This window comes from Micromonospora sp. NPDC049559 (genome assembly GCF_040676675.1).
In the GTDB taxonomy this organism is placed as follows: Bacteria; Actinomycetota; Actinomycetes; order Mycobacteriales; family Micromonosporaceae; genus JBFAPK01.
In genome coordinates this window covers 1-113,457 of record NZ_JBFAPK010000002.1, presented here as the reverse complement: position 1 = coordinate 113,457, position 113,457 = coordinate 1, and the positions used below count along the sequence as shown (strand labels likewise).

At 72.5% G+C, this 113,457-nt stretch carries 98 protein-coding genes and 4 pseudogenes (1 of these 102 only partly in view); 53 read left to right on the top strand and 49 right to left on the bottom strand.

Annotated features, from left to right (window positions below; all coding sequences use genetic code 11):
• The 3 genes in view from AB0J86_RS03625 to AB0J86_RS03615 are tightly spaced (each overlapping or abutting the next) and all read left to right on the top strand, a layout consistent with a single transcriptional unit that may run on beyond the window.
• Nucleotides 1-88, top strand: partial view of a sugar ABC transporter permease gene (locus tag AB0J86_RS03625; protein WP_363851939.1) — the end only. The gene continues 857 nt to the left of window position 1, outside the view; 88 of the gene's 945 nt are visible here — the last part of the coding sequence; its start codon lies beyond the left edge, outside the window; the stop codon is at nt 86-88.
• Nucleotides 85-960, top strand: coding sequence for a carbohydrate ABC transporter permease (locus AB0J86_RS03620; RefSeq protein WP_363851936.1), 876 nt, complete (start codon nt 85-87; stop codon nt 958-960). The genes AB0J86_RS03625 and AB0J86_RS03620 overlap by 4 nt, the downstream gene beginning before the upstream one ends.
• Nucleotides 960-2,762, top strand: a complete 1,803-nt coding sequence (locus AB0J86_RS03615; protein WP_363851933.1) for a beta-N-acetylhexosaminidase — start codon at nt 960-962, stop codon at nt 2,760-2,762. The genes AB0J86_RS03620 and AB0J86_RS03615 overlap by 1 nt, the downstream gene beginning before the upstream one ends.
• Here the strand turns inward: AB0J86_RS03615 and AB0J86_RS03610 are convergent.
• Nucleotides 2,725-3,087, bottom strand: a complete 363-nt coding sequence (locus AB0J86_RS03610) for a YkvA family protein (RefSeq protein ID WP_363851930.1) — start codon at nt 3,085-3,087, stop codon at nt 2,725-2,727. The two genes, AB0J86_RS03615 and AB0J86_RS03610, sit on opposite strands and share 38 nt — an antisense overlap.
• Before the next feature lie 362 nt (nt 3,088-3,449).
• Here AB0J86_RS03610 and AB0J86_RS03605 point away from each other — a divergent pair, with 362 nt between their 5' ends.
• Nucleotides 3,450-4,670 carry an FAD-dependent oxidoreductase gene (locus AB0J86_RS03605; RefSeq protein WP_363851927.1) on the top strand — a complete coding sequence of 407 codons (1,221 nt, stop codon included), beginning with the start codon at nt 3,450-3,452 and terminating at the stop codon, nt 4,668-4,670.
• Nucleotides 4,671-4,687: 17 nt separating this feature from the next.
• Nucleotides 4,688-5,641 (top strand): sigma-70 family RNA polymerase sigma factor, encoded by a 954-nt coding sequence (locus AB0J86_RS03600; RefSeq protein WP_363851924.1) that lies wholly within the window; start codon nt 4,688-4,690, stop codon nt 5,639-5,641.
• Nucleotides 5,642-5,755: 114 nt separating this feature from the next.
• On the opposite strand, the gene AB0J86_RS03595 is transcribed toward AB0J86_RS03600, so the two are convergent.
• The 4 genes and pseudogenes from AB0J86_RS03595 to AB0J86_RS03580 all read right to left on the bottom strand — a co-directional run.
• Nucleotides 5,756-6,832: a PIN domain-containing protein gene (locus AB0J86_RS03595; protein WP_363851921.1), complete on the bottom strand. Its 1,077-nt coding sequence runs from the start codon at nt 6,830-6,832 to the stop codon at nt 5,756-5,758.
• Between the two features lie 74 nt (nt 6,833-6,906).
• Entirely contained in the window at nt 6,907-8,715 is a 1,809-nt protein-coding gene (locus tag AB0J86_RS03590; RefSeq protein WP_363851918.1) for a sulfatase, read from the bottom strand.
• 107 nt (nt 8,716-8,822) lie between these two features.
• Nucleotides 8,823-9,500, bottom strand: a complete 678-nt coding sequence (locus AB0J86_RS03585) for an HAD-IA family hydrolase (RefSeq protein ID WP_363851915.1) — start codon at nt 9,498-9,500, stop codon at nt 8,823-8,825.
• Between the two features lie 32 nt (nt 9,501-9,532).
• Nucleotides 9,533-10,231: pseudogene (locus AB0J86_RS03580) on the bottom strand (CDP-alcohol phosphatidyltransferase family protein); the annotation flags it as partial.
• Nucleotides 10,232-10,331: 100 nt separating this feature from the next.
• On the opposite strand from AB0J86_RS03580, the gene AB0J86_RS03575 reads away from it, so the two are divergent.
• The 6 genes and pseudogenes from AB0J86_RS03575 (at nt 10,332) to ribA (ending at nt 15,612) form a co-directional block, all read left to right on the top strand.
• Nucleotides 10,332-11,309: a zinc-binding alcohol dehydrogenase gene (locus tag AB0J86_RS03575; RefSeq protein WP_363851912.1), complete on the top strand. Its 978-nt coding sequence runs from the start codon at nt 10,332-10,334 to the stop codon at nt 11,307-11,309.
• 3 nt (nt 11,310-11,312) lie between these two features.
• Nucleotides 11,313-11,711 carry a 6-carboxytetrahydropterin synthase gene (locus AB0J86_RS03570; RefSeq protein WP_363851909.1) on the top strand — a complete coding sequence of 133 codons (399 nt, stop codon included), beginning with the start codon at nt 11,313-11,315 and terminating at the stop codon, nt 11,709-11,711.
• A gap of 89 nt (nt 11,712-11,800) precedes the next feature.
• A pseudogene (locus tag AB0J86_RS03565) lies at nt 11,801-12,817 on the top strand (glycosyltransferase family 4 protein); the annotation flags it as partial.
• A 212-nt stretch (nt 12,818-13,029) separates the two neighbouring features.
• Complete coding sequence (locus AB0J86_RS03560; RefSeq protein ID WP_363851906.1) at nt 13,030-13,899, top strand: class I SAM-dependent methyltransferase; 870 nt, start codon at nt 13,030-13,032, stop codon at nt 13,897-13,899.
• Nucleotides 13,900-13,964: 65 nt separating this feature from the next.
• A pseudogene (locus tag AB0J86_RS03555) lies at nt 13,965-14,909 on the top strand (lysylphosphatidylglycerol synthase transmembrane domain-containing protein); the annotation flags it as partial.
• Between the two features lie 49 nt (nt 14,910-14,958).
• Complete coding sequence (ribA, locus tag AB0J86_RS03550) at nt 14,959-15,612, top strand: GTP cyclohydrolase II (RefSeq protein WP_363851904.1); 654 nt, start codon at nt 14,959-14,961, stop codon at nt 15,610-15,612.
• 7 nt (nt 15,613-15,619) lie between these two features.
• On the opposite strand, the gene AB0J86_RS03545 is transcribed toward ribA, so the two are convergent.
• The 4 genes from AB0J86_RS03545 to AB0J86_RS03530 form a co-directional block, all read right to left on the bottom strand.
• The gene (locus AB0J86_RS03545; protein ID WP_363851901.1) at nt 15,620-16,069 is read right to left on the bottom strand and encodes a deaminase; all 450 of its coding nucleotides are present in this window, start codon (nt 16,067-16,069) and stop codon (nt 15,620-15,622) included.
• The gene (locus AB0J86_RS03540) at nt 16,066-16,755 is read right to left on the bottom strand and encodes a dihydrofolate reductase family protein (protein WP_363851898.1); all 690 of its coding nucleotides are present in this window, start codon (nt 16,753-16,755) and stop codon (nt 16,066-16,068) included. The genes AB0J86_RS03545 and AB0J86_RS03540 overlap by 4 nt, the downstream gene beginning before the upstream one ends.
• A 209-nt stretch (nt 16,756-16,964) precedes the next feature.
• The gene (locus AB0J86_RS03535; protein WP_363851896.1) at nt 16,965-17,471 is read right to left on the bottom strand and encodes a hypothetical protein; all 507 of its coding nucleotides are present in this window, start codon (nt 17,469-17,471) and stop codon (nt 16,965-16,967) included.
• Nucleotides 17,471-18,136 carry a hypothetical protein gene (locus tag AB0J86_RS03530; protein WP_363851894.1) on the bottom strand — a complete coding sequence of 222 codons (666 nt, stop codon included), beginning with the start codon at nt 18,134-18,136 and terminating at the stop codon, nt 17,471-17,473. Before AB0J86_RS03530 ends, AB0J86_RS03535 begins: the two co-directional genes overlap by 1 nt.
• Before the next feature lie 84 nt (nt 18,137-18,220).
• Between AB0J86_RS03530 and AB0J86_RS03525 the strand changes: the two genes are divergently transcribed.
• From AB0J86_RS03525 to AB0J86_RS03510, 4 genes are all read left to right on the top strand, one after another.
• Nucleotides 18,221-19,120, top strand: coding sequence for a LysR family transcriptional regulator (locus tag AB0J86_RS03525; RefSeq protein ID WP_363851891.1), 900 nt, complete (start codon nt 18,221-18,223; stop codon nt 19,118-19,120).
• A 220-nt stretch (nt 19,121-19,340) separates the two neighbouring features.
• The gene (locus AB0J86_RS03520) at nt 19,341-20,321 is read left to right on the top strand and encodes a transporter substrate-binding domain-containing protein (protein ID WP_363851889.1); all 981 of its coding nucleotides are present in this window, start codon (nt 19,341-19,343) and stop codon (nt 20,319-20,321) included.
• Nucleotides 20,318-21,436, top strand: coding sequence for a hypothetical protein (locus tag AB0J86_RS03515; RefSeq protein WP_363851886.1), 1,119 nt, complete (start codon nt 20,318-20,320; stop codon nt 21,434-21,436). Before AB0J86_RS03520 ends, AB0J86_RS03515 begins: the two co-directional genes overlap by 4 nt.
• 112 nt (nt 21,437-21,548) lie before the next feature.
• A complete protein-coding gene (locus tag AB0J86_RS03510; protein WP_363851883.1) occupies nt 21,549-22,574 on the top strand; it encodes a Gfo/Idh/MocA family oxidoreductase in 1,026 nt (341 codons plus the stop codon).
• Nucleotides 22,575-22,649: 75 nt separating this feature from the next.
• Here AB0J86_RS03510 and AB0J86_RS03505 read toward each other — a convergent pair whose 3' ends face one another.
• Nucleotides 22,650-23,384: a class I SAM-dependent methyltransferase gene (locus AB0J86_RS03505; RefSeq protein WP_363851880.1), complete on the bottom strand. Its 735-nt coding sequence runs from the start codon at nt 23,382-23,384 to the stop codon at nt 22,650-22,652.
• 208 nt (nt 23,385-23,592) lie between these two features.
• On the opposite strand from AB0J86_RS03505, the gene AB0J86_RS03500 reads away from it, so the two are divergent.
• Both AB0J86_RS03500 and AB0J86_RS03495 read left to right on the top strand, forming a co-directional pair.
• Entirely contained in the window at nt 23,593-24,042 is a 450-nt protein-coding gene (locus tag AB0J86_RS03500) for a nuclear transport factor 2 family protein (protein WP_363851877.1), read from the top strand.
• A 65-nt stretch (nt 24,043-24,107) separates the two neighbouring features.
• Nucleotides 24,108-24,872: an SDR family oxidoreductase gene (locus AB0J86_RS03495; RefSeq protein ID WP_363851874.1), complete on the top strand. Its 765-nt coding sequence runs from the start codon at nt 24,108-24,110 to the stop codon at nt 24,870-24,872.
• An 81-nt stretch (nt 24,873-24,953) separates the two neighbouring features.
• On the opposite strand, the gene AB0J86_RS03490 is transcribed toward AB0J86_RS03495, so the two are convergent.
• Together AB0J86_RS03490 and fabG are read right to left on the bottom strand one after the other, a co-directional pair.
• Entirely contained in the window at nt 24,954-25,913 is a 960-nt protein-coding gene (locus tag AB0J86_RS03490; RefSeq protein WP_363851871.1) for an aromatase/cyclase, read from the bottom strand.
• 47 nt (nt 25,914-25,960) lie between these two features.
• Nucleotides 25,961-26,743 (bottom strand): 3-oxoacyl-ACP reductase FabG, encoded by a 783-nt coding sequence (gene fabG / locus AB0J86_RS03485; protein WP_363851868.1) that lies wholly within the window; start codon nt 26,741-26,743, stop codon nt 25,961-25,963.
• Between the two features lie 303 nt (nt 26,744-27,046).
• On the opposite strand from fabG, the gene AB0J86_RS03480 reads away from it, so the two are divergent.
• From AB0J86_RS03480 to AB0J86_RS03455, 6 genes are read left to right on the top strand one after another with little or no spacing between them, the layout of a single operon-like run.
• Nucleotides 27,047-27,385 (top strand): antibiotic biosynthesis monooxygenase family protein, encoded by a 339-nt coding sequence (locus AB0J86_RS03480; protein ID WP_363851865.1) that lies wholly within the window; start codon nt 27,047-27,049, stop codon nt 27,383-27,385.
• 41 nt (nt 27,386-27,426) lie between these two features.
• Complete coding sequence (locus AB0J86_RS03475) at nt 27,427-28,692, top strand: beta-ketoacyl-[acyl-carrier-protein] synthase family protein (protein ID WP_363851862.1); 1,266 nt, start codon at nt 27,427-27,429, stop codon at nt 28,690-28,692.
• Nucleotides 28,689-29,906, top strand: a complete 1,218-nt coding sequence (locus AB0J86_RS03470; protein WP_363851860.1) for a ketosynthase chain-length factor — start codon at nt 28,689-28,691, stop codon at nt 29,904-29,906. Before AB0J86_RS03475 ends, AB0J86_RS03470 begins: the two co-directional genes overlap by 4 nt.
• Before the next feature lie 58 nt (nt 29,907-29,964).
• Nucleotides 29,965-30,267: an acyl carrier protein gene (locus tag AB0J86_RS03465; RefSeq protein WP_363851857.1), complete on the top strand. Its 303-nt coding sequence runs from the start codon at nt 29,965-29,967 to the stop codon at nt 30,265-30,267.
• A complete protein-coding gene (locus tag AB0J86_RS03460) occupies nt 30,264-31,340 on the top strand; it encodes a ketoacyl-ACP synthase III family protein (RefSeq protein WP_363851855.1) in 1,077 nt (358 codons plus the stop codon). Before AB0J86_RS03465 ends, AB0J86_RS03460 begins: the two co-directional genes overlap by 4 nt.
• On the top strand, nt 31,341-32,384 hold the full coding sequence (locus tag AB0J86_RS03455) for an acyltransferase domain-containing protein (protein WP_363851852.1): 1,044 nt from the start codon (nt 31,341-31,343) through the stop codon (nt 32,382-32,384).
• A gap of 63 nt (nt 32,385-32,447) precedes the next feature.
• On the opposite strand, the gene AB0J86_RS03450 is transcribed toward AB0J86_RS03455, so the two are convergent.
• Nucleotides 32,448-33,308, bottom strand: coding sequence for a methyltransferase domain-containing protein (locus AB0J86_RS03450; protein WP_363851850.1), 861 nt, complete (start codon nt 33,306-33,308; stop codon nt 32,448-32,450).
• A gap of 314 nt (nt 33,309-33,622) precedes the next feature.
• Between AB0J86_RS03450 and AB0J86_RS03445 the strand changes: the two genes are divergently transcribed.
• The 5 genes from AB0J86_RS03445 to AB0J86_RS03425 all read left to right on the top strand — a co-directional run bounded on the left by AB0J86_RS03445 (nt 33,623) and on the right by AB0J86_RS03425 (nt 39,357).
• Nucleotides 33,623-34,060 (top strand): ester cyclase, encoded by a 438-nt coding sequence (locus AB0J86_RS03445; protein WP_363851848.1) that lies wholly within the window; start codon nt 33,623-33,625, stop codon nt 34,058-34,060.
• A 92-nt stretch (nt 34,061-34,152) separates the two neighbouring features.
• On the top strand, nt 34,153-35,187 hold the full coding sequence (locus AB0J86_RS03440; RefSeq protein ID WP_363851845.1) for a methyltransferase: 1,035 nt from the start codon (nt 34,153-34,155) through the stop codon (nt 35,185-35,187).
• Nucleotides 35,188-35,192: 5 nt separating this feature from the next.
• Entirely contained in the window at nt 35,193-36,137 is a 945-nt protein-coding gene (locus AB0J86_RS03435) for an alpha/beta fold hydrolase (RefSeq protein WP_363851842.1), read from the top strand.
• Between the two features lie 236 nt (nt 36,138-36,373).
• Nucleotides 36,374-37,573: a DUF418 domain-containing protein gene (locus tag AB0J86_RS03430; RefSeq protein WP_363851839.1), complete on the top strand. Its 1,200-nt coding sequence runs from the start codon at nt 36,374-36,376 to the stop codon at nt 37,571-37,573.
• A 209-nt stretch (nt 37,574-37,782) separates the two neighbouring features.
• Nucleotides 37,783-39,357 carry an FAD-binding protein gene (locus tag AB0J86_RS03425; protein WP_363851836.1) on the top strand — a complete coding sequence of 525 codons (1,575 nt, stop codon included), beginning with the start codon at nt 37,783-37,785 and terminating at the stop codon, nt 39,355-39,357.
• Nucleotides 39,358-39,408: 51 nt separating this feature from the next.
• Here AB0J86_RS03425 and AB0J86_RS03420 read toward each other — a convergent pair whose 3' ends face one another.
• The 3 genes from AB0J86_RS03420 to AB0J86_RS03410 all read right to left on the bottom strand — a co-directional run bounded on the left by AB0J86_RS03420 (nt 39,409) and on the right by AB0J86_RS03410 (nt 42,353).
• Nucleotides 39,409-40,260, bottom strand: coding sequence for an ABC transporter permease (locus AB0J86_RS03420; protein WP_363851833.1), 852 nt, complete (start codon nt 40,258-40,260; stop codon nt 39,409-39,411).
• Nucleotides 40,257-41,255: an ATP-binding cassette domain-containing protein gene (locus AB0J86_RS03415; protein WP_363851831.1), complete on the bottom strand. Its 999-nt coding sequence runs from the start codon at nt 41,253-41,255 to the stop codon at nt 40,257-40,259. Before AB0J86_RS03415 ends, AB0J86_RS03420 begins: the two co-directional genes overlap by 4 nt.
• 264 nt (nt 41,256-41,519) lie before the next feature.
• Nucleotides 41,520-42,353 (bottom strand): NAD(P)H-binding protein, encoded by an 834-nt coding sequence (locus tag AB0J86_RS03410; protein ID WP_363851829.1) that lies wholly within the window; start codon nt 42,351-42,353, stop codon nt 41,520-41,522.
• Nucleotides 42,354-42,661: 308 nt separating this feature from the next.
• Here AB0J86_RS03410 and AB0J86_RS03405 point away from each other — a divergent pair, with 308 nt between their 5' ends.
• Entirely contained in the window at nt 42,662-43,957 is a 1,296-nt protein-coding gene (locus AB0J86_RS03405; protein ID WP_363851826.1) for a P450-derived glycosyltransferase activator, read from the top strand.
• Nucleotides 43,958-44,001: 44 nt separating this feature from the next.
• Complete coding sequence (locus AB0J86_RS03400; protein ID WP_363851823.1) at nt 44,002-45,276, top strand: activator-dependent family glycosyltransferase; 1,275 nt, start codon at nt 44,002-44,004, stop codon at nt 45,274-45,276.
• A 157-nt stretch (nt 45,277-45,433) separates the two neighbouring features.
• On the opposite strand, the gene rdmE is transcribed toward AB0J86_RS03400, so the two are convergent.
• Genes rdmE through AB0J86_RS03385 form a run of 3 tightly spaced genes read right to left on the bottom strand, consistent with a single transcriptional unit; the run spans nt 45,434 to nt 48,636 of the window.
• Nucleotides 45,434-47,035 carry an aklavinone 12-hydroxylase RdmE gene (rdmE, locus tag AB0J86_RS03395; RefSeq protein ID WP_363851820.1) on the bottom strand — a complete coding sequence of 534 codons (1,602 nt, stop codon included), beginning with the start codon at nt 47,033-47,035 and terminating at the stop codon, nt 45,434-45,436.
• Nucleotides 47,032-47,787, bottom strand: a complete 756-nt coding sequence (locus AB0J86_RS03390; RefSeq protein WP_363851817.1) for a class I SAM-dependent methyltransferase — start codon at nt 47,785-47,787, stop codon at nt 47,032-47,034. The genes rdmE and AB0J86_RS03390 overlap by 4 nt, the downstream gene beginning before the upstream one ends.
• A gap of 12 nt (nt 47,788-47,799) precedes the next feature.
• On the bottom strand, nt 47,800-48,636 hold the full coding sequence (locus AB0J86_RS03385) for an NAD(P)H-binding protein (RefSeq protein WP_363851814.1): 837 nt from the start codon (nt 48,634-48,636) through the stop codon (nt 47,800-47,802).
• Nucleotides 48,637-48,913: 277 nt separating this feature from the next.
• On the opposite strand from AB0J86_RS03385, the gene AB0J86_RS03380 reads away from it, so the two are divergent.
• The 4 genes from AB0J86_RS03380 to AB0J86_RS03365 all read left to right on the top strand — a co-directional run bounded on the left by AB0J86_RS03380 (nt 48,914) and on the right by AB0J86_RS03365 (nt 54,395).
• Entirely contained in the window at nt 48,914-49,324 is a 411-nt protein-coding gene (locus AB0J86_RS03380) for a VOC family protein (RefSeq protein ID WP_363851811.1), read from the top strand.
• A 372-nt stretch (nt 49,325-49,696) separates the two neighbouring features.
• A complete protein-coding gene (locus AB0J86_RS03375; protein WP_363851809.1) occupies nt 49,697-51,958 on the top strand; it encodes an excinuclease ABC subunit UvrA in 2,262 nt (753 codons plus the stop codon).
• Between the two features lie 263 nt (nt 51,959-52,221).
• Nucleotides 52,222-52,884 (top strand): NADPH-dependent FMN reductase, encoded by a 663-nt coding sequence (locus AB0J86_RS03370; protein WP_363851807.1) that lies wholly within the window; start codon nt 52,222-52,224, stop codon nt 52,882-52,884.
• A gap of 215 nt (nt 52,885-53,099) precedes the next feature.
• On the top strand, nt 53,100-54,395 hold the full coding sequence (locus AB0J86_RS03365) for an activator-dependent family glycosyltransferase (protein WP_363851804.1): 1,296 nt from the start codon (nt 53,100-53,102) through the stop codon (nt 54,393-54,395).
• A 123-nt stretch (nt 54,396-54,518) separates the two neighbouring features.
• On the opposite strand, the gene AB0J86_RS03360 is transcribed toward AB0J86_RS03365, so the two are convergent.
• The 5 genes from AB0J86_RS03360 to AB0J86_RS03340 all read right to left on the bottom strand — a co-directional run bounded on the left by AB0J86_RS03360 (nt 54,519) and on the right by AB0J86_RS03340 (nt 61,010).
• Nucleotides 54,519-55,838 (bottom strand): activator-dependent family glycosyltransferase, encoded by a 1,320-nt coding sequence (locus AB0J86_RS03360; protein ID WP_363851802.1) that lies wholly within the window; start codon nt 55,836-55,838, stop codon nt 54,519-54,521.
• Between the two features lie 167 nt (nt 55,839-56,005).
• Nucleotides 56,006-56,845 carry an AfsR/SARP family transcriptional regulator gene (locus AB0J86_RS03355; protein ID WP_363851799.1) on the bottom strand — a complete coding sequence of 280 codons (840 nt, stop codon included), beginning with the start codon at nt 56,843-56,845 and terminating at the stop codon, nt 56,006-56,008.
• Nucleotides 56,846-57,091: 246 nt separating this feature from the next.
• Nucleotides 57,092-58,357, bottom strand: coding sequence for a nucleotide disphospho-sugar-binding domain-containing protein (locus AB0J86_RS03350; protein WP_363851796.1), 1,266 nt, complete (start codon nt 58,355-58,357; stop codon nt 57,092-57,094).
• A gap of 75 nt (nt 58,358-58,432) precedes the next feature.
• Nucleotides 58,433-59,737, bottom strand: a complete 1,305-nt coding sequence (rfbH, locus tag AB0J86_RS03345; protein WP_363851793.1) for a lipopolysaccharide biosynthesis protein RfbH — start codon at nt 59,735-59,737, stop codon at nt 58,433-58,435.
• A gap of 25 nt (nt 59,738-59,762) precedes the next feature.
• Complete coding sequence (locus AB0J86_RS03340; RefSeq protein WP_363851790.1) at nt 59,763-61,010, bottom strand: acyl-CoA dehydrogenase family protein; 1,248 nt, start codon at nt 61,008-61,010, stop codon at nt 59,763-59,765.
• 177 nt (nt 61,011-61,187) lie between these two features.
• Between AB0J86_RS03340 and AB0J86_RS03335 the strand changes: the two genes are divergently transcribed.
• Nucleotides 61,188-61,979 carry a cyclase family protein gene (locus tag AB0J86_RS03335; protein ID WP_363851787.1) on the top strand — a complete coding sequence of 264 codons (792 nt, stop codon included), beginning with the start codon at nt 61,188-61,190 and terminating at the stop codon, nt 61,977-61,979.
• Nucleotides 61,980-61,994: 15 nt separating this feature from the next.
• Nucleotides 61,995-63,212, top strand: a complete 1,218-nt coding sequence (locus AB0J86_RS03330) for a class I SAM-dependent methyltransferase (protein ID WP_363853017.1) — start codon at nt 61,995-61,997, stop codon at nt 63,210-63,212.
• Nucleotides 63,213-63,317: 105 nt separating this feature from the next.
• Here AB0J86_RS03330 and AB0J86_RS03325 read toward each other — a convergent pair whose 3' ends face one another.
• From AB0J86_RS03325 to rfbC, 3 genes are read right to left on the bottom strand one after another with little or no spacing between them, the layout of a single operon-like run.
• Entirely contained in the window at nt 63,318-64,247 is a 930-nt protein-coding gene (locus tag AB0J86_RS03325; RefSeq protein ID WP_363851784.1) for an NAD(P)-dependent oxidoreductase, read from the bottom strand.
• On the bottom strand, nt 64,244-65,359 hold the full coding sequence (locus tag AB0J86_RS03320) for a DegT/DnrJ/EryC1/StrS family aminotransferase (RefSeq protein WP_363851781.1): 1,116 nt from the start codon (nt 65,357-65,359) through the stop codon (nt 64,244-64,246). The genes AB0J86_RS03325 and AB0J86_RS03320 overlap by 4 nt, the downstream gene beginning before the upstream one ends.
• On the bottom strand, nt 65,356-66,024 hold the full coding sequence (rfbC, locus tag AB0J86_RS03315; RefSeq protein WP_363851779.1) for a dTDP-4-dehydrorhamnose 3,5-epimerase: 669 nt from the start codon (nt 66,022-66,024) through the stop codon (nt 65,356-65,358). Before rfbC ends, AB0J86_RS03320 begins: the two co-directional genes overlap by 4 nt.
• Nucleotides 66,025-66,240: 216 nt before the next feature.
• Between rfbC and AB0J86_RS03310 the strand changes: the two genes are divergently transcribed.
• Entirely contained in the window at nt 66,241-67,719 is a 1,479-nt protein-coding gene (locus tag AB0J86_RS03310; RefSeq protein WP_363851776.1) for an NDP-hexose 2,3-dehydratase family protein, read from the top strand.
• A 130-nt stretch (nt 67,720-67,849) separates the two neighbouring features.
• Here the strand turns inward: AB0J86_RS03310 and AB0J86_RS03305 are convergent, their stop codons facing one another.
• The 3 genes and pseudogenes from AB0J86_RS03305 to AB0J86_RS03295 form a co-directional block, all read right to left on the bottom strand.
• Nucleotides 67,850-69,142, bottom strand: a complete 1,293-nt coding sequence (locus AB0J86_RS03305; RefSeq protein ID WP_363851773.1) for an activator-dependent family glycosyltransferase — start codon at nt 69,140-69,142, stop codon at nt 67,850-67,852.
• Nucleotides 69,139-70,308 carry a P450-derived glycosyltransferase activator gene (locus AB0J86_RS03300; RefSeq protein ID WP_363851771.1) on the bottom strand — a complete coding sequence of 390 codons (1,170 nt, stop codon included), beginning with the start codon at nt 70,306-70,308 and terminating at the stop codon, nt 69,139-69,141. The genes AB0J86_RS03305 and AB0J86_RS03300 overlap by 4 nt, the downstream gene beginning before the upstream one ends.
• A gap of 89 nt (nt 70,309-70,397) precedes the next feature.
• Nucleotides 70,398-70,550, bottom strand: a pseudogene (locus AB0J86_RS03295) (sugar phosphate nucleotidyltransferase); the annotation flags it as partial.
• 197 nt (nt 70,551-70,747) lie between these two features.
• Between AB0J86_RS03295 and AB0J86_RS03290 the strand changes: the two are divergent.
• The 4 genes from AB0J86_RS03290 (at nt 70,748) to AB0J86_RS03275 (ending at nt 73,974) form a co-directional block, all read left to right on the top strand.
• Nucleotides 70,748-71,857, top strand: a complete 1,110-nt coding sequence (locus AB0J86_RS03290) for a DegT/DnrJ/EryC1/StrS family aminotransferase (RefSeq protein WP_363851768.1) — start codon at nt 70,748-70,750, stop codon at nt 71,855-71,857.
• A gap of 41 nt (nt 71,858-71,898) precedes the next feature.
• A complete protein-coding gene (locus AB0J86_RS03285) occupies nt 71,899-72,738 on the top strand; it encodes an AraC family transcriptional regulator (RefSeq protein WP_363851765.1) in 840 nt (279 codons plus the stop codon).
• 97 nt (nt 72,739-72,835) lie between these two features.
• Nucleotides 72,836-73,672, top strand: a complete 837-nt coding sequence (locus AB0J86_RS03280) for an AzlC family ABC transporter permease (RefSeq protein ID WP_363851762.1) — start codon at nt 72,836-72,838, stop codon at nt 73,670-73,672.
• Nucleotides 73,669-73,974 carry an AzlD domain-containing protein gene (locus AB0J86_RS03275; protein WP_363851759.1) on the top strand — a complete coding sequence of 102 codons (306 nt, stop codon included), beginning with the start codon at nt 73,669-73,671 and terminating at the stop codon, nt 73,972-73,974. Before AB0J86_RS03280 ends, AB0J86_RS03275 begins: the two co-directional genes overlap by 4 nt.
• Nucleotides 73,975-74,086: 112 nt before the next feature.
• On the opposite strand, the gene AB0J86_RS03270 is transcribed toward AB0J86_RS03275, so the two are convergent.
• Entirely contained in the window at nt 74,087-75,103 is a 1,017-nt protein-coding gene (locus AB0J86_RS03270; RefSeq protein ID WP_363851756.1) for a hypothetical protein, read from the bottom strand.
• Nucleotides 75,104-75,223: 120 nt separating this feature from the next.
• On the opposite strand from AB0J86_RS03270, the gene AB0J86_RS03265 reads away from it, so the two are divergent.
• The 3 genes from AB0J86_RS03265 (at nt 75,224) to AB0J86_RS03255 (ending at nt 78,741) form a co-directional block, all read left to right on the top strand.
• Nucleotides 75,224-76,549, top strand: coding sequence for a hemolysin family protein (locus AB0J86_RS03265; protein ID WP_363851753.1), 1,326 nt, complete (start codon nt 75,224-75,226; stop codon nt 76,547-76,549).
• 163 nt (nt 76,550-76,712) lie between these two features.
• Nucleotides 76,713-76,850 (top strand): hypothetical protein, encoded by a 138-nt coding sequence (locus tag AB0J86_RS03260; protein WP_363851751.1) that lies wholly within the window; start codon nt 76,713-76,715, stop codon nt 76,848-76,850.
• A 124-nt stretch (nt 76,851-76,974) separates the two neighbouring features.
• Nucleotides 76,975-78,741, top strand: a complete 1,767-nt coding sequence (locus AB0J86_RS03255) for a thiamine pyrophosphate-dependent enzyme (RefSeq protein WP_363851748.1) — start codon at nt 76,975-76,977, stop codon at nt 78,739-78,741.
• 161 nt (nt 78,742-78,902) lie between these two features.
• Here the strand turns inward: AB0J86_RS03255 and AB0J86_RS03250 are convergent, their stop codons facing one another.
• Entirely contained in the window at nt 78,903-81,539 is a 2,637-nt protein-coding gene (locus AB0J86_RS03250; protein ID WP_363851746.1) for a discoidin domain-containing protein, read from the bottom strand.
• 622 nt (nt 81,540-82,161) lie between these two features.
• Here AB0J86_RS03250 and AB0J86_RS03245 point away from each other — a divergent pair.
• The 3 genes from AB0J86_RS03245 to AB0J86_RS03235 are packed head-to-tail and all read left to right on the top strand — an operon-like array spanning nt 82,162 to nt 85,424.
• Nucleotides 82,162-83,508: an extracellular solute-binding protein gene (locus AB0J86_RS03245; protein ID WP_363851743.1), complete on the top strand. Its 1,347-nt coding sequence runs from the start codon at nt 82,162-82,164 to the stop codon at nt 83,506-83,508.
• A gap of 9 nt (nt 83,509-83,517) precedes the next feature.
• The gene (locus AB0J86_RS03240; RefSeq protein WP_363851741.1) at nt 83,518-84,507 is read left to right on the top strand and encodes a sugar ABC transporter permease; all 990 of its coding nucleotides are present in this window, start codon (nt 83,518-83,520) and stop codon (nt 84,505-84,507) included.
• Nucleotides 84,504-85,424, top strand: coding sequence for a carbohydrate ABC transporter permease (locus AB0J86_RS03235; RefSeq protein ID WP_363851738.1), 921 nt, complete (start codon nt 84,504-84,506; stop codon nt 85,422-85,424). Before AB0J86_RS03240 ends, AB0J86_RS03235 begins: the two co-directional genes overlap by 4 nt.
• A gap of 15 nt (nt 85,425-85,439) precedes the next feature.
• Here AB0J86_RS03235 and AB0J86_RS03230 read toward each other — a convergent pair whose 3' ends face one another.
• The gene (locus AB0J86_RS03230; protein WP_363853015.1) at nt 85,440-85,787 is read right to left on the bottom strand and encodes a nuclear transport factor 2 family protein; all 348 of its coding nucleotides are present in this window, start codon (nt 85,785-85,787) and stop codon (nt 85,440-85,442) included.
• 222 nt (nt 85,788-86,009) lie between these two features.
• On the opposite strand from AB0J86_RS03230, the gene AB0J86_RS03225 reads away from it, so the two are divergent.
• A complete protein-coding gene (locus AB0J86_RS03225) occupies nt 86,010-86,912 on the top strand; it encodes a LysR family transcriptional regulator (protein WP_363851735.1) in 903 nt (300 codons plus the stop codon).
• 107 nt (nt 86,913-87,019) lie between these two features.
• Here AB0J86_RS03225 and AB0J86_RS03220 read toward each other — a convergent pair whose 3' ends face one another.
• The 5 genes from AB0J86_RS03220 to AB0J86_RS03200 all read right to left on the bottom strand — a co-directional run bounded on the left by AB0J86_RS03220 (nt 87,020) and on the right by AB0J86_RS03200 (nt 97,603).
• On the bottom strand, nt 87,020-88,363 hold the full coding sequence (locus tag AB0J86_RS03220; protein ID WP_363851732.1) for a glycoside hydrolase family 18 protein: 1,344 nt from the start codon (nt 88,361-88,363) through the stop codon (nt 87,020-87,022).
• A 153-nt stretch (nt 88,364-88,516) separates the two neighbouring features.
• On the bottom strand, nt 88,517-89,605 hold the full coding sequence (locus AB0J86_RS03215) for a multicopper oxidase domain-containing protein (RefSeq protein WP_363851729.1): 1,089 nt from the start codon (nt 89,603-89,605) through the stop codon (nt 88,517-88,519).
• 16 nt (nt 89,606-89,621) lie between these two features.
• Nucleotides 89,622-92,801 (bottom strand): family 16 glycoside hydrolase, encoded by a 3,180-nt coding sequence (locus AB0J86_RS03210; RefSeq protein WP_363851726.1) that lies wholly within the window; start codon nt 92,799-92,801, stop codon nt 89,622-89,624.
• Nucleotides 92,802-92,927: 126 nt separating this feature from the next.
• Nucleotides 92,928-95,963 carry a ThuA domain-containing protein gene (locus AB0J86_RS03205; protein WP_363851723.1) on the bottom strand — a complete coding sequence of 1,012 codons (3,036 nt, stop codon included), beginning with the start codon at nt 95,961-95,963 and terminating at the stop codon, nt 92,928-92,930.
• Between the two features lie 611 nt (nt 95,964-96,574).
• Nucleotides 96,575-97,603: an SMP-30/gluconolactonase/LRE family protein gene (locus tag AB0J86_RS03200; RefSeq protein ID WP_363851720.1), complete on the bottom strand. Its 1,029-nt coding sequence runs from the start codon at nt 97,601-97,603 to the stop codon at nt 96,575-96,577.
• An 86-nt stretch (nt 97,604-97,689) separates the two neighbouring features.
• Here AB0J86_RS03200 and AB0J86_RS03195 point away from each other — a divergent pair, with 86 nt between their 5' ends.
• Nucleotides 97,690-98,040 (top strand): hypothetical protein, encoded by a 351-nt coding sequence (locus AB0J86_RS03195; protein WP_363851717.1) that lies wholly within the window; start codon nt 97,690-97,692, stop codon nt 98,038-98,040.
• A gap of 508 nt (nt 98,041-98,548) precedes the next feature.
• Here AB0J86_RS03195 and AB0J86_RS03190 read toward each other — a convergent pair.
• Nucleotides 98,549-98,821: a DUF6295 family protein gene (locus tag AB0J86_RS03190; RefSeq protein WP_363851715.1), complete on the bottom strand. Its 273-nt coding sequence runs from the start codon at nt 98,819-98,821 to the stop codon at nt 98,549-98,551.
• An 11-nt stretch (nt 98,822-98,832) separates the two neighbouring features.
• The gene (locus AB0J86_RS03185) at nt 98,833-99,576 is read right to left on the bottom strand and encodes a dienelactone hydrolase family protein (protein ID WP_363851712.1); all 744 of its coding nucleotides are present in this window, start codon (nt 99,574-99,576) and stop codon (nt 98,833-98,835) included.
• Nucleotides 99,577-99,801: 225 nt separating this feature from the next.
• Between AB0J86_RS03185 and AB0J86_RS03180 the strand changes: the two genes are divergently transcribed.
• Nucleotides 99,802-100,134, top strand: coding sequence for a putative quinol monooxygenase (locus AB0J86_RS03180; protein ID WP_363851709.1), 333 nt, complete (start codon nt 99,802-99,804; stop codon nt 100,132-100,134).
• Between the two features lie 62 nt (nt 100,135-100,196).
• Here AB0J86_RS03180 and AB0J86_RS03175 read toward each other — a convergent pair whose 3' ends face one another.
• The 6 genes from AB0J86_RS03175 to AB0J86_RS03150 form a co-directional block, all read right to left on the bottom strand.
• The gene (locus AB0J86_RS03175; protein ID WP_363851706.1) at nt 100,197-101,312 is read right to left on the bottom strand and encodes an ABC transporter permease; all 1,116 of its coding nucleotides are present in this window, start codon (nt 101,310-101,312) and stop codon (nt 100,197-100,199) included.
• Nucleotides 101,309-102,193, bottom strand: a complete 885-nt coding sequence (locus AB0J86_RS03170; RefSeq protein ID WP_363851704.1) for an ATP-binding cassette domain-containing protein — start codon at nt 102,191-102,193, stop codon at nt 101,309-101,311. Before AB0J86_RS03170 ends, AB0J86_RS03175 begins: the two co-directional genes overlap by 4 nt.
• Nucleotides 102,194-102,345: 152 nt before the next feature.
• Entirely contained in the window at nt 102,346-103,005 is a 660-nt protein-coding gene (locus AB0J86_RS03165) for a response regulator transcription factor (RefSeq protein WP_363851701.1), read from the bottom strand.
• The gene (locus AB0J86_RS03160; protein ID WP_363851698.1) at nt 103,002-104,351 is read right to left on the bottom strand and encodes a sensor histidine kinase; all 1,350 of its coding nucleotides are present in this window, start codon (nt 104,349-104,351) and stop codon (nt 103,002-103,004) included. The genes AB0J86_RS03165 and AB0J86_RS03160 overlap by 4 nt, the downstream gene beginning before the upstream one ends.
• Before the next feature lie 82 nt (nt 104,352-104,433).
• Nucleotides 104,434-104,610, bottom strand: coding sequence for a hypothetical protein (locus tag AB0J86_RS03155; protein ID WP_363851695.1), 177 nt, complete (start codon nt 104,608-104,610; stop codon nt 104,434-104,436).
• A complete protein-coding gene (locus AB0J86_RS03150; RefSeq protein WP_363851693.1) occupies nt 104,607-106,496 on the bottom strand; it encodes an amidase in 1,890 nt (629 codons plus the stop codon). Before AB0J86_RS03150 ends, AB0J86_RS03155 begins: the two co-directional genes overlap by 4 nt.
• Before the next feature lie 415 nt (nt 106,497-106,911).
• On the opposite strand from AB0J86_RS03150, the gene AB0J86_RS03145 reads away from it, so the two are divergent.
• A complete protein-coding gene (locus tag AB0J86_RS03145; protein WP_363851690.1) occupies nt 106,912-109,371 on the top strand; it encodes a hypothetical protein in 2,460 nt (819 codons plus the stop codon).
• A 93-nt stretch (nt 109,372-109,464) separates the two neighbouring features.
• On the opposite strand, the gene AB0J86_RS03140 is transcribed toward AB0J86_RS03145, so the two are convergent.
• Genes AB0J86_RS03140 through AB0J86_RS03130 form a run of 3 tightly spaced genes read right to left on the bottom strand, consistent with a single transcriptional unit; the run spans nt 109,465 to nt 111,139 of the window.
• Nucleotides 109,465-110,214 carry an SDR family oxidoreductase gene (locus tag AB0J86_RS03140; protein ID WP_363851687.1) on the bottom strand — a complete coding sequence of 250 codons (750 nt, stop codon included), beginning with the start codon at nt 110,212-110,214 and terminating at the stop codon, nt 109,465-109,467.
• A 27-nt stretch (nt 110,215-110,241) separates the two neighbouring features.
• Nucleotides 110,242-110,829 carry an NAD(P)H-dependent oxidoreductase gene (locus tag AB0J86_RS03135; protein WP_363851684.1) on the bottom strand — a complete coding sequence of 196 codons (588 nt, stop codon included), beginning with the start codon at nt 110,827-110,829 and terminating at the stop codon, nt 110,242-110,244.
• Nucleotides 110,819-111,139: a hypothetical protein gene (locus AB0J86_RS03130; RefSeq protein ID WP_363851681.1), complete on the bottom strand. Its 321-nt coding sequence runs from the start codon at nt 111,137-111,139 to the stop codon at nt 110,819-110,821. The genes AB0J86_RS03135 and AB0J86_RS03130 overlap by 11 nt, the downstream gene beginning before the upstream one ends.
• 81 nt (nt 111,140-111,220) lie before the next feature.
• Here AB0J86_RS03130 and AB0J86_RS03125 point away from each other — a divergent pair, with 81 nt between their 5' ends.
• Together AB0J86_RS03125 and AB0J86_RS03120 are read left to right on the top strand one after the other, a co-directional pair.
• Nucleotides 111,221-111,970: a TetR/AcrR family transcriptional regulator gene (locus AB0J86_RS03125; RefSeq protein ID WP_363851678.1), complete on the top strand. Its 750-nt coding sequence runs from the start codon at nt 111,221-111,223 to the stop codon at nt 111,968-111,970.
• 155 nt (nt 111,971-112,125) lie between these two features.
• On the top strand, nt 112,126-113,343 hold the full coding sequence (locus AB0J86_RS03120; RefSeq protein WP_363851675.1) for an SGNH/GDSL hydrolase family protein: 1,218 nt from the start codon (nt 112,126-112,128) through the stop codon (nt 113,341-113,343).
• Nucleotides 113,344-113,457: the final 114 nt, after the last annotated feature.

The following is a 113,457-nucleotide window of genomic DNA, read 5'->3' as shown; positions in this document are numbered from 1 at the left end:
GGCGATCGGGGTGGTCATGATGGTGATCCTGCTCGCCGTCACCCTGCTCTACCTGCGGGTCCTGCGGCGCGGCGGTGAGCCGCTGTGACCGCCACCCAGGCACGCCGCACCCGGCGGCGGGTACCGGCCCGGCGGCGGGTCGCCGACGCGGTGGCGGTCGTCGCCGCCGTGCTCGTCGTCTTTCCGATCTATTGGATGGCGCTCTCGGCGGTGAAGCCCGCCAGTGAGATCCAGTCGCTGGCGCAGCGGCCGTGGACCCTCGCCCCGACCCTCGACAACTTCCGCCGCGTGCTCGGAGCCGAGCACTTCGGCCGGTACTTCCTCAACAGCCTGCTCGTCGCGGTGCTCGTCGTGCTCCTCTCCGGGCTCGTCGCCTTCCTCGCGGCGGTGGCGCTGACCCGGTTCCGCTTCCGGTTCCGCACCACGATCCTGGTGCTCTTCCTGGTCGCCCAGATGGTGCCGGTCGAGGCGCTGACCATCCCGCTCTTCTTCCTGATCCGCGATTTCGGCGCGGCGGTGCCGGGGATCGGGCTCAACACGCTCGGCTCGCTCGTGCTGGTGCACCTGGCCTTCTCGCTGCCGCTGGCGATCTGGATGCTGCGCGGCTTTGTCGCCGCGATACCGGAGGAGATCGAGGAGGCGGCGCGGCTCGACGGGGCGAGCCGGTTCACCATCCTGTGGCGCATCCTCTTCCCACTGGTGGCGCCGGGGCTCGCCGCCACCAGCGTCTTCTCCTTCATCACCGCCTGGAACGACTTCCTCTTCGCGCGGACCTTCATCATCAGCGCCACCGACAACCAGACCCTGCCGATGGCGCTGCTGGTCTTCTTCCAGCCCGACGAGAACGACTGGGGCGGCATCATGGCCGCCTCGGTGCTGATGACCGTACCGGTGCTGGTGCTCTTCGTCGCGGTCCAGCGCCGGCTGGTCGCCGGTCTCGGCGGGGCGGTGAAGGAGTAGTGGCGGCGTACGCGACGACGGGCGGACACGGCGACGGCGTGGCGGGGCTGCCGTCGGTGCTGCCCCGCCCCCGCTCCGTCGCGCCGGGCACCGGCGCGTTCCGGCTCGGCCCCGACACCACGCTCGCCGCGCCCCCGGCCCTGGCGGAGGTGGCCGGTTGGCTGCGCGCCGCGCTGACCCCGGCGACCGGTCTCCCGCTCCCGCCGCCACCGGCGTCGCCCCTGCCCGCGCCGGCGGCGGCGTCCCTCCCACCAGCGGCGGCGGTCCTGTCTCACCCGCCGGTGGCGGCGTCCTCGACGAGGTCGGCGCCGCCGCACGAGCCGGGCGGCGGGCCCGGAGCCGGCGGCATCGCGCTCGCGCTCGACCCGGCGCTGCCGCCCGAGGCGTACCGGCTGCGGGTGACGCCCGAGCGCGTGGAGATCGACGCGGCCGGTCCGGCCGGCGCCTTCTACGGCGCGCAGACGCTGCGGCAACTGCTGCCGCCGGCCGCGTACCGCCGGGCCCGCGTCGGCGACGGCCCGTGGGAGCTGCCGGCGGTCGAGATCGTCGACGCGCCCCGCTTCGCCTGGCGCGGCTGCCTGCTCGACGTGGCCCGGCACTTCCTGCCCAAGGCCGACGTGCTGCGCTTCGTCGACCTGCTCGCCCTGCACAAGCTCAACGTGCTGCAACTGCACCTCACCGACGACCAGGGCTGGCGGCTGGAGAGCGCGCGGTACCCGCGGCTGACCGAGGTCGGCGCCGGGCGTACCGAGAGCATGCGCGGGTCGCGCCAGCACGGGACGTACGACGGCCGGCCGCACGGCGGCTACTACACCGCCGACGACATCCGGGAGATCGTCGCGTACGCCGCCGAGCGGCAGGTCACCGTCGTACCCGAGATCGACCTGCCGGGGCACACCCAGGCCGCCATCGCCGCCTACCCCTGGCTCGGCAACGGCGACGCGCCGGTGCCGGTCCGCACGGGCTGGGGGATCTCCTCGCACGTGCTCAACGTCTCCGACGAGGCGCTGGCGTTCTGCCGCGACATCCTCGACGAGGTCTGCGACCTCTTCCCCGGCCGGTACGTCGGCATCGGCGGCGACGAGTGCCGCAAGGACGAGTGGCGGGCCAGCCCGGCGGCGCGGGCGCGGATGCGCGAGCTGGGCCTGGCCGACGAGGAGGCGCTGCAAAGCTGGTTCGTCGGCCAGCTCGGCGCGCACCTGGCCAGCCGGGGCCGGCAGGTCTACGGCTGGGACGAGATCATGGAGGGCGGCGCGCCGCCCGGCGCCACGGTGGCCGCCTGGCGCGGTACGGCCCCGGCGGTGCTGGCGGCCCGGGCCGGGCACGACGTCGTGGCCTGCCCCGACATGTGGACCTACCTCGACTACCGCCAGTCCGACCGGGACGACGAACCGGTCCCGGTCGGCACGGTGCTCACCCTCGCCGACGTCTACGCCTTCGAGCCGGTACCGGCCGGGCTCACCGCCGCGCAGGCCGAACGGGTGATCGGCGCGCAGTGCAACGTCTGGACCGAGCACATGGACTCGGTACGCGCCGTCGACTACATGGTCTTTCCCCGGCTCTGCGCCTTCGCCGAGACGGTGTGGTGCGACGCCGGGCGCGACTACCCGGGCTTCCGGGCCCGGCTCGACGCGCACCTGCCCCGGCTGGCGGCGCTCGGCGTCGAGTATCGCCGCGAGTCCGGGCCGCTGCCCTGGCAGACCCGGCCCGACGCGCGCGGCTGGCCCCGTACGGCCGAGGAACGTCGCGCCCAGCTCGCCGCGCTCACCGCGAACCTGCGCCCCGACCCGGCGGCGTCGTAGCCGCCGCCCGCCGCTCCTCGATCGGGGCGTGCGGCGCCCGGCGGCCGATCACGCCGTGCTTACGGGCCAGGTGGCCGAGGTAGCCGATCGCGCCGACGAGGATGCCGATGTCGTCGAGGTAGACCGGGTCGGGGAGCAGGTCGGCGGGGGAGACGCTGTAGATCAGCGCGGCCCAGAACGCCACCTTGCCGGAGACGGGCATCGCGCTGGAGCGCAGCAGCGTGCGCATCCGCAGCAGCCGGACCAGGAAGAAGACCGCGACCGCGAGCGTGGCGACGACGACCAGCCCGAGCAGGACCAGCAGCACCACGTTCCGAGTCTCCATCGGTTTCCTCCCGCTCACCGGCGTCCCGCCCGTACGGTCACGCCGGAGCCGTCCGTGTCGTCTCCCATTACCCACGGCGCGACCGCGGTACGCCGTACATGTTCCGGCACCGCGGGCCGATCCGTGCGCGCGACACCGTGATGATCGGCGAGTCGCCGCGCGACCGCGGCGCGGCCCGACGATCGAATACCCCCGGCCGCGCCGGACGAGTTCGCGGCCCGTGGTCGGCCCCCACCGACACCGAGCGGTCCCGGCATCATCCACCGGCGCGCTGCGACCCACGTCACACGCGGTTCCTGTCAGCAATCGAGGCGCCGTCCCGCTCAACTCACGAAGAGCATGCGTACCGAGAGGAGCGACCCATGAAGCACCGCATCGTCGTCCTTGGCGCCGGCTATGCCGGGGTCCACGCCGCCGGGAACCTGGCCCGCCGGCTGTCCCCGGCGGACACCGAGATCACCGTGGTCAACGCCGAGCCGGACTTCGTCCAGCGGATGCGGCTGCACCAGCTCGCGGCCGGCCACGAGATCGAGGCTCCGAAGCTCGCGGACATCTTCGCGGGCACGGGGATGCGGCTGCGCCTGGCCCGGGTCACCGCCGTCGACCCCGAGCGCCAGGTCGTCGCCGTGGCGGACGCGGCCGGCGGCGGTGAGCTCGGCTACGACACGCTCGTGTACGCGCTCGGCAGCCACGTCGCCGACCACGGCGTCCCCGGCGCGGCCGAGTACGCCTTCGACGTCGCCGCCCGCCGCTCGGCGCTGCGGCTGCGCGGGCGCCTGGACGCCCTGGGCGGACGGGGCGGAGGCGGGCGGGTGCTGGTCGTCGGTGACGGGTTGACCGGCATCGAGACCGCCACCGAGATCGCCGAATCCCGGCCCGACCTGTCGGTGACGCTGGTCGCCCGCCGCGAGTTGGGCGCCCAACTCTCCGCCGGAGCCCGCGGCCACCTGCGCCGGGCCTGCGACCGGCTGGGCGTCACCGTCCGGGAGCACACCAGCGTCGAAGCCGTCGAAGCGACAGGGGTGCGCTGCGCCGACGGCACCGCGCTGGCGTCCGACGCGACCGTGTGGACCGCAGGGTTCGCGGTCGGCCCCGTCGCCGCCGCCGGCGGTCTGGAGGTCACCGGCAACGGTCGGATCGTCGTCGACCGCACCATGCGGTCGGTCTCGCACCCGAACGTCTATGCCGCTGGCGACAGCGCCTACGCCATCGGCGACAGCGGCCGGCCGCTGCCGATGTCCTGCGCGTCGGCCGGCTACACCAGCAGCCAGGCGATCGAAGCGATCGTCGGACGCCTGACCGGCCGCAAGATCCCACACACCAAGCTGGTCTACCTGGGCAACCACATCAGCCTGGGACGGCGGGACGCGATCCTGCAGGCGGTCGACGACGAAGCACGGGCAAAGCCGACGTACCTGGGCGGCCGGAATGCCGCGCGGGTCAAGGCGGGTATCCTCAAGGGCTCGCTGTGGGCCAGCTCGCACCCGACCTTCGGCCTGCCCAAGCGCAGGCGCCGGCTGGTCGGCGCGCCGGATGCGTCCGGTGGGAACGCGGTCGCGTTCGCCGGCAAGGCGCTCGCGTAGCCGACCAGGGGGTCCGCGTGGACAGCACCGCCACCGATCGCTTCGACACCGGTCGGTTCGAGGCCAGCCGGAACCGGCTGGCCTCGCTGGCGTACCGGCTGCTGGGCTCCGCCGCCGACGCCGAAGACGCCGTGCAGGATGCGTTCCTGCACTGGCAGGCCGCCGACCGGCAGCGGATCAAGGTGCCGGAAGCCTGGCTGACAAAGGTCGTCACCAACCTGTGCCTCGACCGGCTCCGCTCGGCCCACGCCCGCCGCGAGCGTACCGTCGGCGCCTGGCTGCCCGAACCGCTCCTCGACGGCGACCCGATGCTCGGCCCGGCCGACACCGCCGAGCAGCGCGAATCGGTCTCCCTGGCCGTGCTCACGCTCATGGAACGCCTGTCGCCCGTCGAGCGGGCCGTCTACGTCCTGCGCGAGGCGTTCTCCTACGGCCACGCCGAGATCGCCGAGATCCTCGACATCACCGAGTCCGCGAGTCAGCAGCACCTGCACCGGGCCCGGCGCCGCGTCACCGCCGCGCGCCCCGGCGGCGGCGAGGTCGACCTCGCCACCGCCCGCAGGATCGTCGAGGAATTCCTCGCCGCCGCCGTCTCGGGCCGCACCGAACGACTGGTGTCGCTGCTCACCGACGACGCGACCGCGATCTCCGACAGCGCCGGCCGGACCGAGACGCTGATGCGGTACGACACCGCGCAGCGCATCGCCGCCGTCGCCCGGGCCGGCCTCAAACCCACACCCGCGAAGCGGCGGCTTGCCGGCGGCACGCCCGCCGTGCACTACGCGCTCGTCAACGGTGCCCCCGCCATCCTCTTCGTGCTCGGCGACCGGGTCGCCGGCGCCGTGACGTTCGACCTCGCCAACGGCAGGATCGCGACCGTGCGCGGCATCGCCGCCCCCACCCGCCTCGTCCGCCTCACCGAGGCGTGGCGGCGGCACGAACCGGACGCGCCGCTCATCAGCCAGTGGTGACCCGACGCCGGCGTGGCCAGCCGTGCCCTCATCAGCCGGTGGTGACCCGACGCCGGGGCGCCAGGCGCGGCACCGACCGGTGCGGGTGCCGGAACGCGCGGAAACCGGGTGCGGTCAGGCGGGCCGCGCGGTGAGCAGGTAGTCGTCGGCCTCGGGGCTCCAGCGCAGCTGGACGGCGCCGCCGGTGGCCGCCGCCTTGCAGAACTGGAGGAAGCTGCGGTACCCGAGCTTCTTCTCGCTGAAGTCGGGCCGCGCCCGCCGCAACTGGGTCTTCAGCCCGGAGAGCGCCACCGCGCCGTCGTCGCCGGCCAGGTCCTGCACGACGGAGTGGAGCAGCCCGAACGCCACCTCCCGGTCGCCGTGCTCCGGCAGCGACACCCCGGGATCGCCCTTGGCGGGCCCCTCGGCCAGCTCGATCACATTCTGCTCGGCGAGGTGGCGCAGGAGTTCCCCGAAGGCGCGGAAGCCGTAGTCGGACTCGCTGAAGGTCGGATCCTTGCGCAGCAGCGTCCGCTTCAGCGTGGAGGCGCTCACCTCGCCACTGGAACTGCCCTGGAGACCGGCCACGGTCTGGGCCACGAGGACGGCGAGCGAGTCGTCGTCGCGTACCGGCTCCTCGACTGCGGGCTGGGGCTCCGGCTCCTGCTCCAGCTGCTGCGGTTCCGGTTCCACCGGCCGGGCCGGGCGGGTACGCCGGGTCCGCGTCGACGGGACGTCCACCCCTTCGAGCCGGTCGTAGTAGAGGAACTCGTCGCAGGCGGGCGGGAGCAGCGCCGAGGTGGACTTCTCGACGCCGACCCCGATGACCCGCTTGTTGAGTTCGCGGAGCTTGTGGACCAGCGGGGTGAAGTCGCTGTCGCCGGTACAGATCACGAAGGTCGAGATGTACGCGCGCTCGAACGCCAGCTCCACGGCGTCGACCGCCATCTTGATGTCGGCGGCGTTCTTCCGCGAGGCGCCCAGGCGCTGCGGGATCTCGATGAGCTCGACGTGCGAGCGGGTGAGCATCCGCCGGTCCTCGTCGAAGAACGACCAGTCGGCGTACGCCCGGCGCACCACCACGCGCCCCCGCTCGGCGAGGGCGTCGGCGACCGGGCGCAGGTTGAACGCCAGACCGCCGAGATGGTCCCGCGCCCCCAGCGCGAGGTTCTCGTAGTCGAGGAACAGGGCGATGCGGTCCTCTTGATCCACCTGGTCAGCCTACGCGCACCACCGGGCCAAGCTCCGCAACCGGCCACCGGAGGGCGGCCGGCGCGCCCCGATGGTCACTGGAAGGCGGTCAGGAACCGGTCCCGGAAGGTGTCCATCCGCCAGACCGGCGCCTGTGGGCCGGGCCGCAGGCCGTCCTGCCAGCCCCAGCCGGCGACGCGCTCCAGCACCTTCGGGTCGCGGGCGACGATCGTGATCGGTACGTCCCGGCCGGCCCCCTCGCCGGTCACCACCGGGGCGGGCTGGTGGTCGCCGAGGAAGACGAGGACGAGCCGGTCGTCGCCGTACCGCTCCACGTAGGAGATCAGGCTCTCCAGCGAGTACTCGATGGAGCGCCCGTACTCGGTGCGGATCCGGGCCGGGTCGCGCCAGACGTCGTCCGGCGACGCGCCCTGCCTCGCGATCGGCCCGAAGACCGTACCGTCGCCCAGCTCGTCCCAGCCGACCATCCGCGGGATCGGGGCCCACGGGCTGTGGCTCGACACGAGCGGGATCTCGGCCATCAGCGGGCGCCGGTCCGGCTTCGCCCGTTCCAGCCGCTGGAAGGCCGAGAGCGTGTACTGGTCGGGCATCGGGGCGAAGCTGAACTTGGGGCCGCGGTAGCCGAGGTCGTTCACGCCGTAGATCTGGTCGTTCTGGTAGAAGGCGCCCTCCGGCCACGGTCCGACGAGGGCCGGCATCACGGTCACCGTACGCCAGCCGGCGCGCCGGAACGCCCCGTTGAGGGTCAGCCGGTCGCTGGCCATCAGGTTGTTGTCCCGCTGCTGGTTGTCGATCCAGAGGCCGGACAGGAGGGTGGCGTGCGCCAGCCAGCTGCCGCCGCCGGCGGTCGACGAGGTGAGGAAGCCGCTGCGGGCGCCGAAGCCGGCCGCGGCCAGGCGGCGGGTGCCCTCGTCGAGCACCGCGTTCACCCCCGGTGCGATCTGCGGGTCCTCGACCGCGACGCGCCCGTAGCTCTCCACGAACGACACGACGACGTCCTTGCCGCGCAGGGCGGTGAGCAGCCGGTCGCCGGGGACGTCGGCGAACGCGTCGACGGCGGCCTGGGCGGCGAACGCCTTCTGGTCGCGTACCCCCTCCCGGACCTGGCGCGTACGGTCGTAGGCGAGGCCGGCGGCGCTGGACGCGGCGACCGGCTCGCCCGGCACGAGCTGCGCGCCCAGCAGCGCGCAGACGACCCAGGCCGCCGCGAGCACCCCGAGGCCGCGGGCCGTGGCGCGGCGGTGCCGCACGGCGACCCGGGTCAGGCGCAGCACCGACAGCGCCATCAGCGCCAGCAGCGCGCAGACCGCCAGCACCAGCACCACCGCCGCGACGGCCGCGCCGGCCCGCCCGACCGAGTCGGTGAGGACGCGGTACGCGTCGTCCAGGAGCACCCAGTCGAGCACCAGGTTGAACGGCCGGTCGAGCGCCTCGAAGAAGCCGAGGTCCAGCAGCTTCACGACGGTCAGCAGCCCGAGCGCCACGCCGATGAGCACGGCCGCCACCCGCCGGCCCCGGGGCGGGAGGAGGAGCACCAGCGCGGCCGCGACCAGGCCCTCGACCGGGATGCGGACGAACGCCGCGGGCGTGAGCCGGCCGAGCCGCTCCGGGGCGACGAGGACGAGCAGTACGAGCAGGAACGCGCCGCCCGTCGTCACCGCAGCCAGCACCCGCCGACGCCGCGACCGGCCCGGGCCCGGCGCGTCGGCGGCGGCCTCGCCGGGTGCGGCGGGTGCGGCGGCGGACCCGGCGGTTGCCTCGACGGAGGCGGCCTCGACGGAGGCGGCCTCGACGGCGGACCCGGCGGGCGCCTCGGCCGGGGCCGGGTCCTCGATCGGGGCCGCGTCCTCGGTGGCGGGACGCGGACCGGTGGAAGATGACATGCCGAACCCCTTACACGATGTCTGGTGATCTCCCGGGCGCACGGGCGCCCCACTCGGCCGGGCACCCCACCGGATCGGGGGCCCCACCGGGTCGGGCGTGCCGCCCGCTATCCGGCGCCGACCAGCGACAGGACGTGCCCCAACCCGCGCGGACCGGTCCGCGCGGGCCGGGGCAGCAGGAAGACGTGCATTCCGGCGCCGACCGCGCCGGCGTCGGTGAGCGCGTTGTCGCCGACCATGAGGGCCCGCTCCGGCCGTACCCCCAGCTGGTCGCAGGCGGCCAGGAACACCTTGGGCGCCGGCTTGCAGACGCCGTACTCGTACGACATCACCACGCACTCCAGGTACGGCGAGAGGTCCAACCGGTCCAGGGCGGGGCGCAGGTCGAACCCGGTGTCGCTGACCACCCCGATCCGCAGGCCGCGCTCGCGCAGGGCCGCCAGCGTCGGCCGGGTGTCCGGGAACGCCTCCCAGGACTCGGCGGCCACGGTCAGCGCGTACAGCCGCTCGCTCAGCCCGGCGGCCAGCCGCTCGCACCCGGCCGACTCGTACAGCGCGGTCCAGACCTCGCGGTGCCGTACGCTCGACAGGTCCCGGCCCTTGGCCAGCTCCTCGGCGGTACCGCTGGTGTCGACCACCCGCCGCCAGACCCGGGCCACCTCGTCGGAGTCCAGCGGATCGACGCCGAGCGCCACCGCGGCCCGGTGCAGCAGCGTCTCCCCACTGCCGCGGAGCCGGATCAGCGTGTCACCCGCGTCGAAGAGCACGGCGTCGAAGTGGTTCACGCGCGGACCTCCCTCAGGCGGCGCGCCGCCACGACCGGGCGCACCGGGCGGTGCCGCCAGAGCCACCACACGTCCCGGCCGAACGACTCGACCAGCAGCGCGAAGGCGGCGGCCAGCGCCGCGAGCGTGACCACCCGGGGCAGCAGGTCCGCCGCCGCCGACACCAGCGCGACACCCTGCGTGGCCGCGACCACCTTGCGCCAGTAGCGCGGCGGCAGCGTACCCCGCATCCACGGCAGCAGCCAGATCCCCAGCACGAAGGCGTACCGCATCCCGCCGATCGCCAGCACCCACGGCCCCGCCGCCGGCGCGACGTACGCGCTGAGCACCAGCAGCAGGATCGCGTCGGCCTCCATGTCGAACCGGGCGCCGAGCGCCGTGACCGTGCCGGTGCGCCGGGCCACCCGGCCGTCGACCGCGTCGAGCAGCAGCGCCACGACGGTGAGGCCGACCAGCAGGGCCACCGGCACCGGCCGGGTGAACGAGTCGACCGCGAGCGCCGTCACCCCGCCGACGAGCGTCGCCCGGGTCAGCGTGACCCGGTCGGCGGGGCTCATCCGCGCCGCGCCCGCCCGGCGCAGCCCCCGGTGGAGCAGGCCGCTGAGGACGACCCCGTACGCCAGGCCCGCCAGCGCGCCCGCGACGCCCAGGCCGACCGTCCCGGCGAGACACGCGAGCAGGACGACCTGCGCGATCAGCCCGATCACCGGACCGTTTTGAACCCTGCGCACCGTGCCTCCGTGTCTATCGTGTGTACGACCTTGCTAGGACAACACGGAATTTGCCGGCGTTCGGTTCGACGGATCTGCCGGAAAGGACGAGGGGGAGCCGGTGACCCGCCAGGCGCACGCCTACTGGCTACGCTCACCCGGCCGGGGCGAGATCCGGGCCGTGGCGGTACCCGACCCGGGGCCCGGCGAGGTCGAGGTGCGTACCCTCTACTCCGGCGTCAGCCGGGGCACCGAGACGCTCGTGTACCGCGGCGGTGTCCCCGTCGACCAGTACGCCACCATGCGCGCCCCGTTCCAGGAGGGCGACTTCCCCGCCCCCGTCAAGTACGGCTACCTCAACGTGGGCGTCGTCGAGCGCGGCCCGGCCGAGTTGCTGGGGCGTACCGTCTTCTGCCTCTACCCGCACCAGACCGCGTACGTGGTCCCGGCCGCCGCGGTGACCCCGGTGCCCGACGGCGTCCCGCCCGCGCGGGCGGTGCTCGCCGGCACCGTCGAGACGGCCGTGAACGCCCTCTGGGACGCCGCGCCGATGATCGGCGACCGGATCGCGGTGGTGGGCGCCGGCATGGTCGGCTGCTCGGTCGCCGCCCTGCTCGCCCGCTTTCCCGGGGTCCGGCTCCAACTGGTCGACGCCGATCCCGCCCGGGCCGAGGTCGCCGCCGCCCTGGGCGTCGAGTTCGCCGCGCCGGAGCGGGCCACCGGCGGTTGTGATCTCGTGTTGCACGCCAGCGCCACCTCCGCGGGGCTGCAGCGGTCGCTGGAACTGCTCGCCCCGGAGGGCACGGTCGTCGACCTGAGCTGGTACGGCGACCGGCCGGTGAACCTGTCGCTGGGCGGGGCGTTCCACTCCGGCCGGCTCACCATCCGCAGCAGCCAGGTCGGCACCGTCTCGCCGGCCCGGTCGAGCCGAACCTACGCCGACCGGCTGGCGCTCGCCCTGGACCTGCTCCGGGAGCCCGCCTTCGACGCCCTGATCACCGGGAGGTCCCGCTTCGACGAACTGCCCGACGTCTTCGACCGACTGGCCGCGGGCAGCCTGCCCGCGCTCTGCCATCTCGTCACCTATGCCGGAGAGTGATCCTTGTTCAGCATTACCGTCCGTGACCACATCATGATCGCCCACAGCTTCCAGGGCGAGGTCTTCGGACCCGCGCAGCGGCTGCACGGAGCGACGTTCGTCGTCGACGCGACGTTCCGCCGGCCCGAACTCGACGCCGACAACATCGTGGTCGACATCGGGCTCGCCAGCCAGGAGCTGAAGGCCGTGCTCGCGGACCTCAACTACCGCAATCTCGACGACGAGGAGGAACTCGCCGGCATCAACACCTCGACCGAGGCGCTCGCCCAGATCATCGCCGACCGGCTCGCCGACCGGGTGCACGCCGGCGCGCTCGGCGAGGGGGCGCGCGGGCTGACCGGGATCGCGGTGACCCTGCACGAGTCGCACATCGCGTGGGCCAGCTACGAGCGGACCCTGTGACCCCGGTCGAACCGGGGCGAGCAGATCCCGCGCGGCGGGCCGACCGGGCACACCCGGCCGGCCCGCCGGCCACCGCGCCGCCCGGCCCGCTGCACGTCGTCCTGCCCAACGACATCGACGACCCGGCCACCCCGAGCGGCGGCAACGGCTACGACCGCCGCATCTGCCACGGTCTCGCCGAGGCCGGCTGGACGGTACGCGAACACGCCGTACCCGGCGGCTGGCCCACGCCCGACCCCGCCGAACGGGCCGGGCTCGCCCGGCTCCTCGCGGGCCTGCCGGACGACGCGCTCGTCCTGCTCGACGGCCTGATCGCCTCGGCGGTACCGGAGGTGCTGGCGCCGCAGGCCGGCCGGCTGCGCCTGGTCGTCCTCGTGCACCTGCCCTTCGGCGACGAGTCCGTGCCGGCCCGCGCGGCCGAGGCCGAGGCGCTGGCGGCGGCGAGCGCCGTGCTCACCACCAGCCGGTGGAGCCGGCGGCGGCTGCTCGAGCTGTACCCGCTGGCCCCCGAACGGGTGCACGCCGCCCCGCCCGGGGTCGAACCGGCGCCGCTGGCGCCCGGCTCCGCCGCCGGGTCGGCGCTGCTCTGCGTCGCGGCGGTCACCCCGCACAAGGGACACGACCTGCTGGCGCGCGCCCTGGCGACCGTGGCCGAGCTGCCCTGGACCTGCCTCTGCGTCGGCGCGCTGACCCGGGATGCCGACTTCGTCCGACTGCTCCGGCAGGAGATCGACGGGTACGGCCTCACCGACCGGGTCAGCCTCGTCGGCCCGCGTACCGGAGCCTCGCTCGACGCCGCGTACGCCGCCGCCGACCTCCTCGTGCTCGCCTCGCGCGGCGAGACGTACGGCATGGTGGTCACCGAGGCGCTGGCGCGCGGCATCCCCGTGCTGGCCACGGCGACCAAGGGGCTGCCGGAGGCGCTGGGGCGGGCGCCGGACGGCGACCTGCCCGGCCTGCTGGTGGCGCCCGACGACCCGGCCGCGTTCGCCGGGGCGCTGCGGCGCTGGCTGGCCGACGCCGACCTGCGCGAGCGGCTGCGCCGCGCCGCCCGGGCCCGGCGCGAGACCCTGACCGGCTGGGCCGTCACCACCGCACTCGTCGCCGACGTCCTCGCCAACCTCCCGGCCGCCAGCGACCGCCCAGCGGGCAGCGCGCGCCCAGCGAGCAGCACGCGTGCGGCGGCGAGTGACCGTGCGGCGGGCAGCGGCGCGGCGGGCGGCGACTCCGCGCGAGCAGGTGAGCGTTCAGCCGCCGGCGGTCTCCCGGCGGCGGCGCGGCCCGGCACGACCAGGCACGAGATCGGCGGGAGGCCGGCATGACCGTCACACGGACCGACGCGCTCCCCTTCGCGGACTGGCTCGCCCTCCGGGAGGCCGCCGACGCCGTGGCCCGCTCGGCGGAGCTGCTGGAACCGGTCCGCCGCCGGCTCGCGGGCAACTCCGCCGGGCGGGCCGGCCCGGCCGCCGGTTCCGCGGCGCCCCTGGTCGTGCACGACCTCGGCAGCGGCACCGGCTCCATGGGGCGCTGGCTGGCGCCGCGACTGCCCGGCCCGCAGCACTGGATCATGTACGACCGCGACCCCGAGCTGCTCGAACAGGCGGCGGCCCGGATGGTCTCCGCCGCCGCCGACGGCGCGCCCGTCACCGTCGAGACCCGACGCCGCGACATCACCCGGCTCACCGCCGACGACCTGCGCGGCGCCGCCCTGGTCACCGCCTCCGCCCTGCTCGACATGCTCACCGCCGAGGAGATCGAGCGGATGGTGGCGACGTGCGCCGCCGCCGGCCGCCCGACCTGGCTGACCCTCTCGGTGGTCGGCCGGGTGGAGCTCACCCCGGCCGACCCGCTCGACTCGGAGATCGCCGACGCCTTCAACGCCCACCAGCGGCGGCGCACCGCCGACGGGCGCCGGCTGCTCGGCCCGGACGCCGCCGACGCCGCCGTGGCGGCGTTCGGCCGGCACGGCGTCGAGGTCCGCGTCCGGTCCAGCCCGTGGCGGCTCGGGCCGGACCAGGCCGCGCTGAGCGCCGAGTGGTTCGCCGGCTGGCTGGACGCGGCCCGCGAGCAGCGGCCCGAGCTGACCGGCCGGGTGACCGCGTACGCGCGCCGCCGCCGGGCAGAGGCGGCGGAGGGCCGGCTCGGCGTCGTGGTCCACCACCACGACCTGCTGGCCAACTGTGAATGAACCCTTGGCCGCCCCGGTCCGTATAGGCAGAAAGATTCACTTCCGGGGAGGTCGATGTGCGCGGGATGACGGCGGTACGCCCGAGATGGCGTACCGCGAAACCGGCGGCCCGGCCGCTCTGGCCCTGGGTACGCACGCTCGGCGGGATCGGCCTGCTCGCCGCCCTGCTCTGGTGGGTCGGCACCGGCCCGGTCCTGGACGGCGTGCGCCTCATCGACGGCCCGGCCGTCGCGGCGGCCCTCGGCATCGGCCTGCTCACCACCGTCTGCTGCGCCTGGCGCTGGCGCCTGATCGCCGTCGGGCTCGGTGTGGCGCTGCCGTTCGGCGCCGCGGTCGCGCACTGCTACCGCGCCGTCTTTCTCAACGCCACCCTCCCCGGCGGCATGGTCGGTGACGTGGACCGGGCGGTGCGCCACGGCCGCGACGCCGGCGACCTCGGCCGGGGCGTACGCGCCGTCTTCTGGGAACGCACCGCCGGGCAGGTCGTCCAGGTCGCCATGTCGGTGGTGATCCTGGCGGCCTTTCCGTCGCCGGTGCGGGCGTACCTGCCGGTCGTGGCCGCGGTGGTCGTGACGGGCGGGCTCGGCGCCGTACTGCTGGCCCGGGCCCTGCCCCGGGGCGGCTCCTCGCGGTGGGCGCGGGCGTTGCGCGCCGCCGCATCCGACGTCCGCGACGGCCCGCTCGCCCGGCGCCGGTGGCTCGGCGTCGCGCTGGCCTCCGCCGTCGTGGTCGCCGGCCACCTGGCGACCTTCGTGGTCGCCGCCCGGACCGCCGGCGCCACCGCGCCGCTGTCCCGGCTGGTACCACTGACCCTGCTGGCGCTGCTGGCGATGGCGCTGCCGCTGAACGTCGGCGGGTTCGGACCGCGCGAGGGCGTGGCCGCCTGGGCGTTCGGCGCCGCCGGCCTCACCGCGGCCGAGGGCGTCGCCACCGGCGTGGTGTACGGCGCGCTCGTGCTCGTGTCGAGCCTGCCCGGCGCGGTGGTACTGATCGTCCGACGGCTACCGGCCACCCGCCGGCACGCCGCCGAACCTCCCCGCCCCTCGACGAAGGAGAAGGATGTCCCGAGCACTGCCGGTCGCGACGGTACGGACGCAGGTCACGGTACCGCTGCGCTTCCCCGACGGGTACGCCACCACGGCACGCGTGTACTCCTTCCACGGACTGGTGGACGGGCGGGAGCATCTCGCGTTCGGCCTCGGCGACCGGACGAGATCGCGCGACCGGCAGGGGGACGGTGAGGCCACGCCACTGGTACGCCCGCACAGCGAGTGCCTGACCGGCGACGTCTTCGGCAGCCAGCGGTGCGACTGCGGCCCGCAGCTGCGCGAGGCGGTCGAACGGATCGCCGAGGCCGGCGGCTACCTGCTCTACCTGCGCCAGGAGGGCCGGGGCATCGGCCTGTACGCCAAGCTCGACGCGTACGCCTTGCAGGACCGGGGACTCGACACGTACCAGGCGAACGTGGCGCTCGGCCACGGCGAGGACGAGCGGGACTACACGGTGGCCGCCCAGATGCTCGCCACCCTGGGCGTGGACCGGATCGCGCTGCTCAGCAACAACCCGGAAAAGGCCGAGCAGCTCGGCCGGCTCGGCGTGACGGTCACCGAGACGGTACCGACCGGGGTGTTCCGCTCGTCGGCGAACGCCGGCTATCTCGCGGCGAAGGCCCGGCGCGCGGCCCGTACCCCCGACCTGCCGCTCGCCGGCTGACGGCGCATCACCGGTGGGGGAGGAGCAGGTGCCCGTTGACCTCGCGGACCGCGTCGGCCAGCTCGGGTAGCTCGACCACCTCGACCCCGGCCTCGCGGAGCAGCTCCACGCCGTGGCAGTCGGCGAGCAGCGGCGGTTCGCGCAGCGCGAAGACGACCCGCCGGATGCCGGCGGCGAGAATCAGCTGGGTGCAGGTACGCGGGCGGGACCGGCGGGTGCTGCACGGCTCCATCGAGGTGTAGATGGTGGCCCGGGAGAGGTCGACGTCGGCGAGCTTGGCCAGCGCCGTCTCCTCGGCGTGCACCCGCCCGTCGGTCTCCCGGGAGTACCCGGTGGCCAGCTGCGAACCGTCGTGGTCCACCACGATCGCGCCGACGGCGTACGCGGAGGTGACCGGCGGGCTCTGCTCGGAGAGCTTGACCGCGGTCTGTAGCCAGTGCCGGTCGACTTCGATCATGTCGGGCACCGGTCGGAGAGCGCGTACCGCACCAGCACCACGTCGCCGAGCTGGCGTACCTCGGCGACCCGGGCCCGGCGTTCCGGGTGCCACGGGTACCGGCCGTCGTGGGCGAACCGGGGTGCGCGGCAGTCGCCGACGAAGAAGGGGGCGATCACCAGCTGCAGCTCGTCGGCGAGCCCGGCGGTGAGGAACTGGGTGTGCATGGTCCCGCCGCCCTCGACCATCAGCCGGCGTACGCCCCGCGCGGCCAGGTCGGCGAGCATCCGGGTGGGGGAGACCGGCTCGCCGCCGTCGACCACGGTGGCCACGCCGCCGAGGCGGTCCCGGGATTTATCCACCACGGACGTGGCGCAGTAGACGATCTTTTCGGTCGTGCCGGTCGCGAAGAACCGGGCGGCCGGGTCGAGGTCGCCGCTGCCCAACACGGTGACCTTGGTCGGGGAGTCGGGTAGGCCGTGCGCCACCCGTTCCTTCCGCCGGTCCGCCGAGCGGACCAGCAGCCGGGGGTTGTCCAGCCGTACGGTGTTGGCCCCGACCAGGATCGCGTCGCACTCGGCGCGGAGCGCGTCGACCCGGTCGAAGTCCTCGTCGTTGGAGAGCAGCAGCCGCTGGTCGCTGGCGTCGTCGAGGTAGCCGTCGATCGACGTGGCGCAGCTCAGCAGCACGTACGGCCGGTCACTCACTGGCTCGGCCCCCCGCTCCGCTCCGCGCGAACGCGTCCGCGCCTTCCGCCGGCCGCTGAGGTACGCCGGGACCGTGATCGGATCGGCGTGGGACTGGCCGTTGTTCCGGCGACCACCCTACAGCCGGGGGAATCCGCACGTCAGCGGGTGTGAGCCGGGTCGCGGCCCCGGGGTCGGGGCGGCGGGTATACGGGGGGCCGCTGACAGCCTCACAGGTACGCGATGAGGCGGCCGGCCACCAGCACGGCCGTCCAGAGCAGCAGCGAGGCGACGGCGTGCCCCGCGACGACCCGGCTCGGTCGGGTGGTGGACGGCTCGACGGCGCGGTCCGGTCGGCTCGCGGCCCGTGCGGCGGCCCGGCCGGCGCCGGTGTGGAAAAGCGCGACGTTCAGGCCGGCCGCGGCCAGGAGCAGCAGCTTCACCGTGACCGCCGGGTTGTCGAGGTAGTCGCGCGCGGACAGGGCGAAGAGCGCGAGCCCGGTCACGGCGGCCAGCCCGAAGCCGGCCCGCGCCGCCGGCAGCAGGGTCTGTCGCGCCACCGGCAGCGGCAGGCCCGGGAAGGCCCCGAGCAGCCGCAGGTCGAACAGGGCGGCCCCGCCGAGCAGCAGCGAGATCCCGAGCAGGTGGGCGCACTCCAGTGCCGGATAGCTCCAGGGCAGGTCGCGCAGCGCGGCCACGGGCGCGCTCTCCTCCAACCAGCGGGCGAGGTCGTGCATCAGTCGGAGCGTCCGGCACGGCGACGTACCAGGACGACGAGCACCGCGATGGCCGCGAGCACACCCGCGCCGACGAGCGTGACCCTCGCCAGGCCGGTTCCCGAGGGCGTGTCCGGCTCGGCCACGGACTCGCCCGGCTCGGTACGGGCCGGCTCGGCGCGCCCGTCGCCACCGGGTAGCCGTACCGAACGTTGGGACACCGATTCGCCGCCGGGCAAGATGATCAGCTCCGGTCGGAGTTCCCGGTCGCCCGTCCGGCTGCGGTACCCGACGACACCCCAGTCGTCACCCGCCCGGACCGACTCGCGCCGCAGGCCGAACCGGCTCTCCTGCGTGCCCGCCGGCGCCAGCTCCAGCCGCCACCGGCCGGCATGGTCGTCGGGCACGGTGGCCCTGGGTACCGTCTCCGCGCCGCCGACGCCGGCGAGCAGCTCGGGCAGCCGGCGCTGGGCCAGGTCGGCCGGGCGGGTGGCGCCGGCCGGTACGTCGACCTCGACCTCCAGGTGCGGATCCCGCCATGTCACGTCAGTGACCCGGCCGGCGAGATACAGCGGCTGTTCCGTCCGGTAGGCGCCCCAGCCGTGGTGGGCGCGTACCGGACTGGCCGCACCCGCGATGACCGCGAGCACCGTCGCGGCGACGACGCCGACGTTGACGACTCCCATGGCATCGAGGCTAGGGAGCCCGCTCTGATAAGGCTAAGACAGATTTCAATGCCGACTGATAGGTGGCGCTTATAAGATGCGTTCGTGGAGTTGCGCCATCTCCGGTACTTCGTGGCCGTGGCCGAGGAGCTGCACTTCGGCCGGGCCGCGCGGCGACTGCACATCGCGCAGCCGGCGCTCTCCCAGCAGATCCAGCGGCTGGAGCGCGAACTCGGCGCACGCCTGCTGGTCCGTAACCGGCGCCAGGTGCAGCTGAGCCCCGCCGGGGCCGCGTTCCTGCCCGAGGCGCGGGCCGCGCTCGCCCAGGCCGACCGGGCGGCCAGCGTGGCCCGCCGGACCGCCGCCGGCGAGCTGGGCCGGCTCGCGCTCGGCTTCGTCGGGTCGGTCACCGACGAACTGCTGCCCCGGCTGCTGCCCGAATTCCGGATCCGGTACCCGGAACTACGCCTGGAGCTGCGCGAGATGACCAGCGCCGAGCAGGTCGCCGCGCTGGAGCGGGGCGAGCTGGACCTGGGTCTGCTCCGGCCACCCGCCCGAGGGCTCCGTACCCGGTTGGTCCACCGCGAGCCGCTGGTGGTGGCGCTTCCCGCCGGGCACCGCCTCGCGGGCGCCGACGGGCCGGGCGCCGACGAGCTGGACGGCGCCGAGCTGCGCGGGGAGCCGTTCGTCCTCTTTCCCCGGCACAAGGGCCCCGGCCTGTACGACATGATCATCGACTACTGCCAGCGCAGCGGCGTGACGCCGACCGTGGTGCAGGAAGCGGTGCAGATGCAGACCATCACGGCGCTGGTCGCGGCCGGTACCGGCGTGGCGCTGGTCCCGTCGTCGCAGCGGGCGGTCCCCCGCGCGGGCCTGGTCTTCCGGCCGCTCCGTAGCGCCCCGGCGGTCGACCTGGTGGCCGCGTGGTCCGATCCACACCGGACGCCGGCCGGTGACCGAGCCCTGGAACTGCTCACGGAGCACTTCGCGAACAACGCGGGTTGACCCGCCCGGCTGGACCTCGCTCCCCGGCGGCGGCGCGCCCCCATTGAGAGGGAGACCGGATCGACCGGCCCGGGGAGGCGCTCGCGGCACGTTCCGGCGGAAGCGTCCCCTGAACGGCCGGCTATCCGCTGTGTATTTGCCGAACTACATTCGGTATTGGTGCCGCCTGCTCGGCGGCCACCGCCTCCCTCGCCCCGCAGCCTCCGGCCGGAGGATCACGATGACACGTCTGGACCGCAAGTCAGCCGCACCGCCCGGCCCGAAAACCCGCCCCGGCGGACCCGTCGCCCGGCGCGACTCGGACTTCCTGCTCACCACCGGGGCGCTCCTGGTCGCGCTCGTCCTGCTGGTCGTCGCCGGCTGTACCGGCGCCACCGAGAAGCCCAAGCCGACGGTGGCAGAGAAGATAAAGGAAACCTCGCTCGCCACGAAGGACGAGATAAGGATCGGTGTCTACAAGGACGCGCCGTTGATGGGGTACGTCGAGAACGGCGTGCGCAGCGGGTTCGACATCGACCTCGCCCGGAGCGTGGCCAAGTTCCTCGGGTTCGAGCCCAGCCAGATCAAGTGGGTGGAGCTGACCACCGCCGAACGCGACACCTTCCTGCAGGCCGGGCAGGTGGACCTGGTGATCGCCAGCTACTCCATGACCGCGGACCGGTTGACGAAGGTCCGCTTCGCCGGGCCGTACCTGGTCACCACGCAGGCCGTACTGATCCACAAACGCCTGGAGGGGCAGATCAGGGAGATCCCGCACCTGCGGGGCCACCGGGTCTGCGTCACCGGCGCCTCCACCTCCAAGGAACAGCTGGAGCGCGAGAAGGTCGAGGTGGAGACGCTGACCAACCGCCAGGACTGCGTCCAGGGCATTCTCGACGGCCGGTACCAGGCAATGAGTTCGGACCGGACGATCCTCGCCGGCTTCGTCCACCAGCATCCCCGCGAGTTGGCGATCGTACCGATGCCGTTCGGCGGCAACGAGCGGCTCGGCATCGGTATCCCGAAGAACGACGAGGCGCTGGAGCAGTTGGTCACCTACTACCTGCACAAGAGCTACCGGGCCGAGCAGGCGGGCGAGGCCACCGACTGGCAGATCGCGTACCGCGAGAACCTCTGGCCGTACCTGGGCGCGATCCAGCAGCCACCGCCGGACGGCAGGCCGATCGAGCTCTTCGACCAGGATGTGAGGAACCGCCGGTGACCACCGAGCTGGATTCCGACTTCCGGCTCCAGGGATCGCGCGCCGCGACGGACGAGCAGACGCGGCGCGCGATCGAGGAGTCGGAGCAGCGGGCCAACGCGAGCCAGTCCTTCTGGACCGTGGCGGTCAGCGTGCCGGCGGTGCTCTCCGTGATGCGTCTGGTCGTCGAGGCCGGCGGCGAACTGCAGACGACGCTGCTGCTCGTGGCCAACGTCAATCCGGTCAACCTCGTGGCCGCGTTCATCACCACCGGTACCCGGATGGTCTCGGCGCTGCTCGTCTTCATCTTCACCATCAGCGCGATCCTCGACGCCAGCGTGCCGGCGCTGACGCCGGAGCGGGGCGCGCGGCTGCGGCGGACGTTGATCGTACGGTGGAAGAGCGCGGCGCCGACCTGGTTCGTCTGGGTGGTGATCGCGGTCGCGGCCCTCACCTGGGAGATCCTCTACCTGCCGTGGCTGCTACCGGCGCTCGCCGCGATGTACCAGATCTCCCCGTCCCGCCTGCACCCCGACCGGCGGGTCGCCTACGGGGTCGTCACCGCGCTGCTCGCGGTCTACGGCGCCCTCGTCGGCCCGACCCTGTGGGACGCGGGCCGGCAGGGGGAGTGGCTGGTGATCGCCTTGCTGGTGATTCCGCCGCTGCTGGCGGTGGTGATCACCGGGCCGCTCCATCCGGCCGTGATCCGTGGGCCGGTCAAGGCGCTGGGACCGCTGGTGCTGGTGGCGGCGATGCTCTGGGCCGGCGCCTCGGTGCTCACCACGCCGGTGTTGCCGCTGACCGTCACCACCGTCGGTGCCACGGACGACCCGGCGCGGGACACCCCGGCCACCACCGAGGAGATCCGGGGTCGGCTGATCAGCGTCAACGACCTGCACGCGGCGATCCTCCAGGAGCGCGGCGGGGTGCGGTACGTCCCGACCGGCCGGGTCCGCGCGCACGTGCTCTGCCCCAGCGAGGCCGAGCTGCCCCGCTACCGGCTCTGGGTGCTCGGATACCACGTGGAGAACTCGCTGCTGGAGGCGTTGGGTCGGGCGAAGCGCCCGTCGCCCGCGATCGGCGCCACCTGCCGGGTCGCCGAGGACTCGGCCGAACCGACCTGGCGTCGCGAGTGACCGCCGGCGGCCCGATTTCCGTTCGAGCATCCTTCAAGTAGCGTCCCAAGGCCGCTGCATAGGGTGGGGACGATGTAGATCGAACCCGTGTGCGGCCACTGTGAGGTGATCGATGCCCGAACCCGGCACCAAACGCGTGGTCAGACTAGGTGTCGTGGGATGCGCCGACATCGCGGTTCGGCGCATCCTGCCGGCGGTTGTCCAACACGACTCGCTGCGACTGGTGGCGGTGGCGAGCCGCAGCGCCGAGAAGGCCGAGCGGTTCGCGGCCCGGTTCGGCTGCGCCGCCGTGGTGGGCTATCGGGAACTGCTGGAGCGTACCGACATCGACGCGGTGTACCTCCCGCTGCCGCCCGGTCTGCGCTATCACTGGGCGACCGAGGCCCTCAACGCCGGCAAGCACGTGCTCGCCGAGAAGCCGCTCTGCACCAGCTACGACGAGACGCGGGAACTCACCCGGCTGGCCCGCCGGCGGAAGCTGGTGCTCGCCGAGAACTTCATGTTCCTGCACCATTCCCAGCACCTCGCGGTTCGCTCGCTGATCGAGGACGGCGCGATCGGGGAGGTGCAGGTCTTCGCCAGCTCGTTCGGCGTTCCACCGCTGGACCCGGGCTCGTACCGGTACCGGCCGGAACTGGGCGGCGGTGCCCTGCTGGACCTCGGCGTCTACCCGGTGCGGGCCGCGCAGCTCTACCTCTCGCCGCATCTGGAGGTGCTGGGCGCGACCCTGCGGGTCGACCCGATGCGCGGCGTCGACGTCGCCGGCAGCGCGCTGCTCTGCCGGCCGGACGGCGTCGCGGTACAGCTGGCCTTCGGATTCCAGCACTCGTACCGGTCCAGCTACGCGATCTGGGGCACCCGGGGCCGAATCAGTCTTGCCCGGGCGTTCACCCCGCCGGCCCAGTACCGGCCGGTCGTCCGGCTGGAGCAGCAGGACCGGCTGACCGAGATCACGTTGCCCGCGGACGACCAGGTGGGCAACGCCGTGGGCGCCTTCGCCGACGCCGTGCTCAGCGGCGCGGACCGGCGGACCGCCGACGAGGAGTCGCTGGCCCAGGCCCGGCTCGTCGAGGAGGTACGCAAGGTGGCGCGGACGAGGTACGGATCCGGCGGGTCCGAGGCGACGGACCAGGGGTGAGGCCGGCGCGGCACGGCGGGGGGCCACCCGGGCGGTGGAGCCCGTCGCCGGGCCGCCGGGAGGTCCGGGCCGAGGTCAGCGGCGCTGCCCGACGAAGAGCCCGCGGCCGGTGGTGGCGAACGGTCCCAGCTCCGGCGAGCCGTCCGGCAGGTACCGCGCGGTGCAGCCGGCGTCGTCGAGCGCGCCCAGGTACTCCTCGAGCGTGAAGAGCGTCAGCAGGTCGACCTCGGTGAACTCCCGGATCCCGGTCCTGTCCGCGACGGTGAACCGGGCCTCCAGGCGGGTGACGCCGTTCTGACAGGTCGAGTGGGAGATCCGGGCGATGGTCCGGCCGTTGTCGCGAACCAGGTCGCCGGCGACGTAACCCTCGATGAACCGGTCCGGGAACCACCACGGGTCGATCACGATGACGCCCCCCGGGACCAGGTGCCGGGCCATGGCACCTACGGCGTTGCGCATGTCGGCCAGGCCCCCCACGTAGGCGATGGCGGTGAACATGCAGCAGACCGCGTCGAACGTCCGGTCGAGCTGGAAATCGCGCATGTCGCCGGCGTGGACGGGCACCCCCGGGAGCCGCTGTACCGCCCGGTCCCGCATGGCGGCGGAGAGTTCCAGCCCCTCGGCGCGGGCGAACAGCCGACTGAGCCGCGCCAGATGCAGGCCGGTGCCGCAGCCGACGTCGAGCAGCGAGTCGGCCTCGCCGAATCGCGTGCGGACCATCCGCGCCACGTGCTCCGCCTCCGCCGCCCAGTCCTTGCCGCGGCTGCGGTAGATGACCTCGTAGACGTCGGCGAGTTCCCGCCCGAACATCTGGCCTCCTCGAAATCGGTGCGGAAGCGACGCGGGCGATGCCGGCGCGCGTGCCTCCCATCGTGCGCCTACCAGCTTGAGAAGCCGTAGAGGTCACCTTGAACCGCACGCCGTAACCGCCTTCGAGCCGGCTTCTAAGGCGGCGTGCCACCGTCGGGATCAACCGCCGGAGGCCGTACGGCCGGACCGACCAGGAGGAGTGATGTCGATGCCAGTTCCGGTGACCGGGGAAGCCGAGCCGTTGGCCGGCGCGGAGACCTACGCGCAGGTGCAGCAGTTCTACGCCCGGCACATGCACCTGCTCGACGCGGGCGCCGCGGACGAGTGGGCCCGGACGTTCACCGAGGACGGGATGTTCGCCCCGCCGTCGCTGCCGGAGCCGGTCCGTGGCCGGGCCGCCCTCGCCGCCGGTCTGCGCGAGAGCGCCGCGCGGCTGGCCCGTACCGGCGAGGTCCGCCGGCACTGCGTGATGATGATCGATGTCCGGCCGCAGTCGGACGGGTCCCTGCGGGTGCGGAGCTACACGCAGGTCGTCGCGACGACGCCGGCCGAGGGTTCGCGGCTCCTGCTCATGTGCGCCTGCCACGACGTACTGGTCTGGCAGGACGGCCAACTGCTCGTCCAGGAGCGGCGGGTCACCCGCGACGACCGTCCCTGACCGCATCCGCCGCCGGATCGCCGCGGCGCCGCCGCCGTACCGCTGCCCAGAAAGGTTGCTGAGCCATGACGACACCACCAGCCGAGGCCGCGCCCGCCGTCATCATCACCGGCGGGGGCACCGGGATCGGCCGCGCCACCGCGCACGCGTTCGCCGAGCGGGGCGCCCGGGTACTCATCGTGGGGCGCACGGAGGCCACGCTCCGAGAGACCGCCGAGGGCCACGACGGCATCTCCACCGTCGTCGCCGACATCACCGCCGCGGACGGACCCGACCTCGTCGTCGAGGCCGCGCTGCGCGCGCTCGGCGGGATCGACGTACTGGTCAACAACGCGGCCACCGCCGCCTTCGGCGCGCTCGGCCAGCTCGACCGGGACCTGGCCCGGACCCAGTTCGACACCAACCTCTGCGCGCCGATCTTCCTCACCCAGCGGGCGCTCGAACCCCTGGCCGCCCGCGGCGGGACGGTCGTGAACGTCGGTACCGCGGGCGCGCTGGGGCTGCGGTCCTGGCCGAACAACGCCGTCTACGGCGCCAGCAAGGCGGCGCTGGACTTCCTCACCCGCTCGTGGGCCGTGGAACTGGCCCCGAGGGGGATCCGGGTCGTCGGGGTCGCCCCCGGCGTGGTGGACACCGGCGTCGGGGTGCGGGCGGGCATGCCGGAGGACGCGTACCAGGGCTTCCTCAAGCAGATGGCGGACCGCGTCCCGCTGGGCCGGGTGGGCCGGCCGGAGGAGATCGCCTGGTGGATAGTGCAGCTCACCCGGCCGGAGGCGCGCTACGCCAACGGCATGGTCGTGCCGATCGACGGCGCGCTCTCCATCACCTGAGCGGCGCGGCGGGGCGGGACGGTCGCCGGGACCGCCGGTCCACCCGCGCGGCCCGGACGCGCCGGCGTCCGGGCCGCGCGCTCAGCGCCGGTCGGCCGGGACACGCCGCTCGACGTACGCCTTCGCGTGTTCGAGCGTGGTCCTGCTGTTGCGCCCCAGCGCGTTCCGGACCAACTGCCGGGCCCGGGCGACGGTGGTGTCCGGCGGGAGGACCTCGGGGATCGCGTCGCGGTCGAGCACCACGGTGTGTGCGGAGGTGACTTCGGTGCCGCCGGAGACCGCCCGGAACGACCACCGGCCGGTGTGCACGGCCAGCAGCCGGGGCCGTTCGAGCTGCTTGTAGACGATGCGCTCGGGGGCGAAGCAGATGCGCACCGATCGGGTGGTGTGCACGTCCCCGTCCGGGGCGCGGGTGTCCATCTCGAGCAGTTGGGTGCCGGGCGGATCCTCGTCCAGCCGGACCCGGGCCACGTGCGGCAGCCGCTCGGGCCAGCCGTCCGCGTCGTGGATGAACGCGTACACGGGTTCCGGGGGCGCGTCGACGTGTACCGTGTCGGCGAAGGTGAGCAGCAGCTCGCGGTCGTCCTCGGTGCGCTCCGCCGCGTTCCTGAGGGCGGCGAGCTCCGCGTCGCTGTTGGTGTCCACGGCCCGCGTGATCCACGCCAGCGTCTCCGGCTCCGCCGTGAGCGCGCGGAACTCGTGCGTGAGGGTCACCTCGGTCCGGTCCGGCCCCGCCGCCTCGACGATCCACTCGCCGGACATGCTGGCCAGGGGCGGCGCCGGTACCTCCTGCTGGAACCGGATCCGGCGCCGGTCCCGATGCAGCAGCCGCCGCGAGGTCCAGGTCTTCACCTCCCCGTTGGCGGTGGCCCAGATCCGCAGCCGCTCCTCGGTGTCGCTGCGCCGCAGGTATTCGGCGTGCAGGGTGGGCGGGAAGACGTACGGCCAGGCGGTGACGTCGGCGACCAGGGCGAAGACCTGCTCGGCCGGGGCGTCGACGGTGATGCGGTGGACGGTGGCGTGCGGTTCCGAAGGCGTCATGTCATGTCCTCGATCGTCGTGCCACCCGCTGGGGTGGCGGGGAGGGGTCAGAAGTTGCCGAGGCCGCCGCAGACGTTGAGGGCCTGCGCGGTGATGGACGCGGCCCGCTCGGAGGTGAGGTAGGCAACCAGCCCGGCCACCTCGTCGGGGGTGGCGTACCGGCCGAGCGGGATCTTGGCTTCGAACCGTTCGAGGACCGCCTCCTCGCTGACGCCCCAGTGGTCGGCGTAGCCCTGCCGCACCCGCTGGGCCATCGGCGTCTCCACGTAGCCCGGGCAGACCGCGTTGACGGTGATCCCGGTCTTGGCGAGTTCCAGGCCGAGCGCCTTGGTGAAGCCCACGACGCCGTGCTTCGAGGCGCTGTACGGCGCGCCGAGCACGACGCCCTGCTTGCCGGCGGTGGAGGCGATGTTCACGATCCGGCCGCTTCCGCGCGCCAGCATGCCCCCGGTCGACAACACCTCGCGGGTCACCCGGAAGACGCTGTTGAGGTTGGTCTCGATGACGTCGAGCCACAGCTCGTCGCTGAGCTGGGCGGTCACCCCGCCGCCGCTGCGCCCGGCATTGTTGACCAGTACGCCGACGGGGCCGAAGCGTTCGACGGCGGCCCGGACCAGGGCCGCGACCTGAGCCCCGCTGCGTACGTCGCACGGGCTCCCGTCCACGTCGAGTCCACGCGTGCGCAGTTGCTTGACCGTGCTGGCGACGGCCTCGTCGTTGCGCGCGCAGAGGTAGACCCGGCTGCCCTGTTCGGCGAGGAGCGTCGCGACGGCCAGCCCTATCCCGCTGGTCCCCCCGGTGACGAGGGCGACCTGTTCCGTGTCCGACATGGATCTCCTCCCGGTTGGTGCGCCTGGGCGTGCGGGCCGGTCGGACGAGCGGATCGGACCGGCGGGCCGGCCCGCCGGTCCGGCGCTGACGGTCACGCTGCGCCGACCCTGACACGTCGTACTCGAAGTCCGCTCCGCAGCCGATCCGGGCTGCCGCTCACCCTCGGGGTCGGCGCCGCCGGCGGGTGTCGTGCCCGGCGCGGTCCAGCCATCTTCGAGCTTCCTGCGACGAGCACCTTGCAGCGTGGTGAGCAGGCCAGCAGGCCGGTGTCAAGTGGCTGAGACGGCGAAGGGAAGCGGCAGATGCCCAGTGACGCGTCGAGTACCCCGACGAACGGTCCGGTCACGTTCGTGAACCGGTTCACGGTCCGTAGCTCGGCGGAGGAGTTCGAGCGGGTCTTCATCGAGACCTCGGAGTTCATGGCCGGGCGGCCCGGCTTTCTCCAGAACACCCTGCTGCGTCACATCGACGGGCCCGGCACGTACCTGAACATCGCCCAGTGGCGGGACCTGGCCGCGTTCCGCAGCGCCGTGAGCCACCCGGAGTTCCAGCCCCACGCCGCCGCGCTGCGCGAGATCAGCACCAGCGAGCCGAACCTCTATCAGCCGCGGCACACCTTCACGGCCGCGTCCGGGCAGTGAACCCGCCCGCCGCCGGCCGTCTGTTCGGGACGAGGTTGGTCATGAATCGACGTGTAGTTGTCACCGGGATCGGGGCGGTCGCCCCCGGTGGTGTCGGTGTCAAGCCCTTCTGGGAACTGCTGACCGCGGGCCGTACCGCGACCCGGCGCATCAGCTTTTTCGATCCCGCGCCGTTCCGCAGCCGGATCGCCGCCGAGTGCGACTTCGACCCGGTCGCCGCCGGCCTGTCGGCCCAGGACGTCACCCGGCTCGACCGGGCCGCCCAGTTCGCCCTGGTGGCCGCCCGGGAGGCGATGCTGGACAGCGGTCTCGCGGTGGACGCCGACAACGCGCACCGGGTGGGGGTGAGCCTGGGCAGCGCGGTCGGCTGTACCGAGCGGCTGGAGCGGGAGTACGTCGCCATCAGCGACGCCGGCCAACGGTGGCTGGTCGATCCCGACCGCGCCACGCCGTACCTCTACGACTACCTGGTGCCGAGTTCGATGGCGGCCGAGCTCGCCTGGCTGGCCGGTGCGGAGGGTCCGGCGACCGTGGTGTCCGCCGGCTGCACCTCGGGCATCGACGCGGTCGGCTACGCGTACGAGCTGATCCAGGAGGGCACGGCCGATGTCATGATCACCGGCGGCACGGACGCGCCGATCTCCCCGATCACCGTGGCCTGCTTCGACGCCATCAAGGCGACCTCGGCACACAACGACGATCCGGAACACGCCCTGCGCCCGTTCGACCGTACCCGGAACGGCTTCGTGCTCGGCGAAGGCGCCGCGGTGATCGTCCTGGAGGAGCTCGCCGCCGCGCGGCGGCGCGGCGCGCACGTCTACGCCGAGGTCGTGGGTTTCGCCTCGCGGGGCAACGCCCACCACATGACGGGCCTGCGCGCGGACGGCCGGGAGATGGCCGCGGCGATCACCGCCGCGCTCGACGACGCCCGGCTCGACCCGACCGCGGTGGACTACGTCAACGCGCACGGTACCGCTACCCGCCAGAACGACGTGCACGAGACCGGAGCGTTCAAGGCGAGCCTCGGCCCGCACGCGTACCGGGTCCCGATCAGCTCGATCAAGTCGATGATCGGGCATTCACTCGGCGCCATCGGCGCGCTGGAGGTGGCCGCGAGCGTGCTCGCCATGGAGCACGGGGTCATCCCGCCCACGGCGAACCTGCACGAGCCGGACCCCCAGTTGGATCTCGACTACGTGCCGTTGACCGCCCGCGAGCAACCGGTCGACGTCGCGTTGACGGTCGGCAGCGGCTTCGGCGGCTTCCAGAGCGCCATGGTGCTCGCCCGGCCGGAGGTGCGGGCGTGACGGCGGCAGTGGTGACCGGCATCGGCGTGGTGGCGCCGAACGGCCTGGGGATCGACGAGTACTGGGCGGCGACCCTGCGCGGCGAGAGCGGCATCCGGCGGATCACCCGGTTCGACCCGGACGGGTATCCGGTCCGGCTCGCCGGTGAGGTCGTCGGCTTCGCCCCGAACCAGCACCTGCCCGGCCGACTCCTGCCGCAGACCGACCGGATGACGCAGTTCGCGCTCGCCGCGGGGGACTGGGCGGTGCGGGACGCCGACCTCGACCTGGCCGCGCTGCCCGCGCTGGAGCTCGGCGTGATCACCGCCGGTTCGGCCGGTGGCTTCGACTTCGGCCAGCGGGAACTGCAGAACCTCTGGGGCAAGGGCCCCAACCACGTCAGCGCGTACATGTCGTTCGCCTGGTTCTACGCGGTCAACACGGGCCAGCTGTCGATCCGGCACGACCTGCGCGGGCCCATCGGCGTCTTCGTGACGGAGCAGGCCGGCGGCCTCGACGCGGTGGCGCACGCCCGGCGCAAGATCCGCCGGGGCGCGCGGCTCATGGTCACCGGCGCCGTCGACTCCGCGCTCTGCCCGTACGGCCTCACCGCGCAGATCACCTCCGGACGCCTCACCGGGCGGACCGACCCGCGCCGCGCGTACCTGCCGTTCGACCGGGACGCCAGTGGTCACGTACCGGGCGAGGGCGGGGCGATCCTCGTGGTGGAGGAGGCCGGGCAGGCCCGGGCGAGAGGGGTCCGCGGGTACGGCACGATCGCCGGCTACGGGGCGACCTTCGACCCCGCACCGGGCAGCGGGCGCGGTGCCAACCTGGTACGCGCGATCGCGGGCGCGCTCGCCGACGCCGACCTCGATCCCGCGGAGATCGCCGTGGTCTTCGCCGACGCCGCGGCGCTGCCGGAGCTGGACGCCGCGGAGGCGGCGGCCCTGGCGGAGGTCTTCGGTGCCCGGGGTGTCCCGGTCACCGCCCCGAAGACGATGACCGGCCGGCTCTACTCCGGGGCCGGGCCGCTGGACCTGGTCAACGCGCTGCTGGCGCTGCGCGACGGGGTCATTCCGCCGACCGTGCACGTGGCGCCGGCGAGCGTGGACCACGACGTCGACCTGGTCATCGGCGGACCCCGGCCGCTCCGTGGCGGGGCGGCCCTCGTCCTGGCCCGCGGCCGGGGCGGTTTCAACAGCGCCATGGTGGTGCGCGCCGGCCCGGGCTGACGCGACCCGGGGGGCGGGACGGAAGCGACGAGAGAGCGACGGGTACGAGGAGGAGAAGATGACCGTGTTCGGCCTGGACGAGCTGATGCAGATCATGCGGGAGTGCGCCGGGGAGGACGAGGCGGCGCAGTTCGGCGGCGACCTCGCCAACACCGAGTTCAACCAGCTCGGCTACGACTCGCTGGCGCTGATGGAGACGGCCAGTCAGGTCGCGCGCCGGCTCGACATCTCGCTGCCCGAGGAGGAGTTCGCCCGGGTGGAAACGCCGGCCCAGCTGCTCGCCCTGATCAACGAGCGGCTCTCGGCGCGGAGCGGCCCGCAGGCCGGGGTGGCGGCGCGGACGGGCGGCACGACCGGGTGACGGGCGAGAACATCTACGTGGCGGGCTGCGCGAGCTGGCTTCCGCCGGCCGTCACCGCCCGGGCGGCGGTCGATGCCGGCGAGTGCGACGAGGCGCTGGCGACCAGCACCGGGATGCTGTCGGTGGCGGTCGCCGGTGCGGAGTCGGCGCCGGAAATGGCCGCGCGGGCGGGCCGCATCGCGCTGCGCCGAGCCGGCTGCGACCCGGCCGACATCGACCTGGTGCTGCACGCCAGCTTCTTCTACCAGGGGCACGAGGTGTGGGCGCCGGCCTCGTACGTGCAGCGGGTCGCCGTCGGCAACAACTGTCTGGCGCTGGAGGTGCGCCAGGCATCGAACGGTGGCATGGCGGCCGCCGAGCTCGCGCGGGCGTACCTGCTGGCGGACCGGTCCCGTACCGCCGCGCTCGTCACGACCGGGGACAAGGTCGGGCCACCCGGGTTCGCCCGGTGGCGCAGCGACCCGGGCACCGTCTACGCCGACGGCGGTACGGCGCTGGTGCTCTCGACCCGCTCCGGCTTCGCCCGACTGCGCAGCCTGGTCACCGTCTCCGATCCCGAACTGGAGGGGATGCACCGGGGCGACGACCCGTTCAGCCCGGCACCGTTCCGGCACCGCGCGGTCGTCGACCTCGACGCCTGCAAGCGGGCGTTCCTCGCCCGCACCGGGGTGCCGTACGCGGTGGCCCGGGTCAGTGCCGGACAGGAAGCGGCGATCACCCGGGCCGTGGCCGAGGCCGGGCTGAAGTTGACCGACATCGACCGGATCGCCCTGCCCCATCTCGGCCTGCGCCGGCTCCGGTCCGGGTATCTCCGCCAGTTCGAGATCGATCTGGCGCGTACCACGTGGTCGTGGAGCCGCCGGGTGGGGCACCTCGGGGCGGGCGATCCGATCGCCGGCCTGGACCACCTGGTCGGCAGCGGCGCCCTGCGGGCCGGGCAGACCTGTCTGCTGGTCAGCGTCGGCGCCGGATTCAGCTGGTCCGGCGCGGTGGTGGAGATGATCCGCACGCCGCGGTGGTCGGCGGGTGCCGGCGCCCGGGACCGGAAGTCGTCCAACTCGGGAGGAGACTAGATGTCCGTCACCACCTCGGCCGCGGTACCGGTGGAGCCGGCTGTCGCCGGGCCCCGCCCGGTCGCGCTGCTGCTTCCCGGCCAGGGCGCCCAGTACCAGCGCATGGGTGCCGGCCTCTACCCGGCTGAGCCGGCGTTCAGCGCGGCGATCGACGAGGTGTTCGAGGCATTCCGGGACGAGGGCGTACGGCTGCGGGCCGACTGGCTCGCCGACCGACCCGGTGTCCCGCTCGACCATGTCACCCGGGCCCAACCGCTGCTCTTCGCCGTCGACTACGCGCTGGCCCGGCTGCTGCTGAGCTGGGGCGTACGTCCCGCCGCCCTGCTCGGTCACAGCATGGGCGAGCTGGTGGCGGCCACCGTCGCCGGCGTCTTCGGACTGGCCGACGCGGCCGGACTGGTCCTCGACCGGGTACGCCGGGCGGTCCAGGCACCGCCGGGCGGGATGCTGGCGGTGACGGCCGCCCCGGACGAACTGGCCGCGCTGCTCGCCGACGACGTGGTCGTCGGCGCGGTGAACGCGCCGCGGCTGACCGTCCTGGCCGGACCGGACGGACCCCTGGACGCCGTGTCGGCACGCCTGCGCGACCGGGGGTACGTCTGCCGACGGGTGCCGTCGCTGACCCCGTTCCACAGTCCGGCGATGGCGGCGGCGAACCGTGGCGCCGAGGAAGCCGTCGCCGCGCTGCGGACCACCCCGCCCGCGATCCCGCTCTACTCGGCGTACACGGCGGCGCCGCTGCGCCCCGCGGAGGTGGCCGACCCGGGGTTCTGGGCCCGGCAACCGGTGGCGCCGGTGCTCTTCTGGCCGGCGCTGGAGGCGCTGCTGGCGAGCGGGGACTTCGTGCTGGTGGAGGCGGGACCGGGCCAGGCGCTGACGCAGTTGGCCCGCCGGCATCCCGCCGTGCGGGCCGGGCGCAGCGTGGTCGCGGCGCTGCTGCCGGCGCGTCCGGCCCCGCCCGAGGCGGACCGCCGGTCGGTGCGCCAGGTCTTCGAGATCCTGCGGGCCGAGGGGCATCCCGTCGGCGGCCACGCGGCCCGTTGACGGAACCGCCGACCGCGTCCGGCTGACCGCGTCCGGGCGGCCAGCCGGCGCGTTCCCGGGTGGCTACCGGGGTACGGCGGCGGTGACGAACCGGACCGGCACCTCCATCGTCAGCGGGCCCGTGCCCTCGCGGAGCGCGTCCAGGGCGGTGATCAGCCGGTCGCGCAGCTGGGCGGCCTCGGCCTCCGGTAGGTGCTGCCACAACAGACGCATCCCCTGGGTGTGCGACCAGTCGACCCACGCCCGCCCCGAGTGCGCGACCAGGTCGATCGGCTCGTCCACCACCATGACGTCGGCGAAGCCGGCGGTCCGCATGGTCCGCCGCAGGTCGTCCGGGTCGCTGAGCCAGGCGTTGAAGCGTCGCCGCAACTGCTCCGGCTGCCACTCGGGCGGAAGGTTGCGCAGCAGCGCGCGGGGGATGAGGTCGGTGAACATGGGCGGCAGGAACGGAAAGGTGTCGTCGGTGAAGACCGGACTGGTGAACGCGATCCGGCCACCCGGGACGAGAAGGCCGGCGTACCGGGCCAGGGCCGCCGGGGCGTTGGGCAGGAAGATGAGGCTGTAGCTGCCGGTCACCACCTGGAACGAGCGGGCGGGCAGGTCGGGGTTCTCCCCGTCCATCACGCGGACGTCGACGTTCTCGGCGCCCACCCGCTCGGCCTCGCGCCGGGCCTCCGCCACCATCGCGGGCGCGATGTCGATGCCGAGCACGTGACCGGTCGGTCCGACTCGTTCGGCCGACGGGAAGAGCGCCGCTCCCCGGCCGCAGCCGACGTCGAGGACCCGGTCGCCGGTTCGGGGGGCGGCGTGTTCCACCAGCCGGCGCCCCATCGGGGTGAAGAACCGCACCCCCATCCGGTCGTACGCCTCGGCGGCGCGGTCGAACACCTGCGCGACGGTGCTCTTGTACGTCGTCTTGTCCATCGGATCTCCCGTCTCCTCACCGGCGCCGACCCGTCCGGATCCGACCGGCGTGGGCCGCCGGAAGTCGGCCCGCCGACAGCGCGCCTTCCCCATCGGACCAAGCCTGGAATTTCGTCCTCGGGTTCCGGTCGAGAACGGATGCAAACGGGACACAGAATCGGTCTCGAAATGCCGGAGAGGGATTTTGTGGGTACGTCTTTTGGTTGTTCCCGGCGGTGGCCGCGGGTAATACTGAGGTCCCTGCCGCGGGCTGATCGTCCACATCGGGAGCCGCCGCGCGCACATTGTCTCCCCACTTTCGGAAAGGAATATACGTGAGCCAGCAGATCGAAACCGTTCGCCGTATGGTGAACGCCTACAACACCGGGAAGGTGGACGACGTCCACGAGTTCATCCACCCCGAGTACCTCAACCCGGGGGCGATGGAGCACTACAAGGACCTGCTCGGTCCGGACGCGTTCGCGCTGGCAGTGAAGTGGCTCAAGATGACCTTCTCGGAGGACGTGTTCCTCGACGAGATCGGGTACGAGGAGCGCGGTAACTGGGTCCGCGCGCGGCTGGTGCTCTACGGCCGCCACGTCGGCAACCTCGTGAGCATGGCGGCGACCGGCCGCCGCTTCTCCGGCGAGCAGATCCACCTGATCCGGCTGGTGGACGGAAAAATTCGCGACCACCGGGACTGGCCGGACTATCTGGGCACGTACCGCCAGCTCGGCGAGCCGTGGCCGGAAGGCGACGGCTGGCGGCCGTAGACGGTAATCGGCAACCAAATTCCTGTCAGTCATCGCACGATAGAATCCGGGAGCCGCGACTCATGGCGACGAACGAAAACGAATCAGCGTCGATGCGCGATTTGGACACCCTGCTGAAACTCGGCGCGCTACACACTCCGATGGTGGTCCGGGTCGCGGCCACCCTGCGGTTGGTCGACCACATCCAGGCCGGTTCCACGACGGAGCAGACCCTGGCCAAGGCGACCGGCACGAACCCGAACGCGTTGCTGCGCATCATCCGGCACCTGGTGGCCATCGGGATCCTGACCCGGTCCGCGACGGGGGAACTGGCGCCGACCTCCCTCGGGCGGCTGCTCGCCGACGACCACCCCGCCCAGCAGCGCGCCTGGTTCGACCTGACGAACGCCGTGTCCCGGGCCGACCTCTCCTTCTTCCGTCTGCTCGACGCCGTGCGCACCGGGCGCCCGACGTACGAGGCGGTGCATGGCCGGCCGTTTTACGAGGACCTGTCGGCCGATCCCGCGCTCGCCGCGTCGTTCGACGCGCTGATGGCCTGCGACCAGGACGTCGTCTACGACGCGCCGGCCGAGGCCTACGACTGGAGCGGCGTCCAGCGGGTGATGGACGTCGGGGGCGGGGTCGGCGGCTTCCTGATGGCGATCGCGAAGGCGGCGCCGCACGTGCGGGGAACGCTGGTCGAGCTCGCCGGACCGGCGGAGACCGCCCGGAAGCACTTCGAGAACAACGGGCTCGCGGACCGGCTCACCGCGGTCACCGGCGACTTCTTCGCGCCACTGCCCGGCCCCGCGGACGTCATCACGCTCTCGTTCGTGCTGCTGAACTGGTCGGACGACGACGCCCGGCGGATCCTGCGGCGGTGCACCGAGGCGCTGGCGCCGGGCGGCCGGATCCTGGTGTTCGAGCGCGACGACGTGGCCGAGGACGCCTCCAACGACCAGTTCACCCTGCTCGACCTGCGCATGCTGGTCTTCCTCGGCGGCCGGCTGCGGACCCGCGACGAGTGGGGAACCTTCGCCGCTTCGGCCGGGTTGGGCGTCGAGTCGGTGCTCCGGGTGCCGTCACCGTCCATGCCGTTCGACCTCTCCCTGCTCGTCCTCGCCCCGAATCCCGACCGAGAGGAGTGACCTCGATGAGCGAACGCATGGTTCGGGTCGGCGAGCTGCGACTCTGGACGCAGGACTTCGGTGATCCCGGGCACCCGACGGTATTGCTGATCATGGGCGGGAACCTCTCCGCGTACGGCTGGCCGGACGAGTTCGTCGAGCTGCTGGTGGCGGGCGGGTTGCACGTGATCCGCTACGACCACCGGGACACCGGCCGCTCCACCCACCGGGACTTCGACGAGCACCCGTACGGCTGCGCCGACCTGGCCGCGGACGCGGTCGCGGTGCTGGACGGGTGGGGTGTGGACGCGGCGCACGTGGTCGGCATGTCGATGGGTACGACGATCGCCCAGGTGGTGGCGCTGGACCAGCCGAAGCGGCTGCGCAGCCTCACGGTCATGCTCGGCGGCGCGCTGGACAACGACTTCGGCGTCGCGATCGAGTGCGCCATGGCCGGTACGCCCACCCCGGACGGCCTGCCCGCGCCCACCCAGCGGTTCCTCGACATGCTGGCGTTGGTCTCCCAGCCGGCCGAGGGCGAGGAGGCGGTCGTCGAACAGCGGGTGGCCAAGTGGCGGCTGCTCTCGGGCGACGACGACTCGTTCGACCCCGACGAGTTCCGGCGCTGGGAGCGGCGGGCGATCGCCCACGCGGGCACCTGGCAGGAACCGACCGCCCACTACCGGGTGACGCTGCCGCCGCTCAGCCGGGGCGCCGAGCTGCGGAACCTCACGGTACCGACGCTGGTGATCCAGGCTCCGCTGGACCCGGCGGCCCCACCACCGCACGGGCAGCACCTGGTCGACCTCATCCCCACCGCCCGCCTGGTGGAGATACCGGGCATGGGGCACGCGTTGACCAGCGCGATCCAGCCGGCCCTGGCCGACGCGATCATCGCGCACGCGCACGCCGCCGAAACCGCGCACGCCGCCGAGTCCGCGCACGCCGTCGAGGCCGCCCCGCGCCGCTGACCCGGTGCGGGATCTCGCCGCCGCCGCTGGAGGTCTCCTGCCGTTCTTCGAGCGCGTCTCAAGCGGTGGGTGTCAGCCTGCAAGCGGCGGCGGCCGGGGGCGCCGCGATCGGCGGGCCGCGCCGGCGTACCAGCCGGGCGGGCGGCAGCCGCGGTCCGAACACCCCGCGCGCCAGCACCGAGCACGGATCTGGTCATCGCCACGGCTCCGGCCGGCAGAGACAGGACGGGGTGGAAATGAGTGAGACCGTGCGGCGTCCCGCCGCGGCGGGACCTGCCCAGCCGGCGGCGACCCGGCAGCGGTACCTGGCTCCCGACCTCGCCAGGGGGACGATGCTGCTGATCGTCGCCCTCGTGCACGCGCACATGTTCCTGGCCGGCAGCGCCTCGGTGCTGCGCGGCTATCCGCCGGACGGGGCCGGGGTCGACGCCGTCGTGGCGGCCCTGCTCACCGTCTTCGCCGACGGCCGCAGCTACCCGATGTTCTCCGCCCTCTTCGGCTACGGCCTCACCCAGATCGCCCTGCGGCAGGAGGCGTCCGGCTGGGACTGGCCGAAGACCCGGCGGCTGCTGCGCCGGCGCGGGCGCTGGCTGCTGGTCTTCGGGCTTCTGCACCTGTTGCTGCTCTTCTCCGGCGACATCCTCGGCACGTACGGGATCATCGCACTGGTCTTCGTCGGTCTGCTGCGGGCGAGTGACCGGAGGATCCTCCGGCACAGCGCCGTCTGGTTCGTTCTCGGCTCGGTCACGTACGGCGTGATGCTCTTCGCCGCGGCGGCCGGCCCCGGTCCGGAGAACAGCTCCGCGTTGTTCATGTTGGACGACCCGGTGCAGGACGCGCTCTACCGGATCGCCACCTGGCCGGTCGGCACCCCCCTCTTCGTGGTCACCTCGGTCTGCCCCTTCCTGGTCGGGGTCTGGGCGGCCCGCCGGCGCGTACTGGAGGAGCCGGAACGCCACCTGGTCCTGCTGCGGCGGACCGCGCTGGTCGGCATCGCCGTGACCGTGCTGGGCGGGCTGCCGCTGGCCCTGGTCACCTCGGGGGTCTGGGCGGACCCGGCGCCCGGCCCGGCCATCGCCGTGGGCATCCTGCACACGGCGTCCGGCTACGCGGGCGGGTTCGGCTACGCGGCCCTCGTCGCGTTGGTCGCCTGGCGGATCGGAACCGCGCGGGGGCCCGTGGTCACCGCGGTCGCGGCCTGCGGCCAGCGGTCGCTCAGCTGCTACCTGCTCCAGTCGGTCGCGTGGATCGTCCTGTTCGCCCCGTACACGGTCGATCTCGGTAGCCGGATCGGCGTGGCCGCCTCCGCCGTCGTGGGCTTCGGCGTCTGGCTGGGCACGGTCCTGGTCGCCGAGCTGCTGCGCCGGCTCGACTCCCGTGGCCCGGCCGAGTCGCTGCTGCGCCGCCTCAGCTACGGGGCGAAACCGGCGGCGTAGCCGACCGGCTCCGGGTTCAGGACCGGCGGGCCGTCCGTGCCGGCGGGCCCGCCGCCGAGCCGCCGCAGCCGGCCGGGTCCCCGGTCGCCGGGGCAGGCGAGGGACGTCGCCGGCCGGACATCCGCTCCGCCGCCCGTGGCCGGGCGGAATCCCCCGTTCGCCCAAGCAGAAAGGCTGGACATTCCATGACCGAGATATCGCGGCGAGGTGTGCTGAGAGCGTCCGCCGCCGCCGGGCTGACCGCGGCCGTCGTCACCGCCGGCGTACCCGATCCGGCGCGGGGCGGGGGGCGCTCCGGGCGCGGCGCCGACCTCGGGCCGGTGACCGTCGGGCCGCAGGACCCCCGCTACCAGGAGCTGACCACCCGGTCGTTCAACGGGCGGTTCGTCGGGCGCCCGGAGTCGGTACGGGTCGTCGGGTCGACCGAGCAGGTCGTCAGGGTGGTCGACGAGGCGGTACGGGCCGGTAAGCGGATCGCGGTCCGTAGCGGCGGGCACTGCTTCGAGGGCTTCGTCGACGACCCCGCCGTGCAGGTCGTCATCGACGTGTCGGAGATGAAGGGGGTGTACTACGACCCGGCGCACCGGGCGTTCGCGGTCGAGGCGGGCGTGACGCTCGGACAGCTCTACCGCACTCTGTACCTGGGGTGGGGCGTGACCGTGCCCGGTGGCGGCTGTCCGGAGGTCGGCGCCGGCGGCCACGTCGCGGGGGGTGGGATCGGGGCGCTCTCGCGCCAGCACGGCCTGGTCGTCGACCATCTGTACGCGGTCGAGGTGGTGGTGGTCGATGCCGCGGGACGGGCCCGGGCGGTGGTGGCGACCCGGGACCCGGCGGACCCCGGCCACGACCTCTGGTGGGCGCACACCGGCGGGGGCGGGGGCAACTTCGGCGTGGTGACCCGCTACTGGCTGCGCTCCCCGCAGACCCGGGGGAGCGCACCGACGGGGCTGCTGCCGGTGCCGCCGGCGACCCTGCGGAAGGGTTCGATCAGCTGGCAGTGGAGCGACCTGACGGAGGCCGCGTTCGGACGGCTGGTACGCAACTTCGGATCGATCGGCGTCTCGGGGGCCCTGCCGACCGCGCTCTACAGCGGGATGTACCTGTTCCACCGTGCCGCCGGGGAGATCCGGGTGGAGGCGCAGGTGGACGGCGGCCTTGCGGGCGCGGAACGGCTGCTCGGTGACCACCTTGCCGCGATCGCCGCCGGAGTGGACGCGCCACACGTCACGGACCAGTACTCGACGCCGTGGCTCAAGTCGGTCCTCTCGGCGTACATGGGACCGGGCGGGTTCCGCTTCAAGACCAAGGCGGGGTTCCTGCGCCGGCCGTGGTCGGACCGGCAGATCAGCACCGTCCACCGCTACCTCACCGGGCCGGACGAGTTCGGCGGTGCGGCGGTCTACCTGACCACCGGCGGCGGGAAGGTGAACACGGTACCGGCCGGCGCGACCGCGATGCCGCACCGCGACGCGCTGATGACCGCGTACTACGAGGCGAACTGGGCGGATCCGGAGCAGGACGACGCGCAGCTGACCTGGGTACGCGAGCTGTACCGCGACGTGTACGCCGACACCGGCGGGGTGCCGGTGCCCGGCGACGCCAACGCCGGCTCGTTCGTCAACTATCCCGACGTCGACCTCGCCGATCCTCGGTGGAACACCTCCGGGGTCGCCTGGCACACGCTCTACTACGGGTCCAACTACCCCCGGCTGCGCGAGGTCAAGGCGCGCTGGGATCCCCGCCACGTCTTCCGGCACGAGCTGGGCGTCGAGCCGGCCCGGTGATCCGGCGGGCGCCGGGCCCCGGGCGAGGGGTCCGGCGCCCGCCGTCGCGGGTCAGCGCTGGACCCGCCGGGCGTACAGCCACATGGTCAGCGGTGCGAAGACCGCGATGATCGCGCCCGAGGTGATCAGTACGAGGGCGAGTTCACCACTGGTGGCGGTACCGTGCATCAGACCGCGGGTCGCGGTCGTGGCGTGACTGATCGGATTGACGCTCACGATTGCCTGCATCCAACCCGGCATTGTCGACGGGTCCACGAAGATGTTGCTCGTGAAGACGAGCGGGAATATCACGACCATGCTGGTGGAGCTCACCGACTCGGGCGCCTTCGCCACGATTCCGAGCGCCGCGAACATCCAACTCACGCTGAACGCGAACAAAATCAGCAGCGCGACCGCCAGCAGCGTGGCCGGGAAGCTGTCCGGACGGAAGCCCATGAGGATTCCGACACCGATGGTGATGGTCAGCGCGATCACGTAACGGACCACGTCGCCGAGCAGGTTTCCGACGATGGTGGCCGGCTGCCAGAACGGCAGCGTCCGGAACCGGTCGAAGATCCCCTTGGTGATGTCCATGCTGAGCGCGGTCCCGGTGTAGACGGTCATCAGGGTGACGGTCTGCACCAGTACGCCGGGGAGGAAGTACTGCAGGTACTCGCGGGTCGAGCCGGCGAACGCCCCGCCGAAGAGGTACGTGAACATGAGCAGGAAGATCAACGGCATCAGGATCACGTCGAGCAGCTGCGCCGGGTGGTGCTTGAAGGACCGGGTGACCCGCCAGAAGTGGGTGAGCACCGCGGAGAACGGGCCCGGCCTCGCGGGCCGGGTACGCAGCAGCAGCGCCGCGTGCGGTGACGTCTGGGGGGCGGACTGGTCCGGGACCGAAGTGGCCGGTGCGGTGGTCATGCCGCTACCTCCTCGCTGACCTTGGACTTCTCCTCCTTCTCGGCGGCCGCCGTGCGGTGGCCGGTGAGCGCGAGAAACACCTCGTCCAGGCTCGGCTGGCCGAGTGAGAAGTCGGCGACCGGGACACCGGAGCGAACGAGTTCGGCCAGGCCGTGGGCCACCCGCTCGGAATCCGAGACCCGCGCCGAGAGCGCCACCGGATCGGATTCCAGGCGCACCGGAACCCCCAGCGCCTCGTGGAGCACCCGTTGCGCCTGCTCCCGGTGGGCGGCGTCGAGTAGCCGTACGGAGACCGCGCCCGATCCCACCGACGCCTTCAGCTCGCCGGGGGTGCCCTCGGCAATGATCTTTCCATTGTCGATCACGGCTATCCGGTCGGCGAGCTGGTCCGCCTCGTCCAGGTACTGCGTGGTCAGCAGCACCGTGGTCTCCGCGGCGACCAGCCCGCGCACGATGTCCCAGACCTGGTTGCGGCTGCGCGGGTCGAGACCGGTGGTCGGCTCGTCGAGGATCACCAGGTCGGGGGTGACCACCATGCTCGCCGCGATGTCCAGGCGCCGTCGCATGCCGCCGGAGTAGGTCTTCGCCAACCGGTCGGCGGCCTCGGTCAGGCCGAACGCCTCCAGCAGTTCGCCCGCCCGGTTGCGCGCCCCGGCGAAGGAGAAGCCCAGCAGGCGCGCGACCAGCACCAGGTTCTCGCGGCCGGTGAGACCGTCCGCCACCGCCGCGAACTGCCCGGTGAGGCTGAGTCGGCGGCGTACCGCGTCGGCCTCGCGGACGACGTCGTGGCCGAAGACCAGTGCGGTGCCGCTGTCGGGGCGCAACAGCGTCGAGACCATTTGGATGGTGGTCGTCTTCCCGGCCCCGTTCGGCCCGAGGAAGCCATAGACGATGCCTCTGGGCACCGTCATGTTCAGGCCGTCAACCGCCGTGTTCTTTTCGAATCTCTTCACCAATTCTGAGGTCTCGATCACGAACTCGGACTGTTTCTCCATGCACGACTCCCAGAACTCGATTCACGGTGCGAGGTGCGGTCAGATCTGCCCAGCACGGAGCAAGCAGTCGGGCCCGGGGGCGCGCTGCAGGGGTTACCGTACACCCTCGTGCATCCTTGACGCACATAAAACTAATGCGATTCCCGGCTTGACATCCGTCCAGAAATGCTGTCAACGGTGTTGTCATTGAATGGTGTCGCATGATGTCGGCGAGCGGTGCGACAGGGCGCCATTGGAATAGTCGAAAGGTGATCTACTCTCGGGTCAACGGAAGTCGGCGACGTGGTCGCGGGCCCACCGCGCGAAGTCGCGGCCCGCCCGGCCGGTGACCTCGCGTACGGTGGGCAGCGGGGTCGGCGGTCGCACGGCCCATCTGGCCAGGTAGTTCAGGATGTGGTCGGCGTTCTCCTCCGGTATGTAGCGGCGCACCATGTCGGCGCGGGCCTGCTCCGGGGTGAGCTCCTCCACCCGGATGTCGCGGCCGAGCGCGAGGCCGATCTGCCGGGCCTGCTCGCGCTGGCTGACCGCCGTGGGCCCGGTGACGGTGTACGCCCGGCCCGCGTGCCGCTCGTCGAGCAGCGCCGCCACGGCCACCGACGCGATGTCGGCCTCGTGCACCGGCACCGCGGGCACGTCCGGGTAGGCCACCCGGACCGTCGCCTCGGTCCGGATCGACTCCGCCCAGAGGTCGACCGTGTTCAGCGCGAAGTCGCTCGGCCGCACGTGGGTCCAGCTCAGCCCCGCGGCCTCGACCGCGCGCTCGACGGCCACGTGGTACGAGGTGTCCACCCCGTCCGTGACCATCGCGGCGGAGAGCACCACGACGTGCCGTACCCCCGCCTGCCTCGCCAGGGCCGCGACCTCGGGGGCGGTGGCGGCGATCGGGAAGAGGTAGAGCCGGTCGACGCCGGCCAGCGCCTCCCGCAGCGTCTCCGGTGCGGTCAGGTCGCCGGGGCACACCTGGACCCCGCTCGGCAGCACGGCACGGTGGTCGTCCCAGTCGGGAACGAGCGCACGTACCTTCTCGCCGCCGCGTACCAGCTGGTCGGTGACCAGCCGTCCCACCTGTCCGGTCGCTCCGGTCACCAGAATCGTCATGTGGCTCTCCTCGCGCTCGGGTTGTGCCCGAGGCTGTCAAAGGCCGTTCGAGAACCGGTCGTACTTCGTTGAGGCCGACGGCCCGGGGAGCGCGTCGCAGGGGTATTTCGGCCGCCGCGAGCGGGCATCCCACGCGCCACCCGAGGCGGTGTAGCCGGAGTCGAGAGCCCCTGTAGCAGGCCTCACTAGCGTCCACTGCACGACCCCGGGCGACGATCGCGGGTCGCATCCGGTGCTGTGCCGCGCATCCGTTCGACGTCGGCGCGACCGCCGTACGCGGGTGCCCTTCTTCTCTCAAGGATGGGGTTATGTCAACAGAGCCCACGGACAGCGAGCTGGGTCGTCATCTGCTGACGATCCGCGGGTTCCATTTCATCTTCGGCGCGCAGGGCGACCCCTACGCGTTGATCCTCCGCTCGGAGAGCGACGATCCGGTGGCACTCGGCTCGCAGGTGCGCGACAGCGGCGAGCTGTACCGCAGCGAGGCCGGCGCCTGGGTGACGGCCAGCCACGGACTCGGCGCCGAGATCCTGGCCGACCCGAGGCTGGAGCTGCGGCACGCCGGCGTCGACGGCGACCAGCAGCAGCACGTCTTCCAGGACGTGTGGAGCGAGCCGAAGCTCTGTCACGTCCTGCCGCTCGACGCCGCCTGCCTCAATCTGGAGCGCTTCGAGTACGAGCGGTTGACCCGGCTCTCCGTACCGGTGCTGGGCGACAGGGCGATCGGCGGGCTCCGGTCCCGCGCCGAGCGGGCCTTCGCGCGCGCGCTCGACGGGGTCGACGGGGAGTTCGACCTCTGGAGCGACGTGGTACGCAAGGCCGTGGTCGACACCGTCGCCGAGCTGCTCGCCCTGCCGGCCGAGCGGCGCGAGGAGTTCGCGCGCCTCACGTCCGGGCTCGGGATCGCCCTCGACGCCGGGCTCTGCCCGCCCCAACTGCCCACCGCGCGGGCGATGGCCGCGTCCGTGGAGCAGCTGCGCCAGCTCCTGGCGGAGGCGGTACAGGAGCGGGTGGGCGGTACCGGGGACGACCTCGTCAGCACGCTCTGGCGGGAGTCCGGCCCGATGGATCCCGGCCCGAACGAGCTGCTGTCCGTCGCCACGCTGCTCAGCGTGGTCGGAATCGACGTGACCGCGAACCTGGTCTGCAACGGGATGTCGGAGTTGCTGGCCCGCCCGGACCAGTGGGCGCTGCTGCGCGACGACCCGGAGTTGGCGGCCGGCGCGGTGGCGGAGACGCTGCGGTACGCCCCGCCGATCCGGCTGCACAACCGGATCGCCCGCGAGGAACTGGAGCTGGCCGGTACGTCGATCCCCGCCGACAGCCAGGTGGTGGTCCTGGTCGAGGCGGCCAACCGCGATCCCGCCGTCTACCCCGATCCGGACCGCTTCGACATCACCCGGGACATGAAGAGCGCCCCGCTGACGCTCGCCGGCGGCCTGTACGCCGGCTTCGTCGCGCCGTTCGTAACCGAGGTGGCCGCCACCGGGCTCCGGACCCTGGCGGCGCGGATGCCGGCCGTGCGCCAGCGGGACGGGGTCCTGCGGCGGATGCGCTCGCCCGTGGTCCAGGGCCTGCTGCGGTTCCCCGCTGCGGTGGCGTGAGCGATGCGCGCCCAGCGACCCAGCTCCGAGGGGAGGGTCCGGCCGTGCGGATCCTGATGACCTCGTTCGCGATGGACGCCCACTTCAACGGCTCCGTACCGTTGGCGTGGGCGCTGCGTACCGCCGGGCACGAGGTGCGGGTGGCCAGCCAACCGGCGCTGACCGAGAGCATCACCCGGGCGGGACTCACCGCGGTGCCGGTCGGCACCGACCACGACCTCGACCACGTGGTACGCCAGGCCGGCCCGGCCATGTACGCCCAGCATGCCGACCCGGACTTCCTGGAGCACCGGCCGCACCTGCTCGACCTGCGGTTCCTGCGCTCGTCGAACACGCTGCTGACCGCCACCTTCTACGCCCAGCTCAACAACGACACGATGGTCGACGAACTGGTGGACTTCGCCCGGTACTGGCGGCCGGACCTGGTCATCTGGGAACCGTTCACGTTCGCCGGCGCCATCGCCGCCCGGGCCAGCGGCGCCGCCCACGCCCGGCTGCTCTCGTTCCCGGACACGTTCCTCGGCGTACGGCAGGTGTTCCGCAAGCGGTTGGCCCAGGCGCCGGCGGAGCAGTACGAGGACACCCTGGAGGAGTGGCTCACCTGGACCCTGGACCGGTTCGACCTCAAGTTCGACGAGGAGATCGTCACCGGCCAGTGGACCGTCGACCAGATGCCGGCCAGCGTCGCCCTGCCGCTGGGGCAACCGACCATCGCCATGCGGTACGTGCCGTACAACGGGCCGGGCGCCGCCGTCGTGCCCGACTGGCTCCGCGCCGAGCCGACCCGACCACGGGTGTGCCTGACTCTGGGGGAGACCGTACGCAAGACGGAGTTCCCGAACGCGGTGGCGATCGACGAGGTGTTCGCCGCGGTCGGTGACCTCGACGTCGAACTGGTGGCGATGCTCAGCGCGGCCGAGCGGGCGCAGGCCGGTCACGTACCGGAGAACATCCGGATCGTGGACCACGTGACGCTGCACGCGCTGCTGCCGACCTGCTCGGCGATCGTCAACCACGGCGGCGCCGGCACCTGGGCCACCGCCGCCGTCTACGGCGTGCCGCAGGTGGCCCTGGGCTGGATGTGGGACGCGATCTACCGCGCCCGGCGGCTGGAGGCGCTCGGCGCCGGGGTGCACATACCCTCCTTCCAGCTGACCGCCGCCGGCCTGCGGGAGAAGCTGGTCACCGTGCTGGAGGACCCGTCGTACCGGGCCGGCGCGCAGCGGCTACGCCAGGAGATGCTGGCCAGCCCGAGCCCGAACGACGTGGTGCCGGTACTGGAGCGACTGGCCGCGGGCCACCGCACGCCCCCGCGTTGATCGACCGGTACGCCGGAGCCGGACCGGCCGGGGCGGGACGACCGCCCCGGCCGGTCCGGCTCCGGGCCGCGCGCCGCGCGGGACGGCTGAGCCGCGGTCGCGGCCGGCCCGCCATCCGCGTGCCGCCGCCGGCCGGCGGCGGCACGCGGGGCCACGGTCAGCGCGACAACACCCGCCCGAGCACGTCCCGCAGCACCCGGCCGGCCCGACCCGCGCCGGCGGCGTCCGTGCGCCAGGCCACCACGCCGTCCGGTCGGACCAGGCTGGCGCCGGCGGCTCCGAGGCCGTAGAGCTCGGGGAGCGTGCCGGCCGGGTCGAGCAGTTCGTCGCCCAGCCGGTACGCGACCAGCCGGACCCCCAGTTCGTCGGCCGCCCGCCGGGCCGCGTCGCACCACTCGGCGCCCTCGGCACCGGCCAGCAGGACCCACCCCGCACCGAAGAGATGGACTGTGGAGATCCGCTCCCCGTCGCGGGTCAGCCACTGGTGCGGGGCGCGGAAGCCCGGCCGCCCGCTGGGGTGCAGCGGGTCCTCGACCAGCGCGGGATCGTCGTCGAGCACGACCGCGCCCGAGCGGCAGCGGTAGCCGAGAATCGTCTCGCCGTAGCCGACGCCGGGCGGCACCTGGTCGAGCAGGTGCGGCGCCATCCTGGCCGCGTAGACGTGCAGGGCCTCGCCGACCACGAGCTCGGCGGCGAACTTGCGCTCCGGCTCGTAGCTGTCGAGCAGCCCGACACCCGCCTCGCCCCCGATCACGGCCGCGAGCTTCCAGGCGAGGTCGAAGCCGTCGCCGATCGCGGCGTTGCCGCCGAGCCCGCCGGTCGGCGGGGTGACCTTGGCGGCGTCGCCGACCAGGAAGACGCGGCCGTCCCGCCACCGGTGGGCGATGTGCGCGGCCATCTCCCACTCCTGGATGTCGAGCAGTTCGGGCTCCAGGTCGGGCTGGTTCACCGCGAGCCGGATCAGTTCGACATAGCGCCGCGGGGTGAAGTCCTCGGCCCGATCGCCGCGCTCCGGCGAGTACTCGACGAAGAAGGTGTGCCGGTTCGGCCGGTCGGTCGGACCGAAGTTGCCGGTGAAGTGCGGATTCCGCAGGTAGTACCAGCCGGTCGAGCCCGGCGGCAGGACCGAGGTGAGATCCGCCTCGAAGATGACCCCGACGAACCGGGCCAGCGTGCCGTGCCCGTACCGCTCGATGCCCAGCCGCTGCCGTACGCCGCTGTGCGGACCGTCCGCCGCGACCAGGTACGTCGCCCGGACCGTACGCTCCGCGGCGGTCTCGCGGTCGCGCAGGCGTACCGTCACGCCGCCGTCGTCCTGGGCGAAGTCGACAAGCTCGGTGCCGTACCGCACCTGGGCGCCGTGCTTGCTGGCGTTGGCCAGCAGGATCGGCTCCATCCGGTCCTGCGCGACCAGCGCCCAGGGCATCGGGGTGGCCGCGGCGGTGGCGCCCACCAGTTCGTCGAGGCTCTCCGCGAAGGTGTGCAGCACCTTGCCGCCGATGCTCTCGGCCACGCGGATGGTGAAGTCACCCTGCTGCCCGCGGATGTCGCTGGTGTGCCGCACCTCGTCGGCGATGCCACCGATCCGCAGCAGCTCCATCGTCCGCGGGTTCTGCCCGGCCGCCTTCGGATGCAGGGAGGTACCGGGATGCCGTTCCACCAGGAGGACCCGTACGTCCTGCTGCGCCAGGAACATCGTGGTCGTCAGGCCGCCGAGTCCGGCCCCCACCACGACGACGTCCACATCGCTGTCCGTCACGTGTCCTCCCTCGTCACAGCGCCGGCCGCCGGGTCGGCTCCGGTCAGTACCCCCAGGAACAGGCCGCGGCCCGACTGGACCCCTTCGACGTACGAGACCGCGAGGCCCGCCCGGGTGAACGCGGCCTCGTACTCCTTGCGGGTGAACAGGGTGATGAGGTGGTCCTCCATGAAGTGCCGGGCACCGGCCGCGGCCTCGGCCACCACGTAGTGCACGTGCATCCGCGAGGCGTTCCCCTCCAGCGCCGAGTGGGAGACCCGGGCGATGGTGCGCCCGGCGACGGTGACCACGTCGCCCGAGACGTAGCCGGGGCGGAAGGTCTCCAGGAACCACCACGGGTCGATGGCGACCACCCCGCCGGGGTTGAGGTGCCGGGCGAAGCGGAGCAGCGCGGCGTCGAGCTCCTCGGTGGTGGTGAGGTAGCCGATCGAGCCGGTGAGGCAGGTGATGGCGTCGAAGCGCGTACCGAGGTCGAGGTCGCGCATGTCCCCGGCGCGGATCCGTACGCCCGGCAGCCGCCGTCGGGCCGTCTCGATCATCGGCTCCGAGAGCTCCAGCCCCTCCACCCGGTCGAAGATTTCGGCGAAGGCGCTCAGGTGGGCGCCGGTGCCGCAGGCGACGTCGAGCAGGCTGGCGGCCCCGGGCAGGTGCGACCGGACGCGGCCGGCGATCTCCTCCGCCTCGGTTCGGTAGTCCTTCCCGCGGGCGGCGTAGATCTGGTCGAATATCTCCGCGAGTTCGCTCCCGTACATCTCGCCGGGCGCCTAGCGGAAGTCGGACCTGTGGTCGGCGGCCCACTGCGCGAAGCTCCGCGCGGGGCGCCCGGTGACTTCCTCGACCGTCGGCAGCACGACGTCGGGGGTGTGTACCGCGACGGCGAAGTAGCCGAGGATCATTTCGGCGTCTCCCGCCGGGATGAACTGCGTCAGCTCCGCGAGCTTCTGCTCGTGGGTCAGCTCCTCGAAGCGGATCTCGCGGCCGATCGCCTCGCCCAGGATGCGTACCTGCTCGATCTGGGTGAGCGACTCGGGGCCGGTCAGCCGGTACGCGGCTCCGTCGTGCCCGTCCTCGAGCAGCGCGGTCGTCGCCACGGCGGCGATGTCGGCCTCGTGCACGAGCGCCTGCGCGGCGAGGGGGTACGCGGCCCGTACGACGTTCTCGGTGCGGATGGAGTGCGCCCAGAACAGGGCGTTCCCGGCGAACGCGAACGGCCGCAGGAAGGTCCATTCCACATCGGCCTCCGCCACCGCGCGTTCGACCGCCCCGTGGTCCTCGACGCTTTCCCTGTTGGTCTCCAGCCGGGTGTTCATCGAGTCGGAAGAGAGCACGACGATGCGGCGTACCCCGGCCTTCCTGGCCATGGCGACGACGTCGTGCGCCGTCCGGGGTACGGGAAACAGGTAGAGGCGGTCCACGCCCTCGAACGCGGCGGCCAGCGTCTCGGGGCGCTCCAGGTCGCCCTGGAACACCGGTACGCCGGCGGGCAGCCCGGCCGTCTCCGGGCTGCGCGACAGCGCCCGTACCTCTTCCCCCGCGGCCACCAGCTGCCCGACCACCTGACGGCCCACACTTCCGGTCGCTCCGGTCACCAGTATCGTCACCCGACGCTCCTCGCTTGTTGATCTTCAACGTGCGACGGACCGCGCCATCCGAGCCGGCCCTGGCTTCCGATGCTCGGGAGCGCTGCTCGAGAAGCCGTGGAGCTTCGCTGGACCGCCGCCGCCGGCGGGACCGGGTCGCCGTGCCCACCACGGGCTCCCGCGGCGACACTGGGCGAAGCGGCGTCCGCGCGGGAAAATTGTGGTTTCAGCCGCGCGGGCCCACCGGATCTGCGACAGTGTCCGCTGACCCGCCAGGAGGGTCGGACGGGAGGACGATATGGTGCAGATGTCCCGCCAGCGGTCGGTGACCCCCTACGTCATGGTGCACAGCGCGACGGCGTTCATGGATTTCACCCGGCGTACCTTCGACGCGGAGATCCGTAACGTCAACCACGTCTCGGAGGACTCGGAACTCGTCCTGCACGCCGAGGCGTGGATCGGGGACAGCCCGGTCTTTTTCGGCGACTCCTCGGCCCAGGGTGAGCAGTGCCAACCGCCGTACCGGCCGGGGCAGGATCCCGCCACGATCCAGATGTGGGTCAACGTCCCCGACGCCGGTGAGACGTTCGCCCGCGCGGTGGCGGCCGGCGCGACCCCGGTGATGGAGGTCGAAGAGCAGGAGGACGGCCGGTTGGGTGGGGTGATCGACCCCTTCGGAACGCTCTGGTGGTTCAGCACCGCCAACTGAGCGGACGCGGCCGGGCCTCCCGGGCCTCCCGGGCCTCCCGGGTCGGCGGGCGGCGGCACGCCGACCGCCGGCGGCCGGCGGACAATTCCGCGCGGACGATTTGTCCTTGAGCGAAATTCGAGTGGTACGCGCGCCGGCCGCGGTGCGGAGCGGGATCGGGCAAGCGCGGTGCGGTACGGTGGACGGGCATGCCGTACGGCCGGCAGGGGGTGCCGTATGCCCTGAACCACGAATGACCGGTGTCACCGGTATTGGATCATTCAACTGTCGACGCGGCCGTTCGCGCGGCCGGATCGGCGTCGGTGCGCATTCACTCGTCACGGTGTCCGTCGGCCCGTGCCACGGATGGTGGGATCGCGAAGAGGAGAAGCTTTGCAGGACAACGCAATTGTCGTCAGCGGTGCCCGGGAGAACAACCTCAAGGACATATCGGTAGCCATTCCGAAGCGGAAGATCACTGTCTTCACCGGCGTCTCCGGATCGGGAAAGTCGTCACTGGTCTTCGACACCGTCGCGGCCGAGGCGCAGCGGCAGCTCAACGAAACGTTCAGCGCCTTCGTGCGTACCGTCCTGCCCAGCTACGGTCAGCCCGAGGTCGACAGCATCGAGAACCTCTCCGCGGCGATCATCGTCGACCAGCGGCGACTCGGTGGGAACTCCCGCTCCACCGTGGGCACCAGCACGGACATCGCCCCGTTGCTGCGGCTGTTCTTCTCGCGGGCCGGCAAGCCGGAGGTGCGCTACTCCGGCACGTTCTCCTTCAACGATCCGCAGGGCATGTGCCCGGAGTGCCAGGGTATCGGCAAGATGACCGCAATCGACCTGGACCGTTTCCTCGACCGGTCGAAGTCCCTCAACGAGGGCGCCATGCTGCACCCCGAGTTCGCGGTCGGGTCGTGGTACTGGAAGCAGTACACGGGATCGGGGCTGTTCGACAACGACAAAAGGCTGTGCGACTACACCGAGGACGAGTGGCGTACCCTGCTGCACGGCGAAAGCCAGATCGCGGTGCAGTGGCAGGGAAACAGCATCAACGCGAAGTACGAGGGGCTGGTCGACAAGTTCACCCGCCTCTACGTAAAGAAGGACGCCAGTACGATGGCGGACCGCAACCGGGAGATCTTCGAGCGGTTCATCACCACGGCTACCTGCGGGCTGTGCAAGGGCGCCCGGCTCAACCAGACCGCGCTCGCCTGCGAGATCGAGGGCTACAACATCGCACAGCTCTCCGCGCTGGAGGCCAGCGAACTGCTGGACGTGCTGGAGGGCTTCGACCAGCCGGGCGCGGCACCGATCCTGGCGAGTCTGCGGGACCGGGTACGGAACCTGGTCACCATCGGGCTGGGCTACCTCAGCCTGGACCGGGAGACCAACTCGCTCTCGGGCGGCGAGTCGCAGCGGGTCAAGATGGTCCGGCATCTGAGCAGCAGCCTCACCGAGATGCTCTACATCTTCGACGAGCCGAGCGTGGGACTGCACGCCCGCGACGTGCACCGCCTCAACGAACTGCTGGTCAAGCTGCGCGACAAGGGCAACACCGTGCTGGTGGTGGAGCACGACCGCGACGTCATCAACATCGCCGACCACGTGGTGGACATCGGACCGCGCGCCGGCGTACGCGGCGGCGAGGTGGTCTACCAGGGACCGGTGTCGGAGCTGTCCGGGGCGGACACGCTGACCGGCCGGTTCATGGCCAGGCGGGTGCCGCTCAAGGAGGCGTACCGGACGCCCACCGGGAAACTGACCGTCTCGAACGCGTCGCTGCACAACCTGAAGAACATCTCGGTCGACATCCCCACCGGCGTCCTCACCGTGGTGACCGGGGTGGCCGGCGCGGGCAAGAGCAGCCTGATCAACGGGGCCTTCGTGGCCCAGCACCCGAACGCGATCGTCATCGACCAGTCGGCCGTCGGTACGTCCCGGCGGTCCAACCCCGCCACGTACACCGGGATGATGGACCCGATCCGCAAGCTCTTCGCGCGGGCCAACAACGTCAGCCCGTCCCTGTTCAGCTTCAACTCCGAGGGCGCCTGCCCCCAGTGCCAGGGGCTCGGCGTCATCTACACCGACCTCGCGTTCATGGACGAGCTAAAGACCGTCTGCGAGCTGTGCGGCGGCCGGCGGTTCAAGGACGAGGTGCTCGGCCACACGTTACGCGGGCGTTCCATCAGCGATGTGCTGGAGATGACCGTCGCCGACGCCGTGGAGTTCTTCGCCGAGAAGAAGTTGCGGGAGATCCTGCGCGCCACCCACGACGTGGGCCTGGAGTACCTCCGGCTCGGCCAGCCGCTGAGCACGCTCTCCGGCGGCGAGTGCCAGCGCATCAAGCTCGCCACGGAGCTGCACAAGGGCGGCACGGTGTACGTGATGGACGAGCCGACCACCGGCCTGCACATGTCCGACATCGACCATCTGCTCCGGATCTTCGAGCGCCTGGTCGACCGAGGCAACTCGGTGATCGTGATCGAGCACAACCTCGACGTCGTCAAGAACGCCGACTGGGTCATCGATCTGGGGCCCGAGGGCGGGCACCACGGCGGTCGGCTCATGTTCCAGGGCACGCCCGCGCAGCTGCTCACCGCAGCGGATTCGTACACCGGCGAGTACCTACGTCGCGACCTTCAACCGGCCTGACCGCCCACCGCTCGGTCCGGCTGACGGACCGAGCGGTGGGCGCGGTGTCGACGGTCGCTCGTGCGCGTCGAGCGGCCGTCGAACCGTCGCCGACCGCCGCCTGCGACGCTCGCGGCTAACGCCTGTCCCGGGGGGTACGGCCTTCCGGCACACGCGCCAGCCGGCGCCGGACCGGCGCGTCCGCCACGGGACCTCGTCGCCTTGGGCTCCCGCTCGGGCGCGCGAGCACCGGACGCCGGCGTGAGCGAAAGGGGTTGCCTGCGATGCTCGACGGCATCGGTACGGACGGGCCGCGGGCAGGGCACGTCGTCCTGCTCTCGGGCTCGTTGAGCCCCACCTCCCGGACCGACCGCATCGCGGCCTGGTGCGCGCGCCGCTGTGCGGCCGGCGGCGCCGTGGCGACGTGGTTCCCGGGGGCGGAGCTGAACTTCGCCTGCTACCGGCCGGCCGCGGTACGCCCCGCGCCGGTCCGTCGTTTCCTCGACGCGCTGGCCGCGGCCGACGGCGTGGTGCTGCTCTCCCCGGCGTACCACGGCACGCTCTCCGGGCTGCTGAAGAACGCCCTGGACTACGTGAACGATCTCGCCGAGGCCGACCAGCCCTTCCTGGACGGCCGGCCGATCGGCTGCGTCGCCATCGCGGACGGCGAACAGGGCGCGCACTCCACCCTCGCCACGCTGCGGACCGTCGCGCACGCGCTGCGCGGCTGGCCGACCCCGTACGGTGCCGCGCTCTCCGGCGAGCGTGCCGCTCTCGACGACGCCGGCGCGCCGCGGCTCGGGCGTACGGCCGCCGAACTGGAGCTGATGCTCGGCCAGGTCCTGACCGGGACGTCGCGGCGGCCGAGGGCGCCGAGGGAGTCCAGGTTGCGACTGGCGGCGGGGCCCACGGGCGTGCCGACCTCCGGCGCGGAGCGGCGACGCTAGGGCGCGTGCCGGGGGCGCTCCCTGCCACGCCGCCCCGGGGCGGCGGCCGGCCCTGTTCTCGCTCCGGTACGGCCGAGCTCCTCGACACAGCCCCTAGCCGCATTCGACCTCGGCCCGAGGCGCCGCGGAGATGCTGGCGTTGGCCACCGGACCGCCCGTGGTCGCGGATGCGTCGACCGCCGCCGCCGTGCTACTCGTCTGGATGGGGATTGGTGATGCGGGTCCTGTTCACGACCTTTGCCTCGAAGTCACACATGTACACCCAGGTGCCGCTGGCGTGGGCGCTGCAGACCGCCGGACACGAGGTGTGCATCGCCAGCCAGCCCGATCTGGCGGACGCGATCCGGGGCGCCGGACTCACGGCGGTGCCGGTCGGTGAGCCGCTCAACCTGGACGAGCAGATCCAGGAGGTCAACGACAACCTGGAGGGGGAGGAGGACCCCGCCGAGGCCCAGGCGGCGGCCGGCCTCGACATGACGGAGACCCGGCCGGAGAAGTTGACCTGGGACTACGTGCTGAGCGTCTTCACGAACATGACGGCGCTGGTCTTCCAGAACGAGTGTCCCGAACCCATGATGGACGACCTGGTGTCGTTCGCCCGCTCCTGGGGTCCCGACCTCGTCGTCTGGGACACCATGACGTTCGCCGGCCCCGTGGCCGCCAAGGCGTCCGGCGCCGCGCACGCGCGGCTGCTCTTCGGGCTGGATCTCGTCGGACGGATGCGGGCGAGCTTCCTGGACCTGCTGTCCCAGCGGCCCGAGCCGCTGCGCGACGACCCGCTACGGGAGTGGCTGACCTGGACGCTGGCCCGCTACGGCTGCGAGTTCGGCGAGGACGCCGTCGTCGGCCAGTTCACCATCGACCAGGTCCCCTCCTCGATGCGCTTCCCACTGGACCTGCACTACGTGCCCTTCCGCTACGTGCCCTACAACGGCCCGTCGACGTACCCCGACTGGCTGCAGGAGCCGCCGAAGCGCAGGCGGGTGTGTGTCACCCTCGGCATGTCCAAGCGCGGGCACGGCGGCGAGCGGACCTCCCTCGTCGACCTGCTGGAGTCCGTGGCCGACCTCGACGTGGAAATCGTGGCGACGCTGGACCCGAAGCAGCTCGATGGGATCAGCGTGCCGGAGAACGTGCGGGTGGTGGAGTTCGTCCCGCTGCACGCGCTCCTGCCGACCTGCTCGGCGATCGTCCACCACGGCGGCTCCGGCACGTTCCAGAACGCCCTCGCGTACGGCGTACCCCAGATCATCGTGCCCGACCTGGTCTGGGACACGATCCACAAGGCGTTCGCGCTGGAGGCGGCGGGCATCGGCACGTACGTCCGGGACCGGCGCCGCCTCGGCGCCGGCGAGCTGCGCGGCCGGCTCAAGCAGATCCTCGACGACCCGTCCTTCGCGGCGAACGCGACCCGGGTGCGCCGCGAGATTGTCGGCACCCCGAGCCTCAACGAGATCGTGCCCGTACTGGAGCGGCTGGCCGCCGAGCACCGTGCGGGTCCCCGAGGGTGACGGTGCCGCTACCGCGGCCCGGTCGCCGAACACCGGAGCCCTGCCGACCCCCCACGAAGGGGTGGGCAGGGCTCCGTCGGGTTCCGGGGGCGAGCGCGGCGGCGGGCTGCCCCGCCGCCGCCGTCACCGCGCCGACCGGTGTTCGGCGGTGAGCCGCTCCAGTACGGGGACGATCTGGTTCGGTGCCGGCGTACCGAGGATCTCCCGCCGGAGTTGCCGCGCCCGCTGCCGGAACGACGGCTCGTCGAGGAGCCGGAGCAGCTTGCCCCGCAGTTCCTCGACGGTGAGCCGTTCCGGGTGGCGCACGTAGAGCGCCGCGCCGTAGTCCGCGAGCCGTTCCGCCTTGTCGAGCGAGTCCCAGATCTTGGCGGGCACGATCAGTTGCGGGACGCCGTGCACCAACGCGGTACCGCAGGTGCCGGAGCCGCCGTGACTGATCATGGCGGAGCAGGTGGGCAGCAGCGCGTTCAAGGGCACGAAGTCGACCGCCCGCACGTTCTCCGGCACGCTGACCCCATCGAGCTGCTTCGGGTCGAGCGTCGCCACCACCTCGACGTCGAGGTCGGCCACGGCCTCCAGCAGGTCGGTGACCGAGACCTCGTCGCCGCCCTGCACCTCCCGGTGCGAGAGGCCGAGGCTGATGCAGACGCGCCTGCGCTTCGGCGGCTCCCGCAGCCAGTCGGGGTACGTCGACGGGCCGTTGTAGGGCACGTAGCGGAAGGGCACGTAGTGCAGGTCCAGCGGGAAGCGCATCCACGCCGGGGTCGGGTCGATGGTGAACTGGCCGACGACGGCGTCCTCGCCGAACTCGCAGCCGTAGCGGGCCAGCGTCCAGGTCAGCCACTCCCGTAGCGGGTCGTCGCGCAGCGGCTCGGGCCGCTGGGACAGCAGGTCCAGGAAGCTCGCCCGCATCCGCGCGATGTGGTCGAGCCCGAAGAGCAGCCGCGCGTGCGCGGCGCCGGACGCCTTGGCGGCCACCGGGCCGGCGAAGGTCATGGTGTCCCAGACGACGAGGTCGGGGCCCCAGGAGCGGGCGAACGACACCAGGTCGTCGGTCATCGACTCGGCGCACTGGTTCTGGAAGACGACCGAGGTCATGGCCGTGAACGTGCCGAGCAGGTAGTCCCAGGTCAACTTCTCCGGCCGGGTCTCGGTGATGTCCAGGTCCGGCTCGTCGCCCTGCTGCCCGTCGCCCTGCTGCCCGTCGGGCTCGGCCGGCGCCTCGTCGCCGTGCAGGTTGTCCTCGACCTGCTTCATCTGTGCGTCCAGGTTGAGCGGCTCGCCGACCGGTACCGCGGTGAGGCCGGTACGTCTGATCGATTCGACGAGGTCCGGGTGGCTGGCGACGCAGACCTCGTGCCCGGCGGTCTGTAATGCCCACGCCAGCGGTACCTGCGTGAACATGTGGACCTTCGCGGCGAACGTCGTGAAGAGTACGCGCATCACTCATCCCATCTGGCGAGTAGGTGCGGCGGAGCGTCTCCGCCGTGATCGCCCGGTGCCTCGTGGTCGCCCGGGCCCGGTGCGGTCGGCATGGCCTGTCACATCCGCCCGGTCGGCTGGGCGGTACGGGCCGACCGGTACGGGCCCGGCGATCGGGTCACCGTGCGTCAGGCGCTGCGGCTCCAGGCCGCCCGGCGGACGATCTCCCCGGTCGGCCGGTTCATCCGGATGTGCGCGTCGAACTCGACGTCGGCGTTGAGGATCGACTGGTGCAGAAGCTGCACCTTGGGCTCGGGCTCCAGCCCGAGTTCCGACACCAGATTGCTGCGGAGCCGATGAAAGGTTTCAAGAGCCTGCGCTCGTCGACCACTCAGATGCAGCGCGCGCATGTACTGTGCGTGCAGCCCCTCGTGCAGCGGGTTCTCGACGGTGAGCGCGGCCAATTCGGTCAGTACTTCGCGGTGCATTCCGAGTCGCAGTTCCGCGTCGACCAGGTACTCCAGGACGACGAGGCGGGATTCCTCCAGTTGCCGGCGCTTCGATTCCAGGACCGAACCCACCGCGACGTCCACCAGCGCGGGTCCGCGCCACAGCCGTAGTGCCTCGTTCAGTTGGCGTACGCCGGTCCGGTCGTCCTCACGGGAAAGCGCCTCCCGGCCTGCGGAGACCAGGCTGTGGTACCGGTGCAGATCGACCGTGAACTGATCCACCTGAAAACTGTACCCGCCCGGATGCGTGACAATTATCGTACGCGATATCTCGTCGGTGGAGAGGCCGGTCGAGGCGGCGAAGAGCTTCCGCAGATTCAGGATGTAGGTCTGGAGAGTGGTGCGTCCACTCACCGGAGGATTGTCGTCCCAGAGCTCTCGCACCAACGAGCCGACGGGAACGACCTGGCCGGCGTGTACCAGCAGGACTGCGAGGACGTTCCGCAGTTTTGGTGCGCTCGGAGTGCTGTCGGAATTCCTGACGGATACGAACAGTGGGCCGAGAACGCCGATTTCCATTCATTCCCCCGTTCGGTGGGCGCTTTGGCGACGGATTTCTTGAGATGTGAGACAGCTGTGCGCGGAGCAGCGAACCTCGCATTCGTCACGACTTCCCCCGGTCGCTCAAGAATGAGCAGAAGCATCCAGGCCGATCCTACAAGTCGATCTTTATTATGTAAACCCCTCGATGTGCGGCGCCGGCGAATCGGGTCGAGTTTTCGGGATTGTTTCGGGAAGCACGTGGGGACCTCAACCGTTTACAAGTCAACCAAAGCCGCCATTACCCACGGTGATGCGCGCGGGGTCGCAACCGTTTGCGGTAAGTTTCTCCAGGGTGGAAATAAGATCGACAGGGGTCGGCCTAATCAGCATTTCCTCGCGCAGTGCGGCGGCCCGCATCCGGTAGGAACCCGTCCTGATCAGGTCGGCGACGGCCGTTGTGATCGCATCCCGGTCGGCCAGGTGGCCGGGCAGGTGCCGGCCGGCGCCGACGGCGGCGATCCGGTCGCCGACCGCGGCCTGCTCGCCGGCGAACGTCACCGCCAGTTGCGGCACGCCGGACCAGAGCGACGTCATGGTGCTTCCGGCGCCGCCGTGGTGGATCACCGCGGCGCACGTCGGCGCCACCAGGCGCAGCGGCAGCCGGGGCATGACCCGCACGGGACCGGCCACCTCGCCGAGCGCCGCCGCGTCCTGCACCGTGGCCGCCACCACGACCTCGACGTCGAGGTCGAGCAGGGCCCGGACCAGCCGGGGCAGCACGTACGAGTTCGGCCCGGACATCGTCGACAGCGCCGTCGACCAGGTCACGCAGACGCGGGGCCGGTCCGGCGGCTCCGCCAGCCACGGCGGCGCGGGCGCGGACCCGTTGTACGGTACGTAGCGCACCGGCAGCCGGACCGCCGAGGTCGGCGGCGCGGCGGAGACCGGACAGGGGTCCACCACGTGCTCGACGAGCGCCACCGGGTCCGGGTGCAACCCGTACCGGGGGAACGAGCCGCTGAAGTCCTCGGGGACGACGGCGGCCTCCGGTGCCTCCCGGGTACCGGTCAGCCCCCAGAGGCAGAGCGCCGAGGGCAGCCGGTTGACCCGGGCCGCCAGCAGCCCCTCCAGGCTCACCGGGTCGTGCAGCACCAGGTCCGGCCGCCACCAGCGGACGAACTCGACCGCCGCGTCGAAGCTCCGGCCGGCGCGGGCGGCCAGCTCCGGCTCGACCCGGCGGCGGTAGTCCGTCAGGTCGAAATCGCCCAGTCGGTGCAGCTGCACCCCGGTCACCGGGTGCAACGGCAACCACGGGTACGGCCAGGTACCGTCGACCGCGCTGCGGTAGTACTGCAGGCGGTTGCCCAGCACCACGCTCATGCCGTCGAGCAGCGGTACCGGCACGAGCCCCGTGGCGCCCACGGAATCGACCTGGGAAGGCGCGCAGAGTACCTGCACCTCGTGGCCGAGGGCCTGTAGCGCCCAGCCGTACGGCACCATCGCCGAGTAGTGCGTCGGCCACGAGGACACGGTGAACAAGACCCGCATCGGACTCCTCCGTCCTCCTGATGTGCGCGGTCACAAGAGAACGCCGGCCGGCTCGCGCCGGCCGGCGGAACTGGTTCAGCACCTGGCCGTCATGAACTCGCGGATCGAGCGCGCGACGTAGTCGACCATCTCTGTGGTCAGCCCCGGGTAGACGCCGAGCCAGAAGGTCCGTTCGGTGACGATGTCGCTGTTGGTCAACGGGCCGGCGATCCGGTGGGGACGGTCGAGGTAGCCCGGGTGCCGCGTGATGTTGCCGGCGAAGAGCAGCCGGGTGCCGATCCCGCGGCCTTCGAGGTACCGCAGCAGCTCGTACCGCTCGACGCGGGCCTGCGGTAGCAGCGTCAGCGCGAAGCCGAACCAGCTCGGGTCGCTCTCCGGAGTGGCCGAGGGGAGCAGCAGGCCGGGCACGTCCGCCAGGCCGGCGCGCAGGTGTTGCCAGTTGCGGCGCCGCGCGGCACCGAACTCCGGCAGTCGACCCAACTGGCTCAGGCCCAGCGCGGCCTGGATGTCGGTGCTCTTGAGGTTGTATCCGACGTGGGAGAACGTGTATTTGTGGTCGAACCGGGCGGGCAGCTCGCCGAGCCGGTACGAGAACCGCTTCTGGCAGGTGTCGCTCTCGCCCGGCTCGCACCAGCAGTCCCGCCCCCAGTCCCGCATCGACTCGACGATGCGGGCGAGGGCCAGGTTGTTGGTGAGCACACAGCCGCCCTCGCCGGTGGTGATGTGGTGCGCCGGATAGAAGCTCACCGTGGTCAGGTCGCCGAAGGTGCCGGTGAGTCGGCCGCGGTAGGTGGAGCCGACGGCGTCGCAGTTGTCCTCGATCAGGAAGAGCTCCCGCTCCTCCGCGAGCCGGGCGATCTCCTCGACCTCGTACGGGTTCCCGAGCGCATGAGCGATCATGATGGCCCGCGTCCGCGGCCCGACCGCCGCGGCGACCCGCTCGGCCGTGGTGTTGTACGTGCCCAGCTCCACGTCGACGAAGACCGGGATCATGCCGTTCTGCAGGATCGGGTTGATCGTGGTGGGGAACCCCGCGGCCACCGTGATCACCTCGTCGCCGGGTCGTAGTCGGCGGTCCTCCAGCTGCGGCGAGGTGAGGGCGGACAGCGCGAGGAGGTTCGCCGAGGATCCCGAGTTGGTCAGGTGGGCCTTGCGCAGGCCCAGCGCGCGGGCGAACTCACGCTCGAAACGACGGGAGGTGACCCCGGCGGCGATCCGCAGTTCGAGGGCCGCCTCCACGATCGCGACTCGGTCCTCCTCGGTGAGTACGGCCCCGGAGGGCCAGACCGGGGTGACCCCCGGCACGAACTTCGCACCGTTCTCCTTCTCCCGGTGGTACTTGGCGACCGCCTCGAGAATGAGTGCTTTGGTTTCCTCCACGGACGTCCCTTCGCTAGGGGCGGGGTCATCTGTCGTCTTCGCGCCGGCCGTCGCGGCCGGTCGCGAGCGCCTGCGAGCTGAGGTAGTCGACCGCGTCCGCGTAGGTGTAGGGGTGCATGAAGGCGCCGGCCCGGGCGTCCCGGAAGCGGCGCGCCAGCGGATGCGTCGCGGTGTAGGAGGCGCCGCCGACGATGGTGAGGCAGTCGCCCACGATCTGCGGCGTGAGCCGGTTGACGACGAGCTTCGCGCACTGGAAGGGGGTCATCATCCGCCGACCCCGTTCGGCCGGGTCGCCGCCGTCGGCGTACGCCAGGCGGTCCGCCTCGGCGATCGCGGCGGCGGCCGCGGCCCGTACCGAGAAGAGCTGGGCGTCGATCTCCGCGATCAGGGTCCGGACGGCGCCCGGCGGCGGCGTGCGGCGGCGACCGAGCAGTTCGAGGGTGATGTCGCGGGCGGCCCCGGCCACCCCGACGTAGATCCCGAGCATGGTGATCGAGCTGACGGTCTGCCCGGCGAGGGCGGCGTCGTCCTGCTGGCCGACCGGTCCCCGGAAGAAGATGTCCGCCTCCGGTACCCGGCAGCCGTCGAGGACGACGTCGACGCTGCCCGAGGCGCGCATGCCGAGGCCGTCCCAGTTGTCGAGCACGGTCAGGCCCGGCGTCTGGCGGGCGACCATGGCGGCGGCCTGGCGTGCCGGCCGCCCGTCCGTCTCGGCGCGGGCGGAGATGACGAAGTGGGTAGCGACCGGGGCGAGGCTGGCGAGCATCTTCTGCCCGGTCAGCAGCCATTCGCCGGCCGCCGCGGGGGTCAGCCGGGTGATGGTCCGGCCGGGCTGGGCGTCCTTGACGGTGGTGCAGACGACCGCCTCGCCGGAGCCCATGAGACGGAGCAGCCGGCCGGCCAGCGAGCGCGCGGCCGGGCTGCCGTGCTGCCACTCGTATCCGAGCGTCAGGCCCCGGCTGAGCTGCATGTGCAGGGCGAGCGCGGTGGAGGCGTCCGCCTCGGCGACCGTCTTGAGGGCGAGGGCGACGTCGTGCAGCGACCGTACGCCGAGGCCGCCGAACTCCGTCGGCGCGGTGGCGCCGAGTACGCCGTCCTTGCGGAGCGCCTCGAACACCTCGGCGGGGAAGGAACCGGCCTGGTCGTGCTCTCCCGCAACGTTCCGGATCGCCGGGAGGTGCGGAGCCAGCAGGGTGAGCAGGGCGGCGCCCGGGGAGGTCAGCGGTTGACGGAGCGAACCGGTTTCGGCGGACAAATTCGGTCGTACTGCCATTTGTTTCCCCGCTTCGAATGCGCTCTCGGATACATCGACCGCCAACTATCATCATTTGCGATCTTCAAGACGCGCTCGAAGTCCGGTCTGGCGCGCTCGTTCAGCAATGCTCCATCGCGTCTCAAGTCGGCTCGTCCAATATGGAGGAACTGCCGATCTGTCGGAATGGGGTGAGCTGTGCGGATCATCGACCTTTCGTCACCCGTGGACGCGTCGTTCTTCGAGCCGGATCCGGTCGTACACGAGATCCTGACGCCCGCGCAGGGCGCGGTGCACATGAGCGAGGAGATGCGGGAGCACTTCGGGCTCGACTTCAGCCCGGACGAGCTGCCGGACGCGGAGTTCCTGTCGCTCGACCGGATCACGCTGACCAGTCACACCGGTACGCACGTCGACGCCCCGTCGCACTACGGCACTCGGGCCTCGTACCGCGAGGGCGGACCCCGGCACATCGACGAGCTGCCGCTGGACTGGTTCTACGCCCCGGGCGTCGTGCTCGACCTGAGCGGTCGCGAGCCGGGGACGGTCGGGTCCGACGAGCTCAAGCGGGAGTTCGCCAGGATCGAACACACCCCGGAACCCGGCGAGATCGTGCTGCTGCACACGGGCGCGTCCGGGTGGGTCGGCACGCGGCGGTACTTCACCGACTTCGTGGGCCTCGACGGCGGCGCCGTGCACCTGCTGCTCGACCTCGGGGTGCGGGTGATCGGTACCGACGCGTTCAGCCTCGACGCGCCGTTCACCAACATCATCCAGCGGTACCGGGAGAGCGGCGACCGGTCGGTGCTCTGGCCGGCGCACTTCGCCGGGCGCGACCGCGAGTACTGCCAGATCGAACGGTTGGCGAACCTCGATGCCCTTCCCGCGCCGTACGGGTTCCACGTGGCGTGCTTCCCCGTGCGGATCACCGGCGCCGGCGCCGGCTGGACCCGGGCGGTCGCGTTCGTCGACGACTCAAGACCTTCCTGATCCCCGAGCGGAGGAATTCCCGTGTGTCGTATCTGCGGTGGCAATCTGCACGAGTTCTTCGACTTCGGTCGCCAACCCCTCTCCGACGCCTTTCCACGACCACACGAGACCGACGACGAGTTCTTCTTCCGTCTCGCGGTGGGGGTCTGCGAGTCGTGTTCCATGGTGCAGCTCGTGGAGGAGGTCCCCCGGGACCGGATGTTCCACCACGACTACCCGTACCACTCGTCCGGCTCGACCGTCATGCGTAGCCACTTCGAGCGGACGGCGCAGCGGTTCCTCGAGCGCGAGCTGACCGGCCCGGAGAGCTTCGCCGTCGAGCTGGGCTGCAACGACGGGGTCATGCTCAGGAACATCGGCAAGGCGGGCGTCCGGCATCTCGGGGTCGAGCCCTCGGGCGGCGTGGCGCAGTTGGCACGGGACAACGGCGTACGGGTCCGGGTCGACTTCTTCGAGGAGGCGACCGCGGCCGACATCCGCTCGACCGAGGGGCAGGCGGACGTCATCTACGCGGCGAACACCATTTGCCACATCCCGTACCTCGACTCGATCTTCCGCGGCGTGGACGTGCTGCTGAAGCCGGGCGGGGTCTTCGTGTTCGAGGACCCGTACCTCGGTGACATCCTCGAACGGCACTCCTTCGACCAGATCTACGACGAGCACTTCTACTTCTTCACGGCCACTTCGGTGCGGGCCGTCGCGCGGCGGTTCGGGTTCGAGCTGGTCGACGTGGAGCGGCTCCCGGTGCACGGGGGAGAGGTGCGGTACTGGCTGGCCCGGCGCGGCCAGCGCGGGCCCACGCCGGCGGTCGACGCGCTGCTGGCCGAGGAGCGCGCCCGCGACCTCGGCAACCCGGCGGCCTTCGCCGACTTCGCCCGGCACGTGCGGAAGATCCGTACCGACCTGACGGAGCTGCTGCGTACACTGCGGGCGGAGGGCAAGCGGGTGGTGGGGTACGGCGCCACCGCGAAGAGCGCCACGGTGACCAACTACTGCGGGATCGACCGCGACCTGGTCTCCGTCGTCTACGACACCACCCCGGCCAAGCAGGGGCGGTTGATGCCGGGCTCGCACATCCCGGTCCGGCCGGGGGAGGAGTTCGCCGCCGCCCGCCCGGACTACGCGGTGCTCTTCGCCTGGAACCACGCCGACGAGATCATCGCGAGGGAGCGGTCGTTCCGGGACGCCGGCGGTAAGTGGATCATGTACGTGCCCCGGGTGCGGGTCATCTGAACCCGGCGGCCAGCGGTCCGGTCGGCGTGCCAGCGACCTGGCACGCCGAGCACCGCGCCGACGGGTCCGGGCGGGCGGTCGGGGCGCGGCACCGGCGGGTACCGCTCAGCGCGCATCCACCATCGCCCGGATCGAGTCGGCCAGGCTCACCCGGGGCGACCAGCCGAGAAGCCTCCGGGCGCGCCGGATGTCGACCCGGGTCCAGTCCCCGCCCCGGCTCGCCACCGGGCCGTACGCCTTCCGGACCCGCCCGGCCGGAAAGCCCACGGCCCGGATCAGCAGGTCGACCAGTTCCTCGATGTGCACGGCGACCCCGCGTCCCAGGTTGACGGCCTGGCCGGTGGCGGTGGACTCGGCGGCCCGCACCACCGCCTCCGCGACGTCGCGTACGTCGACGAAGTCCCGTCGGGCCGTACCGATGCTGATCGGGACACACTCGTCCGTGCCGCCCGCGGCGCGGAGCCGCTCCAGCAGCGCCGCGAGGAACGTCTCCCGCGGCGGGTACGGGCCGCACATGTTCGCCGGGCGGAGCACCAGCCCGGTCGCCCGCCCGGCCCGGGTGGCGGCCAGCACGGCCTCCGAGCCGACCAGTTTGGTGCGGGCGTACGCGTTCGTGGGGTTGGTCGGCGTCGTCTCGTCGATCAACGCGCCCGCGGGTACCGTGCCGTACTCGTGGATGGAGCCGATCTGCACCAGCCGTGGCGTACCGGAGCCGAGCGCGATCGCCCTCAGCAACTGCGCCACCAGCCCCTCGTGCGCGCGCCGCATGTCCCGCTCGTCGGGCCCCCACTGGCCGGCCGCGTTGACCACCACCTCCACCCGCCGGGACCGGAAGAGGTCGGCGAGTTGGCACGGCGTGGCGGCGACGAGATCGAGCGGCACGAACGGGTGCTCCGCGACGTGCGGTGCGTGCCGCCGGGCGACGGCCAGCACCCGGTGACCCCTCCGGGCGAGGATCCGGCACACCTGCCGGCCGACGCTGCCGGTCGCGCCCAGCACGGCGACGTGCAGGCCGGTCGCCGCGCCGGTGGTCACCAGCCGGCCCTGATCACGTCGGCGACGTGCTGCCGGTCCCGCTCGGAGAGCCACCAGCCGACCGGAATGCAGATCAGTTCCTCCGCCACCCGGTCCATGCCGGGCAGGAGTGCGCGGTACTGCCGCACGCAGGGGTGCCGGTCGTTGCGCTCGTGCACCTGGCTGACCGCGATGCCGGCCTCGTCCATCCGCTTGACGAAGGCGTTGCGGTTCTGCACCCGCAGCGGGTAGACCCAGTACGACGGCGAGTGGTGCTCGCTCCGCCGGATGATCTCCAGTCCGGGGGCTCCCGCCAGCGCCCGGTCGTAGAAGGCCGCGTTCGCGCGGTGCCGTGCCACGATCTCGTCCACCCGCGCCAGGTTGGCCAGCCCGATGGCGGCGTTCACGTCGTTCATGTGGAACTTGTAGCCCCACTCGTCCACCTCGGGCGCCTTGCGCAGCCGGTCGGCCTCCCGGTCGATGCCGAACCAGCGCAGCAGCCGGGCGCGGCGGTGCCAGCCGTCCTCGGGCAGCACCAGCAGGCCGCCGTCCACACAGGTGAGGTGTTTGATCGCCTGGAAGCTGAAGACCGAGATGTTGCCGTGGTTGCCAAGCGGGACGCCCTGGTACGTGGCACCCCAGGCGTGCGCGCAGTCCTCGATCACGACGGGCCGTACCCCGTACGCCGCCTCCGCGTCGTCGAGGATCCGGCTGAGGCGGGCGAGGTCCACCGGGAAGCCGGCGAAGTGCACGATCATGATGGCTCGGGTGGCCGGCGTGATCTTTCGGGCCAGGTCGTCGAGGTCCACGTTGAGGGTCTGCGGGTCGACGTCCACCCAGCGGATCGGCAGCCGGTTGGCGAGCACCGCGAAGTTGGTGGCCTCGAACGTCAGGGGCGTCGACAGCACCTCCCCGGGCGCCTGTCCCGGTTCGTCGGTCACCAGGCGCAGCGCCAGGTGCAGTCCGGCCGTCGCGCTGTTGACGGTCACCACCCGGTGGTTGCCGAGGCGCTCGGCCAGCGCCTGCTCGAACCGCTTCACCAGGGGACCCTGGCCCACGCTGCCGCTGGCGAGTACGTCGGCGACCGCACCGGCGGCGGACTCCGACATCGCCACCTTGAACAGGGGTATCACCGGTAACCTCCGGGCTGGGCGAGGTTGAGTGGCGCGGCGGCCGGGTTCCGCCCCTGGAGCGGGTCACCGGCGCGCAGCCTGTCGACGAACTCCCGGCACTCGACGTAGCTGGGCAGCGTGCCGAGACGGAGCGCCTCCTGCAGGCTCGGAGCCGTGCGGTCCTTCTCCGACAGGATCACGTCGTGGCGGTCCGGCCACGGCAGGGCGAGCTCGGGGTCGAGGGGATGCACGCGGATCTCGCCCGGGGGGTCGTAGGTGCTCGAACAGAGATAGATGACGGTCGCCTCGGCGGAGATCGGGGAGAAGCCGTGCGAGAGGCCCTCGGCGAGGTACAGCGCGTGCCGTGACTCGCCGTCCAGCCGGACCGGTACGTGCTCGCCGAAGGTGGGTGACCCGATCCGCAGGTCGACGACGATGTCCACGATCGCGCCCTGTACGCAGGTGATGTAGCGGGCCTGACCCGGCGGCAGCACGGTACTGTGCAGCCCGCGTACCGTACCTTTCCGGGAGATCGAACAATTGACCTGGTTGACGACGAGCGGATAGCCGACGGTGTCCTGGAAGGCCGGCTGGCTGAAGGATTCCAGGAAGGCCCCGCGGGAGTCTGGGAAGATCCTCGGTCGGATCAGGTAGGCGTCCGCCACCTTGAGTTGTTTGATCTCCATGGTGACACCATTCCGTTTCCCGCTAGGGCTGAGCTTGAAACGGGGTAGAGAAATGCTCGCCATCAATGTGTCCGGAATTCGGCCGCGTGCCGGAAGGTATCTGATTCACGCGGCCCGCCAAGGCTCGCTTGAATATCGGCCGCAATTCGGTGGAGAACGGTTCAAGTGGCAGTTTTCTATGTGTACGATGCAAGCCATGCAGGCAGGAGAGCCCTCATGACGGATCACGTCGCGGTCCGTCGCGTGACATTGTCGAGGCATGAAAGATCCGTACCGGAGAGAATTGCAGAGTCCGTACTGTCCGGCGCCGGCCGGGGTTCGGACCCGGAGGAATTCGGCCGGTGGCTGACGGGTCTCGGCCGGCACATGTACACCCGGGCGGGACGGGTGCCGCTGGACGAGCTGGCCGGCTGGCGCGTGGACCGGACGACCGGGAACGTGGCGCACCGCAGCGGCAAGTTCTTCACCGTCGAGGGGCTGGAGGTCCACATGCCCCAGGCCAAGGTGCCGCGGTGGGATCAGCCGATCATCAACCAACCAGAGGTCGGCATCCTCGGCATCCTGGTGAAGAACTTCGACGGCGTACTGCACTGTCTGATGCAGGCCAAGGCGGAGCCGGGAAACTGCAACGGGCTGCAGCTTTCTCCCACCGTGCAGGCGACCCGGAGCAACTACACCAGGGTGCACAGCGGCAAGTCCGTGCCGTACCTGGACTTCTTTCGCACGAGCGCTCCGCACCGCGTCCTGGTGGACGTGCGGCAGTCGGAACAGGGCTCCTGGTTCTACCGCAAACGCAACCGCAACATGGTCATCGAGACCACCGACGAGGTGCCGCTGGAGGACGGATTCTGCTGGTTGACGCTGGGGGAGGTGCATCGCCTGCTGGCGGTGGACAACCTGGTCAACGTCGACGCGCGCACCGTCCTCTCCTGCCTGCCCTTCGCCGGCGCCGCGGCCGGTACCGCGTACGGCCCGCCGCGCGACGCCTTCCACGCCGCGCTGATCGCCTCCCTCGGTACCGAGCGGAGCGCCCTCCACACGGACGGGCAGATCCTGAGCTGGATCACCGACATCCGCACCCGCACCGACGTGCACGCCCGACGGATACCGCTCAACCGGCTGCGGGGCTGGCGCCACGCCGACGGGCGGATCGCCCACGAGAGCGGCCTCTTCTTCGACGTCATCGGCGTCGACGTGACCGCCGGCGGCCGGGAGGTCGGCCACTGGATGCAGCCGATGATCGAGCCGGTCGGCCAGGGCCTGCTGGCCTTCGTGGTGAAGAACGTCGACGGGGTGCTGCACGTACTCGTGCAGGCCCGGGCGGAACCCGGCCTGGTGGACGTGGTCGAACTCGCCCCCACCGTGCAGTGCACGCTGGCGAACTACCAGCGGCTGCCGGGCTCGGCGTGGCCGAGATTCCTGCCCGAGGTGTTGGGCGCCGAGCCCGACCAGATCAGGTTCGACACCATCCTCTCGGAGGAGGGCGGTCGCTTCTACCACGCCCGCAACCGCTACCTGGTCGTGGAGGCGAAGCCCGGGTTCCGGGGCGAACACCCCGACTTCCGCTGGCTGACCCTGCACCAGCTGGCCGGCCTGCTCCGGCACAGCTACTACCTGAACATTCAGGCCCGCAGCCTGGTCGCCTGCCTGCACAGCCTCTGCGCCGAGGCCGCCCCCGCCGGCCCGGCCGGCTGATCCGAGCCTCCGCGCCCGCCCGCCGTACCTGCGCGCCCGCCCGTTCCGCGGCGCCCGGAGGTGGTGTCCTCCGCCCGCGTGGCGCGGCGCCGCGCCACGCGCTCCTCGGCCCCGCCCGCGACCCGGTGGGTCAGCGCGGCCTGCCCCGGCGCTCGGCGGTCAGCTTCTCCAGGACCGGTACGACCTCGTTGGGGCTCGGGGCGGCCAGCAGCTCGTCGCGCAGCCGCCGGGCGCCCGCGGCGAAGGACTCCTCGCCGACCACGCGGGCCACCCGCTGCCGCAGCGATGCCGGCGTGACGTCGGCGATCGGCTGCCACAGCCCCGCGCCGAGGCGCTCGACCTGTTCGCCCATGAGCGTCGTGTCCGCCCCGAACGAGAGGATCACCTGTGGCACCCCGTGCAGCTCGGCCGTCGCCTTCGTGCCGACGCCACCGTGGTGCACCACCGCGGCGCAGGTCGGCAGAAGATCGTTGAGCGGTACGAAGCCGACCAGGCGGACGTTCGGCGCACCCGTCCGCAGCCGCTCGGCCCGGTCGGCCACGCCGGTCACCACCACCTCGACGTCCAGCTCGGCGAGGGCGCCCAACAGGTCGGCGAGCCTCTCGTCGGTCAACCACTGCGCCACCCACTCGGAGACCCCGAAGGTGAGGCAGATCCGGGGCCGCGCCGCGGGCGTACGGAGCCAGTGGGGGAGCACCGACGGCCCGTTGAACGGGACGTAACGCATCGGCACGGTCGACCGGTCCGCGTCGAGCCGGGTACTGGCCGGCGTCGAGTCGATCGTCCACTGCCCCGTCACCAGCTCCTCGGTGAACGGTTCGGCGCACCCGAGCCGCTCCAGCGTCCAGCCCAGCCACTCGGCGGTGGGGTCGAAACGGTGCTCGACGGGGCGCTTCCCCGTCTGCCGCAAGAACTCCCGGCGTACCCGCATCGTCACGTCCGGGCCGGCGATCATCCGGGCGTGCGCCGCGCCCACGACGGTGGCCGCCACCGCGCCGGCGACCGTGTACGTCTCCCAGACGACCAGGTCCGGCCGCCAGGCGCGGGCGAAGGCGACGAGTTCGTCGAGGACCGAGTCGTTGCCCAGCACGGCGCTGTGTCCCGGTACCGTGACGTGCTCCAGGCACAGCAGCCGCTCCCAGGTCCACTGCGCCGGGTCCCGCCCGGCGAAGTCGAAGGCGCAGAGGTGCGCGAACGCCTCGTCGTGGATCGCGTCGAGCAGGGCCCGTCCGGCCGGGTCGTCGTCGGCCCAGTTCCGGCGCCCGACGGGCACCGCGGTCAGGCCGGTGCCGGTGATGACGTCGACCAGCTCCGGTTCGCTCGCGACCCGTACCTCGTGCCCGGCGGTACGCAGTGCCCAGGCGAGCGGGACGAGCGGGTACCAGTGTGTGCTGTGCGGCAGCGTGGCGAAGAGAACCCTCATGGCAGTCCGATCGATCGGTCCGGCTCTCCGGCGGCGACGGGGAAACGCAGGACGCGCCGGGTCACCGGCGCCCTCAGCTGGCGCAGCAGCGGTCCGTCCGGTCGCAGCTGCGGACGGTGCACGGCCAGCGCGCGTACCAGCCCCTCGGCGACGGCCACGGCGAACGGTTCGACCAGCCGGTGCGGCGGCGCGGGGGAGAGTGGGGCAACGGTCTCCGTCCGGTCGGGGTCGAAGCGGTCCGGCCGCGCGAACGCGTCCGGGTCCCGGTTCGCCGCCGCGATCACCACGACCACCTGGTCGCCCGCCGCCAGCGGCTGGCCGGCGAGTTCGAGGTCCCGCCGCGCCACCAGCGCGTCCAGCTGTACCGGCGGGTCGTAACGCCGGGTCTCGGCCACCACGCGGGCGGCCCGGGTGGGATCGGCCGCGACCCTGGACCACTCACCCGGGCGGTCGAACAGCGCCGCGACGGCGTTCGTCGCCAGTACGGTCGCCATCGGCGCGCCGAGCGCGGCCAGCAGCACGCCGGGCCGCCGGCCGGGTACGGCGCCGAGGTCGCGCAGGGCGCCCAGCATCCGGCGGGTACGGTCGAGCGGTTGCGGACAGACCAGGCTGTCCAGCGCCGGCTCGACGGCCGCACAGTGCTCGGCGAACCGGGCCCGTTCCGCCGCGCCGAGCTCCAGTAGTTCGGCCAGGAGCCCCACGACGGCCGGCCGGAGCACGTCCCGCACCAGGTCGCACCGGGGCGGCCCGGCGTCGAGGAGCCGTCCGCCCGCACGCTCCGCCCACTCGCGGCACCGCGTGGTCGCCGCGTCGTCGAGTACCGGCGCGAGCGACTCGGCGAGCCGGTCGAACTCCTCGTCCGGCGTGCCGATCAGCTCGGGCAGGGTGAGCACCTGCGTCGGCGTGGCGGCCCCGTCGGCCCGGGTGCGGGCGAACCGCGCGTCGTCGAGGAGCGCCGCGCCCGTGGCGTACCGGGTGGTCGTCCATACCCCGGTGCGGCTGCGCGACAGGGGGGCGGCGGTGCGGAGCCGGGCGTACCCGGGCCAGGGGTCCTCGTCGAAGCCCCGGGCGATCGTCGCGTACCCGTCGCCGTCGGCCGCGTACAACCACTGGGCGGCGTGGATCAACTGGATGCGCCGACCCAGCACGGCGGGCGGGGGCGTCACCGGGCCGCCGCCAGTTCGTCGAGGAACAGCGCGACCGGACCGTCGCCGAGCGGCGGTCGGAGCCGCGGGATCGCCGGCGGCGGCGGGCCGACCGGGACATCCCGGATGCCGGCGAGCGCGAGAACCGGGAGCGGGTAGTGGACCATCGGTTTGTCGGGGACGGGTAGGAGCTGTTTGGACACCGCGAGTGTTGTCGGATGGAGTCTGGTTCCGCTCCCGCCCGCGAACAGTATTCCCCTCATCGCGTACCTCCACCTGGATGAATGGATGCTACTGATTGGCCGGAACGCCGAGCAAGGCGATGCGGCGCGAGTTGAGAGCACTTCTAGGGAATTGATAGGTGCCCGCGATAGAACTAACGGGGTGGAGTGGGCAGGTGCGCGATCCCCGACGTGCTGCCTGGTCATCCGGCATCGGGCAACGAGAGGTGGTGCTGTCCTTGACTACTCTTGTGTGGGATTACCTACGGGAATACGAGAACGAGCGCGCCGACATTCACGACGCCGTCGAGAAGGTCTTCCGTTCCGGCAGGCTGATTCTGGGTGAGAGCGTACGCGGTTTCGAGCAGGAGTACGCCGCCTATCACGGGGTGCCGCACTGCGTCTCGGTCGACAACGGCACCAATGCCATCAAGCTCGCCCTGCAGGCGCTCGGGATCGGGCCGGGCGACGAGGTGATCACGGTTTCGAACACCGCGGCGCCGACCGTGGTGGCGATCGACGCGGTGGGCGCGACGCCGGTCTTCGTCGACGTCGACCGCGACACCTACCTGATGGACGTCAGTCAGGTCGCGGACGCGCTCACCGCGCGCACCCGGTGCCTGCTCCCGGTCCACCTCTACGGCCAGTGCGTCGATCTCGCGCCGTTGCGGGAACTCGCCGAGAAGCACGGCCTGGAGGTCGTGGAGGACTGCGCGCAGGCGCACGGGGCCCGCCGGCACGGCCGACTGGCCGGCACCACCGGTCGGGCCGCGGCCTTCTCCTTCTACCCCACGAAGGTCCTCGGTGCGTACGGCGACGGCGGGGCGGTGACGACCGTCGACGAGGAGGTCGCCCGGCGGCTGCGCCAGCTGCGGTACTACGGCATGGAGGAGCGTTACTACGTGACCCGCACCCCGGGCCACAACAGCCGGCTGGACGAGCTGCAGGCGGAGATTCTGCGCCGCAAGCTGCGCCGTCTCGACGCGTACATCGACGCCCGGCGCGCCATCGCCCGGCGCTACGCCGAGGGGCTGGCCGGCACCGAACTCGTCCTCCCGACCGTGCTGCCCGGCAACGAGCATGTCTACTACGTCTACGTCGTCCGGCACCCCCGTCGGGACGAGATCCTGGCCGCGCTGCGGGAGCGCGACATCTCACTCAACATCAGCTATCCGTGGCCGGTACACACCATGACCGGCTTCGCCCACCTGGGCTACCGGACCGGTTCGCTGCCGGTCACCGAGGCGTTGGCCGACGAGATCTTCTCGCTGCCGATGTATCCGAGCCTCGCCGAGGACGTGCAGGACCGGGTGATCGAGGAGCTACGCAAGGTGCTCGCCGCCCAGTAACCCCGGCCGGGGGCGCGGCGGCCGGCCGGTACCGTGGCCCGGTGGTTCGTGACGGGGTCCGGGAACAGGCGCGGCACTGGCGTTTCCCCGACCTGCCCGGGGTGGACCTGCTGCGCGCCCACTACATCCACAAGAACTTCGTCCGGCACACCCACCCCACCTTCGTCATCGCCGGCATCAGCGTGGGCGTCGAGGTGTTCCACCACGGCGGCAGCGAGCAGTACGCGCCCGCGGGCAGCCTCGCCCTGGTCAACCCGGAGGTGTCGCACACCGGACACGCCCTGCGGCCGGAGGGCTGGCGGTACGGCGTGCTGTACCCGACCGTGGAACTGGTCCGGGAGATCGCGGCGGAGACCACCACGATCCGCGGTACGCCGGGCTTCGCCGTGCCCGTCTTCGCGGACCCGTACGCGGTGCGGCTGGTCCACCGCGTCCTGCGCGCGACCGACGAGCGCAACGCGCTCGCGGCAGACACCCTGCTCCGGCTCGTGGTCACCCGGCTGCTGCGGCGCAACGGCGGCGCGCTGCCGCAGCGGGACGTCGCCAGCGCCGGGGCGCGCCTGGCGGCGAGCGCCCGCGCCGTGCTGGAGGACCGGTTGGCCGATCCGCCCTCGCTGCGGCGGCTCGCCGCCGACCTGGGCACCAGCCCGTTCGCGCTGCTGCGCGCCTTCCGCGCCGCGTACGGCCTGCCGCCGCACGCCTGGCTCACCAGCGCCCGGGTGCAGCGGGCGCAGCGGCTGCTGGCGGCGGGCGCCACCCCGGCGGAGGTCGCGCCCGCGGTGGGCTTCACCGACCAGTCCCACCTGAGCCGTCACTTCGCCCGCATCGTGGGCGTACCGCCGGGCGCCTACCGCCGCGAACGGGCCGCCGGCACCGGCTGACCCGCCGCCGGGCGCCGCCGAGACGCGGGTCTCGGCCCGGCCGGCGGCTGCAAGAACGTACAAGACAGGCGCCTCGACCCCGCATAGCGTCGTCGGCGTGACCGAGCAGACCGTACCCGCGCCCGGGGCCTGCGCAGCCGGTCCCGGGGACGCCACCGCGCCCGACCCGCCGGCCCGGCCGGACCTGGCCGTCGTACGGGACGCCCTCGGCGTCGGCGTCGCGGTCGGACTCTCGGGCTTCGCCTTCGGCGTCACCTCGGCCGGCGCCGGCGTCCCGGTGTGGCAGACCTGTCTGCTCAGCCTGCTGGTCTTCACTGGCGCGTCGCAGTTCGCCCTGGTCGGGGCGCTGGCGGCGGGCGGCAACCCGTTCACCGCGGCGGCCGGGGCGTTCTTCCTCGGGGTACGCAACGCCTTCTACGGGCTGCGCCTGTCCCAGCTGCTCCGGCTGCCGCGATGGGTACGCCCGTTCGCCGCGCACTGGGTCATCGACGAGACCACCGCGGTCGCGCTGGCCCAACCGACCCGGCGCGCCGCCCGGCTCGGCTTCGCGGTCACCGGCCTCTCGCTCTACCTGCTCTGGAACCTCACCACGTTCGGCGGCGCCGTCGGGGCCCGCGCGCTGGGCGACACCGACGCCTGGGGGCTGGACGCCGCGGGGCCCGCCGCCTTCCTGGCCCTGCTCGCCCCGATGCTGCGTACCGGGACCGAGCGGGCCGTCGCGGGGGCCGCCGTCGTGCTCGGACTGGGCCTGCTACCGGTCCTGCCGGTCGGCGTACCGGTGCTGGTGGCGGCGCTGGCCGCACCCGTCGCCCTCTGGCTCACCGGGCGCGCCGCCTCCGGCCGCGCCGATGACGCGCGCGCCGGCCGTGACCGCGCCGGCGATCGGCCGCCGGAAGGCCGGGAATCCTCGTCCGGGAAGGAGACACGGCCGTGAACGTCTGGATCGCGATCGCGGTCACGGCGGTCGGCTGTTACCTCGCGAAGCTGCTCGGTCTGCTGGTACCCGACGGGGCCCTGGAACGGCCGGCCGTGCGGCGGCTCGCCGCGTTGCTTCCGGTGGCGCTGCTCGCCGCGCTGACCGCCCAGCAGACCTTCAGCACCGGCGGTCAACTCGTCCTCGACGCCCGCGCCGCCGGGCTGGCGGCGGCCGCCGTGGCCCTGCTGCTCCGCGCGCCGTTCCTGGTCGTGGTGGCGGTCGCCGTGGCGGCCACCGCCGCCGTCCGCGCCCTGGCCTGAGCCGAAGCCACCGACCCTGGACGGGTAGGTCCGACGCCGGTTCCCGGCCGCGGCACCGGCCAGCCCGCGACCAGGTCTCTGATCGCCCACGACCCCGGACCGGACCTGGGACCTACTCGTCGAGGCTCAGGCCGTACATCTTGGGGTAGAACCGCTCCGGCCGCCACAGGAACTCGACGATCGCCTTGTCGGGCCGGGCGGTGCCCGCGGCGAGCGCGGTCTCGACGATCAGATCCGCCAACCGGTCGCCCTCGACCATGCCCGGGCCGCCACCGCTCGCGTACCAGTCGGGAAGCCGGCCCAGAATGAACGGCCGCCAGCCGAGCGTGTGGTCCGGCTCGCCCTCGGCGGGCTGCCAGCCCAGCGCGGCCGGTTCGGGGACCAGGTCGAGGGTTCCGTAGACCACGAGGCGGTCCCGGGAGAGGACGTCGACGAACGCGGTGGTGCCGGTGGTCGGACCGAGGAACAGCCGGAAACTCACGGTCGTACCGAGCGCCGCGGTGACGGTCGGCAGGTCGGTGAGCATGCGGGCGAGCTGGTCCCGCAGGATCTCCCAGTCGTCGACCAGCCAGCCGCCGGGCAGGTCGAGGCCGCTGTTGGCTCCGCCACGGGCCAGGAAGAAGCCGCTGGCCCGGTGCGGTGTCGTCGAGACGAACCGCTCGTAGCGGCGTTCCTCGACCACCTTGCGCGGCTGGAGCGCGATCGCGACCAGTGCACCCTCGAATCGCAGGTCCAACAGGCGGTCCTCGCGTCGCCACTGGCGGAACGGGGTGCCCCACGGCGATCGCGGCTCGAACCAGTCGTCGACCGCGATGGACTGCCCCAGCGCGGTCGACTCGCCCAGCGCCTCCGGCTTGTGCAGCCTGAGGCCGCCGCGTCGGAACGCGTCGCTCGCTTCTGCCGCCGAGGCGTGCGGCCCGCTGAGCGGGATCGACAGTCCGATGTAGCGGTCGCCGTCGGGCGCTCGGCGCAGTACCCCGTCACCGGTGGGCAACCCGGTGCGGACGACCACCGCGTCACCGTCGCCGTCGAGCGTCCAGTCCCGAGTGGCGCACATCGCCTCGACGTCCGGCCGCGTCCACTGTCCGGGCTCCGCGTCGTGCAGAAGCCACCGTGCGATATCGATCATCGGGAGATCCTAGGGGTACCGGCCGACCGCCTCGGGTCCGCGTCGTGCCGCGACGCCCACCCGAGGGGCGTACCGACTAGGTTTGGGGCCCGAGCAGGATCCGGCACGGAAGGCGTGACAGTGGGCGGGTACGGCTTACAGGTAGGGCTGGTCGCGGTGCTGGTACTGGTCAACGCGGTCTTCTCGGGCAGCGAGATGGCCCTGGTCTCGCTGCGCGAGAGCCAGTTGCAGCGACTGGAGCGGACCTCGCGCGGCGGGCGCGTGCTGGCCCGGCTGGCCCGTGACCCGAACCGCTTCCTGGCCACCATCCAGATCGGCATCACCCTGGCCGGGTTCCTGGCCTCGGCCGCCGCCGCGGTGTCGCTGGCCGCCCCGCTGGTACCGCTGCTCGGCTTCCTCGGCTCGGCCGCCGACCCGGTCTCCATCATCGTCGTGACGATTCTGCTGACCTTCTTCACGCTGGTCTTCGGCGAGCTGGCCCCGAAGCGGGTCGCCATGCAGCGGGCCGAGGGCTGGGCGCTGCTGGTGGCGCGGCCGCTCGACCTGCTCTCGTCGTTCTCCCGGCCCGCGGTCTGGCTGCTCGGCGGCGCGACGAACCTGGTCGTACGGCTGACCGGCGCCGACCCCGACGGCGGCCGGGAGGAGGTCAGCGCGGAGGAGTTGCGCGAGATGGTCGCCGCGCAGCGGGGGCTGACCGCCGAGCACCGTACGATCATCAGCGGCGCCTTCGAGGTCGCCGACCGGATCCTGCGCGAGGTCCTGGTGCCGCGCGGACAGGTCACCGCGCTCCGCGCCGAACTGCCGACGGCCGAGGGGCTGCGCCTGCTCGCCGAGTCGGGTCACAGCCGGGCACCGGTCGTCACCTCCGGCGGGCTGGACGACGTGATCGGCGTGGTGCACCTGCGCGACCTGCTCGACGGCACCGGTACCGTCGCCGACCACGCCTCCCCGGCGCTGTTCCTGCCGGAGACCCTCGGCGTCACCGACGCGATGCGCCAGCTGCGCCAGGAGCGCCAGCAGCTCGCGCTCGTGGTCGACGAGCGCGGCGCCAACGACGGCATCGTCACGATGGAGGACCTGGTCGAGGAGATCGTCGGCGAGATCTACGACGAGACCGACCGGGACGTCCAGGCCGTGGTACGGGAGGCCGGCGGCGCGCTGCTCGTGCCCGGTACGTTCCCGATCCACGACCTGCCCGACATCGGGCTGGACCTGGACGAACCGGACGGCGGCGACTACACCACCGTCGCGGGGCTGCTGCTGGCCCGCCTCGGGCACATCCCCACCGGGCCCGGCGAGACCGTCGAGCTGCCCACCTTCGCGGCGCAGGTCGTCGAGGTCACGGGGCACGCCATCACCAAGGTGCGGCTGCGCCCGCGGATGCCCGAGCCGGGCGAGGACGAGGACGGCGAACAGCCCGTCGAGGTGGCCGGCCAGCGGCCGTAGCGGGCCGGTCCGGCGGCGGCCGTAGCCGGCCCCGGCGACGGCGTCCGGTCCGCCGTTTCGCGACATCCCGACCGGGTAAGCGCGGGCCAGGAGTCCGCGCGGGCGATGCGCCCGCCGTACCGAGGGGAGGCCGGAGATGGCCGGTCGGGAAGATCTCCACGAGATGCGTCAGCGTGCCCACGAGAAGGGCATCGAGGGCAGCTCGAAGATGGACGAGAAGCAGTTGCGCGACGCGATGAAGAGGATGGACCGAGGCGCCGACCCCATGATGGCCAAGCAACAGGCCAAGGGCAACCGGTGACGGGTGCCGTGGCGGCCGGTCGGCGAGCCCGACCGGCCGCCGCGGCGGGGTTTGTCGTGCGGATGCAGGGGTAGCGGGACGGGGAGCGCGTCGTCGGTACGCGCCGGGGGAAGGGTGCCGCCCGATGCAGGAGATCGTGGGACAGTGCCTGGCCAGGCGGTTGGTCGAGTGGGGGGTCGACACGATCTTCGGCCTGCCCGGCGACGGCATCAACGGGCTGATGGAGGGGTTCCGGCGCGAGCGGGCGCGGCTGCGGTTCGTGCTGGTGCACCACGAGGAGGCGGCCGCCTTCATGGCGACCGGGTACGCCAAGGCCACCGGCCGGCTGGGCGTCTGCGCGGCCACCTCCGGGCCGGGCGCCATCCACCTGCTGAACGGCCTCTACGACGCGAAGCTCGACCACGTGCCGGTGCTGGCGATCACCGGGATGCAGGAGACCTCGGTGCTGGGCTCGCACTACCAGCAGGAGGTGCACACCCAACTGCTGTACCAGGACGTCGCCGACTACAACCTGATGGTGACCAACCCGCAGCAACTGCCCGGGGTGGTCGACATCGCGATCCGTACCGCCCTGGCAAACCGCACGGTGTCGCACCTGACCTTTCCCAACGACGTGCAGGTCGCGCCGGCCGCGGAGGACCCGTACCGGCACGTCAGCCCCGGTACGCCGCCGCGGAGCAGCACGGTCGTGTCGCGCCCGCCCGTCGCGCCGGAGCCGGCGGAGCTGGCCCGTGCCGTGGAGGTCCTCTCGGCCGGCAGGAAGGTCGCCATGCTGGTCGGGATCGGTGCCCGGGACGCGGGCGCGGAGGTGGTCGCGGTCGCCGACGCGCTCGGCGCGCCGATCGTGAAGACGCTCCCGGGCAAGCACGTGGTGCCCGACGACCACCCGCTCACCACCGGCGGGCTCGGGCTGCTCGGTACGCGGCCCAGCGAGGAGCTGATGGAGGAGTGCGACACGCTGCTGATGGTCGGCACCTCCTTCCCGTACGGGAAGTACCTGCCCTCGCCGGGGCAGGCGCGGGTCGTGCAGATCGACCTGGATGCCAGCCTGAGCGCGTTGCGCCTGCCGGTGGAGGTGGCGTTGACCGCCGACTCGGCCAGCACGCTGCGGGCGCTGCTGCCGATGCTGCCGCGCAACGGGGACCGCTCGTTCCTGGAGAAGTACCAGAAGGGGCGGGACGAGTGGCGGACGCGGATGGGGGCGCTCCAGGACGCGAGCCGCCGGCCGATCGCGCCGCAGTACCTGATGGGCTGCGTCGACGAGCTGGCCGCCGACGACGCGATCCTGACCTGTGACTCGGGCACGGTGGCGACCTGGGCGGCCCGGCACTGGACCATCCGGGGCGGGCGGGAGTTCTACCTCTCGGGCAACCTGGCGACGATGGCCTGCGGGCTGCCGTACGCCATCGGCATCCAGCAGGCCTACCCGGGCCGGCAGGTGATCGCGTACCCGGGCGACGGCGGCTTCGCGATGCTGATGGCCGAGTTCCTCACGGCGGTACGGCACGACCTGCCGGTGAAGGTGATCGTCAACAACAACAACTCGTACGGGCAGATCCTCTGGGAGCAGATCATCCTCGGCTACCCCGAGTACGCGGTGCGGCACCGCGAGCCGGAGCCCGACTTCGGCGCCTGGGCGCGCGGCTGCGGCGCGTACGGGGTCAAGGTCACCGAGCCGGGGGACGTCTCCGGGGCGGTCCGGGAGGCGTTGGCGCACCCGGGCCCGGCGCTGGTGGACTGCGACGTGAACCCGAACGAGCCGCCGATGCCCGGCAAGGTCAGGTACGAGCAGGCGAAGCACTTCACCGAGGCGTTCCTGCGCGGCCAGCCGCACAAGATGTCGACGCTCGCGACGGTGGCCCGCGACAAGATCAACGAGCTGCGTTCCTGACCTCCGGACGCCCTTCACGGGCGGGACCGGGCGGACTTCGGCGGCCGGCCCGCGCCACCGCCCCCATGCCGCCGGATCGCCGGCTCGGGACGCGCCGGTGGCGGCACCGCGAGCGGTGCCGCCACCGTGGGTGTGGTCCCGACCGTCGGTACGGTGCGGGCCTACGGGTAGTTGTTGACGTAGGCCGGGATGGTGGCGGTGCCCTGCGCCGGCCCGCCGGTGTTGTTGATGACGTGGGTGATGGTGCCGTTGCCGCCGAGCGAGACGGCGAGCAGGCCGTGGAAGCGGACGCCGGAGGTGTCCGGCACCTCGAACGCCCGGGTCGCGTTGACGCTCGGGTTGACGTTGAAGTAGCAGTAGCTGCCGACGCCCCACGCCTCGTGGCTGGTGACCGAGTTCGCCACCTTGTACGCCGCGTAGCCGTTGGTGCTGCCGTTCATCCAGGCGGCCTGGTTCGGCGGGTCGTACGGCATCTCGTTCTGGAAGAAGATCGTCCGGCCACCCTGACCGTTCCAGATCAGCTGGTACTTCTGGTAGTGCTCGACGAAGAGGCCGTACGCGGTCACGTTGTTGCCGTTGACGATCAGGCCGGTGTCGGCCGTGTTGACGTCCCAGCCGACCCCGGTGTCGTGGTCGCCGCGCCACGCCCAGATGTGGTCGATGATCGTGTTGCTGCTGTTCACCACCACGCTGGTGGTGGCCTTGCCCACGCCGCCGCCGCCGATCCGGAAGAAGACGTCCTGGATCGAGGTGGGGTTGGCCGCGTGGCTGGTACCGGCCGAGCCGTCCGGCCCGACCCGCAGCAGCAGCGGCGAGTTGACCGGGCCGGCGTCGAAGAGCAGGCCGGCCAGCTTCACGCCGTCGACGTCCGCCACGGTCATCGGGATCACGCCGTTGTCCGGGATCAGCGTCGCGTAGCCCAGCCCGAGCACGACCGTGTTGGCGCGGGTCACGTTGATGGTCTGGTTGACGTGGTAGATGCCCGGGGTGAAGAGCAGGTGCAGGCCCTGGGCGAGCGCGTTGTTGATGGTCGCCACCGAGTCACCCGGCTTGGCCACGTAGAACTGGCTGAGCGGGATCGAGGTGCCGGCCGTGCTGCCGCCGGTCCAGGTGGCGCCCGACGAGTTGGTGCGCAGCGCCGGTACGAAGACCCGGTAGGCGCCACCGGAGTCGACGTAGAGGAACGGCTTCTCCCGGGTCACCGGGCTGGTGTTGAGCACGGTGTGCGAGGGGTTCGGGAAGTGCTGCGGCGGCGCGCCCGCCACCCCCGAGAAGACCATGTTCCAGACCGAGCCGTCCCAGCTGCCGTACTGGCTGTCCCGGGAGATCCACTGCTGCTGCGAGTACGACTGGACCTGGCCGTCGACCTTGCTGTCGGAGATGTAGCCGCCGCTGGCCCAGCCGTAGCTGGCCGGGGCGAGGTTCAGGTTGCCCCGGATGTGCATCCGCCGGAACGGCGCGGCCTGGGAGACGGCCCAGCGGGTGAAGCCGGCCGACGGGTTGATCGAGAGGTTCTCCGCCGAGCGCCAGAAGTTCTGGGTGGCGTTGCCGTTGAACCAGCCCGCGTCGACGGTGACGTCGCCGTTGATGGTGACGTTGTCGGGGGAGAGACCCAGTCCGGAGATCGAGGTGTAGAAGCCGATCTGGGCGTGGATGTTGTTGTACGTGCCCGGCTTGAAGAGCAGCTGGTAGCGGGCCGTACCGAACTGGCTGCGCTCCTGCTGGTTGAAGATGGCGTCCAACTGGCTCTGGATCGAGGCGCTCGACATCGACGGGTCGAAGACCTTGACGTTCGGGCCGAGGTCACCGCCGCCCGGCGGGGGCGTCCCGGTGGGGGTGGTGGTCGGCGTGGCGGTCGGGGTGGTGGTCGGTCCGCCGCCGCCGGTACGGACGGCGAACTCCCAGAGCGAGTAGCCGTAGCCGGTGCCCCGGGCGGTGCCGTAGACCCGTACGTAGCGGCCGGTGCCGCTGACGTCGAGGGTCTGGGTGCCGCCGGTGCCGGTGGTGGTGCTGTAGACGCTGGTCCAGTTGGCGGCGTCGGTGGAGACCTGGACCTGGAAGGCGCGGGCGTAGGCGGCCTCCCAGGTCAGCACGACCTGGCAGATCTGCTGCGCCGAGCCGAGGTCGACCTGCAACCACTGCGGGTCGCTGGCGGCGCTGGACCAGCGGGTGCCGGTGTTGCCGTCGACGGCGGCCGAGGCGGGGAAGCCCGCGTCCTGGACCGACGAGGCGGTGGCCGGGCGTCCCTGGGCCGCGTTGCCGCTGCCGCAGCCCGCGGTACCGCCGATGGTGCCGTAGACCTGGAACTCCCAGAGCGAGTAGCCGTAGCCGGTGCCCCGGGCGGTGCCGTAGACCCGTACGTAGCGGCCCGTGCCGGTGACGTCGAGGGTCTGGGTGCCGCCGGTGCCGGTGGTGGTGCTGTAGACGCTGGTCCAGTTGGTGGCGTCGGTGGAGACCTGGACCTGGAAGGCGCGGGCGTAGGCGGCCTCCCAGTTGAGCACCACCTGGCTGACCGAGGCCGTGGCGCCGAGGTCGACCTGGAGCCACTGCGGGTCGCTGGCGGTGCTGGACCAGCGGGTGCCGGTGTTGCCGTCGACGGCGGCCGAGGCGGGAGTGCCGGCGTTCTCGGTGGAGGAGGCCGTCGCCGGCCGGCCCTGCGAGAGCAGCGTGGGGGCGGCGCTGGCGGCGGTGGTGGTGGTCACCGCGTAGCCGCCGAGCAGTGTGATCACCGCGGCGGCGAGGGCGACGAGATAGCGGGATCTGCGGCGGCGGACCGCCCGGTGTGTGCGGGATGGCATGGCAACTCCCTGGGGGTGAGACGCTGCGGGCCGCGCCGCACGGGGGAGAGCGGCGATGCCGGCAGCCTGGGGGACCGGGACGCCGGCGGCCGCCGGCGTCCCGATCGGTTGGAGAGCGCTCTCAGGTAGAGACTCATCACCGTCTACATCTCTGTCAAGACGACGGAGGGGTCACGTTTCTGTTACGGCGACACGCGTTCGTGACGGCCAGGCCCCGGACAAGTGCCCTGGCCAGGATATTTGTTGTCGGCGGCAGCAATGGTGGTCGGCGGCCGGCGTGGAAATCTCGTCGACACGCGTCGGCAATCCCGAAGTAACGACAAATGGCTATATCCGCGCCCCGGCAGCGGCCGTACCGGAACGCGCTCTCACGGCCGTGACCTGCCCGTACGCCCGCCGGTCCGCCGGCCGCCCGGCGGACCCCCGCTCCACCGGGCCCGGACCCGGCGGGGCGAATCCGCCGCGGTTCGCGTTATCCCGAGCCCCGCCGCCGGTCTCCGAGTCGGGCGACCCGCGTCTGAACTGCGAGTTTGAACCGACCGGCGGGATGGGAAGTAGCGGATCACTTTGTCACGGGAAGCCTCCGCGCGCGGCGCGGGGGCCTTCGGCACGGGGAGGACGAATGCTGCGAAGGACTGCCGGTACCGCGGTCGTGGCGGCACTGGCGCTCGCGGTCGCCGGGTGCGGGGGGATCGGCGGCGGGGGTCGGGACTCCGGTGCCGCGGGCGACAGCGCGCTGACCACCATGGGCTTCAGCCTGCCCGACGAGATCGCCACCACCCGCGTCGACCTGTTCAAGCGGGAGCATCCCGACGTGAAGCTGACCATCACGGAGGGGAGCTTCGACGAGCAGCAGTTCCTCTCCGCGGTCGCCTCCGGCAATCCGCCGGACCTGGTCTACCTCGACCGCAAGCTCGTCGGCACGTACGCCAAGCGCGGGTCGGTCGTACCGATGACCGACTGCGTCCGGGACCAGGGCATCGACCTGGGCCAGTACCGGCCGGACGCGCGCCAGCAGCTCACCCTCGACGGCACGCTCTACGGCATCCCCGAGTTCTACAGCGTCCGGGTCGTCTACCTCAACGAGGCGGTGCTCCGGCGGGCGGGCCTGACCGCCGCCGACGTCGACCTCGGCGACTGGGCGGGGCTCGCCGCGCTGAACGCCCGACTGGCCGCCGTCTCCGGCGGGAAGCTCACCCGGATCGGCGTCGACCCCAAGATCCCCGAGTTCCTGCCGATGTGGGCCCGGGCCAACGGCGCCGACCTGCTCTCCGCGGACGGCCGTACCGCCCAGCTGACCGACCCCCGGGTCCTGGAGGCGCTGCGCGCGGGCGTACGGCTGATCCAGGACCAGGGCGGCTGGGGGAAGTTCAAGTCGTTCCGGGACACCTTCGACTTCTTCGGCGCGGAGAACCCGCTCGCGCGTGACCAGATCGCGGTCTGGCCGATGGAGGACTGGTTCCTCAACGTCGCGGCGAAGAACACCCCGAACGCCGAACTGGTGGTCAAGCCCTTCGTGGACCGGCAGGGCCACCCGCTGACCTACGCCTCCGGGATGGCCTGGGTGATCCCGAAGGGGGCCAAGCACCCGGACGCCGCCTGCGCCTTCGTCAAGTCGATGACCGCCGCCGCAACCTGGGTCGCCGCCGCGAAGGCGCGGCTGGCCGCCCGCCAGGCCCAGCACCAGCCCTTCACCGGGCTCTACACCGGCAACGTCGCGGCCGACCGGCAGATCTTCGCCGAGGTCTACCGGCCCAGCGGCAACAAGCGCTTCGACGACGCCGTACAGACGATCCTCTCCGTCCAGGACGCCGGCTTCTCGATGCCCGCCTCGCCCGCCGGCGCCGAGTTCGACAAGGCCTGGACCGACGCGGTGAACCGGGTACTGGCCGGACAGAGCGATCCGGAGGCGGCCCTGGCCCGGGCGCAGCGCGAGGCGAGCGCCGCGCTCGACCAGGCGTCGCGGTAGGCCCGGGCGATGACCACCACCACCCACACCGGCCCGGGGGCGGCGCCACCCGCCGCCCCCGGCCCGGCTACCGCGCCGCGCCGGCGGCGGGCCTCGGCGCTGACCCGGCAGGAGACCCGCTGGGCGTACGTCTTCCTGGCGCCCTGGATCGTCGGCTTCCTCGCCTTCTCCGCCGGCCCGATGATCGCCAGCGCCTGGCTGAGCCTCACCGACTACGACGTGGTCAACGCGCCGCGCTTCACCGGGCTCGACAACTACCGCCGGCTCGTCGCCGACCCGATGGTGCTGCGCAGCCTGGGCAACACGGTCTACTTCGCCCTGCTGCACGTACCGCTGGTGATGGCCGTCTCGCTCGGCCTGGCCATGCTGCTCACCCGGGTCCGCCGGCTGCGGGGCTTCTTCCGTACCGTCTTCTACCTGCCGGTGATGACGCCCGCGGTCGCGGTCGGGGTGCTCTTCCTGCTGCTGTTGAACACGCAGGACGGGCTGGTCAACCGGGCGCTGGGGCTGGTCGGCCTCGACGGTCCGAGCTGGACCACGGACCCGGACTGGATGATGCCGGGGATCGTGCTGATGAGCCTCTGGAGCCTCGGCTCGACCGTGGTCATCTACCTGGCCGCGTTGCAGAACGTGCCGCCCGAACTCTACGAGGCGGCGACGGTGGACGGGGCGTCGGCGTGGCAGCGGTTCCGCCGGGTCACGCTGCCGATGATCTCGGGCGCGCTCTTCTTCACCATGATCGTCAACACCATCTCGGCGCTGCAGATGTTCACCGAGGTCTACACGATGTACTTCGGCAACCGCCAGACGCAGAACTCCTTCAGCGCCGACGCGGCGACGTTCTACGTCATCTACCTCTTCCAGCAGGCGTTCCAGTTCCTGCACATGGGCTACGCCTCGGCGCTGGCCTGGCTGCTCTTCCTGGTGGTCATGGCGGTCACCGTGGTGCAGCTCAAACTCGGCAACCGGTTCGTCTACTACGAGGGGGAGCAGCGGTGACCGCGGCCCTGACCCCGCCGGCCGACGTGCCGGCCCGCCGCGACACGACACCGGCGGCGACCGCGCCGGCCCGGCGCCGGCCGCACCGGCCGTCGCGGTGGCGCCGGCTGCCGGTGCTGGTCGCGCTGGTGCTGGCCGCCGTGGTCTTCCTGGCGCCGTTCGCCTGGCTGGTCGCCGCCTCGCTGCGGCCCCGCGAGTACGTCTTCACGACCGGCTTCCTGCCCGTGCCGTTCCAACCGGAGAACTACCGTACGGCGTGGCAGGCGGTGCCGCTGTTGACCTGGCTGTTCAACAGCGTCACGGTGGGCGTGGCCGCCGCGCTGGCGGTGACGCTCTCCAGCGCCTGGGTCGCCTTCGGCTTCGCGTACTTCCGCTTTCCCGGGCGCGACCTGCTCTTCGGGCTGGTGCTGGCGACGATGATGCTGCCGTTCGCGGTGACGATGATCCCGACGTACCTGGTCTGGTCGCACCTGCGGCTGGTGGACACCCAGGTACCGCTCTGGGCGGGCAACCTCTTCGGCTCGGCCTTCTACATCTTCCTGCTGCGACAGTTCCTGCTCTCCGTACCGCGCGAGTACTTCGAGGCAGCCCGGGTCGACGGGGCCGGCTATCCCCAGCTGTTCTGGCGGATCGCCTTCCCGCTGATCCGGCCGGCGCTGCTGGTGGCCTTCGTCTTCGAGTTCAAGGCGAGCTGGACCGACCTGGTCAAACCGCTGATCTACCTGCGCCGCGAGGAGCTCTACACCCTGCCGCGCGGGCTCAAGGTGGTGCTCGACCGGTTCGGGTACGGCGGCGAGCAGCAGTGGGAGGTCGTCCTCGCCGGCAGCGTGATCGCCACCATCCCGATGATCATCCTGTTCTTCCTGGCGCAGCGGCACTTCGTCGAGGGGATCGTCACCAGCGGGCGCAAGGGCTGAGCGGCCCCGCCCGCCTCACGGCTTCGCCGGCCGGGTGAACTCCGGCTGGTCGAGCACCCGCAGCCAGGAGCCGTCCGGCTGCCGGCGGACGACCTGCGCCCGCGCCCCGGCGCCGTCCCTCGGTGGGGTCGAGGTGAGCGCGAGGTCGCCGCTGACCAGCGTGGGCAGCGACTCCTCCGGCTCGAAGTGCGGCCGGTTCGCCAGGACCTTCTCCCAGAGTGCCCGGATCGCCGCCCGGCCCACCGTCACGCTCCCCGGCGGGTACGCCAGCACGGCGTCCTCCTCGTACAGCGCGGCGACGCCCTCGGCGTCCCCCGCGTTGGAGCGCCGTACGAAGAGCCGGGTGATCTCCTCGGGCGTCATGGCCTTCTCGTGGTCCGACATCATGATCCTTTCGTGGTCTCGCCGACGCGGTCGCTCGCGCCCCGCGCCCCTCCCGCGTCCGCGGCTCTTCCGCGCGCGTCCGCGGCTCTTCCGCGTGCGTCCGATTGCGTTCGCGTCCGCGTCGCATTCGCCGTTCAAGCATCTGCGGCCCGCTACCAGAAGTCCAACAGCTTGTTCTGCTGGCATCTAGAATTACTGGTTATGGAACTCAGGCAGCTGGAGTACTTCGTCGCGGTCGCGGAGGAGGCGAACTTCACCCGGGCCGCCGAGCGCGTCCGGATCAGTCAGTCGGGCGTCAGCGCGCAGATCCGGCAGCTCGAACGCGAACTGGGCGCCGCCCTGATCGACCGCTCCACCCGTACCGCGACCCTCACCGCGGCCGGCGTCGCCGCGCTCGAACCCGCCCGGGCCGCGCTCGCCGCGGCCGGCGCCGTCCGGCAGGCCGTCGGCGAGGTGACCGGCCTCATCCGGGGGCACCTCACCGTCGGGATGATCATCGGCTGCACGGTGACCCCGCTCTTCGAGGCGCTCGCCGCGTTCCACCGCGCGCATCCCGGCGTCGAGGTCACGCTGGTCGAGGAGAACTCCGAGCGGCTGGTCGAGGGGGTCCGCTCCGGCGCGCTCGACCTCGCGCTCGTCGGTACCGCCGATCCCGCCCCCGCCGGCCTGAACGCCCTCACGATCGTCAGCGAGCGGCTCGTCGCGCTGGTACCGCCGGGCCACGTACTGGCGAAGCGGGAGACCGCGACCCTCGCGGAGGTCACCGAGCACCCGATCGTCTGCATGCCCGAGGGGACCGGCATCCGTACCGTCCTCGACCGCGCCTGCGCCGCGCAACGCCTCCAGCCGGCCATCGCCCTGCGGGCGAGCGCCGCCGACGCCATCGCCGACCTGGCCGCCCGCGGGCTCGGCGTCGCCGTGCTCAGCGAGTCCATGGCCGGCCAGTACGCCGACCGCCTCACCGCCGTCGCGGTCGCGGACGTCACCGACCGGGCCCTGCTGGCCCTGGTCTGGAGCGCCACGGAGAGCGCCGCCCTGCACCGCCTGGTGCGGCACTGCGCCGACGCCTTCGGCATCCGCCGCGGGCGGCCCGCCCCGCCCTGAGACGTCGTACCGGCGGGCGGGCCGCGACGAGACGGGCGCCCCCGCCCGGGGAGCCGGGCGGGGGCGCGACAGGTCAGGCGAGGGCGCGACGGCCGGGGCGCCGGAGGTCAGCGGGTCCGCAGGCCGAGGCCGATGGTCCTGCTCAGCGTGGCGTTGTCGTCGTCGCCGTCCAGCGACCAGATCATCGCCCCGCCGAGCCGCTGCTGCCGGATCCAGAGCGCCTTCTGCAGCACCACCACGGGATCGTCGTACGTCCACAGGGTGGTCCCGTCGAAGAGCCACGCGTGCCCGGCGCGCAGGTCCCGGTGCAGCGTGAAGCCCTTGCCGGGCAACTCCTTGAGCAGCTTGTAGTCCTCGTATCCGGCCTCGTACGTGGCCGGTGCCGGGGCCGCAGCGGGCCGGAACAGCCCGTTCCCGCCGCCCGTGACGCCGGTCCAGCCGCGACCGTAGTAGGGGATGCCGAGCACCAGCTTGTCCCGGGGCGCGCCCCGGTCCAGCCATCCGCCGACCGCCACCTCCACCGAGAAGTCCGGGTCGTCGGGGGCGCCGGCCGGCACCCGCAGCGCCGACTGCTGGTTGGTGACCGCGTCCCAGCCGCCGTGGAAGTCGTACCCCTGGACGGTGGCGAAGTCGAGGTACTTGAAGATCTTCCGGCCCTCGTAGCCGGCGTCCATGGCCGCCGGGTTGGCCGGCAGGAAGGCGGTCAGCTCGTAGTGCCGGCGCGCCTGGCGACCGTACGCGTCGAGCTGGCGGCGGAACTCCGCGAGGAGCTTGGTGAAGTTCTCCCGGTCCGCCTCCCGGGTCACGTTGTCGACGTCGCCGGGCCAGTTCGGCCACTCCCAGTCCAGGTCGATGCCGTCGAAGACGCCGGCCGCCGCGCCCGGCCCGCCGCTGCCGCCGGCCGCCGGCAGGTTGCCCCTGAGGTACAGGTCGATGCAGGAGGCGACGAACGCCTTGCGCGAGGCGTCGGTGAGGGCCGCGTTCGAGAAGTAGGTCGACCAGCTCCAGCCGCCCAGCGAGATGAGCACCTTGAGGTCCGGGTGCCGGGCCTTCAGTTTGGCCAGCTGGTGGAAGTTGCCGGCCAGCGCCTGGCCGGGCTGGTCGGCGACCCCGTCGACGCTCTCCTCGGCGGGGACCGGGCGCTGGTAGTCGGCCCACGGATCGCCCTCGCCCGGGCCGCCGTCGAGGTAGCAGCGACCGTCTGCCGAGACGTTGCCGAAGGCGTAGTTGACGTGGGTGAGCTGGTCGGCGGCGCCGGAGGTCTCCAGCTTTTTCACGGTGAAGGCGCGGGCGTAGATGCCCCACTGGGTGAAGTAGCCGACCTTGCGGAGGGAGGTACCGTGACCGGCCGGGCCGGGCTGTGCGCTCGCCCCCGTCGCGGGGGCGGCGGTGAGCAGTACCGCGACCGTGGCGGCCAGGGCGGCGAAGGTGCGGGCGGATCGGTATCGCATCCATGCTCCCGGGGTAGTGAGCCCTATCTGTAAAGACACCTTTCAATTCGATGAAGTTAAGCGAGCCGTGGTCCCGGGTCAATGGGCCGACCGGCGCGGATACCCGATCCGGGCACCCGCGCCGTCGAACCGACCGCTCCGCCTGGTCGTGGCTCAGTGGTGGCCGTGGCCGGGCGGCATCTGACCGTTCTCGTCCAGCACGTGCAGCATGGTGGACATCCCGGCGTCCGAGTGGAACTGCATGTGGCAGTGCAGCATCCAGTGCCCCGGACCGACCGAGTCACCGGCGATCACCTGGAGCCCGAACGAGTCGCCCGGCCCCAGGGTGCGGTTGTCGATGATCGGTGTGTTGTCGACGGCCGCGCCCTCCCCGGTGAGCACGCCCGTGCGGGTGTCGGCCCAGGAGTGCCCGTGCAGGTGCCACGTGTGCATGTCGTTGCCGATGCCGATCACGATGAACTCCACCCGCTCGCCCTTGCGCGCCACCAGGCAGGTCGGGCCGGGCTGCGGGTTGTACGGGTCGCACGTGTCGGCGGCCGCGCCGCGCCGCAGGTTGATGGTCTGCCGGTCCCCGAAGACCGACACGTACGTCCGGTCCGGCCTCGGGTCGCCCGGACGGCGTACCACCACGCCACCGAAGAGCCCCGAGTTGAGGCCCTGGGTGCCGTGCGCGTTGCCGACCACGTGGTCGTGGTACCACCAGTAGCCGGCCGTACCGGGCGTGCCGGCCTCCGGGTTCCGCTTCTGGGCGTACCAGAGGTAGGTGCGCGACTGGCCCGACGGCACGAACGAACCGCTGTGCACCGTACCGTCGGACTGCTGGGTGTACTTCACGCCGTGCACGTGCAGCGACACGCCGAGCGGGTGGTTCGGGTCGGTACGCAGCTGGGCCAGGGTGGTGGCCGGGACCTCGTTGTGCAACGTGATCGCCAGGCACTCGCCCTCGACCATCTCGATCGTCGGCCCCGGGTACGAGGCGCTCTCCGCGCTCGTGCCGTAGCCGAGGCGGATCTGCCCGGTCTCCGGATCCCGGGGCAGCTCCATCGCGTACAGCTGCATGGTGCGGTCCGGGCGCTGGCAGCCCTCCGGCTGCTCGGGCGCGGCCGTCAGCACCCCGGCGGCCGACGCCAGCCCGCCGCTGCCCACGAGGACGGCGAGCAGGACCGCCTCGACGAGCAGGTACGCCCGCCACGACCGTGGCCGGCGCGGTGCCGGCGGCGACGACTGCGGCGTTGCCTCCATGGTGGACCTCCCTCGGTCAGCAGCAGGTGCAGGTCGTCGTGCCGTCCTCGCAGGCCGGCAGCGGCGAGATCCGTACGTCGCGGAAGCTGATCACGTCCCCGGCGCCGTGGTTCTGCAGCCCGACGTACCCGGTGCCGTGCTGCCGCCCCGACGTGCCCGGGTCGCCCGCGCGCGGAGGCGAGAAGGCGTTGCCCGGCAGGTTCAGGTACTCGTTGATCAGACGGCCGTCCCGGAAGATCGAGTACCGCTGCCCCATGACCCGGATCTCGTAGTTGTTCCAGGTCCCCTTCGGGGTCTGGTACGCCCCGGCCAGGTCGACCCGGTCGAAGCCGTAGACCGATCCGGTCTTGTACTGGTCGCCGTCGACCTTGTCGTAGATCTGCAGCTCGTGTCCGTACTTGATCGCCACCCACTCCGGGCGCGACTCGTCCGGGTGGTCGTGCACCCAGGGGAAGCGGACGAAGACGCCGCTGTTGGCCCGGCCGGTGCCCGGCGCGTCGTCGCGCCAGCGCAGCTTCAGCGAGAAGTTCCCGTACGCCTTCACCGGATACCAGAGCATCCCCATGCCGCCCTCGGCCCGGCTGGTGATCGAGCCGTCCGGGTTCAGCGTGAAGCCGCCCTCGCCCACCTGCTGCCAGCGGGCGAACGACTTCTGCGAGCCGTCGAGGATGGCCTGGTAGCCGTTCTGGGTGTCGGGCATGCCCACGCCCGAGCGGCCGGCCATCATGATCAGCCGGGACTGCTCCTTCTTCGTGACCACCCGGCGGTAGCGCAGGTCGTCCACGACGAACTGGACGTGCGCCACGAACTCGTCCTGGCTGGACCACTCCCGCTCGTCCTCGACCAGGTTGTTGATGGTGCACGTACGCTCGACGACCCGGTTGGCGACCTTGCTGTTGACCGTGCCGAACCAGACGTCGCGCCGGGTGTCGGCGACCGGGCACTGCGGATCCGAGCCGCTGCCGGCGACCCGGAAGGTGACCGATCCGGTGCCGGAGGTGTTGCCGGCCGCGTCGGTGGCCCGGTAGCTGAGCGTGTGCTCGCCGGGCCGGTTGACGGTCACCGGTGCGGAGTACCGGGCGTACGCGGCGCCGTCGAGCGCGTACTCCACCCGGGCCACGGCGGACTCGGCGTCGGTGGCCGTCAGGGTCACGGTCGCGCTGCCCAGGTAGACCCCGTCGGCGTCCGGCAGGCCGGAGAGCGCGGCGGTGACCACGGGCGCGGTGGTGTCGCCGCCGGGGGGCGCGACCACCGTGAAGCTGGTCGTCCCCACGGCCGAGGTGTTGCCGGCGAGGTCCGTGGCCCGGTAGTTCACCGCGTGCGCGCCGACCTGGTTCACCGTCACCGGCGCGGTGTACGCCGCGTACGCGGCCCCGTCGAGGGAGTACTCGATCCGGTCGACGCCGGAGCCGTCGTCGGTGGCCGCCAGGGTCACCGTGGCGGCGCCCTGGTACGCCCCGTCCGGATTGCGCTGCCCCGACACCTGAGCGGTCACCACCGGCGGGGTCCGGTCCTCGGCGGGCGGCGCGACCACCCGGAACGTCGCCGTGCCGACCGTGGAGGTGTTGCCGGCCCGGTCGGTGGCCCGGTAGCCCAGCGTGTGCGCGCCGGTCGCGGTCACCGTGACGGGCGCGGTGTAGGCCGCGTACGCGGCGCCGTCGAGGGAGTACTCGACCCGCGCGACGCCGGAGCCGGTGTCGGTGGCGGTGAGGGTGACCGTGGCGGTACCGACGTAGTCCTCGCCGTCGCGCTCGCCGGTGACCTGGGCGGTGACGGTGGGCGGGGTGGTGTCCCCGCCCGACCCGGCGAGCACCGTGAACGTCGCCGTGCCGACCGTGGAGGTGTTGCCGGCCCGGTCCGTGGCCCGGTAGCTCACCGTGTGGTCGCCGGCCTGCTCCACCACCACCGGGGCGGCGTAGTGGGCGTAGGCGGCGCCGTCGAGGGAGTACTCGACGTGCTCGACGCCGGACTCGTCGTCGGTGGCGGTGAGGGTGACGGTGGCGCTGCCCAGGTACTCGCCGTCGCCGTTGCGCTCGCCGGTGACCTGGGCGGTGACGGTGGGCGGCGTGGTGTCCTCGCCGGACGGCGCGACCACGGTGAAGGCGACGGCCTGCGCCGGCGCCGTGTTGCCGGCCGCGTCGGTGGCCCGGTAGTCCACCGTGTGCGCGCCGGTCGCGGTCACCGTGACGGGCGCGGTGTAGGCCGCGTACGCGGCGCCGTCGAGGGAGTACTCGACCCGTTCGACGCCGGATTCGCTGTCGGTGGCGGTGAGGGTGACGGTGGCGCTGCCCAGGTAGTCCCCGTCGCCGTTGCGCTCGCCGGTGACCTGGGCGGTGACGGTGGGCGGGGTGGTGTCCTCGCCGGACGGCGCGACCACCGTGAAGGTGGCCGTCCCCACGGTGGAGGTGTTGCCGGCCGCGTCCGTGGCCCGGTAGTTGACCGTGTGGTCGCCCGTCGCGGTCACCGACACGGGCGCCGAGTACGTGCCGTACGCCTGGCCGTCCAGCGAGTACTCGATCCGCTGCACCCCGGATCCGCTGTCGCTGGCCGTGAGCGTGACGGTCGCGGCGCCGACGTAGTCGCCGTCGCCGTTGCGCTCGCCCGTGACCTGGGCGGAGACCGTCGGCGGGGTGGTGTCACCACCGCCGTCGGTCACCTCCAGGATGCCGTACATGCTGCCGTGCCCGGGGATCGCGCAGAAGTAGCGGTACCGCCCCGGCGTCAGCACCACGTCCACCTGGTGCCGCCCGCCGCTGCTGTCGTACGGGTCGGCCAGGATGTTCACGTTGGCGTCGCTGTTGTACGCCGGATCGCCCGTGACGAAGGTGAGCGTGTGCTGCATCCCGGTGGTGTTGCCGGTCGCCGCGCTGTTCTCGAAGACGATGGTGGTCGGGCCGGCCACCGCCGTCGCCGGCGCCGAGGTGTAGTGGGTGTAGTCGTTGCCGGCGGTCCAGGTCAGCACCTGCGCCTGCGGTTGCGACGCGGCGCCGCCCCGCGGCTCGGTCGCCGGCAGCGGACCGGGTCCGGCCAGGGCCGAGGCCGGCCGGGACCCCGGCGCGGCAGCCGCCGCGGCCGGTACGGGCGCCAGGGTCGCCGTCAGCAGCAGCGCGAGTCCCGCCGCGAGCCGCCGCAGGTGCGGCCCGCCGGCGGGGCGGTGGCGTGCGGGTGGAACCGGTCGGCGGCGGCGGTTCGGCACGGAAAACGGGGGGATGGTGTGCATGGATGTCCCTCTCACGGTTGCCTGGGCGCCGCCGGGACCCGCGGGGAGTCCCGGCGGCGCGCGGGTGCCGCTGGTGGGCGCGGAGAACCGCGCCCGCCGACCTCAGAGCGGCCGGATCCGGATGTCGCGGAAACTGATCACGTCTTCGGCGCTGTGGTTCTGCAACCCGATGAACCCGCTGGCGTACTGCCGCCCGGCCCCGCCGGGGTCGTCCGCCCGGGGTGGGGTGAAGACCGCGTCCGGTACGTTGTCGTACTCGTTGATCAAGCGACCGTTGCGGAACACCGAGTAGTGCTGCCCGACCACCCGGATCTCGTAGTCGTTCCAGGTCCCCTTCGGTGTCACCTGGGCCCCGGCCAGGTCTATCAGGTCGAAGCCGTAGACCGACCCGGTCTTGTACTGGTCCCCGTCGGGGCGGTCGAAGATCTGTAGCTCGTGTCCGTATTTGATCGCCACCCATTCGGGGCGGGAATCGTTCGGATTGCCGTGCACCCAGGGGAAGCGGACGAAGACGCCGCTGTTGGCCCGGCCGGTGCCCGGGGCGTCGTCCCGCCAGCGCAGCTTCAGCGAGAAGTTCCCGTAGGCCCGCACCGGGTACCAGAGCATGCCCAGCCCCGGCTCGGCCCGGCTGGTGATGGAGCCGTCCTGGTTGCGGGTGAAGCCGCCCGCGCCGACCTGCTGCCAGGCCGCGAACGAGTTCCGCGACGTACCGAGGATGGTCTCGCTGGCCCGGTAGCCCGGCACGCCGGGCACCAACTCGTCCGGGGCGGGCGTCGGGTCGCCGCCGACGTAGCTGACCCGCCACAGCGCGGAGCGCGCGTCGGCGTTGAAGAATCCGTCGCCGTAGTTCAGCACGTACAGCGCCCCGTCCGGGCCGAACCGCCAGCCCATCAGGTGCCGGATCGCGTCGTTGCCCGCCGGCACGATCCGCTTGAGGTTGTCGGCGTGCACCGGCAGGCCGCCCTGCGGCGCGGTGGCCGGATCCATCAGTACGGCGTGCCGGGGCTGGTTCTCGTTGTAGAAGTCCCCGACGAACCACTTGCCGTCCCAGTACCGGGGCCACTTCGCCTGGCTGGTGCTCGTCTCGTCGTACCGGTAGACCGGGCCGTTCATCGCGGCCTGGCCGCCGCCGGTCAGCCACGGCAGCAGGAACCGCTGGTCCTCCGCCCGGTACGTGGGCACGCCGTCGGAGTAGCGGGGGTAGTCCGGCGCGCCGCCCTGCGGCGAGTACCAGATGTTGTTGCCCCGGGCCGGCGGCAGGTCCACCAGGCCGGTGTTGTTCGGCGAGGTGTTCTTCAGGTTGTCGCAGTCGTACCAGCCGAGCGGCTGCGTCGGGTCGGCCAGCCCGCGGTCCCGGTACGGCTGCTTGTTGCCCATGCAGTACGGCCAACCGTGGTTGCCCGCCTTGGTGATCACCGCGAACTGGTCGTACTTGGCCGGACCCCAGGTCATGCTCGGCGCGTTCGCGTCCGGCCCGACCCAGCCGACATAGAGCTGGTCGGTCTTCTGGTCCACCCAGAGGCGCGACGGGTTGCGCATCCCCATCACGTAGATCTCCGGCCGGGTCTTCGCCGCGTTCGGCCCCTCCTCGGGGAAGAGGTTCCCCTCCGGGACCGCGTACGTCCCGTCGTCGTTCGGGTGGATCCGCAGGATCTTGCCGTTCAGGTCGTTGGTGTTGCCGGCCGTACGGCGCGCGTCCGCGAACGAGACGCCCTGGAAGTTGGGCTGCGGGTTGTTGCCCGAGTAGCCGTCGCTGAAGCCCGACGAGTTGGTGTCGCCGGTGGCCACGTAGAGGTTGCCCTTCGAGTCGAAGGCCATGTCACCGCCGACGTGGCAGCAGCTGTGGATCTGCATCGACCAGCTGAGCAGCACCTTCTCCGAGGCCAGGTCCAGCCGGTTGGTGGCGTGGTCGAGCGTGAACCGGGAGACCCGCCGCTCGCCCATGTGGGTCTCGCGGTTGATCCGAGAGTGCGGGGTGTAGTGCAGGTAGATCCAGCCGTTGGTCAGGAACTTCGGGTCCAGGGCGATGCCGAGCAGCCCCTCCTCCGACTTGACCAGCTCCCCGCCGCCGCCCTTGTTGCCGAAGACGTCCAGCGTGGCGACCTGGCTGACCCGCTTCGTGCCGGGATGCCAGACGTGGATGGTGCCGGCGCCGAGCCCGATGTTCGGGTTGTTCCAGTCGGTGATCGGCGCGGGCCCGCCGGTCATCGGGCCACCCCGTCCGATGTAGAAGACCCGGCCGTCGCCGGCGATGGCGAGCCCGTGCGGCTCGCCGATCTGGTCGAGCTGGCCGTTCTGGTTCGGCTGGGTGAGCCGCTCGGCCTTGTAGTTGGCGACGATGGTGGCCTTGCAGTCGGCCTGCACCAGCCGGGTGGTCCAGAGCAGCGCGCCGCGCAGGTGGGCGCGGAGCGCCGGCTCGGCGTACCCGGCTGCGGTGTGGCCCATCCCGGTGTAGAAGGACCGGCCGCCGTCGTAGTCGCGGCACCAGGAGATCGGGTGGTCCACGCCGTTGGCGCCGGTGCCCGGCCGGTAGCTGCGCTCCCGCACGCTGGCGACCGTGTGCACCTCGCCCGACGGGTTCGGGCTCCAGTTCGGCCAGGTGTCGGCGCGGGTCCACTCCATCGGCAGGTCCCGGGTGGCCGGATGCACCCGGTCACCGACCTCCACCACGGCCTGCTGCACGTCCGTCGGGCTGGTACCGGCCCGGGTGCCGATCAGCTGGGTGAACCAGGCCGACCCGGGCTCCAGCCCGGCCGTGTCCGCGACCCCGACGAAGCCGCCGCCGGCGCGGACGTACGCCTGGAACGCCGCCTCCTGGGCGGGGTCGAGCAGGTCACCGGCGGCGTCGAGGAAGACGACCGCGTTGTACTGGGCCAGGCTGTCGCCGGTGAAGACCCCGGCGTCGGCGCTGGCCGTGACGTCGAACCGCTCCCAGGTCTTACCCTGCTGGCCTGCCTGGGTGATCGCCTGTACGGCGGCCGTGACCAGGTCGGGTGCGGTCGCGCCGCCGTGGAACACCAGTACCCGTACCGGTGGGCGCTGCACCGCGGCGGGCGCCGCCTTGGCCGGGAAGGATCCCGGTGGGCGGGCGGACGCGGGTGGTGCCGCGAGCAGCGACAGGCAGAGGAGGCCGGTCATCGCGGTGGCGATGGCGCGGCGGTTGCGGGCTGAGCCGGCGGCAGGCCGGCGCCGTAGGAATCGCATGTCGAGCACGCATCTCCCATCGTTTCCCCGGCACGCCTCGGGTGCCCGGGGGCGGATCCTCGCGGGGCGCCAACCGCGAAGACGCCAGAGTTTGGCTCTCCGTTGACTTTTGGCCGCCGAACCAAAAGTTAGGGGAAAGATATCGAAGCTTTTCGAATGTGTAAACCGGCTTCGGTGTGGGGGTGTGGAAAGTTTCGGGGGCTGAGCAGGGGTTTTGTGGGGTGGTCATCGATCTTCGAGGATGTCTGATCTTCGGCCGTGGGGTGGGGGTGGTGCGGCCGTGGGGTGGGGGTGGGGCCCGCCGTACCCCGCGAATCCCGTCACGCTTGATGTCTTCGCGTGGCACGGCGGGCCCCACCCGCCGGGCCGGCGTCCGTCGGGCGCGCACCGTCGCGTTCACTGACCGGTCGGCCGCCGCCGGGACCGCACGGTTGACCCGCCCGTACCAGCGGGTGGCTTGGCAGCTCACGGGTTGCCGCCTTGGCGGTCGCGCTGCCGCTCGGGGAGCCGTCGGTCCCGCTGGGGTCAGCGGTGGGAGTTCGCGGTCAGTGCTGTGGGCCGGGTGGCGGTGGGGTGAGGTCGAAGGCGGCGACGTGGTGGGCGGTCAGGCTGCCGAGCCAGACGGTGCCGGCGTGTGCGCGTACGCCGGTGACCATCGAGAAGCCCGGTACGGTGCTCTGGAGGTCGTGCACCAGGCGACCCTCGGCGTCGACGGCCTGCACCCAGACGGTGTCCACCGGATCGGGCTGCAGGCGGGCCGGCAGTGCCCAGAGCGCGCGCCGCAACGCCGGCGCCCGCGGGGCGAGCAGGTCCAGCAGGGCGTTGCGGGGCGAGGCCATGGCGATCCAGATCAGCCCGTCGTCGCCGCGGGAGAGGTTGTCCGGGAAGCCCGGCAGGTTCTCGACCAGACGGTCCACCCGGCCCGCCCGCGTACCGGTCAGCCACCGGCGGGTCAGCCGGTACGCCCCGGTCTCGGCCACCACCACGTACGACTCGTCGGGGGAGAGCGCCACCCCGTTGGCGAAGTGCAGGCCGGTCAGCACCACCTCGGTACGCCCGTCGGGGCGGCGGCACAGCAGTCGCCCCGTACCGGAGTGCTCGATCAGGTCGGCCTTCCAGTGCTCCAGCGCGAATCGTTGGGAGGAGTCGGTGAAGTAGACGGTCCCGTCGGTCGCGAGCGCCGCGTTGTTGCAGAGGCGGAGGGGTGCGCCGCCGACCGGCGTACCGGCGGCCAGGAGCGTCTCGACCCGGCCGCTGTCAGGGTGTACCCGCAACAGCCCCCGCTCGGCGTCGCAGACCACCAACTCGCCGTCGCCGTCCACCTCGATGCCGAGGGGCCGGCCGCCGGTGTCGGCCACCACCACCGCTCCACCGGGCGCGACCCGGAACAACCGCCCGTCGGCGAGCCCGGTGTAGACCCGCCCGTCGGGGGCCACCGCCACGTCCTCCGGGCCCGGCCCCGGCACCGCGATCAGCCGTACCGGTGGCATCTCCCGCTCGCCCCGGCGGCGTCGCGCCCGCGCGGGTGCCCGCATCGGCCGCCACGCGACCGGTTCGATCCGTGGTCTCGCCATGCCCCATGCTAAGCACCGATCGTCCCGGATCGATCCGCCAAGAGGGCCCGACGGATCGACAGCGGGAACTTCGGTAAGTTGATCAGATGGCGTCCGTGCTTGTTGTCGGTATCGATCCGCGGGTGATTCCGGGGATCGACTCGGCCGCGCTGCGCGCGGCCCTGGACGCGGAGCTGGCCCGCTTCGGCGAGCACGGCATCGACGCGGCCATGACGCTGATCGCGTTCGACGGCCCGGTCGAGCCCGTCGTCGTCGAGGCGTTGGCCGCGCGCCCCTGGGACGTCGTGGTCGTCGGGGGCGGCATCCGGAAGCCGGAGCAGCTCCTGCCGCTGTTCGAGCAGATCGTGAACCTGATCCGGCGCCACGCCCCGACGGCGGCGATCGCCTTCAACACCAGCGGCGGCGACAGCGTCGAGGCGGCCCAACGCTGGCTCTAGGAGCCGACCGCCGTCAGGAGCTGACCGCGCCGTCGCTTCGGCGCCGGCCGTACCGGGGCCGCACCGAGGGTGCACCGGTCGCCCGTCACCTGAACACCAGGGGCGCTACCCGTGACGGATAACGCCTCTGCTGTTCAGGTGAGCACTCGTAGCGGTCCGGCGAGCGCTGATCGGGCGATGTTCCGCCGTCCGGGTGACCGGCGCACGGACAACGGCAGTCGCCGTGCCGCCGGCGGGGCGGCGAGGGTGCGTACCCGCCGTGGCGGCGCGTCCGGGTGGGGTGGGGCCGCGAGGTCCGCGCGGACCGCAAGCCGCGACAACGCGGTGGGGCCCACCGTGCCCGGCGGAGACATCAAGCGTGACGGGATTCGCCGGGCATGGTGGGCCCCACCCCCAACCGCGTCCACCGACCAGCGCAAGCAGAGGGCCAGCGCAAGCAGAAGGCCAGCCGCAGGCAGAGGGCCAGGGCGCGCCGAGGGCGGGCGTGGGCCGAGGCGGACGTGAGGCGTCAGCGGCGACCGCTGGCCAGTCCGGGCGGCGCGCTGGCCAGCGCCGCCTGGATCGCCCCGATCAGGGCGAGCGCCGACTCCTCGGTCAGTTCGAGCGCCACCCGGGCGGACGGTCCGATCCCCGGGTTCAGGAAGTCGATGTTGACCGTGTGCTCGTGCGGCGCGTGCTGCGGGTGGTCGACGTAGACGCTGGCGTCGGTGACGGAGAACCAGCCCGTCGGCCCCTTGCCGCTGCCGTCGACCTCGATCTTTTCGGTGATGTACGTGCACATGCGCGGGCTCCTCAGGCGCTCAGGTACCGACCGAACCAGTCGAACACCCGCTGCCAGCCCTCGTTCGCGGCCTGCGGGCGGTAGCTGGGCCGGTTGACGGCGAAGAAGGCGTGTCCGGCGTCGGGGTAGGTGTGGAACTCGTACGTCTTGCCGAACTTCCGCAGGGCCTGCTCCAGTTCGGCGGTCTGCTCCGGCGACGGGGACTGGTCCTCGGCGCCGAAGAGCCCGAGCAGCGGGGCGGAGAGCCGGTCGGTCATGCCGATCAGCGGGGTCATCGTCAACCCGGAGCCCTCGGGGGGCGTACCGACGACGAAGGCGCCGTAGCAGTCCACGGCGGCGTCCAGGGGCAGCGAGCAGGCGGCCAGGAAGGCCTGGCGCCCGCCGGAGCAGTAGCCGATGACGCCGACCTTGCCGTTGGCCGAGCTGAGGCCGCGCAGGTACGCGGCGGCGCCGGCCACGTCGCCGACCAGGCGCTCGTCGGGTACGCCACCGGCGGCCCGGCTGGCGGCGGCCGCGTCGTCGGGGCTGGCGCCGGGCGCCTCCCGGTGGTGCAGGTTCGGGCAGATCGCCAGGTAGCCCTGCCGGGCGAACCGTCGGGTGATCTCCTTGGTCGGCTCGTCGTACCCGGGCATGTGGTGGATCACCACCACGGAGCCGTACGGGCCCGGTCCCAGCGGACGGGCCAGGTATGCCTCGATCTCGTCCCCGCCGGCACCCGTGATGGTGACCGTCTCCGCCAGCATCGCGTCGTACATGTGCTGTCCCGCTCTCGTGAGGAGGCGCCGCTGGTCGTGCCATCTGTGCGGCCGGACCGGTGGCCAGCCTAGATCAGGTACGGTCCGGGTGCCCGGCGGACACCACGGGGTCCGGCGACGGATCCGTGGTGTCCGTGGGCGCGCACCGCGTGCCCGGCGGCGGGCGGCGGTGGCACCTCGTAGACTCGGGCACCGGTCTGTCCGAACAACCCTGTGGAGAGCCCGATGATCTTCATAACCGCGAAGTTCCGAGTGCTGCCCGAGTACGCCGACCAGTGGCCCGAGATCGCCGGTGAGTTCACCCGGGCGACCCGCGCCGAGCCCGGCTGCCTCTGGTTCGACTGGTCCCGCAGCCTCGACGACCCGACCGAGTACGTGCTGGTCGAGGCGTTCCGCGACGGCGAGGCGGGCGCGGCGCACGTGGGGTCGGACCACTTCCGCACGGCGCAGGAGACGCTACCCCGACACCTCGCCGAGACGCCCCGGATCGTGAACACGACGCTGGACCAGGACGACTGGTCCGAGCTGGGCGAGATGGCGGTACCCGAGCGGGGCTGACCCCGGCACGCGAACATTGCGTCCGCCGGCCGGGGTGCCGGGCCGGCGGACGCGGTGGTGGGTCAGCGGGCGCGGTGGCGCCAGGCGACCGCCAGCTTCGTCCGGCCGCTGGTGCGCAGCAGCGAGCCCTCGTACAGCCGGGCCCCGACCAGCAGGAACGCCACGGCGGTGGCGAGCAGCAGCACCAGCGCCAGCACCGGCTCCCACGGCTGGGCCTGGCCGAGGAAGAGCCGTACGGGCATCGCCGTGGGCGCCGCGAAGGGCACGTACGACAGCACGGTCAGCGCCGTCTCGTTCTGGCTCAGGAACGCGACCAGGAAGAACGGCAGCATCACCAGCAGCTGTACCGGTCCGGCGCTGCTCGCCAGGTCCTCGATCCGGCTGACCAGCGCCCCGGCCACCGCCCAAAGGGCGGCGAGCATGACGAACCCGACCACGAAGAACGGCACGAACCAGCCGATCGCCGGCCCGATCAGGGTCAGCAGCGTGGTGGCGTGCGCCACCTGCGTACCCACCACGGCGACGAGCGCGGTGAGCACGATCTGCCCGAGCGCGAGCAGCGAGTTGGCGAGGATCTTCCCGACCAGCAGGGCGCGGACCGGTACCGCCGCGACCAGGATCTCCACGATCCGGGTCTGCTTCTCCTCGGTGATGCTCTGCGCGATCTGCACGCCGAAGGTGATGGTGGTGAGCAGGAAGATCAGGGCGAACGCGAGCGGCACCAGGGCGGCGAGCACCGGGTCGATCGCGTCCGGGTCGAGCAGTTGCACCTCGGGCTGGACGCTGAGCGCCTCCACCACGTCGGTGGGCGCCTCCCGCATCGCCTGGACCTTCACCCCGTCCGGGCCGTCGCCGACCACCGCGGCGTCGACGTCGCCGTCGCGGACCAGGCGCTCGGCGGCCGCGTCGTCGGGAACCCGGCGGACCTCGTGCCCGGTGTCGACCAGCTTGTCGGCGGCGGCGCGACCGGCGTCGGTCCGCGTGGCGACGGCCACCGAATCCGGCCCGCCGCCGAGCAGCGTCGGCACGACGATGCTGCCGAGCGTGAAGACCAGGTAGAAGACGGTGCCGAAGAGGAACGTCTTGTCCCGCAGCTTGACCCGCATCTCCCGGCCGGCGACGAGCCTGGCGGCGGGCCAGAGCCGGGTCTCGGCGGTACGCGCCAGGGTGCTGCTCATCGGGTGACCTCCCGGAAGATTTCGGCCAGCGACGGTACGACGGGGCGGAAGACCCGTACCGGCTCGCGGTCCAGGGCCTGCCGCAGGACCCACTGGTCGTCGGCCGCGCCGGACAGCTCGACGACGGCCCGCGCGCCGTCCAGGTCGACGATCTCCACCCCGGGCAGGTCGCGCAGCCAGCCGGCGTCGGTCTCGACCACCAGCTCGACGCGGTGGCCCGCGTGGGTCCGGCGCAGTTCGTCCCGGCTGCCGGCGGCGCGGATCCGCCCACCGTCGATGATCACCACGTCGTCGCAGAGCCGTTCCAGCACGTCGAGCTGGTGGCTGGAGAAGAGGACCGGTACGCCCCGGGCGGCCTGCTCGCGCAACACCGCCACGATCACGTCGACGGCGAGCGGGTCGAGCCCGGAGAACGGCTCGTCGAGGACCAGCGCGCTCGGCTCGTGCACGAGCGCGGCGGCGATCTGCGCCCGCTGCTGGTTGCCGAGCGAGAGCGTGTCGAGCAGGTCGCCGGCGCGCTCGGTGAGGCCGAGCCGGTCGAGCAGCAGGTCGCAGCTGCGTCCGGCGTCGGCGGCGCTCATGCCGTGCAGGCGGCCCAGGTAGACCAGCTGCTCGCGCAGCCGCATCTTGGGGTAGAGGCCGCGTTCCTCCGGCATGTACCCGAACGCCTGCCGGTCGGCCCGGGTCAGCGGCCGGTCGTGCCAGGTGACGGTGCCGGAGTCGGCGGCCAGCACGCCCAGGATGATGCGCATGGTCGTGGTCTTGCCGGCGCCGTTCACGCCGACGAAGCCGGTCATCCGGCCCGGCGCGATGGTGAACGACACGTCGTGCAGTACCTGCCGGTCGCCGAACGCCCGGTTCACGGCCGAGACGCTGAGCATCGGACCTCCCTGATCACTGGAGTTCCCGACGCTAATCGAGGCCGGCGGCGGGCGAGTCCGGCGCGCGGCGGATTCCGTGGCTCCACCGCGCGGCGGACGCCCCGGTTCCGCCCCGGCCCCCGCCGCGCCGCGTCGGCCGCCCGGCGTGCCGGTCAGGCCTTACCGGGCGTGACCAGCCCGTTCTCGTACGCGTAGATCACCGCGTGGGTACGGTCGCGCAGCCCGAGCTTCATCAGCACCCGGGAGACGTGCGTCTTCACGGTCGCCTCGCCGAGCACCAGCCGGGCGGCGATCTCCTGGTTCGACAGCCCGCCGGCGAGCAGCACCAGCACCTCGCGCTCCCGTTCGGTCAGCTCGGCGGCCGGTTGCCCCGGCACGCTCGACGGGGTGCTGAACGCGGCGATCACCCGGCGGGTGATCTGCGGCGCGAGCAGCGCGTCCCCGCGGGCGAGGATCCGTACCGCGTCGATCAGCTCCTCCGGGGAGCCGTTCTTGAGCAGGAACCCGCTGGCGCCGGCCTGGAGCGCGGCGAAGAGGTAGTCGTCCCGGTCGAAGGTGGTGAGGATGAGCACCGCCGGGCCGCCGCCCGGGGCCCCGACGATGCGGCGGGTCGCGGCGAGCCCGTCGAGCCGGGGCATCTCCACGTCCATCAGCACCACGTCGGGGCGGTGCCGCGCGGCCAGCTCCACCGCCTCCGCGCCGTCGGCCGCCTCCCCGACGACCACGAGATCGTCCTCCGTCTCCAGGATGACCCGGAACCCCGCCCGGACGAGCTGCTGGTCGTCGGCGACGACGATGCGGATCTCGCTCATCCGGCGGTCACCCCGGCGAGATCCGTACCGTCGAGGCCGGGGGCGTCCGGTGCGGCGCGGCCGGTGCCCGTACCGTCGGCGGCCCCGTCGACGGTTCCGGCGAGGGCGGGGACGGGCATCCGGGCCCGTACCCGGAAGCCGCCGCGCTCGCGCGGGCCGACCTCCAGCACCCCCTCGTGCGCGGCGACCCGCTCGCGCATGCCGACCAGCCCCATGCCGGCGCCCGCCGTACCGGCGTCCGGCGCCGGATGCCCGTCGTCGGTCACGTCCAACTCGACCTCCCTGCGCAGGTACCTGACCCGCACGTCGACGCTGGTCGCCCGGGCGTGCTTGATGGTATTGGTGAGCGCCTCCTGGAGGATGCGGTACACCGCCAGCGAGAGCGAGTCCGGCAGCTCGACCGGCTCGCCGTACGTCTGGTACGAGACGGCCAGCCCGGCCTCGCGGGCACCGTCGAGCAGGCCGTCGACCTGCGCCAGCCCGTGGTTGGCGGCGGGGGCGTCGGGGCCGGTGCCGCGCAGCACCCCGAGCAGGCGGCGCAGCTCGTCGACGGCGGTACGGGCGGTCTGCTCGACCGCCGCGAGCGAGGTCTTCGCCTTGGCCGGGTCGCGGTCCATCACCCGGCGCGACGCGGCCGCCTGTACCCCCATCACCGAGACGTGGTGGGCCACCACGTCGTGCAGCTCCCGGGCGAGCCGGACCCGCTCCTCGACGACGGCGCGGGCGGCCAGCTCCTCCTGCGAGCGGCGCAGCGCCTCGGCCTGCACCGCCAGCTCGTGCGCGCGCCGGGCGGCGAGCCAGGTGCTGTTGCCGTACAGGTAGGCAAAGACGAAGTAGGCGACGTTGAAGAGCACGCTGGTGAGCAGCGTGGCGAAGAGCGGCGGCAGCGGACCGGCCGCGTCCGGGAAGGCGTCCGGCGCCAGGGTCCGGAGCGAGAGGGTGGCCGAGGTGGCGAGCCAGGCGAACATCGCGACGATGATGCCGATCCGGATCGCGACGGCCCGGCGCCGGTGCGGGCCCCAGGCCCCCAGGGTGTAGATGGCGCTGAAGAGCGTCACGCTGGCCACCAGGGTCTCGGGATTGTGCCGGAACTGCGCGCCGATGAAGACCACGGCGGTGACCACCGCGACCGCCTCGGGGAAGCGGCGGCGCCAGCAGAGCGGCAGGGCCAGCGCCGTGCTCCAGGCCGCCTGCTCCCAGGCAACGGGCGGGTGGCCGAGCGGGGCAACACCGACGCTGTTGAGCAGCAGCAGGTCGAGCAGCGCGGCGGCCAGCACGGTCAGGCCGAGGTACAGGTCGCGGCGCAGCTGCGCGCGGTCGGGCCGGGGACGGCGCCAGGTCGTCATGACGACTCAGGGTACGTGCCGCCGTCACCGGCCCGCGCTCAGCGAGGCGCCGGGTGTACGCCGGCTCTCAGTGGGCCGGCCCTCAGTGCGCCGGCGGCTCGGCGGGCAGGTCGTCGCCGTAGCCGTAGTAGCTCGTGCCGAGCCTCGGCCCCCACTCGACGGTGAGGGTCGGCGCCGGCGCCTCGTCCGGGTCACGCAGCGGCAGCCCGGCGTTGAGCAGCGGCTGCCACTCGACGGTGAGGAACGGTCCCTCGGTCATGCCCACGCCCTCTCCGCCACGAGCGGATCGTTCGACAGCTCGGGCGGCACGGCCGCCTCGGCCGGCGACTGCGCCCGTGCCCGCTGGTCCGGGGGAGCGAACGTCGGGTCCGGCGGCGCCGCCCGGTGGTGTTGCGGATGCCGGTCCTGGTAGTCGAGGGCCGCCTGGACCAGCGCCGGCTCGGAGAAGCGCGGCCCCCAGAAGGCGGCGTTGATCGGCAGGCCCTCGGTGCCGTCGTAGCCGATCGGGAAGGAGACCATCGGCCAGGTCAGCGCGTTCGGCAGCTGGTAGAAGCTGCGGTAGTTCGGCAGTTGGGGACCGCCGAAGCGCGGCCCGATCCGCGCCCCGATCGGCAGGACCAGCATGAAGTCCACGCCGGCCGCGTCCAGCGCGCGCTGGTAGTTGGCCTGCAACGTCCGGCGGCGCCGCTCGCCCTCGTCGCGTACCGACGCGGGGATCGCGCCGGCCGCCGCCGCGGCTGCGGCCAGGTCACCGAACTGCCGGGTCAGCGCCTCGGCGTTGGCCGGGTGCGCGTCGGCGAACGTCTTGATCGCCTGCCAGTAGCGGATCTCGTACCGGTTGGGGCTGAGCACCGCCGTGGCCGGGGAGACCCCGGTACCGTCCGGCAGCGGCAGCCGCTCCGAGGTGCGGAAGTACGGGTCGTTCTGGGCCAGCGTGACGTCCAGCCCGGGGAACTCCTTCACCACGGCGCCGAGCACGACCAGTTCCCGCTTGAACCGCTCGAAGGCGGCCCGGTAGTCGGTGTCGTACGTCTGCGCCGGCGGCGTACCGGTCCCGCCCGCGCTCATCCAGTCGGTCTGCGGGATGCCGATGGTGGTACCGGCCAGCGGCGCGCGGCCCCGGCGCGCGGCGACCGGCAGCGCCGGGAACGGGTTCGGCGCGGCGAGGGTCAGCGGGTCGGGCGCCGGGTCCGGTCCGAGGATGACGGAGAGGATCAGCGAAGCGTCCCGGATCGAGCGGGCGATCGGCCCGAGCACGTCGTACCCGGGGGAGAGCGGCATCACCCCGGCCGTCGAGACCAGGCCGAGCGAGGGCTTGATGGCGCTGGCGCCGTTCGCCGAGGCCGGCATCATGATCGAGCCGCCGGTCTCCTCGCCGATGGTGGCGGCCGCGAGCCGGGCCGCCGTCGCCACACCGGAGCCCTGGCTGGAGCCGCCCGGGACGAAGCGCGGGTTCCAGGCGTTGCCGGCGAAGGTACCGGAGATCGAGCCGGAGAAGGCCGAGGCGATGGTGTGACCGATGATCACCGCACCCTGCGCCCGCAGCCGCGCCACCACGGTCGCGTCGCGGTACGCCACGTTTCCGTCGTACGCGTGGGTGCCGTTCTTGGCTTCCAGACCCCGGATGCCGACGGAGTCCTTGATCCCGAAGGGGATGCCGCAGAGCGGCGGTACCGCCGAGTCGGGGCCCTTGCGCAGCCACCGGTCCGCGGCGGCGGCCTGGGCCAGCGCGCCGTCCCGGTCGATCCGGACGAACGCGTTGTAGCCGCCGTTGTCGCCGTACGTCTCGAACGGCCCGTTGAGCCGGTCGATCCGGTCGAGGTACGCCCGGGTCAGCGCGACGGAGGTGAGCCTGCCGGCGCGGAGCAGCACGATCAGCTCGGCGATCTCGTAGTCGACGATCCGCGACCGGCGCGGGATCTGGCCGACCGACGGCAGTTGCCGGAGCAGGTCGGGGGTGCCGGCGGGGTCGGTGTGCGCGGTGGCCGGCGTCGCGGCGACGAGCGGGGTCACGGCCGCGCCCGCCACCGCGGCACCGCCGCCGAGCAGGGCCCGGCGGCTGACGCCGGTACGGGTGGGCGCCGCGTCGTCGGGGGCGCCGCCGCCGGGGTGGGCGGGCGGGGCGGGGGGATCGAGTCTGTTCATGGGGGACCGGGCCTCCCGATCGGAGGAGGGGTGGACACCGTGTGGGTGTCCTACCGCCGCTGGACAGCGACGTTCCAAGATCGTGGCAACGGGCTGTCTCGGCGGTGTTCCGGCCGACTTTCCGGCCGGTTAACCGCGTGCCCGCGTACGCGGCCAGCGACATCGAGTGGCGGAGAACGCGGTTGTTCGGCGCGGCGCACTCGTGCGATCATGCCTCCGGCCACTTATTGGCATCAATCAACTACGGGGGGTTATTTTGGGTGCTCTGCCTCCTCCGCGCCTGGATCGTGGTATCCGGTCCGGTTTTCCAAGATCGAGTTTTGTCGTATCGGTCGCCGCGATGCTCGGCGTCGTCCTCATCGGACCGCCGGCCGGCGCGGCCGCGAGTCCCCCGAATCCGGAGCGTGCCGCGACGGTGGCGGCGGCGCAGGTGGTCCCGACCGGGGAGGCTGATCCCGGCGCCTCGCGGCGCAGCGGTGTGGCGGCGGGTACCGGGGCGAGCGCGCAACCGGGCGGGTCGCGGGGCCGCGGCGGCACCGCGAAGCCGGCCGCGCCGGCCGCACCGACCGAGCCGGCCGCCCCGAGCCCAGCGGCGAAGGCGCCGGTGAGCGCATCGAAGGTCGCACCGGAAGGCGCACAGGCGGAGTGCGGCGGCCCGCTGACCTTCGGACAATCCGTCACGTGTCCGTCGATCTCCGGAGCCGAGCGACACGTCTACACGGTCACGTCGACGACGGACTCGGACAAGCTGTACAGCCGACAGACGGCGGGATCCGGTGCGTCGATCACCGTTGAACTCACCGACTCCGACGGTGAGCGCGTCTGCTTCCTCTACAACGGAACGGACGGCTGTCAGCTCGGTGTCGCCGGCGCCTACACCGCCACCGTCCGGCTCGGCTCCGGCCAGGGAAGCGGCGGCTACACGCTCGCCGTGGAGTCGATGCGGACGCCGTCCTCCTGCACGGACCTTCCGAATTCCTTCTTCTCGTTCGCCTCGCCGGGCCTCACGGACACGCTACCTGCCGGTTCGCCGGCCAAGTGTTACTCGCTCGACCAGCCTCCGGGGTCGGTTCTGCGTCTCGCCGACACCGGAGCTGCCGACGTCCAGGGCCCGATTCTCAGCGGCGATTTCCAGCCGGTGTGCTACGTACGCGATGCCTATCAGTGCACGTTGCTCGGACCGGGGCCGTATCGGCTGTTCCTGTTCCAGTACAGCGGCCTGGCGGCCCCGTACACGCTGCACCTGTCGCGGATTTCGCACGCCGCCGGATGCCCGCTGGTACCGCTGGCGTCATTCGGGGATCCGGGAACCGCCATCGGAGGCGCCAGGGTGGAACCGGGGCAGGCCGCTTGCCACCTCATCGACGCCGCTGACGGCACCACCGTGGCCGTGCGGATCGATCAGGACCAACTGCTGTGGTGGTCAGTGCACGATGTCGCTGGCAAGACGATTTGCGACAAGTACTCGAACCCCCGTTCCTGCAAGCTCCAGGGCGACGGTCCGTACCTGCTGTTGGCGGAGAACATCGACAGCTTCGGAAGTGCGATCGACTACCGGGTGGCGGCGGTCGCGCTCGGGCAGGCCGCAGGGTGCGCCGAGGCGGTCGGTACGTCGTGGGATCTGCCAGCCCTGCACGTGCACCAGACCTCGGCCGTACAGATCAACTGCCAGCCATTCGCGGGCGAGGCCGGCGACCGGGTCATCGCGTACCTGGCGCCGGACCGCTACAACTCTCCCTACGTGTGGCTGGCGGACGAGGCCGGCAACGCCTTCTGCCCCGACGACTACGAGCAGGACGGTTGCGTCCTGCCCAGCACGGGAACCTATCGGGTTGTCTCGTACCTGAAGTACTGGGACGACGGGGAGAGCGACGACCTGACGTACCGGGTGCAGGTCAAGCGACTGTCCCGGGCGGCCGGTTGCCCGACTGTGACGGCGGGTGCCTACAACGCCGATCCGGCGGGCACGCTTGGCGGTATCCGCTGCCGGATCCTGGACATCCGGACGCCGGGCAAGTACCGGGTCGACGTCGTGGATGACGAGAACTACCGCCGGGGCGCGCAGGTGTACGACGGTGCGGGACTGCGGGTCTGCTATGTCCAGTGGTGCGAGTTCAACGCGCCGGGCAGATACACCCTGGTGCTCTCCGGTCGGGCCACCAACGTGGTGATCGACAACGACTACCTGTACGCCGTCGCGCTCCTGCATTCGGCGCCGTCGGGCTGCGCCCCGGTCTCGGACGCCGGCTATGCCGAGACTCCGTACCGGGGAACCTTCGCGGCCGCCGGGCAGTACGACTGCCTGCAACTGGCCAGCCCCGCCGGAGCCAAGATCGTTGAGCTGTTGCCCGCTGATGCGACCGGGGCGGGCCGGCCGACGGTGACGGTGGCGGACGCGACCGGTGAGTTCGTGTGCGACTCGTACGGGCTGCGCCAGGGCTCCTGCGAGTTGACCGGTACCGCACCCTTCTTCGCCGTGCTCCAGTCGGCGGAGCGCTACCCGACCGGCACGTACGCGATCGGGTTCGCCCGCGTCGACGGCCCTCACGACGACTGTCCGACCTTCGGTCGGGACGCGGCGGGTGCCACGGTCCAGATGAGCGCCGACCATTTCGCGGTCTGCCTCTCGATTCCCGCCGATCAGCACGCCGCGCGGGAGACCTTCACCTATCGCCGCACCTCCGGCAGCGGCAACGCCACCGTCTCCGTCTTCGACTCGACGGGCCTGCGGTACTGCGGCCCCGGCAGCCCTTCCGTCGATCGCACCTTCACCTGTTCACTGCCCGCCGGCCCGCTGACGGTGATCCTGGAAGCGGACGCCGTCCCGGCCGACTACCAGCTCATCCGTCGCGACGCGAGCGCGTCGCGCTCGTAGCGCACCGGCCCGTACCGCGCCGCCGCCACTGCACGGCGGCAGCGCGGTACGGCCACCGGTCCCCGCCCGGCCGGGAGTATCGACGCTGCCTCCCTACAGCAGCGTTCCGCCCGAGACGTCGAACCACTGGCCGGTCACGAAGCGGCCGTCGGGCGAGGCGAGGAAGGCCACCGCGTCGGCGATGTCCTCGGGGGTGCCGAGCCGTTTCATCGGCGACAGCGACTCCAGCCAGGTCAGGGCGGCCCCGACGAGGCGGCCCTCGTGCATGTCGGTGTCGACGACGCCGGGCGCGACCGTGTTCACGGTGATGGCCCGGGGGCCCAACTGCTTGGCCAGCATCCTCGTGAGCACGTCGAGCGCCCCCTTCGACATGGCGTACGAGATCGACCTCGGCATGGCGGGGCCGTGCGTGAGCACGCTGGAGATGTTGACGATCCGGCCGCCGTCGCGCAGCCGGCGCAGGGCGTGTTGGGTGACGAGGAACGGCGCCCTGGTGTTGACCGCGAGAACGCGGTCGAAGGTGGCCGCGTTCACGTCCTGGATCTCGGCCTGTTCGCCGAGGATCCCGGCGTTGTTGACCAGGATGTCCAGGCCGTCGGCGCGCGCGTCGAACGCGGCCCAGAGCGTCTCGGCGTCCCCGGGTACGCCGAGTTCGGCGTGGACGGCGAAGGCCGCGCCACCGGCCGCCTCGATCGCGGCCACCGTCTCCTTCGCCGCCGCCTCGTTGCTGCCGTAGTGCACGGCGACCCGGGCGCCGTCCCGGCCGAGCCGTCTCGCGATGGCGCGGCCGATGCCCCGGCTTCCGCCGGTGACCAGCGCCGTCCTGCCGGCAAGTGCGGTCATTGTCGGTGTTCCTTTCGCGAGAGCGGGTCAGGCCCGGTACGGGGAGGTGGTCCGCGCGTCCTTCAGGGCCCGCGCCCACCAGGTCAGCTGGTCGAGCAGGGTCTTCGCCGCGGCGGCCGGGCCGTCCGCCTCCTTGGGTCGGCCGTCGCCGTCGAACCGCTCCCACACGCCGTGGAAGCTGACCGTGTCCCGGGTGGTGACGGCGTGCAGCTCCGCGAAGACCAGTCGCAGGTGCTCCACGGCCCGCAGGCCGCCGGAGAGCCCGCCGTACGACACGAACGCGACCGGCTTGGCGTGGAACTGGGCGTTGTGCCAGTCGATGGCGTTCTTCAGCGCGGCCGGGTAGCTGTGGTTGTACTCCGGGGTCACCACCACGAAGGCGTCGGCCGCGTCGAGGCGTGGGGTGAGGCCACCGAGCGCCGCCAGCGTCTCCGCCGCCGGTTCCATCGTCGGCGCGGCCGACCCGATCGGTACGTCCGCCAGGTCGATCGGGTCGACCTGGAGGTCGTCGCGGCGTTCGGCCTCGCCGACGAACCAGTTGGCGACGGTCGGGCCGAAGCGTCCCTCCCGGACGCTGCCGGTGATGACGGCCAGTCGTAGCCGGCTATCGGACATGGTTCTCCTCCAGTGCGGTGGGTGTGGGATCGGAGCTGACGGTGGGCCCGGGAGCGTCGCGCAGGGGCGCGCCGCGGACGAACCAGGCCAGTACGAACGCGACGGCGCCGAGGTCGCGGGGGTGGCGCGCTGTTGATCGTGATGATGGTGGTGCTCTGTACCAGCAGGCCGACGCCGGCCCCGCCCACCAGGGCGAGTCCGGAGGCGAGCGCCAGGTCGGAATTCGGTCCGAGCGTGAGCAGTACGAGAGCGGGGCGGTGACCATGCCGAGGACCACCCCGACCAGGCCCACGTACAGGGATCGACTCATCTCGGCTCCATTCGCGTACGCCGTACTCGAAATGCAAGCTAGCCATTCGAGTACGATGTACGCAAGACGGTGGGAGGTGTGATGTCCGACATCGGGCAGGGCAGCATCTGGACGCGCCCGGAGAAGGCGGAGCGCTCCGGACCCGGTCGGCGACCCGGCTACAGCCGCGCCCAGATCACCGAGGCGGCCATCCGGATCGCCGACGCCGAGGGGATCGACGCCGCCACGATGCGCCGGATCGCGCAGGAGCTGGGCACCGGCGCGATGTCGCTGTACCGGTACGTGCCGAAGCGCGACGACCTGGTCGACCTCATGGTCGACGCGGTGCTCGGCGAGGTGGAGCTGCCCGAGCGGCCCAGCGGCGACTGGCGGGCCGACCTGTCGCTGGTGGCGCACCAGACCCGCGCGGCCGGCCTGCGCCATCCCTGGCAGGTCACGCTCGCCCGGCGCCCCACCCTCGGCCCGCACTCGCTGCGGATCTACGACTTCGCGCTGCGCGCCCTCGACGGGTTCGGTCTGCACATCGACGAGATGACCAGCCTCTGCGGGATGGTCGGCGACTACGTGGCCAGCGCGGTCCGCGACGAGATCGGCTGGCTCGACCAGGCCCGGCGCACCGGCATGGACCGGCGGCGGTGGATGGGCGAGTACGTCGGCCCGTACGTCCGGCAGGTGGTCGAGTCGGGGCGGTACCCGATGTTCAACCGGACCATCCGCGAGGGACGGTTGGCCCACCTGCCGCCCGACGCGCGCTTCCAGTACGGGCTCGACCGCGTGCTCAACGGCATCGCCGCGGCCCTGCCGGACGGGGCATCGATCGAAGACCGCTGATCGCAGCGGTACCGTCCGCTCGTCGCAGCGGACGCCCCGCCCGCCGCGCCGATCGTCACCGCTTGTCGCCCGCGTGTTGCCGCTTGGTTACGGGCCCTGGTTGCATGGGCGCGCCGGCCGGCTTCCCGTGACCGAACGAGCAAAGGAGCCCAGCCATGAGACCTCGTCGTCTCGTCGCGACAGCCGCCGTCGTCGCCGTGGTCGCCACGGTTCCGGCGAGCGCCCGGGCGGAACCGACCGCCCGTACGAACTGGGTGGGCAGCTGGAGCGCGGCGGTGACCGTACCCGGTGGGAGCGGCACCTCGGCGACCGGCTTCACCGACACCACGCTGCGGCAGGTGGCGCACCTGTCGGTCGGCGGCGGCAGCCTCCGGGTACGGATCAGCAACGTCTACGGCAGCACGCCGCTCACGGTCGGGGCCGCCACGGTCGCCCCGCGCACCGGCGGCGCGGGCACACCCCAGGTCGACCCGGCGGCGCTCCGCCCGCTGACCTTCGACGGCCGCCCCTCGGTGACGATCCCCGCCGGTGTGGAGTGGCGCTCGGACCCGGTGCCGCTCCGGGTGGCCGGCAACTCCGATCTCGTGGTCAGCCTCTACCTGCCCGGCCCGACCGGGCCGACGACCTGGCACCAGGCCGGCTACGCCACCTCCTTCCGGGCCGGCGGCGACGCCACCGCGGACGCCGGCGCCGGCTTCGTGGTGCTCGACCGGTCGCGCTACTTCCTCAGCGGCGTGGACGTGAGCACCCGGGCCGCCGGGGCGGTCGTCTTCTTCGGCGACTCGATCACCGACGGGGTCGTCTCCACCGTGGACGCCAACCTGCGCTACCCGGACCAGGTGGCGGACCGGCTGGCGCAGCGGCCGGAGGCGCGGCAGTGCGGCGTACTCAACGTCGGCATCAGCGGCAACCGGCTGCTGGCCAACGCCGGCGCGGCGGGCGACTCGGCGCTGGCGCGGTTCGGGCGGGACGTGCTCGGGCAGTCCGGGGTGCGCAGCGTGGTGCTGCTCGAAGGGATCAACGACATCGGCAACAGCCGCGGCAGCCTCGAACCCGAGCAGCTCATCGCCGTGTACCGGCAGTTCGTCGCGCGGGCGCACGAGGCCGGCATCAAGGTCGTCGGGGCCACGATCCTGCCGTACGAGGGGGCCGGCTACTACAGCGAGGCCGGCGAGGCGGACCGCCAGGCGGTGAACCGGTGGATCCGTACCTCGGGCGAGTTCGACGCGGTGCTGGACCTGGACGCGGTCACCCGCGACCCGGCGAACCCGGGACGGCTGCTCCCGGCGTACGACTCGGGGGACCACCTGCACCCCGGCGACGTCGGCTTCGGGGCGATGGCCAGGGCGGTGGACCTCCGCAAGGTCTGCTGAGTCCGGGGCTCAGCCGGCCGGTGCGCGTGCGATCTCCCACCCGATCAAACCAGACCCGGCCCCGCCGCGCCCGCCCTCGCCCCGGTCGGACCGGCCGGCCGGGCCCCGGTGACA

Excerpts from the sequence above, each read along its gene's own strand:
- AB0J86_RS03610 (WP_363851930.1), bottom strand. The coding sequence starts at position 3,087 with ATGGAGACTCGGAACGTGGTGCTGCTGGTCCTGCTCGGGCTGGTCGTC.
- AB0J86_RS03605 (WP_363851927.1), top strand. The coding sequence starts at position 3,450 with ATGAAGCACCGCATCGTCGTCCTTGGCGCCGGCTATGCCGGGGTCCAC.
- AB0J86_RS03590 (WP_363851918.1), bottom strand. The coding sequence starts at position 8,715 with ATGTCATCTTCCACCGGTCCGCGTCCCGCCACCGAGGACGCGGCCCCG.
- AB0J86_RS03560 (WP_363851906.1), top strand. The coding sequence starts at position 13,030 with ATGACCGTCACACGGACCGACGCGCTCCCCTTCGCGGACTGGCTCGCC.
- ribA (WP_363851904.1), top strand. The coding sequence starts at position 14,959 with ATGTCCCGAGCACTGCCGGTCGCGACGGTACGGACGCAGGTCACGGTA.
- AB0J86_RS03545 (WP_363851901.1), bottom strand. The coding sequence starts at position 16,069 with ATGATCGAAGTCGACCGGCACTGGCTACAGACCGCGGTCAAGCTCTCC.
- AB0J86_RS03535 (WP_363851896.1), bottom strand. The coding sequence starts at position 17,471 with ATGCACGACCTCGCCCGCTGGTTGGAGGAGAGCGCGCCCGTGGCCGCG.
- AB0J86_RS03530 (WP_363851894.1), bottom strand. The coding sequence starts at position 18,136 with ATGGGAGTCGTCAACGTCGGCGTCGTCGCCGCGACGGTGCTCGCGGTC.
- AB0J86_RS03520 (WP_363851889.1), top strand. The coding sequence starts at position 19,341 with ATGACACGTCTGGACCGCAAGTCAGCCGCACCGCCCGGCCCGAAAACC.
- AB0J86_RS03510 (WP_363851883.1), top strand. The coding sequence starts at position 21,549 with ATGCCCGAACCCGGCACCAAACGCGTGGTCAGACTAGGTGTCGTGGGA.
- AB0J86_RS03505 (WP_363851880.1), bottom strand. The coding sequence starts at position 23,384 with ATGTTCGGGCGGGAACTCGCCGACGTCTACGAGGTCATCTACCGCAGC.
- AB0J86_RS03500 (WP_363851877.1), top strand. The coding sequence starts at position 23,593 with ATGCCAGTTCCGGTGACCGGGGAAGCCGAGCCGTTGGCCGGCGCGGAG.
- AB0J86_RS03495 (WP_363851874.1), top strand. The coding sequence starts at position 24,108 with ATGACGACACCACCAGCCGAGGCCGCGCCCGCCGTCATCATCACCGGC.
- AB0J86_RS03490 (WP_363851871.1), bottom strand. The coding sequence starts at position 25,913 with ATGACGCCTTCGGAACCGCACGCCACCGTCCACCGCATCACCGTCGAC.
- fabG (WP_363851868.1), bottom strand. The coding sequence starts at position 26,743 with ATGTCGGACACGGAACAGGTCGCCCTCGTCACCGGGGGGACCAGCGGG.
- AB0J86_RS03480 (WP_363851865.1), top strand. The coding sequence starts at position 27,047 with ATGCCCAGTGACGCGTCGAGTACCCCGACGAACGGTCCGGTCACGTTC.
- AB0J86_RS03475 (WP_363851862.1), top strand. The coding sequence starts at position 27,427 with ATGAATCGACGTGTAGTTGTCACCGGGATCGGGGCGGTCGCCCCCGGT.
- AB0J86_RS03465 (WP_363851857.1), top strand. The coding sequence starts at position 29,965 with ATGACCGTGTTCGGCCTGGACGAGCTGATGCAGATCATGCGGGAGTGC.
- AB0J86_RS03455 (WP_363851852.1), top strand. The coding sequence starts at position 31,341 with ATGTCCGTCACCACCTCGGCCGCGGTACCGGTGGAGCCGGCTGTCGCC.
- AB0J86_RS03450 (WP_363851850.1), bottom strand. The coding sequence starts at position 33,308 with ATGGACAAGACGACGTACAAGAGCACCGTCGCGCAGGTGTTCGACCGC.
- AB0J86_RS03440 (WP_363851845.1), top strand. The coding sequence starts at position 34,153 with ATGCGCGATTTGGACACCCTGCTGAAACTCGGCGCGCTACACACTCCG.
- AB0J86_RS03435 (WP_363851842.1), top strand. The coding sequence starts at position 35,193 with ATGAGCGAACGCATGGTTCGGGTCGGCGAGCTGCGACTCTGGACGCAG.
- AB0J86_RS03430 (WP_363851839.1), top strand. The coding sequence starts at position 36,374 with ATGAGTGAGACCGTGCGGCGTCCCGCCGCGGCGGGACCTGCCCAGCCG.
- AB0J86_RS03420 (WP_363851833.1), bottom strand. The coding sequence starts at position 40,260 with ATGACCACCGCACCGGCCACTTCGGTCCCGGACCAGTCCGCCCCCCAG.
- AB0J86_RS03415 (WP_363851831.1), bottom strand. The coding sequence starts at position 41,255 with ATGGAGAAACAGTCCGAGTTCGTGATCGAGACCTCAGAATTGGTGAAG.
- AB0J86_RS03410 (WP_363851829.1), bottom strand. The coding sequence starts at position 42,353 with ATGACGATTCTGGTGACCGGAGCGACCGGACAGGTGGGACGGCTGGTC.
- AB0J86_RS03405 (WP_363851826.1), top strand. The coding sequence starts at position 42,662 with ATGTCAACAGAGCCCACGGACAGCGAGCTGGGTCGTCATCTGCTGACG.
- AB0J86_RS03390 (WP_363851817.1), bottom strand. The coding sequence starts at position 47,787 with ATGTACGGGAGCGAACTCGCGGAGATATTCGACCAGATCTACGCCGCC.
- AB0J86_RS03380 (WP_363851811.1), top strand. The coding sequence starts at position 48,914 with ATGGTGCAGATGTCCCGCCAGCGGTCGGTGACCCCCTACGTCATGGTG.
- AB0J86_RS03370 (WP_363851807.1), top strand. The coding sequence starts at position 52,222 with ATGCTCGACGGCATCGGTACGGACGGGCCGCGGGCAGGGCACGTCGTC.
- AB0J86_RS03365 (WP_363851804.1), top strand. The coding sequence starts at position 53,100 with ATGCGGGTCCTGTTCACGACCTTTGCCTCGAAGTCACACATGTACACC.
- AB0J86_RS03360 (WP_363851802.1), bottom strand. The coding sequence starts at position 55,838 with ATGCGCGTACTCTTCACGACGTTCGCCGCGAAGGTCCACATGTTCACG.
- AB0J86_RS03355 (WP_363851799.1), bottom strand. The coding sequence starts at position 56,845 with ATGGAAATCGGCGTTCTCGGCCCACTGTTCGTATCCGTCAGGAATTCC.
- AB0J86_RS03350 (WP_363851796.1), bottom strand. The coding sequence starts at position 58,357 with ATGCGGGTCTTGTTCACCGTGTCCTCGTGGCCGACGCACTACTCGGCG.
- AB0J86_RS03340 (WP_363851790.1), bottom strand. The coding sequence starts at position 61,010 with ATGGCAGTACGACCGAATTTGTCCGCCGAAACCGGTTCGCTCCGTCAA.
- rfbC (WP_363851779.1), bottom strand. The coding sequence starts at position 66,024 with ATGGAGATCAAACAACTCAAGGTGGCGGACGCCTACCTGATCCGACCG.
- AB0J86_RS03310 (WP_363851776.1), top strand. The coding sequence starts at position 66,241 with ATGACGGATCACGTCGCGGTCCGTCGCGTGACATTGTCGAGGCATGAA.
- AB0J86_RS03305 (WP_363851773.1), bottom strand. The coding sequence starts at position 69,142 with ATGAGGGTTCTCTTCGCCACGCTGCCGCACAGCACACACTGGTACCCG.
- AB0J86_RS03270 (WP_363851756.1), bottom strand. The coding sequence starts at position 75,103 with ATGATCGATATCGCACGGTGGCTTCTGCACGACGCGGAGCCCGGACAG.
- AB0J86_RS03260 (WP_363851751.1), top strand. The coding sequence starts at position 76,713 with ATGCGTCAGCGTGCCCACGAGAAGGGCATCGAGGGCAGCTCGAAGATG.
- AB0J86_RS03255 (WP_363851748.1), top strand. The coding sequence starts at position 76,975 with ATGCAGGAGATCGTGGGACAGTGCCTGGCCAGGCGGTTGGTCGAGTGG.
- AB0J86_RS03250 (WP_363851746.1), bottom strand. The coding sequence starts at position 81,539 with ATGCCATCCCGCACACACCGGGCGGTCCGCCGCCGCAGATCCCGCTAT.
- AB0J86_RS03245 (WP_363851743.1), top strand. The coding sequence starts at position 82,162 with ATGCTGCGAAGGACTGCCGGTACCGCGGTCGTGGCGGCACTGGCGCTC.
- AB0J86_RS03240 (WP_363851741.1), top strand. The coding sequence starts at position 83,518 with ATGACCACCACCACCCACACCGGCCCGGGGGCGGCGCCACCCGCCGCC.
- AB0J86_RS03230 (WP_363853015.1), bottom strand. The coding sequence starts at position 85,787 with ATGACGCCCGAGGAGATCACCCGGCTCTTCGTACGGCGCTCCAACGCG.
- AB0J86_RS03225 (WP_363851735.1), top strand. The coding sequence starts at position 86,010 with ATGGAACTCAGGCAGCTGGAGTACTTCGTCGCGGTCGCGGAGGAGGCG.
- AB0J86_RS03220 (WP_363851732.1), bottom strand. The coding sequence starts at position 88,363 with ATGCGATACCGATCCGCCCGCACCTTCGCCGCCCTGGCCGCCACGGTC.
- AB0J86_RS03215 (WP_363851729.1), bottom strand. The coding sequence starts at position 89,605 with ATGGAGGCAACGCCGCAGTCGTCGCCGCCGGCACCGCGCCGGCCACGG.
- AB0J86_RS03205 (WP_363851723.1), bottom strand. The coding sequence starts at position 95,963 with ATGACCGGCCTCCTCTGCCTGTCGCTGCTCGCGGCACCACCCGCGTCC.
- AB0J86_RS03200 (WP_363851720.1), bottom strand. The coding sequence starts at position 97,603 with ATGGCGAGACCACGGATCGAACCGGTCGCGTGGCGGCCGATGCGGGCA.
- AB0J86_RS03195 (WP_363851717.1), top strand. The coding sequence starts at position 97,690 with ATGGCGTCCGTGCTTGTTGTCGGTATCGATCCGCGGGTGATTCCGGGG.
- AB0J86_RS03190 (WP_363851715.1), bottom strand. The coding sequence starts at position 98,821 with ATGTGCACGTACATCACCGAAAAGATCGAGGTCGACGGCAGCGGCAAG.
- AB0J86_RS03185 (WP_363851712.1), bottom strand. The coding sequence starts at position 99,576 with ATGTACGACGCGATGCTGGCGGAGACGGTCACCATCACGGGTGCCGGC.
- AB0J86_RS03180 (WP_363851709.1), top strand. The coding sequence starts at position 99,802 with ATGATCTTCATAACCGCGAAGTTCCGAGTGCTGCCCGAGTACGCCGAC.
- AB0J86_RS03175 (WP_363851706.1), bottom strand. The coding sequence starts at position 101,312 with ATGAGCAGCACCCTGGCGCGTACCGCCGAGACCCGGCTCTGGCCCGCC.
- AB0J86_RS03170 (WP_363851704.1), bottom strand. The coding sequence starts at position 102,193 with ATGCTCAGCGTCTCGGCCGTGAACCGGGCGTTCGGCGACCGGCAGGTA.
- AB0J86_RS03165 (WP_363851701.1), bottom strand. The coding sequence starts at position 103,005 with ATGAGCGAGATCCGCATCGTCGTCGCCGACGACCAGCAGCTCGTCCGG.
- AB0J86_RS03160 (WP_363851698.1), bottom strand. The coding sequence starts at position 104,351 with ATGACGACCTGGCGCCGTCCCCGGCCCGACCGCGCGCAGCTGCGCCGC.
- AB0J86_RS03155 (WP_363851695.1), bottom strand. The coding sequence starts at position 104,610 with ATGACCGAGGGACCGTTCCTCACCGTCGAGTGGCAGCCGCTGCTCAAC.
- AB0J86_RS03150 (WP_363851693.1), bottom strand. The coding sequence starts at position 106,496 with ATGAACAGACTCGATCCCCCCGCCCCGCCCGCCCACCCCGGCGGCGGC.
- AB0J86_RS03140 (WP_363851687.1), bottom strand. The coding sequence starts at position 110,214 with ATGACCGCACTTGCCGGCAGGACGGCGCTGGTCACCGGCGGAAGCCGG.
- AB0J86_RS03135 (WP_363851684.1), bottom strand. The coding sequence starts at position 110,829 with ATGTCCGATAGCCGGCTACGACTGGCCGTCATCACCGGCAGCGTCCGG.
- AB0J86_RS03130 (WP_363851681.1), bottom strand. The coding sequence starts at position 111,139 with ATGAGTCGATCCCTGTACGTGGGCCTGGTCGGGGTGGTCCTCGGCATG.
- AB0J86_RS03125 (WP_363851678.1), top strand. The coding sequence starts at position 111,221 with ATGTCCGACATCGGGCAGGGCAGCATCTGGACGCGCCCGGAGAAGGCG.
- AB0J86_RS03120 (WP_363851675.1), top strand. The coding sequence starts at position 112,126 with ATGAGACCTCGTCGTCTCGTCGCGACAGCCGCCGTCGTCGCCGTGGTC.